Source organism: Rouxiella sp. T17 (assembly GCF_036663475.1).
Taxonomy (GTDB): domain Bacteria; phylum Pseudomonadota; class Gammaproteobacteria; order Enterobacterales; family Enterobacteriaceae; genus Rouxiella.
This window is the reverse complement of sequence record NZ_JAWUEA010000027.1, coordinates 1-115343: the sequence shown is the minus strand read 5'-3', so window position 1 is coordinate 115343 and position 115343 is coordinate 1. Positions and strand designations below refer to the sequence as shown.

Here is a 115343-nt window from a genome sequence, read left to right as displayed (position 1 = left end):
GAACCCACTTCCGTGGGGGAGATTTTGGTTAAGGAATTCCTTAAGCCTTTGAATATCACGCAAGCGCAGCTTGCTCAGGCCATGAATTTTTCTCGGAAAACCGTGAGTGAAATTTGCAATGATAAACGTCGTCTCAGCGTTGATGATTCAATAATGTTGGGCGATCTTTTTGAAACATCTGCCGATTTCTGGATAAATTTACAAGCTGCACACGATCGCTGGGAGGCTCGTCAAAAGCATGCTCAAGGATTAGTGTTCAGGCCCATTATCGAAATATTGGGCAGAGGTTCAGCTATTTGTTAATGATTTACCGCGTAGTGCAAATACTACGCAGTAATGTGCTATTTTTTACCCGATAACGCCAGCCACTCTTTGACCGAGTCGCGCTGCCATTGGCGCTCAACGTATTCGACCAGTTTTTCAGGCAGGGCGTCGCCGTTCAAATGCAGGCGATTAAGCATCAGCGCTAAATCGGTATCAGCAATACACCATTCACCAAACAAATTATTCCGCTCATCAAGTAAACGCAGCGCGGCGTCGACAAGCTTGTCGGCGGCGGCCTGTCCGGCTGAGGTCAACGGCGGGCGATGCTGACCGGCAAATACGATTTCTGTCGAACGCTCTTCGCGAATAGCCATTAAATCACTGCGCAACCACGCCTGAATCTCGCGGGCTTTTGCCCTATCTTCGGGATTGGACGGGTAAATGGCGGCGAACGTCGGCGCGGGGAACAGCTCTTCAATATATTCGTCAATCGCCGAAGATTCAGAAAGCTGGAAACTGCCGTTCGACAATGTCGGCACGCGACGGGTAGTAGAAATAGCCGAATAGCTCTCTTTAAGGTTCTCCGCCTGCGCCAGATCGACCGTTTCAATCTCAAACGGAATGCCTTTTTCCGTCAGCGCAACAAATGCCGACATCACATACGGACTATAATAATTAGCATCGGAATAGAGCGTTAAAGTAGGTTGTTGCACTTTTGTCTCCTGAAAAAGAAGGGTTTATTCCCTGTCCTGATCGTTGAAACATAGCCTACTCTTTACTCAATAACTATATGTCTTACTCAATAACGCTGCGGCTGATGAATAATTCCTTTGAGGAGGCTTAATGAAGAGATGCGTTCTGACAATGGCGGTGCTGCTTGCTACGCTTTTTTCCGCCCATTCTGAAGCCTCTTCGGCCCAGGAGATTAAAGAAAAATTTAACCGCATGGAGATAGGCGATCGCACGCTGTGCCTCAGCGACATTCTTTATCCCAACGAACAGGCAATGAAAGTCATCGAAAACGGTTTTTTGGTGCAAAAATCGAAAGATGAGCTGGTTTATCAAACGGTTTTAATCTATCTGCTTGGCAACGACGTGACCGTCAATATTCACGCGCTTATCGTCAGCCGCTTAAATAAAAATTCTTTTTCCAACGAGTTCAGGGATACCTTTATTCAGGTGACCGGCCTCGACCAACCGACACAGGCGGCGGCCAAGGCTAACATCTTGAAAAGCTATCAGGAATCGGTCGTAAAGCAGATTAATGTAGTGCCTTACAGCGCGGTGCTGCTTAACGAAAAGGGCTATGAAATCAGCCAGCAAGAGGATGAGGTCAGCGAGCTGAGCACCTGCTACATTTCACCTATCAAAACAGCGGAATGAAGAGACAGATTAGCGCTGAAATTGCCTTTATCATTTCCATACCCGCCGATTAATCAGACGCCAGTACGCAATAATAAGCTCAAAATAAAGACGATTGTACGCTTTTCCCCACGATGATAATCTCAACCTCTTTGATCTTTAACGTAAAAGCATGATTCCCCGCTTTTGCGTCTTTCTGCACGGCAACTAAAAAACAGGGTCAGTGGATGAGTTTTTCAAAATGTAGTCTGCAAGATTGGTCATTTTCAACGATTATCGCCGGATTTGTTGCCGTATTAGTAGGCTACACCAGCGCCGCCGCGATTGTCTTTCAGGCTTATCAGTCAGCGGGCGCGAGTCTTGAACAGATCGGCAGCTGGTTCACCATGCTCGGCTTCGGCATGGGCCTTACCACGATGGGCCTATCACTCTATTATAAAACGCCGATATTAACCGCGTGGTCAACGCCGGGCGCGGCGCTTTTGGTCACCAGCATGCCGGGCATTTCGATTAACGATGCGATTGGCGTGTTTGTCTTCGCCAACGGACTGATATTTTTAGCAGGCGTGACCGGGTTATTCGCGCGACTGATGCGCTATATTCCGCAGGCGCTGTCAGCGGCGATGCTGGGCGGAATTCTGCTGCGTTTTGGCCTCGACGCCTTTGCCTCGTTGCAAACTAATTTGGCGCTGGCGGGCAGCATGTGTGTCGTTTATCTGTTCGCAAAACGGTTTATCGCCCGCTATGCCGTCATTCTTTCCCTTGCTGTTGGCCTCGCGATTGCGGCGCTGCAAGGTGATATCGCCTCTCACGGACAGACGCTGCATTTTGCCGCGCCCGTGCTCATCGCGCCGCATTTCTCCTGGTCAACGATGATAGGCATCGGCTTGCCGTTCTTTATTGTGACCATGGCGTCGCAAAACGCGCCGGGAATCGCGACTTTACAAGCCTCGGGTTATAAAGTGCAGGTTTCAATCCTGATTGCCGTTATTGCGCTGGTTACCCTGATTTTGGCACCTTTCGGCGTCTATTCGATTGGTATTGCTGCCATTACTGCGGCGATGTGTATGGGAAAAGACGTGCATCCCGATCCCAAAAAATGTTACACCGCTGCCGTAGCGGCGGGCGGCTTTTACCTGCTCGCTGGCTTATTAGGCGGCTCAATCGGCTCGCTGTTTACCGCCCTGCCTGCGCCGCTTATTCACACCATTGCCGGCCTGGCATTACTCGGTACGATTTCGGGCAGCCTGTTCCGCGCCCTTTCTGAAGAGAAACAACGCGACGCCGCGATAATAACTTTTCTGATCACCGCTTCGGGCATTCAACTGTTTGGGGTCGGCTCTGCCTTCTGGGGTTTGATCGGTGGCGTCATAACTCATGCCATTGTGAGCTTCTCATTTAAATCCTCACAAAAAAATCAGCAAAAAATCAGTAATTCCGCGCCTTAAAATCCATCAGGGGTCTCAAAAAGTTGAGGCCCTTCATGTTATGGGTAACAAGATTCGGTAACACGCCATTTAGTGACACGCATCACATTTTCACTCTCGCAAAGCCTTTTAACTGATCTAATAAACCGCCAGACAAAGAGCAAAATGAAATGAAAATCGAGACAAAATCTTGCGTAGTGACCGGGAAAAAAGACGTGGCTGTGGTTGATCAACAGCTTGAATATCAGGGCGAAGGCACCTTGGTTAAAGTGACACGCGGCGGAATTTGTGGCTCTGACTTGCACTATTACGAGCACGGCGCGGTCGGCGATTTTAAAGTCCGTGAGGCGATGGTGTTAGGCCATGAAGTGGTTGGCGTGGTCGAACAGTCCGATAACGCCGCACTGAAGCCCGGCCAAAAAGTGGCGTTAAACCCGAGCAAGCCTTGTAAAGCCTGCAAATATTGTCTGGCCGGCGAAGAAAACCAGTGTACGACAATGAAATTTTTCGGCAGCGCGATGTATTTCCCTCACATCAACGGTGCTTTTACCCAGTTCAAAATCGTCGATAGCGAACAGTGTATTCCATTTGATAACAGCGTAAGCGACCGCCTGATGGTATTTGCAGAACCCTTGGCCGTCGCAATCCACGCCGTCAATCAGGCAGGCGACGTGCAAGGCAAAAGCGTGTTCGTTTCTGGCGTTGGGCCAATCGGCAGTCTGATTGCCGCTGCGGCAAAAGCTAAAGGCGCGGCAGAAGTGGTCTGTACTGATTTAAGCCCCCGCTGTCTGGAAATTGCCAAAGCGATGGGCGCCACCAAAACGCTGGATGCCGCTAACGGCGATTTCGCGCCATATCTGGAGCAGAAAGGCTATTTCGACGTCTCTTTCGATGCTTCGGGCCATCATTCCTCGATTCGTCGCTGTCTGGAAGTTACTCGCGCCAAGGGCACATTAGTGCAGGTTGGCATGGGCGGCGCAATTCCTGATTTCCCGATGATGATGCTGATTGCCAAAGAGATTAAGTGGGTCGGTAGCTTCCGCTTTACCGAAGAGTTCGTCACCGCCGTCGAATGGCTGGCCGATAAGGTGATTGACCCGATGCCGCTGCTCTCCGCCGAGTATCCACAGGATCAGTTAACCGACGCGCTAAAATTCGCCGCCGACAAAACCAAGGCTTCAAAAGTGCAGCTGGTGTTTTAGTCCGCCTGCGTCACCATCATGTCCGTTTTTGGCCTTCTTCTCCCGCTCTAGTGCGCGCACTATGGCGTTAACTTAACGAGAGGAGGGCCGAAAATGTCCAACAGCGCATTATTGATCATCGACGTACAGCGTTCATTCGAGCACAGACCATTCTGGCAGGAAGAGGATTTTCCGGCGTTTAAACAGGCGATTTCGCGTCTAATTGAGGGCTGTGAAAGCCGCAACGTGCCGCTGGTCGATATTTTCCACGTCAGTCAGGGCCCTTTTGCGCTGGAATCCGGCTTTGTTACGCCGATGTCCTTCCTCCAACACGAGCCGCAGGCACGTTTTTACAAACACGTGCATAATGCCTTAACGGAATCGGGGCTGGATCTATGGCTGCATGAAAATAAAATTAATCATCTTATTATCAGCGGATTACGCACGGAACAGTGCTGCGAGACGACTACCCGCGTGGCATCGGATCTCGGCTTTAACGTCACCTTTGTGACGGAAGCGACGATGACTTTCCCGATGACGCACGCAGACGGCAAAACGTTCTCTACCGATGACATCAAACGTCATACCGAGTTGGTGCTGGCAGAACGTTTCGCCACCATTACCGACGTTGACGGCGCGCTGGCGGAATTGGATGCTAACATTCCTTCATTATCAGTAAATTAGCCTTTCTTGGAGCACTATGCAGCGCGATGTTTTCTTTGTGACTCTGCCGGGCACCCTGGCGCTTGATTTAACGGGACCGGCTGAAACGCTGCGTCTGAGCGGCGAGTTCAAGATGCATTACATCAGTCCGCTGCAAGAGGTGGAGCTGACGACCGGTCTGGTGGTCAGCCGCCTGTTGCCTCTGCCCGCTATTTTGCCCGACCACAGCATTGTCGTGGTGCCGGGCGTGAGTGATTCTGAAACCCTGTTCGACACGCCGCCCGCGCAACAGGTCTGTGAATGGCTGAAAACGTTGAAAGAGTCTATCGAGCTGGGGCGTTTGCAGTTGGTGTGCATCTGTTCGGGAAGTTTATTGGCCGGAATGGCCGGATTACTGGATGGTTATCAATGCACTTCGCATCACGAGGTGATCCCGCGCCTGCGTAAACGGGTGCCTGCTGCGCTTGTAAAAGACAACCGGATTTTTGTTGAAGATCGCCACGTGCTGACCAGCGCGGGCATTACCGCAGGCATCGATTTGGCGCTTTATTTAATTACCCAGCATCTTGGGCCGCAGGCCGCGCTAGACGTCGCACGCGAGATGGTGGTCTATTTCCGGCGTGGCGGCGAAGATCCGCAGCTTTCGCCGTGGCTTCAGCACCGAAATCATCTGCATCCGGCCGTACATCGCGCGCAGAATGTCATTTCCGCCGATCCTGAAACGGCGTGGCAGGTCGAAGACGTCGCGGCAAAGGCCCACATCAGCGGCCGTCACCTCACCCGCCTTTTCCGTCAATATCTCGGCATTAGCGTACGCGATTATCACGAGCAGCTACGCATCGCGGTCGCCAAACAGCGCATGCAGCAAGGCTTCGGACTCGAAAAAGCCGCCCTAACCGCCGGATTCTCTTCCGGCCGCCAGCTTCGCCGCGCACTGCTGCGGTGGAGCGAGTAAAAAGCGTAGCTTGAGGTTCATCAACTCACCCAATGGCGGCGATCAATCTTGCCGATAAGGATGGCGAGCAGCAGGCCGCCGCCGAGGCCGCAGGCATAGAGGAAGGCGATGTTGAGCAGCGGATGCGCCGGGAAATCGAGATGTTTGCCGCGCAGCGCGATAATGATCAACGCGTGCAGCCCATAAATTGCCAGCGAATGGCGCGAAATCAGCGCCAGAAAGCGGAGATTGATCTTTTCCAGCAGTACCTTGGCGAACACCAACAGCGACAGCGCCGAGATAAACACCAAAGGCCCGCAGTAGGTGTAAAAAGTCCCCGCAAAATTCTGATTAATCAGCGATTGTCGCTCTGTGCCAAACGCAATCGCCAGCGTGCTGGCAATAAAGATTATGCCCGCCATCCAGCCGTAACCCCGACTTTTAATCTGTAGCGTGCCCAAAGCGCGGCCTAACAGCGCGTAAAGCAGATAATAAAAGGCGTCACCGCTGATATAAAGATTGATCGGCAGCAGGTGAATCTTCTGCCAGTTCACTACGGGTAACTGAGGATTTGCCAGCACGCCCAGCACGCACGCGGCCACCAATAGCAGGCGCGCGGGGACCTGTTTTATTTGAATAAACGGCGAAAGCAGATAAATAAGGCCGATAGCATAGAAAAACCAAAGATGATAAAAAACGGGTTTTTGCAGGATTAGCCGCAAAGATGGCCAAAAACCGATCTTTGTCATCGAAATGATATAAACCAGCGACACAGTGCTGTAGAAAATCAGGCATAACGCGATGCGCAGAAAATGTCGCGGCTGGGCGCTTTTTTCACCCCAAAAGAGGTAGCCGGAGATCATGAAAAAAACCGGTACCGACACGCGGGAGGCGGAGTCGAGCAGGTTTGCCAGCCACCAGGAGACGTTATCGATTGCGCTAAAATTTACCACGTGAAAACTGGTCGCGTGGATCATGACCACCATCAGGCAGGCGATGCCGCGCAGGTTATCAACCCAGGCTATTTTTTGGCTCATGTGCTGCTTAATCCTTAACTATTTTTAAACTTAATACCTGTTTCCGGCAGCTTAATCGACTATTTAATGGCTAACATGTTAAACAATCACTCTCAATCCGTGCTTAACCACAGAAAGATCGTTGCCATTTGCTCAAATTATCGGCAGAATACTCGCCATTACTGACTCAGCTAGCAAAACCTTTCCGAGCAGTCCCTATTTTCTTGCTAATTATCAAACCATTAGCTCTTTTTTGTGAAGTGATTATGCTTAACTCTCCAAATACTGCGTCGCTGTTAAGTCGGCGGGCACTGTTATTTCCACTTTGTCTGGTTCTGTTTGAATTTGCGACTTATATCGCCAACGATATGATTCAACCCGGCATGCTTGCCGTGGTCGCGAATTTCAATGCCAGTGAAGATTGGGTGCCCACGTCAATGACGGCCTATCTCGCGGGCGGCATGTTCCTGCAATGGCTGTTAGGGCCGTTGTCAGACAGGCGCGGGCGTCGCCCAGTGATGCTGGCGGGCGTAGCTTTCTTCGTAATTAGCTGCCTCGCGATTTTGTTTGCCCAAACCATAGAACAATTTATGGTAATCCGCTTCTTCCAAGGCATCAGCCTGTGCTTTATTGGCGCGGTGGGTTACGCCACGATTCAGGAATCTTTCGAAGAATCGGTCTGTATTCGCATTACGGCGTTGATGGCCAACGTGGCGCTTGCCGCACCGTTGCTGGGTCCGCTGGCAGGTGCCGCGTTGATTCAAATTGCGCCGTGGCAGGTGATGTTTGTGATTTTCGCCGTGCTGGCGAGCATCTCTTTCTGGGGGTTGCACAAGGCGATGCCGGAAACGGCGTCGCGCATTGGCGAGCTGCTGTCGGTGAAAGGGCTACTGGCCGATTATAAAATCGTGCTGAGAAATCGCCCCTTCCTTTATGGCTCGCTGGCGATCGGTTTTGCCAGCCTGCCGCTGCTGGCGTGGATTGCCCAGTCGCCGGTGATTTTGATTCGCGGCGAAGGGCTGTCGGCGATGGAATACGGCCTGCTTCAGGTGCCGGTATTTGGCGCGCTGATTATCGGCAATCTGCTGTTGGCGAAACTTTCCGGCAAGCGCAGCGTTGAGTGGCTTATCAAGCTTGGCGCGGTGCCGATGGTCGCGGGACTGTTTATTGCCGCCATCGCCACTCTGTTGGCGGGCCATGCCTACCTGTGGATGACCGCCGGACTAAGTCTCTATGCGTTTGGTATTGGCGTCGCCAATGCGGGTCTCTATCGCCTGACGCTGTTCTCGAGCGAGATGAGCAAGGGCACGGTTTCAGCCGCGATGGGCATGATCAGCATGCTGGTCTTTACGTTGGGCATTGAACTGGCAAAATTGGCCTATTTGGGCGGCGGCAATCCGCTGTTTAATCTGTTCAATCTTGCAAGCGGGCTGCTCTGGCTTTCGCTGGTGGTATTATTTATCCGTCAGCGAAAGCCGGTTATTGATGGCGCAGCGGTTTAAAACCTTAATTTGATAAAAACGCTAATTTGATAAAAAAGTCAGGGTGGCGTGGTGCGGGCGAAGCTTTCACGCTGGAACAGTCGCTCGACCAGCTTGATCAGCGTCGGGCGTTCAACACACCATCCCGGCGCGATGCGGCGAAAATTCAGATAACCCAGCGTGCACGCCACGCTGATGTCGGCCACGTTTAGCCCTTCGCCATTGAGCCACTGCCGCTCTTTGGCATACTGCTCCAACTTGTCGAGCCCGCGCAGCACCTTGCCGCGCTGATTGATCACCCACTCTTCATTGCGCTGCGCCGCGTCGCGACGATTTTCCAATACCAGCGCCACGGCCGCATCGGTTACGCCATCGGCCAACGCTTCGACCTGTTTTACCCGCAGTGCATCTAAAGGCTTCCACGGCAAAAAAGTCGGTGAAATATTAAGAAGTTCAAGGTATTGCACAATGATCGGCGAATCGTAAAAGATTTCGCCTTCATCCGTTATCAACGCCGGCACTTTGCCTAGCGGATTAAAATCCGTCACTTTACTGCCCTCAACAGACGGGGGGTCATTGACGAATTCAAACGGGATGCCTTTTTCGATCAGCATCACCGAAATTTTGCGTACATAAGGACTGGTATAGCTTCCGATTAACTTCATTAAACCCTCCTTATCAAAGTTCGGAGAAAACCGAGAAAAAGCCGTTTACCCTCTATAAACCTAGCAGTCGGCCGATTTTTTACCAGCCTTAGGCACAGAATGCGATTCAAATTCGGCAGGCTTGGGTCTACCCTATTCTTCTCTTTACCGCGACTGAACTTATTGCGGTGAATAAACTTATTGCCATTGAACATTGTTAACGTTAAACGGGATCTGCCTTGACCACGCCTCTTACTCCTCTTTCTGACCCACAGCCAAAGAAAATTGGCCTTGAGCAACGCCCCGTGGTGCAGCGCCGCGATCTGGCCGTCAGTCAGCCTGACTGGGTAGCAGAAGAAGTGCCGGTCGCGTTGGTTTATAACGGAATTTCTCACGTAGTAATGATGGCGTCGCCAAAAGATCTCGACGCTTTCGCGCTAGGTTTTTCGCTTTCTGAAGGCATTATCGAATCGGTTAACGATATTTTTGGTCTGGATGTGACGCCAAACTGTAACGGTATTGAGGTTAATATCGAGCTATCGAGCCGTCGTTTTGCCGGATTAAAAGAGCGCCGCCGTGCAATGGCGGGCCGCACGGGCTGTGGCGTCTGTGGCATTGAGCAATTGGGCGACCTCTTCCGGCCCCTTGCGCCGCTGCCTTTTACGCAGACTTTTTCACTTGCCGGGCTGGATAACGCGCTGCGTCAGCTGACATCGGTGCAGCCGATCGGTCAGGAAACCGGCTGTACGCACGCGGCGGCGTGGATAAATCTGCAGGGCGAGCTGCTGGGCGGCTGCGAAGATGTGGGTCGTCACGTGGCGCTAGACAAAATGCTGGGCGTGAAAGCGCGCGAGCCGAGCTGGCAACACGGCGCGGCGCTGGTATCAAGCCGTGCGAGCTATGAGATGGTGCAGAAAACGGCGATGTGCGGCATTGAAATTCTGTTTGCGGTTTCGGCTGCCACTTCTCTGGCCGTCGATGTCGCGCAGCGCTGCAATCTCACGCTGGTTGGATTCAGTAAACCCGGCCGCGCGACGGTTTATACGCATCCGCAGCGTCTGGTCGATTAATCGGAACATTGAGAAACTCAGCGGCAGGGCGATTCTGAAAATAGGCCAAAAGGCTTTAGACGGATTTTGCCCTTGGATAGTCTTGGTTACTCTAAGCCACTGATTACGCGGCCTTGCAGAATGCCCACACAAAGTGTGGAGCATAGATAATCATTTTCAATATCAATTTATTAACTATAATGATCCGACTGATTACGCGGTGCTCACCCTAATCTGCACCGCCCAACTAAAATGGAGCTGATGAACATGAGTTATTCACTACCATCCCTGCCTTACGCTTACGACGCTCTTGAGCCGCATTTCGATAAAGAAACGATGGAAATCCATCACACTAAACACCACCAGACTTATGTAAACAACGCCAATGCGGCGCTGGAAAGCCTGCCAGAACTGGCTGCGCTGCCTGTTGAAGAGCTGCTGGTAAACTTCGATAAAGTGCCAGCTGACAAGAAAACTGTACTGCGTAACAACGCGGGCGGTCACGCTAACCACAGCTTCTTCTGGAAAGGCCTGAAAAAAGGCACCACCCTGCAGGGCGACCTGAAAGCCGCTATCGAACGTGACTTCGGCAGCGTTGATGCTTTCAAAGAAACCTTCGAAAAAGCTGCTGCAACCCGTTTCGGTTCTGGTTGGGCCTGGCTGGTCAAGAAAGACGGCAAGCTGGCGGTAGTTTCTACTGCTAACCAGGATAGCCCGCTGTTAGGCGAAGCAATTTCTGGCGCATCTGGCACCCCGATCGTGGGTCTGGACGTGTGGGAACATGCTTACTACCTGAAATATCAGAACAAACGCCCTGATTACATCAAAGCCTTCTGGGACGTTGTAAACTGGGACGTCGCGGCAGAAAACTTCGCTAAAGCCTAAGTTTCTGTTAAGACTCATGCTGACGTTTTCAGTAACGTCAGCAGGCTCTCTTTGGCTTAGTCATGCGTTGGCTTAGTCATGCGTTGGCCTAGTAACGCGTTGATTTTTTAATGCATTGCTTTTGTACAACAGCCAAAAATAGCCGAAAAAAAACCGACGGAGCATGCTGCGTCGGTTTTTTTATTTCTATAATTCGCCTCTTTTCAGAAGCGGCTTTTAGAAAGGTTTTTTCGCATAACCCGTCACGGTTTGCAGGTTCATTTCACGGCCCAGAGCAGTCATTGGGTGAACGACGATGATGCCGCGCACGGCCTTCTTCAACGTGCCCATATCCGCCTGCTCTTTCTTGGTGATTTCACGGCTGTATGGCAGCTTGGTCAGCTTTTGCGCTTCAGCACTCAGCTTCACTTCACGCACGCCACGCAGGCGTTCGATTTCGGCCGCCAACTTCTCTTTTTCTTTCATGTGCTGGTCAATCAGCTCGCTCACGCCCTGCTGAATAACGGTCGCATCTTTGTGGTTCAGTGCATCCAGCATGTCGCTCAGGCGCTTAATTTCTGCTTTTTCTTTTTCGATCATTTCGGTAACCCGTATGCCATCAGGCGCCGCGAGATTGCGGGGCAGGACGACGAAGTGTGGAATTCAACCTGTAGTGTAACAGGAATAGTGTAACAGGAAGTCGTCTATTCAGCAGCCTGTGTGACGATTCCCGGCGGTAATCCGCTCATCTCACAGGCCCTGCGCCCCACGCGCGCCAACGCATCGGTGTAGCGCGCATTGAACGGATAGCAGCAGGAAAGCCGCAGCGCATTGCGATAACGGCCGCTCGGCGAGTAGAGCGTGCCGGGCGTCATGCTTATTTTTTCTTTAAGCAACAGTTCGAAAAGTTTAACCGTATCGACGCCCGGCGGAAAATCGACCCAGAATACAAATCCGCCCTGCGGCTGGGTGGCGCGCGTGCCCTGTGGAAAATATCGCATTATTAATGACTTTGCCTCATCGACCTGCGCCGCGTAACGACGTCGTAAAGAACGCAGGTGATGATCGAATCCGCCCGACTCGAGAAATACGGCCAGCGTTTCGGATAAAAGCGAAGATTCGGCCATCGACGACACCGCTTTTAAATGACGCAGCTTTTCGCTAAAACGCCCGCCCGCTATCCAGCCAATTCGAAAATCAGGCGCCAAGGTCTTGGTAAAGCTGGTGCAAAACAGCACCCAACCGTTTTTATCGAACGATTTTACCGCCGGAGAAAGCGTCGCGCCGAACTGAATTTCAGCATACAGCCCATCTTCAATCAACGGCACCTGATGATCGTTCATCAGCCTTGCCAACCTTTTTTTGGCGGCCAGCGGCATGGTAAATCCCATCGGATTCTGCGCCGTTGGCATCGCGATCACCGCATTTAAGCGCTTTTCGTTCAGCATTAATTCGAGCGCATCAAGCGAAAGGCCGTGCTGCGGATCGGTCGGAATTTCAATCGCTTTTAATCCCAAGCTGGCAAGTAGAGGCAGCAGATAAAAATAGGTCGGCGTTTCTAACCCGACGCTGTCGCCCGGCTGCGTAGTGACGCGCAGCGCAAGTTGGAGCGCCTCCATGCAACCATGCGTTAGGGTGATATCTGTCGGCTCAAGCATCATGCCGAGCGTCATCGAGCGGCGGGCAATCTGCTGGCGAAGATGCAAATTGCCCGGCGGCAGCGCGTATTTGCCAATCAGCTGCGGCTGACGGCGCAGCAGGGAGGACATAATGCGGCCCAGCTTGCCGCCCGGATAAAAATCGTCTGACTGCGGACAGGCCAGCGAAATATTGGTGTACTCGGGATTAATTTGCGCGGCGAACACGGTATCAATCAGCGCCAGCACCTCGTTGGCGGGTTCGGCGGCGTGAGAATGTTCGTCAACGCGGCTTTCGAGCACGGGCAGCGCGTTGCTGACGTAAAATCCCGACTGCGGCCGCGCCTCGATTAACCCGCGATCTTCAAGGCGACGATAGGCGGCCACCACGGTATTAATGCTGACCTGATGCATCTCGGCGCAGCGTCTCACCGACGGCAAACGGCTGCCGGGCAGCAAAGTGCCACGGTTAATGGCGTCGGCCAGCTGATCGGCGAGCTGGTGATAGCGCGTTTCGCTCGGCTCGGCTGGCTGCGCGAGCAAAGATTCCGGTAATAAGGCCGGCAAAATATCGGTCATGGTGACAGTTCCCATTTTAAAAGAGGGTACAGTTCAATTTTTAAGCCACTGTAACCCCAACAATAGCGGATATCTGGTTCTGTAACCTAATTAATTCTCCCCTTATGCTAGTCACTCATCAGCCCTGACGCCGTAGAGTGCGCAAACATAAGGAACGCCCAATGCTGGATACTGCTTTTGTAAGTTACGTGACCGTGATGTCTATAACGCCGGGGCCTAATAACCTGCTGCTGGCCTCGTCGGGGGTCAATTTCGGGCTGCGAAAAACGTTGCCAATGACGATGGGCATTACGTTGGGCTGTGCGCTGCAATGCGCGCTAACGACCTCGTTGCTGGCGGTTTTACTGAGCTGGATGACCGTTATCCGCCTGCCGATGGCGGTGCTCGGCTGCAGTTATCTGTTTTGGCTGTCGTGGAAAATCTTTCGTTCTTCGACGCCGAAAAACCGCGCCGAGCAGCGCCCTATGCGGCTGATTAACGGCATGCTGTTTCAAGCGGTGAATCCGAAAGCCTGGCTGATGGCGACCAACGTGGCCATTCTGTTTACGCCACCGGAAGGCAATATGCTGCATCACACCTTGGCCAACTGTTTAGGCTTTGCGCTGCTGAATTTCCCGTGCGTGCTGATTTGGGCGTTGATGGGCGACAGACTGCGTCAGGCGTTGCAGGTCGAATGGAAGTTAAAGGCGTTTAATACTTTTATGGCCGCACTGATGGCGTTGACCGCGCTGTGGCTGATCGTCGATGAATTAAAAAATGTGTGATTTAAAAGATGCCGAGTAATGGTATGAGATGTTAATGAATAAACAGTTAAAAACGCCGTGATTCATTGAATGCCTGCGCCATTTTTAGTACTTTAAAAAACCTTTTTGGATCGGACGAGTTGAAAAAAATATCGGCTTATCCGCTCTAATTTTTTGTATAAAGTCATTTAATGGATAGAGAGCAGGCATGATAAAGGCATATTTTCTGGTAGGGTTTTCATTCGTGTTCGCCTTATTCGGCTATTTTTCGCTGGATTTATTAGTGTCGCAATATTTAGGCGACCATCGCGGAGCTATCGCCGACTTACGCGCCTTTATTATTTTACCCGTTACGCTGGCGGTAGAATATGTGATTTATTTTATCGTCTCTTATTTCTTGTTCGATAAAGTAAAACGTCTCTCGTATAAAAAAGAGTGCAATTTTCAGGCTTTGTCTTTGATTGTTAACGCCGTCTTGCTGTTTATTTTCACTGCGCTTTACAGCCGTGGTTTCAAGGAAGGTATTTTAGGCGACGCAGTGATGCAGGTCGATAATTTCCCTGCGGCGAAAATCTATTTAACCACCATGGCGGTGTCGCTGGTTTGTCTGCTGGGCTGGCGTAAAATTTGGCGTGCGGATTAACGTTTGACTGGAGAAAGCCGCGAAGGCTGCTGATTGCTGATGTGAGCAATCAGCCCGGTAACGGAAAGCACCATCGTTGAGCGAACAATCTGCTGATAGCGCTGGCGCTGCATGGCGATCAGCGATTCATCGGCTTCACCGGGTTTGAGAAACGTCGGCGCGGGCGGCAATAGCGCGACGCAGTGCAGCTCGCCAAACGGCCCAAGAATTTCGTCGTCAGTGAAACGATACTCGTTGGCATCGTGATTCAGCTCTTCACGCAGCGCCATTAACAGCTCGGCGTCTTCGTACTCATTGCGGTTAATCACGCCAAGCGCGTACATAAGTTTTAAACGAACCGACAGATCGCCGAGCGGGCCGCTGCCTGTCAGCAGCGGCTCGACGGCGTATTTCACTGCGTAATCATCTTTTCGAAAGACCTCAATCACTAGAATGTCCAGCGCTTCGGCCAAAAGTTCGACAGCCGTTATCAGAAAGCTGCGCACGGTTTTACCCGCGTTCAGCTTTTCCAATACCCGATTCTCAAACGCCTGTGCTTTTTCCATGGTCGCTATTCACGATGTTAAGTGAGTCTTTCAACGCCCACGGCGTCATCCTTGATCGGCCCTGTCAGAAGAATTTTCCTTCCGCAGGGATTTTTTCACCTGGTGTTGGCTTAACCCGTCGGACCGATTTCGCGGCTGCCCTGCCGCAATCTCAAAGCCTTTGGGTCAGTATTCAGCTTTTAGTGATAATGAAAAATCAGTGCATTTTCTCGTAGGCGCTGACGGCTTCTGCCACCACGTCGCTCTCGGCCGGCAGGCCGGAAATTTGCGCCAATGCCGCTTTCGGACCCAGCGTATTCAGCAATTCCACCAGCTCCTGCGCCTGCTGATCCTGCTCGCTGCGATAACGCATCGCGGCGGCAATGCCGTGCACCAGATTGGCGTGAGGCAGCGCGTACTCTTGCGTGCCGAGCAGCGGTTTAATCAAACGATCGCCCGCGCTGAGTTTGCGCAGCGGCTGACGGCCCACGCGCTCGACGTCATCTTGCAGATACGGATTTTCGAAACGAGACAAAATTTTCTGAATATAAGCCGCATGTTTTTCTGAATCGAAGCCGTAACGCTTGATCAACACCGCGCCGCTCTCTTCCATCGCGCCTTTAACAATGTCGCGCACTTTCGGGTCAAGAATGGCATCACGAATCGTGGCGTGGCCCGCCTGCTGACCTAAATACGCCGTAATCGCGTGGCCGGTATTCAGGGTGAAAAGCTTGCGCTCGACGAAGGCCATCAGGTTATCGGTCAGCTCCATCCCTTTGATATCAGGCAAAGGACCTTTGAACTGGGTCTGATCGACAATCCATTCGGAGAAGGTTTCGACGGTCACTTCCAGCGGATCGGTAGTGCCCGCAGCCGGCGGTGGCACGATGCGATCGACGGCGGAGTCGACGAAACCAACGTGCGCCTCAACCCAGGCTTTTTCTTCTTCCGGCAGCGCGTTGATAACGTGCTGTTTAAACTGGCTGGTGCCGCGCACCATATTTTCGCAGGCGATGATATTTAACGGGTTTTCATTGCCCTGCTGGTGACGCAGCACCAAACCTTTTGCCACGTTCGGGGCGATTTTTTCTAAAATAGTCGGGCCGACGGCGGTGGTGACCAAATCAACCTGCGCGATAAGATTGATGGCGTCCTGACCCGCGCTGTTCACGGCGTTAACGTTTTTGACCGTCTCGATAATCTTCTGCTCGCCCACCACGTGGACGTCGTAACTGTTGCGACTGTTCAGTGCGTCGAGCAGGACCGGACTAACGTCGGCGAAGGTCAATTCAACCTGCGCATCGGCGAGCAGTTTGCCGATAAATCCGCGGCCAATATTGCCTGCGCCAAAGTGTAAAGCTTTCATGATGACTCCCTAAAATGGTGACAAGAACCAGGAAGCTCTGGGCTTCGAATCAACAACCGGGTCTGCTCTCACCATGCTTTATCGACATGTTGAAGAGTGCCAAACCCGGTTAGTAACGTTCTCGAATGATGACATTCGATAACCCGGAGATTATCGAATAATTGCCGTTAGCCGCGAATGATCTGCAACACTTCTTCTACACTATTGGTGGTCGCCAGACGGTCGATTACGCCATCTTCGTCCAGTGCGGTGGTCAGCTTGGTGATCACGTTAATATGCTCGTTGTTACGCGCGGCAATACCGATAACCAGACGGGCAGAATCGTCTTCATCGTCGCCCCAGCGAATTCCCGCCGGATACTGGCAGAACACGATGCCGGTTTTCAGCACGCGATCTTTGGCTTCAATGGTGCCGTGCGGCACGGCAATCGACTCGCCCAGATAGGTTGAGGTCAACTGCTCGCGGGCCAGCATCGCGTCGACGTATTCCGCCTGCACGTAACCGCCTTTCACCAACTGCTCGCCAGCGAAGCGAATCGCCTCTTCTTTATTGGCGGCGGTCAGATTGAGGAAGATATTTTCAGGACTCATACGGAACAGATTGCTGTTGTCCGCTTCAGTCACGACGCTATCGCTCAGCGTGGTGTTGACTTTGTCTTTATACAGGGTGGTTTTATTGGCTTCTGACAGACGCGACACCAGGTCGGTATACAGGCCGCTGTCGAGGAAGTTGGTCAACGAAATATGCTGCGCGTGTGGCACCTGACGCATGGCGCGCTCGGTGAGGTCGCGGTGAGTAATCACCAGGTCGACATCATCCGGCAAGTTGTTGATTGCCATGTTAGTTACCGAAATATTGCTCAGCTTCGCGTCTTGCACTTTCTTGCGTAAAACGCCCGCGCCCATCGCACTTGACCCCATACCGGCGTCGCAGGCTACGATAATTTTACGCACGGTAGAGAGGTCGCCCGCTACGCCAGCAGGTGCCGCCGCGCCGGTCGCCGTGGTCACGCCTTTTGACTGCGCTTTCATATCCTGAACGCGACGAGTGGCCGCTTCCAAATCGTCTTCATCTTTCACTTTCGAGCTTTTCAGCAGGATGGAAGAGACAACGAAAGAGACCAGGAAGGCCGCGACGATAGCGGAGATGTTAGCGAAATAGGCGCCTTTTGGCGTCATCGCCAGAACCGCAAGGATGGAACCCGGAGAAGCCGGAGAAACCAGACCGCCGTTAAGCAGAGTCAGCGTAAACACGCCGGTCATGCCGCCCAGAATAACCGCCAGCAGCAGGCGCGGGTTCATCAGCACGTACGGGAAATAGATTTCGTGAATACCCCCGAGGAAGTGGATAATTGCCGCACCGCCCGCAGACTGCTTGGCGCTTCCGCGTCCAAACACCATGTAGGCAATCAGCACGCCCATGCCCGGACCCGGGTTGGCTTCAATCAGGAAGAAGATAGATTTACCGGCTTCCGACGCCTGCTGAATACCCAGCGGCGAGAAGATACCGTGGTTGATGGCGTTGTTCAGGAACAGGATTTTCGCCGGTTCGACGAAGATGGAAGCCAGCGGCAGCAGGTTATGGATAACCATGATGTGCACGCCCGCCGCCAGCAGCTTGGACAGCGCTTCGACCAGCGGCCCGATTGCCAGGAAGGAGAGAATGGCCAGCAGCATGCCGATAATACCGGCAGAGAAGTTGTTAACCAACATCTCGAAGCCGCTTTTGATCTTACCGTCAACCCAGCGGTCAAAATGTTTGATACACCAGCCGCCCAGCGGACCGGCAATCATTGCGCCCAGGAACATCGGCATATCCGCACCGACGATCACGCCCATGGTGGTGATGGCACCGACCACGCCGCCGCGATCGCCCGCGACCAGACGTCCGCCGGTAAAGCCAATCAGCAATGGCAGCAGATAAGTAATCATCGGGCCGACAAGTTTGGCGAGCGTCGCGTTCGGGATCCAGCCAGTCGGAATGAACAGCGCGGTAATAATACCCCACGCGATAAATGCCCCAATATTAGGCATTACCATGTTACTCAGAAAGCGGCCAAAGTTTTGAACCTTAACCTTTACGTCTGGTGAAAACATAAAACACACCCCTATTGATACGCGCTAACAATAAGAGCGCGCGATACGTGATAATTATTGGGACGGTATCAATACCCAAAACTGTGGGATCCCGTCGAATTGCTGTCTGCAAGGCGAACTCTAGCACGTCATTATGACCACGCGTAGACAGGGCTCGGCCCGTGATTGGGATCACTGCTTTACCCCCTCCTCCCCCTCTCTTTTGGTGATCTGCATCACATAAAAGTGCTGTAACTTAAGCAGAATGGGTGGAAAGCAGGGCAAAAGGTAAACTAATTGTGATCAATGTCACTTTTTTGTGGGCGATCTTTATCGTCAAAGCGTGATAACGATCACAATTTATTTTCGCTATCCAACTGAAATTGTGGTTAAAAAGGCAACAAAAAACCGGGGCGCTTTTTTTAACGCAAATTTAACAAGTTCTAGTGAAAGAAAATTACGCCTCATCCGCAGGGCCTTTTTGTCGTCATGATGAAACGCCCCGCTTTTGCTCGTCGTTAAAAACAGGTCAATTTATCCAAGAATTTCCTCCGCTGATCGGCGGCTTGTCTGAGTACGAAGTTCGCCGTTCTTATATAACCTATACTTAAGTACAGGTAATATCGCTTTATTGATTGCCCTCGTGAATAGCTTCTTAACTATTCATCATCGTTTAAAATATATAGAAAAGCGTTAACTCAACGCGTTAAAGTTTTTGTTGCTTAAAAAATGGTTAGGCTAAAAAAGAGAGGTTTTGGATGATGTCTATTACACTCATTCTAATTGTGATTAGAATCATTAACTTAGCGTTAAGCATAATTGTCAGCGTGAAAAAGTTATTAAATAATATTGGGTAAAGATAAAAATTTATATAATTAATCTATCGTTAAATAGCCTCACTCTGGCTATTTTAAAAATAAAATATTTGGATCCATAAAAAATAAAACCTATACTTAAGTACAGGTAAAGTACAGGTGCAATAAAGATGCTGTAACAATAAAAGCCCGTACAAATGCAAATTTAATTAATAAAACCGTCAAAATACAGTTGTTATAATGCAGTTTTTACGAATACAGCTGTTACTTATAAAGAGAGTGAATTCCCTGGTGTTGGCCACGTTGGCATCCCCTTATCTCGCCGAGAATAAGGGGCTTTTTTTTGTCATAGGTTTATCAGAATGAGAGGAAAATAGATTAGAAAGAGAGGGGAAATAGTTCAGAAAGAAATGCGATAGAGATTGGAAAGAAAATAGGCATTCTTTTAGAAAAAGAAAGTTATTTGGAAACTAATAACCCATTATTTTCCAACCCCGCCGCTTTCATATAAATCCTCAAGACGCGCTAGCTTGGTGAATAATATCCAGCACCTGATGCAAATTATGCGCTTCAACCTGACCCGGCGCGGAAGATTGTCCTACCATGCCAAACGCCAATGCGGAGCCGGTTAATTCCCCCGTTAAGCGCGAAACCACGCCCGTGCCCCCCATCGACATCGTTAACAGCGGCTTTTTGGCATATTTACTGTGCATTTCCCACGTGGCGTTCATCAGCGCGAGCACGTCGCCGGCGTTTTTTGGCATCGCGGCTATTTTAAGCACGTCGGCACCCATCTCCTGCTGCAATCGCAAACGACGAATCATCTCTTCCTGCGGCGGCGTTTGCTCAAAATCATGGCTCGACATCACAATGCCCACTCCGATTTCATGCGCGTGCGCCACCAGCTTGTGCACCAGCACCTGATTGCGGAACATCTCGATATCCAGTAAATCCGTTTTACCGTAGGTTAAAATTTGCTGATAAAGCGCGCAATAATCGGCGTCGGCGATAGCTTTTTTGCCGCCTTCGGGCTTGGTGCGGAAGGTGACCAGCAGCACTTTGCTGGCGATAATGTCATAAACTTGCGACGTGAGACGGGCGATGGACAAGGTGTCCGCGACGCTATCGAGCGGGTCCAGCCGCAGCTCGACCACGTCAACATCCTTACGGGTGGAGAGTTCGCGCGCCTTTTCCAGCACGTTGGACTGCATACTTTCGGCGATGGGCACGATGAGTTTTGGCCGGCCTTCGCCAATGGTGATACCTTTTACATTCACTGTGTCGATCATTATCTCTCTCCTGACTTTTTTAGGATAGGCAGCTAAGAGGCGGCGTTAGCGCGAAGTCTGGTTTTCATGCTGATAACAGGTCGCTTTCAGGGCCTGCATGGCTTTACGGGCAACCTCGGTGGCATCCTGCTGTTTTAGCTCATCGTTAAACACTTCCAAACCGATTGGCCCCGCGTAGTCATGTTGCTGCAAATACTGCATTAAAGTATCGAGCGGGAATTTCCCCTCTCCTGGCAGCAGACGACTGTGACGCGCCGTATCGACCAAATGATCCGCCGTCGGCTCTTCGGCCAAGTCAGAAAGCTGCACCAAAAAGATTTTATCCATCGGAATGCCTTCGAGATCTTTCACCGTGCGATGACGAACAAATATGTGGAAAGCGTCGACCACCAAGCCGAGGTTTGGCGCATTGATTCGCTGCACCAGCTGCCACGCGTCGGCGGTGTTATTGATCGCCGTGCTCCACGCCATGCCTTCATAGGCGATGCGCAATCCGCGCTGCGCGGCCTCTTTTACCAGCCAGCGTAAATCGTCTTCAACCCGCTCCTTGACGCAGTCTTTGTGCGTACAGGCGGGCGTCAATACCGTGGTTGCGCCAAGTTTGACAGCGGTATCAAGCAATTGCAGCGCTTCCTGGCGTTTATCTTCACGAAGGCTGTCGGGCGCGCCGTCAAAGTCCAGCAGCACCTGATAATCGGTTAAAGCGATCGGCAACGCAGCCAGCAGGTCTTTAATCCCGCCACAGTCGCTGTCCGTTGCTTCAACATCTTGACGCCACAGTTCAACCTGATCAAAACCGGCGGCGTGCGCGGCGCGCAGTTTTTCCTGCGTTGTCCCACTTAAACAGACGGTATTGATAAACAGCTTGTTAGCTATTTGCTGATTGGTGATTTCTTTGTTGGCTATTTCTTTGTCGGATAGGTTTTTCATCACTTCTCTCCCTGATCAAAATAGTGACTCATTAAAATAGTCACTGGCTTAAATAGTCATTTGCCTAATTAAAAAGCAGATCTTAATAACAAGATATTAATAATAGTCGCTGTGACGCGTTGTACCGTGAAATGAATATATTGTTACTTTATTGATGACAAATATTAATAGCGCAGCCAGCAACTGTAGAGGGATGAATATAGATGATAACGAGGGTAAGCATATGTTTCTGAAAATAGCGTCTATACTGTTTATCAAGAGTCAGGTTATTGAAAGCTAGGGTTAACTCAAAGCTCAGATTAACCAAGCATCATGATTAACCAAGAAGCAGGGTTAACCGAGAACCACCAGTAGACTCACCCTTAAATTCATTGAAAGAAGAGCGTGTGTGATGAAAAGATCCCTTCCCTCAATCGTTATAATTGTTGTTGTTATCATTGGCGTGGCCGTGTGGTGGTTTAATAGAACGCCAGACCATAAACCGGATTATGATGCAGCAACCTGCGCCGCCGTCGCCCAGCTGGGCAATAAGCCGGTCAACGATAACGACCTGCTAGAAGGTATCAAGGCCAGTATCAGCAATCAAAACAGCTCTTATGCCGTGAATCCGGTGGAATTCGATCAGGATTTGGCAGAGGCGTCGGCTAAACGTTATCAGTCGTTGAGCACCCAACAGAAAACCTTCGCGGGTGAAAGCCTGGAAAATTGCCGCAAAACCATGGCAACCGGCGCGGCGGATAAGACCAATCAGTAATCAAATCACCATGGCATCGCTAACGTTAAGAACCAAAAAAAGCAGAGTCCGAAAGGGCTCTGCTTTTGTTTTTACGTTTTGCTTATAATCACTTGCCTATAAGCCCATGATTATAAACAGTCTTATTTGCCCTGCGCTTTACTGATCGCGGCCTGCAATTCTTCGGCAGAGACAGCGCCCGGCAGCACGGTGGTGTTGCTTGCGCTAGCGCCGTTCACTGGCATCACGATGAAGCCCGGTGTGCCTTGGAAGCCCAACGCTTTTGCCAGCTCGTCATTTTTAGCCAGCGCCGCGTGAGTTTCCTGACGGTGTGCGTCGCTTGGCAACGCGCCGTGCACTTTCTCGACCACGGAAGAAATATCGGCGTCGGTCAGCTTACCTTCGTCATGACCCGTGGCGTAAATGCCGTTGTGGTAATCCAGATAAGCCTGCGCGCCTTTCTGTTTCCAAATAGACAAACCGGTTTCAGCGGCAGTAATCGACGCTTTCCAGCGATCGCCGAAGATTGGCCACTCTTTAAAGATGAAACGGACGTTTGGATTGGATTTCACCGTTTGCGCGACCACGGGTGCCATGTGGCTACAGTACATGCACTGATAGTCGAAGAATTCAACGAAGGCGACTTTGGCGTCTTTCGGGCCGTAAGAAGGGGTATCTTTGTCCTGCAAAAGCGCCGGCGCGTTGGCGAGTACGGCGGTTAACGCCTCAGATGCCTGCTGCTGTTGCTGCTGTGCCTGCAACTTTTGACTCGCCTGCACCAGCACTTCCGGATGCGCGATGATGTAGTCAGAAGCAATCTTGCCGATTGCCGCCTGCTGCGCATCGGTGAAGGTGGCGCTGCTGTCTGCGGCAGAAGCCAGGCCCGGCGCGGCAATCAGCGCGGCCAGCAGGGTCATCATGTGACGTTTCATAAAAATTCCTTTGAGTATGAGACTAAATATTCACAAATATAAAACAGTTGAGTGACATAAAAACTAAAGGATTACGTCCTCGCGTGCAGCGTTAAATTGTGAGCTTTTATTAATCCTGCCATGCCAATAAAAAAAAACCACGCGCAATGACGTGGTTTTATGATGCAAATCATCTGAATTTCAACTAATTACTTAATGCCAGCAATCATTAGAACGGTTTAGCAACCGACGTTTATTAACGATTTATATTACTGCGTATTTAAAAGTTACCCGCGATTATTTTCTGCGCGTCGACCATCGCCTGCTGCTTGCCGAGTAATCCCGTCATCATCGCATTATATTGCGTAACCTGCTGCTGGGTCGGGAACTGCACGCTGCCATTGGCGAACGCAACCTGATTGCCTTGCTGACCCAGGAAATCGCCGACGCCAATAATGTCTTGCGTAAAGCTCGCCAGTGCCGGAACCACCGGAATTAGCGCGTTGGCGGGCTGCGTCACATCCTGTGCGTAAACGCGATTATAAACAGCTTTCAAATCGTCCGGCTGCTTAAGCGCGGCCTGCGCCGTATCGGCGGTCGCTTTGGCGGTCTGAATTTGCTGTGCCAGCGTAGTCAAGGTGCCGGAAGCCTGCTCCAACGCGGCTTTCTGCTGCAGATAATCCTGCGGAACGCGGATCTGGGCGATAGTATTGACCGCCGGGGAAAGACTGTTATCCACCGACTGTTTCAGCTGACGCGAGAAGGTCAGGATGATGGTGTAATCGTTGGCATAATTGCCAAATTTCTGTTTCTGATCTTCGCTCAGCGTCGGCAGATTTTGCCCGCTGCGAATCACCGTATTTTGTAAATAATCGATGAATGCTTTCCGTTGATCCGGCTCTTTATCGCCACAGGCGGTGAGTTGGAAAACCACCAGTAACGCCAATACAGGCGCTAGCCAGCGCGCGAAGGTCCTGCTCCTGATCCCTACAGCCATGTCCTGACTCCTGATTCAATATTCTTAATAAGTTTTTCTACCCCGAGAAGAGCTTAGTAGAATAGAACATCCTGTGTACTTAGGATACAGCAAAGAGAACCGCCAAATTTCGCGGAACCCTTTCCTACTGTCACAAGACCAAGATCGGAGTGTTCTTCATTAATAGTGACAACCACGATTTTTCTGGCAGCGGGCAACATTGCCCGCTGCGTTTTATCGCCGAAGGCGATCGATTTATTTTTTGAAAATTGGGCGGATCAAAAAAGGGTCAGGCCGATCGCCAAACCCTTTATTTTGCCTAAAAAGCCGACGTTTTTAGTGCTATAAATCGGCAAGTGCCTGTTTAAAATCAGCAAGAAGATCTTCAGTGTCTTCAATACCGATACTAATTCTTACCAGCCCGTCGGTAATCCCGCTTTCAAGACGGATTTTTTCCGACACCGCGCTGTGCGTGGTGGTCGCCGGATGACAGGCCAGAGAATCCGTGTCGCCCAGCGAAACCGCCTGCGTCACCAGCGTGAGATTATCGAGAAAATGCCGCGCCGCCTCTTTGCCGCCCTTCAATTCCACCGCCATAATGCCGCCAAACAGCTTCATTTGCTGACGCGCCACCTCATAACCCGCGTGGGTCTTGAGTCCCGGATAGAACACCTCGGCGATCGCCGGATGGCTCTCAAGATATTCGGCAATTTTTTGTGCACTAATTGAGCACGCTTCAACGCGCAAGGGCAGGGTTTTCAGCCCACGGGTCATCAGCGCGGCTTCGAACGGGCTAAGGCAGCCGCCAAACTGCTTGAGACATAGCGTACGAATCGGATCGATCAGTTCACGACGTCCCGCGACCACGCCGCCGGTGGCATCGCCGTGACCGCTGATATATTTGGTTGCCGAATGCAGTACCACATCGATACCCAATGCCAAAGGTCGAGTGAGATACGGCGTTGCGAAGGTGTTATCGACCACGCTAACCGCGCCGGCTTCACGCGATAACCGCGCGACCTCCTGCAACGAGACGATGCCCATTACCGGATTGGCTGGCGTTTCGACAAACACCATTTTTGTTTTGTCGGTAAACGCCTCTTTTAAGGTATCGAGATCGGCGACAAACACGGGTTTAATGCCGTAACGCGGCAGCAAATTACGAATAACGCCTTCCGTGCCGCCATACAGCGCGCCGATGTGGATCACTTCGTCGCCGGATTTAAGCAGCGCAAACAGCGTGGCACTGACCGCCGCCATGCCGCTGGCGCAGGCAACGGCCGTTTCGGCGGCTTCGAGCACCGCCATTCTTTCTTCAAACGCCGTCACGGTCGGATTGCCAAAACGACTATACATATAGCCCAGATCTTCGCCGCTGAATCGCCGCGCGCCGCTGTCGAAATCGCCGTAAGAGAAGGAAGAGGTCGCGACGATCGGCGTTGAAATCGCCCCGCTTTGCGCGTCTGGACGCTGCCCGCCGTGCACCGCCAGCGTACGCATACCTAATGCCGATGAGTTATCTGGTTTTTTCATAAGAAAGTCCTGCTTATATTTTTTTATAGGGGTCTTTCTTAAGGGTAGCAGGCAAAAAAAAACCGGCTCAGGCGCGAAGCCGGAACCGGTTTTTTGATGTCATTACGACATTCGGCAAGACATTACTGCAATACGGAAATATCCGCGACTTGCAGGAACAGCTCGCGCAGCTTGCTGAGCAACGTCAAACGGTTGATACGCACCGCCTCGTCTTCCGCCATCACCATCACGCCGTCAAAGAAGGCGTCGACCGGCTCGCGCAGCGCAGCGAGTTCAACCAGCGCTTCCTGATATTGGCCCGCAGCAAACAGCGGCTCCAGCTTGTCACGCAGCACCACCAGATGGGTCGCGAGTTTAACCTCGGACGGCTCTTTCAGCACGGAAGCGTGAACCTGGTCGTACAAGGCTTCTTTCGACTTAGCCAGAATGTTGGAGACGCGCTTGTTCGCCGCCGCCAGCGTGGCCGCCGCGTCGAGAGTACGGAAATAACTCACGGCCTTAACGCGGGCGTCGAAATCGGCAGGCTTGGTTGGACGACGCGCCAGCACGGCTTGAATGGTATCAACCGCGTGACCTTCTTCCTGATACCAGGCGCGGAAACGTCCGAGCATGAAATCAACCACGTCATCGACCACTTTCTCGTTGGTCAGCTTGTCGCCATACAAACGCACGGCTTCTTCCGTCAGCGTTTGCAGATCCAGCGGCAGGTTTTTCTCGACGATAATACGCAGCGCGCCCAACGCAGCACGACGCAGCGCAAACGGGTCTTTGTCGCCTTTTGGATGTTGACCGATACCGAAAATACCGGCCAGCGTGTCCATCTTGTCGGCGATAGCCAGCGCGCAGGCTACCTGTGACTCTGGCAGCTGATCGCCCGCAAAGCGCGGTTGGTACTGTTCGTTCAGCGCAACCGCAACTTCTTCGGCTTCGCCGTCATGACGAGCGTAGTGCATGCCCATCACGCCCTGCGTGTCGGTGAACTCGAACACCATGTTGGTCATCAGGTCGCATTTTGACAGCAGACCCGCGCGCTTGGCGTTCTCGACGTTAGCGCCGATCTGTTCTGCAATCCAGCCAGCCAGCGCCTGAATACGATCGGTTTTGTCGCGCAGCGTGCCCAATTGCTTCTGGAACAGCACGGTTTCGAGGCGCGGCAGGTTATCTTCAAGACGTTTCTTGCGATCGGTATTAAAGAAGAACTCGGCATCGGCCAGACGCGGACGCACGACCTTTTCGTTACCGGAAATAATCTGCTGCGGATCTTTCGATTCGACATTGGCAACGAAAATGAAGTTTGGCAGCAGCTTGCCCGCGGCGTCGTACACCGGGAAATATTTCTGGTCGCCTTTCATGGTGTAAACCAGCGCTTCTGCCGGTACAGCCAGGAATTTTTCTTCAAATTTGGCAGTCAATACCACCGGCCATTCCACCAGCGAGGTGACCTCTTCCAGCAGGCTTTCGCTCAGGTCGGCGATACCGCCAATCTCGGCGGCAGCTTGCTCGGCGCCCTGCTTGATAGCGGCTTTACGCTGCTCGTAATCGGCAATGACCTTGCCACGTTCCAGCAAGATTTGCGGATACTGATCGGCGTTGTCGATAGTAAATTCCGGCTCGCCCATAAAGCGGTGACCGCGAATAGTGCGCGCAGCGTCAATACCGAGAATTTTAGCAGGGATCAGTTCGTCGCCCAGCAAAATGGTCACGGTGTGAACCGGACGCACAAACTGCACGTCGGAATCGCCCCAGCGCATCAGTTTCGGGATTGGCAGCTTTTGAAGTGAGGTCGCAATCATCGCAGGCAGCAGCGTTTGCGCGCTCTCGCCTTTCAAATGTGCGCGATACACCAGCCATTCGCCTTTATCACCCACCAGACGATCGGCTTGATCGACGGTGATCCCGCAGCCACGCGCCCAGCCTTCGGCCGCTTTGGTCGCTTTGCCTTCAGCGTCGAACGCCTGAGCAATCGCCGGGCCACGCTTTTCAACTTCGCGATCGGCCTGCGCCGCGCTGAGGTTGGCAATTTTTACCGCCAGACGGCGCGGTGCTGCAAACCATTCAACCGCGCCGTGCGCCAGATTGGCAGCGTCAAGCTCGGCCGTCAGATTGGCGGCAAAAGATTCGGCAAGGCTACGCAGCGCCTTTGGTGGCAGCTCTTCCGTGCCGATTTCCACCAGAAATGTTTTTTCAGTCATCACTGTTTCTCACTTCTCGTTCTTTTTGCACATCGGGAAGCCCAGCGCCTCGCGGGACGCGTAATAAGCTTCGGCGACCCCTTTGGTCAGGGTGCGGATGCGCAGAATGTAGCGCTGACGCTCGGTCACGGAGATAGCTTTACGCGCATCGAGCAGGTTAAAGCAGTGGGCCGCTTTCAAAATTCGCTCGTAGGCAGGCAGCGCCAGCGGATTCTCCAGAGCCAGCAGCTTTTGCGCTTCTTTCTCGTGCTGCTCAAAGCTGTGGAACAGGAATTCGACGTCGGCGTGTTCGAAGTTATAGGTGGATTGCTCCACTTCGTTCTGATGGAACACGTCGCCGTAGGTGGTTTTACCCAGCGGACCGTCGCTCCACACCAGATCGTAAACGCTGTCGACGCCCTGAATGTACATCGCCAGACGCTCGAGACCGTAGGTGATTTCGCCGGTTACCGGCTTGCATTCAAGGCCGCCAACCTGCTGGAAATAGGTGAACTGCGTGACTTCCATGCCGTTCAGCCACACTTCCCAGCCGAGGCCCCAGGCACCCAGCGTCGGGTTTTCCCAGTTATCTTCAACGAAGCGAATGTCGTGAATGGTTGGATCCAGACCCAGCTCCACCAGCGAGCCGAGGTACAGCTCCTGAATGTTGTCCGGCGAAGGTTTGATCATCACCTGGAACTGATAATAGTGCTGCAGGCGGTTCGGGTTTTCACCGTAGCGGCCGTCGGTTGGACGACGGGAAGGCTGCACGTAGGCAGCCGCAAACGGCTCGGGGCCCAGCGCGCGCAGGCTGGTCATCGGGTGGGAAGTTCCCGCGCCGACTTCCATATCCAATGGCTGCACGATAGTGCAACCCTGTTGTGCCCAGTAATCCTGAAGCGTCAGGATCAGGCCCTGAAAGGTCTTGGTATCAAACTTTTGCATGTTGGTTTCGCACGCGAGACAAGTGAGTTTATAAAGGGTCGATAGTATACCCGCTGCACGGAAGATAATCAGCTATCAGTTGGGATATCTGCTATTTGCAGGATCCTCCGCGTGTCGTTAAAAAGCGCGCCACCTTTGCCACAAAATAGCGCACGGCAATAATGCACCTGCCTGCTGGTCGCGCATTTTCGCTATTTTCGCGTGTGTTTTCGAGTGTTCCACTGCCTGCCAGCGCCCATTTTCGGGCCGAAAGTCAGACTGGCATCAAGATTGCTAGCTTCCTAACAATAACCTTGTTAAGGAGGCACGCTATGTCTACCGATCATCTTCAGTCCAGCGCTCACGTTCACCCTCACTCTGAGGGTAACCCCAACTATCGCTATCGCATTTTCGCGATGGTGTTTTTTATCGCCCTGATTAACTACATCGATCGCGGTGCGCTTTCGTTTGCCGCCAACGATATTGCCGCCGAATTCAATTTCAGCAAGGTACAACTCGGCGCGGTGCTTGGCTATTTTGGATTTGGTTATTTATTCGGATCGCTTTGCGGTGGCGTGCTCGCCGATAGAATCGGTACCAAAAAGGTCTGGATGATGGCGGGCGGACTGTGGTCGGTGCTGGAAATTGCCACCGCCTGGGCCGGAGATGTGGGCGTGGCGCTGTTTGGCGGCTCCGCTATCATGGGCTTTGCCGCGCTGCGCATTCTGTTTGGCTTCTCGGAAGGTCCGGCTTACGCGTTGATGAATAAGACGATTGCGCATTGGGCACCGCGTAAAGAGCGCGGATTTTCGCTGGGTATCGGGCTGTTGAGCACGCAGGTCGGCGCTATGCTGACCGCGCCGATTGCTGTCGGACTGCTGCTGCTCACGCACGACTGGCGCACCATGTTTATCGTGCTCGGCGTAGTTTCACTGCTGGCGATTGGCATTTTCGCCCGTTCGTTTACCGATACGCCTGCCAAGCATCCGAAAGTCAGTCCGGCAGAATTAGCGAAAATCAGTGAAGGCGTAGTGAAAGAGAACAGCGGCACGCCTCAACCGTGGTGGCGTTTCTTTACCAACCGCACGCTGGTGCTCAACGCGCTGGGCTATTTTTCTTTCCTGTATGTGACTTTCGTTTTGGTCACCTGGAGTCCGAAATATCTGCAAGACACGTTCCATTACGACCTGCATTCGCTGTGGTATGTCGCGATGATCCCTTGGACCGGTGCCTGCATTACCGTGCTGCTGGGCGGCAAAATTGCCGACACGCTGCTGCGTAAAACCGGCAATTTGCGTCTCGCGCGCAACGTCTTTGCCGCCGTCACGCTGCTGCTGACCGCGACCTGTTTCGTGCTGATCCCCTATGCGCATTCCGCCGCGCAAATCATCCTGTTGATGACTTTGGGCAACGCGCTTAACGCCTTGGTAAACAACGTTTATTGGTCGGTCGTCATCGACGTTTCGCCAAAAGCCTCGGTCGGCACCTACAGCGGCATGACGCTGGCGATCGCCAACATTGCCTCGATTTTGGCCCCGACGTTGAGTGGTTATCTGGCGCAATATCAGGGCTACGGCGCAATGTTTACCGCCACGGCGGCGGTGTCGTTTTGCAGCATGCTGTGCATGATTTTGCTGCAGCCTGAAAAGCCGATGTCAGCAGAACGCGTTTCTCAAACGGGTTCGATTGCGTTGGCCGATAAATAATGGTGCTCGGCCTATAAATGGCCGATAACGCTCAGGCTCGTGGTATCAGGGATTTCGTTATAAGAAAGCACGTTAAGACCGGAGGCAAAAAGGCTGGCGTAGCGCGACAACAATGGGCGCAGCTGTGGCGTCACCAATAACACCGGCGTTTTGCCCAGCGCTTTCATTTGCGAATAAATAAGCGGCATGTTGATTTGCAGTTGGTTCAGGATATTCGGATCAACGGAAAAACTGTCGAGCGAAATTTTTGCCGCCTGCTGTGACTGATTTAGCGCGCCCAGCAGAATATTTTCCAGCGCATCGGCCAAGGTATACACGGCTAAATCGGACGCTTCGCCGTTGATTGCATTAACAATGGCGTGGCGTAAGGCATAACGCACGTCGGCGACCAGCAGGAACGGATCCTTGGTGGTCGCCGAAGTTTCAAGCAGCGTTGACGCTATGGTTACAATATCTTTTAATGAAACCTGCTCGGTCAGTAGCTGTCGATAAACGCGTAAAAGCTGGCTGAAATTCAGGCTGGCATTCAAATCTTCGGCCAACTTCGGCGACAGCTGAGACAGCCGAATATTTAAATGCGTAATATCGTCGTAATTAAACAGCTCAGCCAATTTTTGACGCGCCACTTTATTCACGTGCGTCGCCACCACGCTGGCACAGTCGACCACCTGATAACCTAATCCCAACGCTTTAGCCTTATTTTCTGCACTTATCCACGTTACCGCCAGTCCATAAGAGGGGTCGGTATCCATGATGCCGTCTATTTCGCCATACAGTTCGGCCGAGGGGATTGCCATCATTTTATCGGCATAGACTTCGCCGACGGCAATTCTTACCGCGTTGATGTAGATTGAATATTGTGCAGGTTTAAGGCGGAAATTTTCACGGATCCGAATTTCGGGTAATAATATTCCGCAGCTTTCCGAAATAACCTGCCGCACGCCTTTCACGCGATGGGTGAGCGGACTGCCTTGCTGGCTATCGAGTAACGTCACCAGCTTATAGCCTAAGTTTAGGCCGATAGGTTCAACGCGGGGAATAGAGCCCCAGTCCACCGAGGGCATATTTTCTGCTGCCATCGACTGGCTTATTAATTCAATTTCTTCGTCGGGCTGGGCTTGCTGAACTTTCTTTGCTTGCCGCCACGCTGCGAAAACTAATAGCGCGGTAAAACATAAAAAGACCAGGTGAGGCATGCCCGGCACCACGGCCAGTACAAACATGACCAACGCGGCGGTATAAAGCACGGCGGGTTTTGCCAGCAGCTGATGCTTTATTTCATCCGACATGTCCCCGCCGTCACTGACGCGGGTTACGATAATTGCGGCCGCGGTCGCCAGCAAGAGAGACGGTATTTGCGCGACGAGTCCATCACCGATGGTTAATAATACGTACTGCTGAAAGGCCTGACCGGCGCTGAGGTCATATTTGAAAATGCCGATACAGATCCCGCCAATCACGTTGATTAACAGAATCATGATTCCGGCAACCGCATCGCCGCGAATAAATTTAGATGCGCCGTCCATCGCGCCATAAAAATCGGCTTCGCTGCTGACTTCTTTACGGCGTATTCTCGCCTGCTCCTGATTAATCAGTCCGGCATTCATGTCAGCGTCAATCGCCATCTGTTTGCCGGGTAAAGCATCTAACGTAAAGCGCGCAGAGACTTCCGAAATACGCTCGGCCCCTTTAGTCACTACCACGAAATTTATTGTTGCGTCGGTTCCTCAAAAAAATCGTCGTGAAATCGTCGCTGCGTTAGATGATTCAGCAGAAAATCACAGTCGCGATTTCACGGTTATCGACTGGGACACGCTTTCGCCTAGCCAAAACAGCGATGCGTCATATTTACCCCTTTCCCCCGCGATAATTATGCATGACTCATCTGATTCAAGGGTTGAAAGCGTGGGGAGTAAAGTTAACGCGGCCAGCCTCGCTGAAGCTGCGCAGGTGGACGCATCAAAAGCGGAAATGGACGAACTCTCGCGCGCTATTTTAAAAATTACCGCCGACAGCCATGCGCAGGCCAATCTGCAAATCGAGATAGTCCCTCAAGGCGTGCGAATAAATATCAAAGACGATCAGCATCGCGAAATGTTCCCGCGCAGCAGTGCCCAACTCGGCTCTTTCTTTACCGATTTACTCAAGAAAATCGCCCCGACCTTGAATAAATTAGACAACAAAATCGTGATCACCGGCCATACCGACAGCACGCGTTTTCAGGATCAGCGGCTTTACAATAACTGGAAACTTTCTGGCGACCGTGCCGTCGTGGCGCAGCAAACGCTGTTGGCAAACGGACTCAGCGAAGAGAAAATTTTGCAGGTCAGCGCGATGGCGGACAACATGTTGCTCAACCCTACCATGCCCAAAGCCGCAGAAAATCGTCGCATCGAAATTCTGGTATTGACGCATTCCGCTTCAGACAGCCTATACCAGTTCTTTGGCAAACAGGGCGTGAACGTCATCGCGCCCGGCAACGCTGCACCGAGTCATTTAACGCCTAGCCCTTAATCTGTAGACCAGACCCCAATCTGTAAACCAGCCCTAATCTGTAAACAAGCCCTTAATCTGTAAACAAATAGCGTAGATTTTCTTTCACTCTTCCAGCAAGCCTCGCAAGTTGATAAAGCAGGGCTTGCCGGAGGTTGAAGAGGGGTTAAGATAGCCGTCATCACTTCAAAAAATCCTGAGAAAAAATGATGCGTTGCAATTGGGTATCCGGCGATTCGCTTTATATGGACTATCACGATAATGAGTGGGGCGTGCCGGTAAAAGATGGGCGTGAGCTGTTTGAATTACTGTGTCTCGAAGGCCAGCAGGCGGGACTGTCGTGGATTACGGTATTAAAAAAACGCGAAAATTATCGTCGCTGCTTTCATCAGTTTGATCCTGAGAAAATTGCCAGCATGACCGAGCAGGATGTCGATGAGCTGGTGCTTGATAGCGGCATTATTCGCCATCGCGGCAAAATCAACGCCATTATTGGCAATGCCAAAGCGTGGTTAGCCATGCAGGCCAACGGCGAAGATTTTTCTACTTTTGTCTGGCAGTTTGTCGAGCATAATCCAGTGATCAATCACCCCGAAGGGCCTGCCGATGTTCCTGCCAAAACTGAAATCTCCGATGCTCTGTCGAAAGCGCTGAAAAAACGCGGCTTCAAATTTATCGGCTCCACTATTTGTTACGCCTTTATGCAGGCTAGCGGCATGGTGAACGATCATCAGACTTACTGCCAATGCTACCCGCAAAAACAGACGGCTTAAGTGTTCTGAGTAAGGCGATTTACTGGTTTGGATGAACCGGCAAACCGCCTTAACGTCACATTTCTATCTTAAATCAGAGCCAATCAAGCCAGACGTTTTTGGAGCCGATATCCATATCTTTGACTCGCCCATCGTCAAAAAACGGCTTATCGTTCGAGAGGTGATTGTCGCAGACGATGGCATGAATGTTTAAAGTGGCGAATGAAGCCCCCTCGTGCGTGAAACTGGCATGGGAGGTGTTGGTTTCAGTTTTAACGGAATAATAGCGGGTTGGCGTTCTCTCTCCGGCTACCCTGAAACAGACTCTGATCGCGGGTTTTGACGGCTCTTCATGCTGATCGGCGAGTTTTACCTCCACCGTGTATTTTGCACCTGACACGCCCAATTGGACATAATTGTAACGCAGCTGTGTTATCTCATATTGCAGGTCATTTTGTATTGCAGGGGCTTTAAACGACTGCGTTTTACTCACATATTTATTAAATGACCAGTTTACCAGCGTGATATCCACGGTCAGCGCCTGATCGGCAAACGCCGGTTTATCCAGCGTCAAAAATTGCCCGGTTGCCTTGGGCAACGCGTTGCCGTTGAGTTTCCACTGATAGTGCGGCATGTATTGCGCCGATTCATTGCCGTCATACACGAGATCAATACCGACCTTTTCGCCGACTTTAAACGTGCCGGTAAAGGCGTGGCTTTTGATGCGCGGGATGGCGTCGATAAAAAATATTTCAGTCTCGTCGCGGGCTGATTTATTGCTGCTTGCCTGCGCCGTAACCTGGTCATTGAAATCCTTATATTTTTTAGACGCTTGTACGGCGACCGTTGCTCTCCCTTGCTGGTCGGTTAAGGTCTCGTTTTCATCAAAAATCACCAAGTTCAGCGCGCTGCTCCAACGCACCACTTCGCCAACAACCGGCTTGTCGAGCGCATTCTTCACCGTCGCCGTCAGTATTACGGGCTCTCCGGCAATCAATAATTCGCTTTTATGGCTATTCAGTTGCAGTGAAGCCGCCACCGCCGGTTGCACATAGCCCTGAGACGATGATGACTTCACCTCGCCTTCCATTCCGTCACTGTTGCGAGGCGTGACGGTGAAACTTACCGAGGTACCGATATCTTCCCGGGTCAGCAGGTAGCTTTTTTGCGTTGCTCCGGCGATAGGCGTTTTATTGCCTTTCGCATGTCGCATCCACTGAATTGTGCTTCCTGACTCGGCAGCGCCGCCGTGAGCCGCATAAACATAACTTGCGGCGACCGTGTAGCCGACCTCAAGACGATCTTTTTTGACCTCCAATAATCCGGCGGAAGGAGGGATAAAAATCATAAGCGAGCTGGATTGCACGAGCTTGCCCTTGAGACCGCTTGCGCTGACAGGCGTAACTTCGGCATAGACGCTATGTTTAAGATCAGCAGGTTGCAGCAGATAAGTCGCGCCTTTCCCAATCAGGGTCGCGCCCGCTTTACCCTGCGGCGTTTTAAACCATTTAATGTCTGTCGTCGTTTCCGCGCCGCCGCCACGACCGTCGTACTCATAGCTTAAGGTCAGCGTCTGGCCGACTTTTGGCGTGCCCGTGAGCTGAAGATTGCGGGCTACCGGCAGGCCAATAATCGGCGCAGTCAGTTCGGACTTTTGCAGCGTTCCGGCCATGCCCGCCACATTTTTTGGAATGACCTCAACCCAGATTTGCGCGCCTACGTCTGCGGCATTGAGCCGATAGGTTTTTTGACTCGATTGATAAATACCTTCGATTTTATCGCCGATGCGGCTGAACCAGTGAATCGACGACTCTTTCTCTTTGCCCGTGCCGTTCTCCATAAATTGATACGTGACGGTCAGCCGCTCGCCTTGAATGAGTTTTCCGCTAATCGCCACGTTTTTGACTTCGGGCACGCCTTTGAACAACACATCTTTACTTCGGATCACGCCTGCTGCCGTTGCCGTGATGAGATGTTTTCCGGCTACGACAGAGGTAATTTGCACTTCAGCTTTGCCCTCTTTGTTGGTTAACGAGGTCGCACTGCTAAATGTCACGTTAGGTGAAGACCAGCTAATCTGTTTTTCTGACAACGGGTTATCAAACACATCTTTGGCTATAACGCTAAAAGTCAGCGCGCTGCGTCCGTCAGCCTCGGGCTGTTTGTCTTCAGCGGAGAGGTACAGATTATAAATCGGTCCAGAAGTGACAGTGACGTTAAAGGTGACAGCCTCGGGTGAGGCAAAAATTTCCGTCGCGGCCTGCGAAACCGTAATTTTTGCGCTTCCCTTGGCAAGAAACGTTAATTCACCGCCGTCGCCAGACGCCGCGACCATTGCCGTATTTGGATTGTCAGAACTCAACTGCAACGGACCGCCGTTACCGCCTTTAACCAAAAATTTTGTTTTTGGCTTATCCGGGGCAAATTCGCCGACGATATCTTCAAGCGCTTCAAGCAGCGGAGATGCCTGACGCAAAAGTTTGAGCGTGATGCTGGCGTTTTGCGTTTCACCTTTCACGGCGGCGGTGATCGTCCAGCTTTCGGACGTAGCAACATTAGTTGGAATATCAAACGAATAGACGCTCACCCCGTGCAAATCCGTAGCGGATTCGGCAACGATTTTTCCGTTCGCGGACCAGATAATCGTTGAGGCGATGCCCTCTCCCTCTTCATCGGTGACGTTAACGGTAAAGTCCATTTTCCCGCTGCCGATCACCACCTCGGTTTGCGGCGAGGTAAGAGTGACGGCTTTGGGCTGGCTAAATCGCGCCTTTAACTCTTTTTTGCTAACACGGTTTATACTGGCGCGGTTTTGACTGGCGCGCTCGTTTAAGCCATGGGCAGACGTTGCCGCAAAAGTTGCCGGCTCATCAAGACTGGCTGTCAGCGTCGCCGCGCCCTCCTGTTGAATATTGTTGTAATGCACGCTGGCGTAACCCTGCGCGTCACTGAGTGAGGTTTGCTGACTTAGCGAACCGAGCGCGTCCGATTGCTCACGCCAATGCACGGTAACGTTGGCAATTGGCGCGCTATTTTCATCAACGACTCGCACCTTCGCTTCGATACTGCCAAGCGTGCCCTGCGGAAATTTAATGCTTTTATCCGCCTGCTCGACGCCATTGACCGGCAGCAAAAACAGCTCCTGCAAGGTGGTAGTCGGCGCGGCAATTTCGGCCTGCTCGGCGACCCCTTTTATTCCTGCGGCATTCACAGGAATCACCTGAAATATCAGGCGATGATCGAGGTCCGCATTCGTCAGCGTGTAATCGGCCACGTGACTGATCGCCGTCGACAGATCGTCGCTACGATACCAGCTGATTTCCGAGCCTTCGGGATGTTCGTCGGCCCCTTCGTGGGTGACGAAATCATAATGACCGCTGATCACGCTGCCCACTTTTGCCTCGCCGGAAATGCTGACGTTTTGGGCAGAAGGTGCGACGTCGGCGGGCAAAATTTCGAGACTGTAGCGCGCCGTGCCAATCGGCACCTGTGAATCTGCACGCGCGAATTCATAGGCCGAGATCTGCACGTTGCCGTGTTTCAGGGGTTTCACCCTGCCGCTTGCGGGATCGATTTCTGCCAGCAGCGGATTACTTGAGGCGTAAGAGATATTGCCGCCGTTGCCGCCTTTTACGGCGTTGATGTACTCGCCGCCGAGGGCTTTGACCGAGGCTTCAAGCGGATCAAAGTAGATACGCTGGAGTTTGTTTTGCTGCTTGTAGGCCAGCACAATATTGTTGTTGCGAGTCACAAAATCGTGGCGTGAGTGCATCAGCGAGGTCAGCGCGCTGGCCTGCGAAGGGTCCATTTGCTGCGTGAAGCTGCGGCCGAAATCCCAGTTGAAGCTTAATCCGGCGTTCCATTCCCCTTTCTGGTCGCTTATCTGGCTGTGCTTGACGTTAAAACCGACTAAAGAAACCGGCTGCCAGTTTACACCCAAGGTGAGGCCATACGGATTGCGCGACGCGTCGTTTCGCGTGCCGAGCACGTCAACCTTATCGCCGTACCATTGAAAGAAGGTCGCTTCTGCCGAAGTGTGCTGGCTCAGGCCGGATTTGAGGTTGAGATCCCAACCTTTCGCCGCGCGCTCATAGAGTTGAAAACGAAAAGTATCGTCGTTAAACATATCATCGTGCGATTTTTTCCAGCCACTTAAAGGCTGGTAATAATTGACCGCCGTGCGCAGCTGCTCATTCCATATTTCAATACCGCTGCCAATTCGGCTGTGATGGCGTGTGGCATCGAGATCCAGAAAAACATTGCCGCCCAATATAAATTCGGCGGTTATATTTTTTCGATACCCAAAGCCTAAATTTATTATATTCCGCTCATTCCAACGCTGCGTGCCGAGTTGAGAAAATAGCGTTGAAGAAGGGTTTTCGCGCCACGGATATAAATAGTCCAGCCCATAATTCCATTGCGATTCGTTTAGCCCGCTTTCAATATTGACTTTCGCCTTGCCGCCGCTTCCCGTTAACCAATTTTCAATTTGTGAGGAAGCGGAATTATTAATCAGCGTTTGTCCCTGCTGTTTTGCCGTGCCTGCCAATCCGCTGTCCTGAATTTGTGGCGCCAACTCGTTGAACAAGCTGCCCATTTTATTTTGTTGAACAACTTCGGGCTGCTTTTCCGTTATTTCATTAGACGCCGCTGAAGGAGTTAAAAAATCCTGAACGTGGTTTTGTGGCGTTTTTTCAACCGTGCTCGGCAAAGACCAGACCGGAAAGCTAATTAACAACAGAGAGAGTAGTGGGGGAAATAATAATGTTAGCGCACTTATTTTTTTAATAAATAGGTTATCCGCTGATAAAAGCCTTCGATTTCCATGTGCCATTGCAATCGTCCTGAATATTCAAACAATGAAAGGGAGTAAATAGAACAACGCGCTCATTTTTATGGAAACAAAAAAGAGATTTATAAAAAGAGAGTGATAAGCATTAATTTATGACCATTAATTTATAAACAATTATTTGTAAAAAACTCTTGGCGCCTTGATAGTTATTTATACCTGACATGACTATTAGAAAGATATAACGGAACGCATATTAAGCATTACATTAAATAAATTAAAACACTTAGACTGTCTGTTATTCAGTTTTTAATATAAAGATGAACAAGCAGATTTATCTGAGTGATTAATAGCGTCTTTTCTCGCATAAAGAGCGCAGGTGATTAACCCACGTATTGACGAATCTTTGGGACACCTGTCGAGGAAATAAATCGATGGGTAAAGAGTAATAAAAGGAAGCATAAAAATGAATAAACGTATTTTAGTGGTTGCCGGCACCCTTTGCCTCACACTCGGCCTGTCAGCCTGTACCACCAATCCTTACACCGGCGAATCGCAGGCCGGTAAATCTGGCATTGGCGCGGGTGTCGGCGCAGCTCTGGGCGCGGGCGTTGGCATGCTCTCTTCTTCGAAGAAAGATCGCGGCAAAGGCGCGCTGATTGGCGCAGCGGCGGGCGCGGCATTGGGCGGCGGCGCGGGTTATTACATGGACGTGCAGGAAGCCAAGCTGCGTGACAAAATGAAAGGCACGGGCGTCAGCGTGACCCGTCAGGGCGAAAATATCGTGCTGAATATGCCAAACAATGTGACCTTCGACAGCAGCAGCAGCACGCTCAAACCGGCGGGTGCCAACACCTTGACCGGCGTGGCGATGGTCCTGAAAGAGTATCCGAAAACTGCCGTCAATATTGTCGGTTACACTGACAGCACCGGCAGCCAGGCGCTGAATCTGCGTCTTTCCCAGCAGCGTGCCGACGGCGTAGGCAGCGCGTTGATTACGCAGGGCGTTGACGGTTCACGTATTCGCACCACGGGCGCAGGTCCGGCGAATCCAATCGCTTCAAACAGCACCGAAGAAGGCAAGGCGCAGAACCGCCGCGTAGAAATCACCCTCAGCCCTATTCAATAACTTTTTATTGAGTAACTGCTGATTCAATAACTATTGATTCCATAACTGCTGATTCAATAACTGCTGTAATCCTCTAACCGGCAAGAGATTGCCGGTTTCTTCCTGCATCAAATTCTGCCTGCCCTGATCTAATACAGTGTGCTAGTCTCCTTTTTAACAACTTTTCCAACCATCGCAATCGGTTGGCGATCATTAAAGGAGACCGACCGTGAGCAGGTCCAAGACATTTTCAACACCTACTCCGCGTGCCACCATCAGGGACGTGGCCAGCGCCGCCAAAACCGGAAAGACCAGCGTTTCGCGTTATCTCAATGGCGAACAGCATCTGCTTTCCGACGCGCTGAAAGAGCGAATCGAAAGGGCCATCGCGCTACTCGAGTATCAGCCAAGCCAAATGGCGCGCTCTTTAAAAAGTGGCGAAACGCGTCTTATTGGGTTGATCATCGCCGATATTACTAATCCTTACTCTGTCGAAGTGATGCGCGGCGTTGAGGCAGCCTGTCGTCAGCAAGGGTTGACGCTGTTGGTCTGCAACACCAACAACGAATTTGATCAGGAGAAACACTATCTTCAGCTGCTCGGCAGTTATCGGGTTGACGGGATTGTAGTGAACGCCGTCGGCATGCGCGAAGAGGCGATTTCTTCCCTTCAGCAATCGCAAATGCCGATGGTGCTTATCGATCGTAAAGTGGCGAATTTCTCCTGCGACGTGATTGGCCTTGATAACGCCGAAGCGACTACCGAAGTGACCCAACACCTGTTGCAGCAAGGCTTTGAGGCGATTTTGTTCCTCAGCGAACCTGTCACCATCAATACGCGTCTCGACCGTCTGCACACGTTCCTTAAACAGATGCAGAAAACGCCGCACAAGTTTGCCGAACAGGGCGAAGTCGAACTCGAAGATGAGCAAGGGCTGGAAAAACTGTTACTGGATTTTGCCGCGCAGTATCCCGATAAACGCCGCGCTGTGATTTCGGTTAATGGCGCGCTGACGCTGGTGATTGCCCGTGCGATGCGTCGAATTGGCATGGTGTGGGGAAAAGATATCGGCCTGCTGGGCTTTGATGACCTCGAATGGGCCGAATTGGCGGGCGTGGGCATTACGACGCTTAGACAACCAACGTATGACATGGGATTTGCCGCGCTCGGCCAACTGGTGAAACGTATTCACGGAAGTGATGAGCCAATCCGCGAACATTCGTTTTCTGGCGAGCTGATTATCCGTGGCTCAACCCAATCTGCTTAATCTTCCTCTGGAAACGATACGCTAAAATCGTGACCTCGATCTCGTTCTAACCCACGAGATCGTGTTTTCCTGTGTTCGACCTTTATCTTGGGACCGGTTCCAGTTAACGTAATGTTAACAGAAACTACGCCTCTCGCGAAAATTGACCTACCTTTAACTATCGGGTTTCGCGCACTATTTCGCTTCCCGACAGGGCTTAACAACGTCGACGCATCAAGGAAAATTGGCATGAGCACTTCAAATAACGTGGCAGAAATCGTGATTGTAACCGCCGCTTATGGCTATCAGGCGGTCAAGGATTTGGGCGGCCAGTCTGCGCTCCTTACACACATTGCCGAAGCAGGCGCGGACGGCGTTGAAATTCGTCGCGAGCTGTTTGCCGACGGCGAGATTGAACGGCTTGAAACCTTAGGCCAGGAAATTCGTCAACACGGGCTGTTTGCCTTCTATTCCGTGCCTGAATCGCTGTTTTTGGCAAAAGGTGAGGTCAATCCTTCGCTGGCCGATTTTCTGGCCGAGGCCGAACGTCTACAGGCCAAAAAGCTGAAAATTGCGCTGGGAGCCTTTGTGCCGGGCGAAGATTTAACGGCGTTGAAAGTGTTGCTGAAACAGCACGCCGTCGAGCTGGTCGTTGAAAATGACCAAACCCCTGACGGCGGAATTCTGCATCCAATGAACGCCTTTTTCTACGCCGCAGAAGCGCTGCACCTGCCGGTCGCCATGACGTTTGATATGGCAAACTGGCTGTGGGTCGGTCAGGACGCGCTGGAAGCCGCCAATACGCTGCGTGAACACGTTAGCTATGTCCATGTAAAAGCGGCAGAATCTCGCGACGGAAAATTCCACGCCGTGGCGCTCGATGACAGCGACGGCAGCTGGAAACCCGTGCTCGCGGCCTTGCCAAACACGGCTCCGCGCGGCATTGAGTTCCCGTTGGAAGGCGATGACCTTACCGCCGTTACCCGTCATTACGTTGATTTGCTGCGTGCCGTGTAGTCAGCAACGAATCACTTATTTTTAAATGAATCTATTATTTTTCAAGGAAGTCGGGTAATTCGCCAGGAAGCGACAGGGACTGAATAATAATCAGGGGGCAAGATGAGCCGTTTTTTACCCGTTGAATGCCAACAAAAAATAAGCCTGACGGCGCGAAATCCGTCGATTTGTTCTGACAAGGAGCCTGAAAATGAGCAAGGTTAAATTGGCCGCCAAACGTTGGTGGTTCATTATGCCGATCATTTTTATCTCCTACAGTCTGGCATACGTCGACCGTTCCAACTTCAGCTTCGCGTCCGCTGCCGGTATTAATGACGATCTTGGTATTACCAAGGGCATGTCATCACTGCTTGGCGCGTTGTTTTTCCTCGGCTATTTCTTCTTCCAGATCCCCGGCACCATTTATGCCGAGCGCCGCAGCGTTAAAAAGCTGGTCTTCTGGTGCCTGGTATTATGGGGAGCCTTTGCCTCCTTAACCGGCATTGTCAGCAGTATTCCGCTGCTCGCGGTGATCCGCTTTATGCTGGGAATCGTCGAGGCGGCGGTAATGCCCGCGCTGCTGGTGTACATCAGCAACTGGTTTACCCAATCCGAACGTTCACGCGCCAATACCTTTTTGATTCTGGGTAATCCCGTGACCGTGCTGTGGATGTCAGTGCTGTCGGGTTATCTGATTCACGCCTTTGGCTGGCGCGAGATGTTTATCTTCGAGGGCATTCCGGCGGTAATCTGGGCGGTTTTCTGGTGGTTTCTGGTCAAAGACAAGCCCGAGCAGGTTAACTGGCTTAATCAAGACGAGAAAAAAGCGCTGGCCGATGCACTGGCCGACGAGCAGAAGAATATCAAGGCCGTTAAAAATTACGGTCAGGCGTTCCGTTCGCGTAACGTGATTATTCTGTGCATTCAGTACTTTACCTGGAGCATTGGCGTCTACGGTTTCGTGCTGTGGCTGCCGTCGATTCTGCGTGCCGGAAAATCAATGGGCATGGTCGAAGCGGGCTGGCTCTCGTCGGCGCCCTATCTCGCGGCAACGATCGCCATGATTTTGGCCTCGTGGGCCTCCGATAAAATGCAAAACCGTAAGCTGTTTATCTGGCCGCTGCTGCTGATTGGCGCGATTGCCTTCTTTGGTTCGTGGGCGGTAGGTCAGCATAACTTCTGGATTTCCTACAGTCTGCTGGTGATTGCCGGTGCGGCGATGTATGCCCCTTATGGTCCGTTCTTCGCCATTATCCCTGAAATGTTGCCGAAAAACGTCGCCGGTGGCGCGATGGCATTGATCAACAGCCTTGGCGCGTTGGGCTCATTTTTCGGTTCGTGGTTTGTGGGATATCTGAACGGCAGCACGGGAAATGCCGCCGCGTCGTTTATCTTCATGGCCGTCTCTCTGCTGCTGTCGGTTATCTTGACCTTGATGGTTAAACCCGAAAAAACAGCGGAACCGCTTGAGGCTCATTAGAATAGTCTCTATTTTAATCAATGAATTGTCTTACTGAACAAACAGTCTACTAATCGTTAGCTTGATGGAGTAAGTAATGAAGCCGTCTATCGTTCTCTACAAAAAAATCGCAGCCGATCTGCATGAACGTCTTGAGCAGCACTACAAGGTCGTTGAATTCAATGGAATTAATGACGCCAACCGCGCTCAGGTATTCGAAGCCTTGAAAGAGGCGGAAGGATTGCTGGGGTCCGGCGGCGCAATTAATAAAGAGTTACTGAGCCACGCGCCCCGCCTGCGCGGCGTTTCCACGGCGTCGGCCGGTTTCGACAGTTTTGACGTCGAAGAGATGAGCCGTCGTGGCATTCCAATGTTTAACGCGCCTGCCGCGTTGACCGATACCGTCGCCGACCTGGTGTTTGCGCTGGTGCTGGCAACCTCTCGCCGCGTGGTCGAACTCTCAAACCTCACCAAGCAGGGTGAATGGGACGGCAATGCGCCAACCGACTGGTTTGGCCTTGATGTGCATCACAAAACGCTCGGCATCGTGGGCATGGGCCGTATCGGCCTGGCCGTCGCCCAGCGCGCGCACCTCGGCTTTGATATGCCGATACTTTACAACGCCCGCAGCCAGCATAAAGAAGCTGAAGAGCGTTTCAACGCGCGTAAATGTTCGCTCGACCAGCTGCTGGAAGAGTCTGATTTCGTTGTTATTATTCTGCCGTTGAGCGACCAGACCTTCCACATTATTGGCAAAGAGCAGTTAGCCAAGATGAAATCGACCGGCATCTTGATAAGCGCAGGCCGTGGTCCGGTTATCGACGAGCAGGCGCTGATTGAAGCCCTGCAAGACGGCACGATTTATGGCGCAGGTCTCGACGTTTATGAAAAAGAGCCGATGCCTAAAGATTCTGGCCTGCTCAAACTGCCAAACGTGGTGACCTTGCCGCACATTGGCTCGGCAACCGCGCAAACTCGCTACGACATGGACGAGCTGGCGGTCGAAAACCTGATTACTGCCTTGTCAGGTGAGAGCAACGAGTTCTGTGTCAATGCAAAAGACCTGAAGAAATCCTGATTTTTTTGCTGAGAACTGTGATTTTTTCCTGATTTTATTGTGATATCGACTGATATTAAAGAAAATTGCGTGGCGCGTTGCTTATACAAAGGCACGTGCCGCGCGCTTCCTTCCCGCTTTCCTCGTTCTCTCTTCGTTCTCTCCTCGAAACCTCATTAGTTATCTCCGCCGATTGCACAGCCGCGACGCAGGCGTTAAGGTGGGCGTCACATTTTGATAACACGCAAAAAAAGCTATGACGTTCTCTGTATTCGGTGAAAAATTTACCCGTTTTTCCGGCATAACTCGCCTGATGGGCGACATGAATGACGGTTTGCGTACCCCGGGCGCTGTGATGCTGGGTGGCGGAAATCCGGCGCAAATTCCTGAGATGCAGGAATATTTCCAAACTCTGCTGGCCGATATGCTGGCGGAAGGCAAGCTGACGGAAGCGCTGTGCAATTACGACGGTCCGCAGGGCAAAGACGTGCTGCGCCACGCGCTCGCCAAAATGCTGAGCGAAGAGCAGGGCTGGGAGCTGACCGCCGATAATATCGCGCTGACCAACGGCAGCCAGAGCGCGTTTTTCTACCTGTTCAACCTGTTTGCGGGCCGCCGCAGCGACGGCACCTTGAGCAAAGTGCTCTTCCCGCTGGCACCGGAATATCTGGGCTACGCCGATGCGGGCGTCGACGAAGATCTGTTTGTTTCGGCCAAACCAAACATCGAGCTGCTGCCTGAAGGCCAGTTTAAATATCACGTCGATTTTGATCACTTAACGATTGGCGACGATATCGGGCTGATTTGCGTGTCGCGTCCGACCAATCCGACCGGTAACGTGCTGACCGATGAAGAGCTGATTCGCCTCGACGGTTTGGCGCAGCAGCACGACATTCCGCTGCTTATCGACAACGCTTACGGCGTACCATTCCCGGGCATCGTGTTTACCGACGCCACGCCGCTGTGGAATCCAAATATTATTCTGTGCATGAGCCTTTCCAAGCTCGGCCTGCCCGGTTCGCGCTGCGGCATCGTGGTGGCCGATGAGAAATACATCAAGGCTATCAGCAACATGAACGGGATTATCAGCCTCTCTCCGGGCAGCGTCGGCCCGGCGATGGCCAATGAAATGATTGCCCGCGGCGACCTGCTCAGGCTGTCGCAAGAGGTTATTCGTCCGTTTTATTATCAGCGCGTGCAGGAAACTATCGCCACGCTGCGCCGTTATCTGCCGGAAGAACGTTGCCTGATCCACAAACCTGAGGGCGCGATTTTCCTGTGGCTGTGGTTCAAGGATCTGCCGATTACCACGGAAGTGCTGTATCAGCGCCTGAAAAAACGCGGCGTGTTGATGGTGCCGGGCGACTATTTCTTCCCGGGGCTTGAGCATCCGTGGGCGCACACGCAGCAGTGTATGCGCATGAATTACGTGCCTGAAGCCAGTGAAATCGAACGCGGCGTGAAGATTCTTGCCGAAGAGATTGAGCTTGCCCATCAAGAGCATCGCGTCGCCTAAAACAGCGGGTGAGAGATGAAAAAAAACCGGAAGGCCAGTAACAGCAGGCGCTTCCGGTTTTTTATTGCCGTTTAAAACGACGTAGTCGATGAAAATGACTTAGGCGGGATGATTTTCCAGCGCCGGTTTTTCCGTCGCGTCGCTGTCAGTGCCAATGGCGATGCGCTGTGGCTGCAACGCAGGCGGCACATCACGAATCAGGCTAATATGCAGCAGGCCGTTAACGAACTCGGCGGCGGCAACCTGCATGTGTTCGGCCAGCGTGAAGCTCAACGAGAAGGCCTTGCAGACCAGCCCCTGATGCAGATATTCGACTTTACTGTCGGCAGGCGTCGGCGTGCCGCTTACGGTCAGCCTGGTGCCCTCAACCTCAATATTCAGCTCGCTCTGTTTAAAACCGGCGAGCGCCAGCGAGATGCGATAATGATTATCGTCTGACTTCTCGATATTGTAGGGAGGATAACTGGAATCGCTGCCTTGCAGGTTGCTGGCTAATTTATCAAAGCCAATCCATTGACGCAGCAGTGGGGAAAGATCGTGGTTACGCATATTAACTCCTTCATTGAAGCGAGATGATTCACATTTTCTGATGTGCAGTGACGCCATTGCCAAAGCACGACTCCCTTACGGCGAGCGATTCAGAGGTTTTTATTTACTGCTTTTATTTACGTCTTTCATCTACATCTTTCATCTACATAAACGCAGATAAGCATTGATAGAAATTTCATGTAATTTCACTGAAACAGCAAAGTATTAAATTATTTCAATGCGACGCGGTTTTGATGCTTCAGGCACCACGCGTTGTAAATCGATATAAAGTAAACCGTTCGCCAGATTGGCCGATTTAATTTGAATATGTTCTGCCAGCTGGAATTTACGTTCGAAATTACGCTCGGCAATGCCCTGATATAAATAGGTTCTTTCCGCCGGTGGATTAGTATGTGCGCCTTTCACCACCAGCATGTTGTCCTGCGCGGTTATCTCTAATTCGGATTCGGCAAAACCCGCCACCGCAATAGCGATGCGATAGTGATTTTCATCAACTAATTCAACGTTGTACGGGGGATATCCGCCGCCCTGATTCTGGCCTGATTCAATTAAATTAAATAGACGATCGAAGCCAATGGCGGAACGATAAAGTGGAGAGAGATCGAAATTACGCATTAATACTGCCTCCTAACATGCAGCGAGGAAAAATAGAGGCTTTCCATTTGGACAAGCCGATAACGCGCGAATACCCTGACGGCGTATTCTTTAGCAGCGTCGTGTGATAAAAATGGTGCTGAAAAATTTGATTTCAAGCATCAAAAACAAAAAAATTTGGATTAATGTTGGTTAGGTTACAAAAGGTCTACCTGCTCATCGGTATAATGTCGGCGAGATAAGGCGACGTAAAGCCAGATTTAATAGACGATTTAACCGGTGATTTATAAGAATAATCACGATAGTCGCGTAAATCGGTACTACAATTTTAAACGCACTTTCTGAACCTGTTTTGTAGGTTTTAAAGAACATCCTCAGCCCGACAGTTAGAGATGAGTTTAAAGATGAAGAAATTTTTTTTATTACCTGTAGCGACAGGATGCGCTTTTTTAGCAAGCGGTTGTTCAAGCGTAATGAGTCACACCGGCGATTCTCAGGGGTATTATTCCGGGTCTAAAGCCGATATCAGAATGATTGGCAGTGATGAAACCAGCTGGGCGATGACGCCGCTGCTGATTGTCGATCTCCCCTTTTCGGCCGCGCTGGACACACTTTTACTGCCTTACGATTATTATCGCCGCGACAGGCCGGGCACGCTTGAGCGCATCAAGGCGAGCGAAGACCACAACCTGGCGTTGAGCCACGGCGTTGATATCAACCACGTTCCCCCTGTTCCTGCGGCCGCAAACTGATTGCGGCCTTCGTTCAGCGATTTTTATGGGTGAACGGCCGTCACGAACAGCTGATTAAATCCGGAAATCTCGCGCATATACGCCACCCACGCTCCATCTGGAGAGACGACCACCGCATCGCCACTTGGCGGCACGTCGGTTCTTTCCGTCAAACGCTGCATGTCGCCGTTGGCAACGGTCAGCAGCATCACCGAGTTGTCACAGAGTAGCGCGAGCCGCTTTCCATCCGGATGCCAGTTAAACGCCGATTGAATAGCAGACGGCGCGCGGCTGATTTGCCACGGCTCGCCGCCGGTAGGCGAAACGCCCCACACTTGCACAATGCCGTGGTCATCCTTCATCAAAAAGGCGATCGTGCTGCCATCGGGCGAGGCGCGTAGCCAGTGACGCGGCTGGGAAACCAGGCCCGGAAAATCGCGATCGCCGGTAAAGGTGATTCTGCGCTGCCTCACCTTGGCGGGCGGCGCCGGAAGCCGCGTGGCGGTGCCTTGCAGCGGAAACGCGCCCGCCTGCTGATAATCTTGCACGTCGTCGGGTAAATCGACCACAAACACTTCCGGCAGTTTCTCTCCGTTTTCCGACAGCGTGTCGCCAATAAACGCCAGCGCCCAGCGCTGACGCTCTCCGTCAGCCTTCAAATAACCTTGCTGACCTATCCAGCCTTCTTCATAGGCGCGATTAATTTCGTCACTTCCGGCCCGTGGCGTCGCGGTCGTTTGACTCACCAGCAGGCAAAAATGGCTGCCGTCATATTCGCGCGGATGTTTTTTAGCGGATAAAACCGGGCTGTCGGCCAGCGCGACGCCGACGTTGCGCAGGTCTTGGGCGACGTCGTACTCGTGCATGACGTGGTCGTTGTAGGTAAAGCTGACGCGGCTGCCGTCGGGGCTAAAAACGTGCACGTGCGAGCCGCCGCGTAATGCGCCAGCCGTGTAGGGCTCGGTGATGTCGAACGCATCAAGCGTGACGGGTGTGGCAGACGCTTTCGGGTCCAGAATCACGCCGCGACGATGGTGGAAATCATATTTCCAGCCGTCGTCAGGATTTTCGGGTCCGTGAATAAAGACATAACGAGGCGCGGCGTCGGCGCTGACCGTCACTACGCCGACGTGCGCGCCCTGCGTCGCCTGATACAGGGTTTCCACTTCGCCCGTGACAATATTGATGCGCTCAATGGTTGCGCCACTAAACTCGCTGCCTTTCGGGCGAACGTCGTAGGCTAACCACTGGCTGTCGGCGGTCCAGACATTAATATTGGTCAGCTGGTGACCCCGTGCATCAAAGGTTAACTGCTTTTCGCCTGCCACGTTCTTCCCTATTTATTGCGTATTTATCTGTTTAATAGTTACTTATTCAGCACAAATTTATCAATCGCGAAGGCGACGCCATCTTCGGTATTATTTTTGGTCACAAACTGGCTGACGGCTTTTACGCTGTCCAGCGCATTGCCCATCGCCACGCCCAACCCGGCATATTCCAGCATCGCAATATCATTTTCCTGGTCACCCAGCGTCATGATATTTTCGCGCGCGATGCCCAGTTTTTCGGCCAGCTTTTTAACGCCCTGTCCTTTATTCACCGTCTTATCAAGGATTTCGAGATAATAAGGCGAACTCTTCATGATGGTGTAACGCTCTTTGGCATCCTGAGGAATTTGCGTGATCGCGTGGTCCAGCATCTCGGGGTGATCGATCATCATCACCTTAGGGAAACGCATGCTGCGATCCATCTGCTCAACCGAGCGATAGTGCAGCGGAATGCCGGTGATATAAGCCTCGTGAATAGAATACGGGCTGATATCCTGATTGGCGGTATAAAGGTCGGAATAGGTCAGCGCGTGATAGCCCACGCCCAGCAAACGCGCCAACGATTCGAAATAGAGATAATCGTTAAAATCCAGCGTAGTTTCGGCGACAATGCTGCCATCTGCGGCGTTATGCACTAATGCGCCGTTATTGGAAATGCAATAACATCCTTCCTGTTGCAGATCCAGCTCTTGCAGGTAACGCTTGATGCCTATAAAAGGTCGTCCCGTCGCCAGAACGATTTGAACCCCTTGCTTTACGGCGGCCGACAGCGCCTGCTTCACAGCGGGCGTGACTTCATGCTGCGGATTGAGCAATGTTCCATCCATATCAATTGCAATCAATTCAATAGCCATAGCGTCCTCAGAGTTAAGGTGATGTTTCCCATGCTAGCGCGATTGTGCGCCGTAAAGCGAGGCTGAAAAGGGCTATAAAGACACTTTGTCGCCAGTGAAAATATTTTTCACGTTTAATATACGATGATAGGGAATTTCTTCCAGCCTGATAAAATAGACTTCTTTGGGCGATCGCCCCGGATGGGTCTGCCACAGGCTGGTGATGGCTTCTATCCTGAAAAAGCTTTTCTGTTCAAATAGATACTCACTTTCGAGCTTCACCTGACTGGCGACTCGCAGCATCAGCGGCTTCGCGCGTTTCCCTGAGATAATATAGACCGCAATCACAGAATCTGGATTGTTAATCCACTTCGGGTTGAACAGCGCGCCGCGATAAAGGGCAATATTTAGTAGCCGCCCTTCCGCCGAGGCCGACATAAAGATCGGATAATTACTGACAATATCCCCCGCGCGGAAACGCAGCATATTATTGAGCGGCATATCGACCACGCGGATCAGCCGCTGACGCGAAGGGAGATCGGGCAGCATTCTCAGCGCATTTCTCAGGTCACCGGCGCGGCGCAGCATGGTGGCATCGGGAAAAGTCTTCACTAGCTCTTCATTGAGTTGGAAATTGACATTGCCCATGCCTTCGGGCGAGCTGTTTTTGCGCGGATAGTTATTGTAACGCCGCTGTTTGGGCATAAACGACCAGTCGCGGATCGCGCGCTGCTGCTCAATATTGAGCTGGTGGAACGCCTTGATATAGCTGTGTCGATACTGGCGGTTGAATATCGTGCCATGCCAGGTGACGGGCGTGCTCACCAATTTTGTCAGCAATTTCTCCCATTCATTCAAATCAAAGCCATTGACCGATTGAGTAAACGGCAGGCAGGCGCCGCCTATGGCACGCCGACAGCGTCTTGTGAGCTGTTTTCTGATTAATGGCTTTCTTATCAATTGATTGCTGGCCGCTTTATGAATTTTTCGACCCACCGCGCGCAAGGGTTTACGCAGTAAGCGCGCAAGATCAACAGGAGGAACCACAAAGCCGGCGATTTCCAGCGCGGTTATTTTTGCCATTTTATTGACCGTCGGCTGGATAGCCTTGAGCACGAAGTTTCGCAATATTGCGCCCATCAATCCGGCCGCGCGCCCCGCCTTCAAGGCCAGCAGGCCAGCTTTTAGACCACTCAGACTCAATTTCATGAGAGGAATGCCCAACATAAACAAGGTGATGCCCAAATCTATTACATCAAAGGCCAGCTCTTTTAAGGTCGGATGGTAATCAGGATCGTGCAGCTTTCGCTGAATAACGTCAAAGAAAGGCACGATTGAGAGCACGCTTTCCAGCGTGGTTTTATTCAAATTACTGTCGCGCCAGCCATCGACATAGGTGTTGATCGCCTGATGCTGGATTCTGACTAGGCAATCGTTGAGCGTCGGCGTGGTGATGTTGAACTCAATCTCGCGATCAAATCGCGCCATGACAGGCTTTTTCGACGCGGTGCCCTCTATAAAAGTGGGCCATAATTTCGCGAGAACGGCGTCGCTTTCAAGCGTGGCGGCAGGAATACGCTTGCCGTCTTCGACCTTTTTAATCGTCTCGATAATCTCTGGCGTAAACAGCGCGCTAACGTCGGCGACCACCAGCGCGGGTCCCCACAGGCTCGCCGCATAGATCTTTCCCGAGTCGCCTTTCAGAATATAAATAAACGGGCCGTAATTCGTTTGTTCCGTTTTATACGCCGTGTGGGGCAGCAAGACGGTTTCCACCTCACCAATCCGCAGGGAAAACAGCGCGACATAGTGCCGTTCCAAATCAAGCTGACTAATATTCTGGAAAATAACGGTTTTCGCTACCAGCGTGGCGGCATCATCGGCGGCGTGATGGGCTAAATAGCCAGTAAACTGCGCGTAATACGGCGTTAATCCGCCAGCCTGATCGCGCGTTTTAAAGGGTTCTGCGGGTTTACGTTGAGGCTTTTTAAACTGTGCAGCATAAAATTGAACCGCCGCCTCTGGGATATTCAGGGAGTTGTGCTGACGATGAGTCGCCAGAAAATCGGCGTCGAACGTGTCGCTCGCGGCATTCAAATCCCATTCAGTCATCTTTGATTTAACATAATACAGCAGGGTTTCATGACGAATAAAACGGTGCGCGGCGGAAAGTGAATAATTCGCGGCGGCGGGATCCAACAGCCGATTGGCCCACTCTACAAGCGCCTCATCGCTGCGCATAGGCTCAACGTTTTGATGACTGTCTGTTGGATGAACAGCTTTTGGATGAACGGCTTTTGAATGGCGGTCTTTTATATAGTAAAACTTCGCGGTATCCAGCCGATTGGCGGCTAACGACGGATAGCCCGCAGGCAGCGTATTTTGCAGATTTCGTGGGCTTTGCAGATAGCCGATCACCTCTTTCAACGGCTTTTCCCAACGATGCTCCGCGGCCGGTGCTGTAACATTCCGCGTTTGCTCGAGTGCAAACGGCGGAACCGGCGTAGGCAACGCATCGAGCGGCGGCCAATAATGCTCATCGCCCTGATTTCTAGACGATTTATCGTCTCGCTCCTGCTGTTGTCGTTTAGTTCTGCCGCGCTGTACGTCACGCCGATTTACAACTTCGCCATAATTCGGCGGAACACTTTCTGTGGTGGAAGCGAAAACAGTGTCGGCATCGGGCGGCTTTGCAGGCAGCGTTTTCGGTGCGTGATGATAGCCACGCTGCGTTTTTAAGCTTGAAAGTGAGGGAATTAAGGGGGGAAAAATTCTGGCGGAAAGCGTGGATTTTTGGGTAAACCGCGAAGGTTGAGAGGAAGGTTTTTGCATGCAGTCAGGCAATGACTGCGGTAAGTGTATCGACGTCAGTCGATCGCGATTTTTTAGCGTTCGATCTGGCGGCTTTGATAACGCATTTTTAGCCGATAAAGGCGCTGCGGCATGCCTGCTCGGCAGATTCGCCAATAAACCCAGCCCTAACGCGGTGGAAAAAAAGGCTGTCGGAATCGAATTTCTATTTGATCCTTTTACCGCGTTTTTATAGAGGCTGCTGGGTGAATTCGCGACGTTTTTCGCCTCTAAAACGTCTATCTTTTCAAGATAAAGGCGCTGAGATTTGCCTTTCAGCGTGAAAAAATCACGCCCTTTTACTTCATTCTTATTGGCCCTAATCTGTAATGGCTGTGTGCCTGAAATCCGTGGCATAGTCCTGCGGCTCCTGCGCTATTTAACCTGAGATTCATGGAATTAAAGCAAAAAAAATCCGAAGCGATTTCCCGCTTCGGATTCAGTGATAGTAACAGCAGAACTCTGCGATTAAATATCGATATTCGCTGCTTTCAGGGCGTTCTCTTCGATAAATGCGCGACGCGGTTCAACGGCATCACCCATTAACGTGGTGAACAGCTGGTCAGCGGCGATAGCATCTTTGATGGTCACGCGCAGCATGCGACGCTGGTCGGGATCCATGGTGGTTTCCCACAGCTGCTCCGGGTTCATTTCGCCCAATCCTTTATAACGCTGGATTGACAGACCGCGACGCGACTCTTTCTCCAACCACTCCAGCGCCTGCTCGAAGCTGGTAATTGGCTGACGACGTTCGCCACGTTCGATGAAGGCATCTTCTTCGATCAGGCCGCGAAGCTGCTCGCCCAGCGCACAAAGCTTACGGTATTCGCCACCGTGAACGAACTCGAAATCGAGGTCGTAATCAGTATCAACGCCGTGAGTACGAATGCGCAGAACGGCTTCGAAAATCTGACGTTCGCGGTTTTCGCGGACAATCGCGCTGTAGCTGCTGCCGTGTGCTTCTTTTTCGTTAAGCAGCACAACCAAAGATTCAATCCACTGCTGGACTTTGGTCTCATCGCTGAGAGAGGCTTCGCTCAACGTCGGCTGGTAGATAAGATTGTTCAGCAGCGCGCGCGGATAGCGACGCTCCATGCGACCAATCATTTTCTGTACCGCGTAGTGCTCGGCAACCAGTTTCTCCAGCGGCTCGCCCGCCAAGGCCGGTGCGCTGGCGTTAGTGTGCAACGTTGCGCCGTCCATTGCGATGGAGATCTGATACTGAATCATCGCCTCATCATCTTTAATGTACTGTTCCTGCTTGCCTTTTTTCACTTTATACAAAGGCGGCTGGGCAATAAAGATGTGACCACGTTCAACAATTTCAGGCATCTGACGATAGAAGAAAGTCAGCAGCAACGTACGGATGTGAGAACCATCGACGTCGGCATCGGTCATGATGATGATGCTGTGATAGCGCAGTTTATCCGGGTTATATTCGTCACGACCAATGCCGCAGCCCAGCGCCGTAATCAGCGTGGCCACTTCCTGAGAGGAGAGCATTTTGTCGAAACGCGCTTTCTCGACGTTGAGGATTTTACCTTTCAACGGCAAGATAGCCTGGTTTTTACGGTTACGTCCCTGCTTGGCAGAACCGCCCGCAGAGTCACCCTCCACCAGGTACAGTTCGGAGCGAGCCGGGTCGCGTTCCTGACAGTCGGCCAGTTTGCCCGGCAGACCGGCCAAATCCAGCGCGCCTTTACGACGAGTCATTTCACGGGCTTTACGCGCCGCTTCACGCGCACGGGCGGCATCGATGATTTTCCCGACCACGATTTTCGCGTCGCCCGGGTTTTCCATCAGATAATCCACCAGCTTCTCGTTCATCAGCGTTTCAACCGCAGATTTCACTTCCGACGAGACCAGCTTGTCTTTGGTCTGAGACGAGAACTTAGGATCGGGCACTTTCACGGAAACCACGGCAATCAGGCCTTCACGGGCGTCGTCACCGGTGGCGCTGATTTTCGATTTCTTGCTGTAGCCTTCTTTATCCATGTACGCGTTTAACGTACGGGTCATCGCGGTACGGAAACCGACCAGATGCGTGCCGCCGTCGCGCTGTGGAATGTTGTTGGTAAAGCAGTAAATGTTTTCCTGGAAACCGTCATTCCACTGCAACGCCACTTCTACGCCGATGTCATCTTTCACGGTCGAGAAATAGAATACATTCGGGTGGATCGGGTTTTTATTCTTGTTCAGGTACTCCACGAAAGCCTTGATGCCGCCTTCATAATGGAAGTGATCCTGTTTGTCATCGCGCTTGTCGTGAAGGCGGATAGCCACGCCGGAGTTCAGGAACGACAGTTCACGCAGGCGTTTCGCCAGAATGTCGTACTCGAATTCGGTGTGGTTGGTGAAGGTTTTGAAGCTCGGCCAGAAACGCACGGTGGTGCCGGTCGCTTCAGTTTCGCCGACAACTTTCAACGGATTCTGCGGTTCGCCGTGGACGTAAGTCTGCTCGTGAACTTTGCCTTCACGACGAATGACCAATTCCAGCTTTTCAGACAGGGCGTTAACTACCGACACGCCCACGCCGTGCAGGCCGCCGGACACTTTGTATGAGTTATCGTCAAATTTACCGCCGGCGTGAAGAACGGTCATGATCACTTCTGCAGCAGAAATGCCTTCTTCTTCATGAATACCGGTTGGAATACCGCGGCCGTCATCCTGAACGGATACGGAGTTATCCGCATGAATAGTGACCAGAATCTCTTTACAGTGGCCAGCGAGGGCTTCGTCGATAGCGTTGTCCACAACCTCGAATACCATGTGGTGCAGACCAGTGCCGTCATCGGTATCGCCGATATACATGCCGGGGCGCTTACGCACCGCGTCCAGCCCTTTTAATACCTTGATACTTGAGGAGTCATAAGAATTCGACATCAACGTTTCTCGCTCATTTTTAGTCCTGTGATAGAACGGCTATTTTACCTTGTTCCACGCGGAACATCTTGCCCTTTTCACCCACCATATCGGTTACTTGTTCAGCGCCGATTGCGCTGACAAAAACCTGGGCGTGAGTGGCTTTCAGGCGATCGGCCAAAAGCCGGCGTTTGCCGGAATCCAGCTCGGAGGCAAAATCGTCAAGAAGATACAGGCAACGCCGCCCGCTCTGTCGGGTGAGAAACTCACCCTGCGCCAATCTGAGTGCGCACATCAGCAGTTTTAACTGCCCACGCGAAAGCAAATCCTCCACCGGCGTGCCGTCGGCACGGATGCGAAAATCGGCTTTATGCGGGCCGGATGCTGTATAAGTCAAGGCTCTGTCGCGCTCGAACTGGCGCTCCAGCAGTTCGCCGTAGTCACTTTCTTTGTCCCAGCCGCGCTGGAAGGAGAACGTGAGGGCAAACTCGGGCAGGAATTGGGCACAGGTCGCGCTAATATCAGCCGCAATTGCCTGGCTGTACTCTGCCCGCCATTCGCTGATGCGCTCGGCCAGCGGGATCAGCTCCTGATCCCAGGCGCGAATCTGCGCATAGCGACTCACCTGACGCAGCGCGGCGTTGCGCTGCTTGAGTAACCGTCGCAGGTTGCTCCAGGCGATGAAAAAACCGGGATCGTGATGAAAACAGCCCCAGTCCAAAAAAGCACGGCGATACTTTGGACCACCGTTTAATAACGTAAAACCTTCTGGCGTAATCAGCTGCATCGGCAGCATCTGCGCCAGCTCCGACACTTTATGGCCGTCAGTGCCGTCAATCCTGACCTTGCTGTCGCCGGTCCGCGTTTTGCTCAATCCGACACTCAGCTCGCGATCGCCGCCATCGTCAATGCGGCCGTGCAGCACAAACTCCGGCTGATCGTGACGAATCACCCTTCCCGCCTGCAAACTGCGAAAAGCGCGGCCATGCCCAAGCGTATAGACCGCCTCGAGCACGCTGGTTTTACCGCTACCGTTGGGACCGACCAGAAAATTGAATCCGGGCGACGGCGTCAAATCCGCCGCCTCGATGTTGCGGAAATCTTTAATCAGTAATCGCGTCAGAGCCATAAAGCTTTATTTTTTTCCAACAAACAAGGGCGCAAGCGGAGCGTACTCAAGTACGTGAGCATTGCGAGCACTGCCCAATCGCAAAATGGCAAGTAAGCTAGCCCGCAACGTGATCACAAACGCATTGGCATGACGACGTAGGCGGCACTTTTGCTGGCTGCGTCTTCGATTTGCACGCTGGAAACCGAGTCGGTCAGCAGCAGGCGTACTTCTTCGCACTTCAGCGCGTTGAGTACGTCGAGCACGTAGCTGACGTTAAAGCCGATTTCCATTTCCGTGCCGTCGTAGGCGACGTCCAGAATTTCTTCGGCTTCTTCCTGCTCTGGGTTATTTGCCGTGATTTTCAGCTGATTCTGGCTCACGTACAGGCGCACGCCGCGGAATTTCTCGTTGGAGAGAATGGCCGCGCGGGCAAATGCCTGCTTGAGCAGATCACAACCGGCTTGCAGCGTTTTGTCGGGATTCTTCGGCAATACGCGGCGATAATCAGGGAAACGGCCATCAACCAGCTTGGACGTAAAGATAAAGTCGCCGACGTGGGCGCGAATATTGTTGCTGCCGATTTGCAGCTGCAACAGCGAATCGCCGCCGTCGAGCAGGCGAACCAGCTCCATCACGCCTTTACGCGGGACAATCACCGAATGCGACGGCAAAGATTGGCCGATCGGCATTGAACACACGGCCAGACGGTGGCCGTCGGTCGCGACAGTACGCAGCTCTTCACCTTCGGTTTCGAACAGCATGCCGTTTAAATAGTAGCGAACGTCCTGATGTGCCATTGAAAACTGCGTGGCTTCAATCAGACGTTTCAGCGTCGCCTGCGGCAGGGTAAATTCAACTTCACTCTGCCAGTCGTCGAGATTCGGGAAATCGGTCGCGGGCAGCGTAGAGAGCGAGAAACGGCTGCGGCCAGAACGCACCAGCATGCGCTCGCCTTCGAGGGTCACGGAAATCTCCGCGCCTTCCGGCAATCCACGGCAGATATCAAAGAATTTACGCGCCGGCACGGTCGTTGCACCGACGTCATGAGGCTGGGACAGCGCCACTTTCGCGACCATCTCCATTTCAAGATCGGTACCGGTCAACAGTAACGCGCCTTCCGAAACCTTCAGCAGCAGGTTTCCGAGAATAGGCAGTGTCGGTCGTCCACCCAGTGGGCTACTGACCTGTTGCAGTGGTTTCAGCAAATGCTCACGTTCAACAATAAATTTCATAGCGCTAGGAGGATAGTGTCCTGATTAAGTTAGAGAAATCTTCTTTGATGTCATGGCTCTCTTCACGCAGCTGCTCGATTTTTCGGCAGGCGTGCAACACCGTAGTATGGTCTCGACCACCGAACGCATCGCCGATTTCTGGCAGGCTGTGGTTGGTGAGCTCTTTCGCCAGCGCCATCGCCATTTGACGAGGACGGGCCACCGAACGGGAGCGCCGTTTGGAGAGCAGGTCGGCAACCTTGATCTTATAATACTCGGCGACCGTTTTCTGGATATTATCGATGGTCACCAGCTTTTCCTGCAGAGCCAGCAGGTCACGCAGCGCCTCGCGCACGAAGTCGATAGTGATGGCACGGCCGGTAAAGTTGGCGTTGGCTATCACGCGGTTCAGTGCGCCTTCGAGCTCACGCACGTTGGAACGCAGGCGCTTGGCAATAAAGAACGCGACTTCACCCGGCAGGCGAATGTCGTTTTCGTCGGCCTTTTTCATCAGGATCGCCACGCGGGTTTCCAGCTCTGGCGGTTCAATCGCGACGGTAAGACCCCAGCCGAAGCGGGACTTCAGGCGGTCTTCAACGCCGTTAATCTCTTTCGGATAACGGTCGGAGGTCAGGATTATCTGCTGATTGCCTTCGAGCAGGGCGTTGAAGGTATGGAAAAACTCCTCCTGCGAACGCTCTTTATTGGCAAAAAACTGAATGTCATCGATAAGCAGGGCATCGACCGAACGGTAGTAACGCTTGAACTCTTCAATGGCGTTATTTTGCAGGGCTTTCACCATGTCCTGCACGAAACGTTCGGAATGCATGTAAACCACCTTTGCATTCGCCTTGCGGGCCATAATCCCGTTACCTACCGCGTGCAACAGGTGGGTTTTACCCAAACCGGTGCCGCCATAAAGGAAGAGAGGGTTATAGGCGCCGCCCGGGTTGTCTGCCACCTGGCGAGCAGCCGCGCGCGCAAGCTGGTTAGACTTACCTTCGACGAAGTTGTCGAAAGTGTGCTTGGGGTTGACGTTGGAGCGATAGGAGAGCTCCGGCTGAGCCGGCGAGCTGTCCCAGCTTGGACGAGAGGGCGCAGCACGCGGCAGCGTTCGCGCCGCAACCGGAGAACTCACGGTAGCAGCCACGGTTTCATTCACGCGCTGAACCATGGGCTTGCTGCCAACCTCGAAACGTAACAAAGGCGCATCCGTGCCACAAAAATCGTTCAACAGACCGTTAATGTTGTTTAAGTATTTGTCACGCACCCAATCGAGGACAAAACGGTTTGGCGCATACAGAGCCAAAGTGTTGTCACTCAATTCCGCCTGCAAAGGGCGTATCCACATACTGAATTCTGTGGCAGGTAACTCATCCTGCAATCTGGCAAGACACTGCTGCCAAAGCGAAAGTGACACGGCGGACTCCACTCGAACAAGACCAAAAAAGAAAAAGGATCAGGATATTTTTAAATCATGATTTTAGACACACGCCTCGCTCGCACATTTACAGCTACGCCACGGGATAAAACCGTAGAGTAAGTGATAAATAGTGAGGAGATGTCTTTGGGTCACCCTGTCAGCGACCGAAAGCGACGTGTGAACCGATTTGTACGGTTTTTTGTCGGCTATAAGTTTTGTTTAAAAAATCTACAAGCCGATCGGCCATCCGGGACGGATCGCGATCGGGAATGGCGGATCATAACGCAAACCGCGACAGAGATCCTCCCCTTCCTCACAGAATAGATCCTTTTTATCCACAGGCAGGGCATATCGCGTGAACAAGATTCGCCGACAGTATGAATAGTAGGAGGCTGTCTCGCCCTTTGCACAATAAAATAAGTTTTCTCGACAGCTCATTCACAGGTTTTCAACCGCGATCACATCGGCAACGCTCAAGGAATGTTCAAGGATCAAGCGGCGATCCTTGCGATTTGGGCAAGAGTCCGTATAATCCTCAGCCCTACGTGTGATGCCCATGCTCCTGATGGTCATTGGTGACCACGGGAATATTTGGTAAACATTTAGGCGCGCTTTCTAGCAATGTAAATTGACTCAGGACTGTACAATTATTACAATCCCGCTTCTTTATATGTTGCGACAAAGGCATCGGCTGCTTCTGCACCGACAGCCCACGCGTTTACTGATCAGTTTTAATTTTAAGTTTAGGTAGAAATCGCCATGAAACGCACTTTCCAACCGTCCGTACTGAAGCGCAACCGTAGCCACGGTTTCCGTGCTCGTATGGCCACCAAGAATGGTCGTCAGGTTCTGGCTCGCCGTCGCGCGAAAGGCCGTACCCGTCTGTCTGCTTCTAAGTAATAAAAGCTAACCTGTTTAGTGGTTAAGCTAGCTTTTCCCAGGGAGTTACGTTTGTTAACTCCCCGTCATTTCACTTTCGTCTTCCAGCAGCCACAACGGGCCGGCACGCCTCAAATCACCATCCTTGGCCGCCTGAACGAGCTGGGGCATCCCCGCATCGGTCTCACCGTCGCAAAAAAACATGTCAAACGCGCTCATGAAAGAAATCGGATAAAACGCCTAACCCGCGAAAGCTTCCGGTTGAATCAGCATGCGCTGCCGTCTATGGATTTTGTCGTGCTGGTGAAAAAAGGGGTAGCCGATCTCGATAACCGTGCGTTAACGGAAGCGTTGGAGAAATTATGGCGTCGACATTGCCGACAGGCTCCCGCATCCTGATTGCCTTGATACGCGGGTATCAACTGGTAATCAGCCCAATGCTTGGGCCTCATTGTCGTTTTCGACCAACCTGCTCTCAATACGGTATTGAGGCAATTGGTCGTTTTGGCATGGTAAAAGGCAGTTGGTTGACGCTGAAGCGCGTATTAAAATGCCATCCTTTAAACCCAGGTGGTGATGACCCCGTACCGCCGAAAACCGACAATAACAGAGAACATTAACGATGGATTCGCAACGCAATCTTTTCCTCATCGCTCTGCTGTTCGTGTCTTTCATGATCTGGCAGGCCTGGCAAACGGACCACGCTCCGCAACCAGCCAATCAGACCACGCAACAGACTGCGAACACAGCCACCGGTGATGCTGCCAACCAGGCTGTTCCTGGAAGCGGACAGGGCAAACTGATCACCGTCAATACCGACGTCCTCTCGTTAACCATCAATACCCGTGGTGGCGATATCGAGCAGGCGCTGTTGACTCAATACCCGGTAGCGCTGAAATCTACGGCTCCATTCCAGCTGCTCGAAACCTCTCCTAATTTCGTTTATCAGGCTCAAAGCGGTCTGACAGGCAAAAACGGTCCTGATAACCCGGCTAACGGTGAACGTCCTCTGTACACCACCAGCCAGGAAAACTTTACCCTGGGTGAAGGTCAGACCGAACTGCGTATCCCGATGACCTACAAGGCTCAGAACGGCGCAGTTTATACCAAGACTTTTGTTATCAAGCGTGGCGCATACGCGGTGAGCGTTGAGTACAACATCAACAACACCACGTCGGCTCCGCTGGACCTGACCCAGTTTGGTCAGCTGAAGCAAACCGTCGAGCTGCCTAAGCATCGTGATACCGGGAGCAACAACTTTGCTCTGCACACTTATCGCGGCGCGGCTTACTCTTCCAGCGATGACAAATATCAGAAATACGCGTTTGATAAAGACGAAAATCTGAATGTCACTACGCAGGGCGGTTGGGTTGCCATGTTGCAGCAGTACTTTGCTACCGCGTGGATCCCGTCGGCGAAAGACAGCAACACTTTCTATACCAACAACAGCAACGGCATCGCCTCTATCGGCTTTAAAGGCGCACCATTTGTTGTTCAGCCTGGCGCACAGCAGCAGGTTGCCTCCACGCTGTGGGTTGGCCCGGAAATTCAGGACAAGATGGCCGCCATCGCGCCTCACCTTGACCTGACGGTTGACTACGGCTGGTTGTGGTTCATCTCTCAGCCGCTGTTCAAGCTGCTGAAGTTCATCCACAGCTTTATCGGTAACTGGGGCTTCTCCATTATCATCATCACCTTTATCGTGCGCGGTATCATGTACCCACTGACCCGTGCGCAATATACGTCGATGGCGAAAATGCGTATGCTGCAGCCGAAACTGGCCGCGATGCGTGAGCGCATTGGTGATGACAAACAGCGCATGAGTCAGGAAATGATGGCGCTGTACAAGTCAGAGAAAGTTAACCCGCTGGGTGGCTGTCTGCCGCTGGTAATCCAGATGCCAATCTTCCTGGCGCTGTATTACATGCTGTCTGGTTCCATTGAACTGCGCCACGCGCCGTTTATCCTCTGGATCCATGACCTGTCAGCGCAAGACCCGTACTACATTCTGCCGGTAATGATGGGTATCACGATGTTCTTCATTCAGAAGATGTCGCCGACCACCGTCACTGACCCGATGCAGCAGAAGATCATGACCTTTATGCCGGTTATCTTTACCGTGTTCTTCCTGTGGTTCCCGTCTGGCCTGGTGTGCTACTACATCGTCAGCAACCTGGTTACCATTCTCCAGCAGCAGCTGATTTATCGCGGCCTGGAAAAACGTGGTCTTCACAGCCGCGACAAGAAGAAAGCCTAAACGTTAACGACGTTTACCGTAAATAATACGGTATAATAGGTGTACAGGAAGGCGGTCAATTGACCGCCTTCTTTTTTAGCTAAAAACGCAGAGAATTCTATGAATACGTCAGACACTATCGTTGCTCAAGCTACGCCGCCAGGCCGCGGCGGCGTCGGTATTGTGCGCATCTCCGGTCGGGCTGCCAGCCTTGCCGCGCAGGAAATTCTGGGCAAGCTGCCCAAGCCGCGCTATGCCGATTACCTGCCCTTTCGCGATGCCGACGGCAGCACGCTGGATCAGGGCATTGCCCTCTGGTTCCCGGGTCCGAACTCCTTTACCGGCGAAGACGTACTCGAGCTGCAAGGTCACGGCGGGCCGGTTATCCTCGACCTGCTGATCCGACGTATTCTGGCGATTCCGGGCCTGCGTATCGCGCGGCCGGGCGAGTTTTCCGAGCGCGCGTTTCTCAACGACAAGCTGGATTTGGCGCAGGCCGAGGCGATTGCCGACCTGATCGACGCCAGCTCCGAGCAGGCGGCGCGTTCTGCCGTTAACTCGCTGCAGGGCGCGTTCTCGTTACGCATTAATCATCTGGTGGAAGCACTTACTAACCTGCGCATCTATGTCGAAGCGGCGATTGACTTCCCCGATGAGGAAATCGACTTCCTTTCCGACGGCAAAATCGAAGCGCAGCTGAATGCGGTGATCGGCGACCTGAATTCAGTGCGTGCCGAAGCGCGTCAGGGCAGCCTGCTGCGTGAAGGGATGAAAGTGGTGATTGCAGGGCGGCCAAACGCCGGCAAGTCTAGCCTTCTTAATGCGTTAGCAGGGCGTGAAGCCGCGATTGTGACCGATATTGCGGGCACCACGCGCGACGTCTTGCGCGAGCACATTCATATCGACGGCATGCCGCTGCACATCATCGACACCGCCGGTTTACGCGAAGCCAGCGATGAAGTTGAACGTATCGGCATTGAACGCGCGTGGAACGAGATTGAACAGGCGGACACCGTGCTGTTTATGGTTGATGGCACCACCACCGCCGCAACCGAGCCCGCTGAAATCTGGCCTGAGTTTATGGCTCGCCTTCCGGCGTCGCTGCCGATTATTGTGGTGCGAAATAAAGCAGACATTACCGGTGAGACCTTGGGTAAGAGCGAAGTAAATGGTCACTCACTTATTCGCCTTTCGGCCCGTACCGGCGACGGCATCGACCTGCTGCGCGACCATCTTAAAGAGAGCATGGGCTTTAACCAGAACATGGAAGGCGGCTTCCTGGCGCGTCGTCGTCACTTGCAGGCGCTTGAAGAGGCGGCGCAGCACCTGTTGCAGGGTAAAGATCAGCTGTTAGGCGCGTGGGCCGGTGAATTACTGGCTGAAGAGCTGCGTCTTTCCCAGCAATCGCTTAGCGAAATCACCGGCGAATTCAGCTCTGACGACCTGTTGGGCCGTATTTTCTCCAGCTTCTGTATCGGCAAATGATCGGCAATTACAAAGGTTAAAAGTAAGCACTTACTCACAAAATATTTGATCAACGAGTAAGTGCTTAAAAGTTTTAGCCCCGCAGCTTTTGCAGCTGGGTCATCGTCTCTTCTAAATATTGGCCGAGGCTAGTCAAGTTTTGCAGGTCGAAAGAAAACGCGTTATTTTTAATCATCGCCACAGTATATTTTTTTGAAAAACCCTCGAATACTTTCATTAGTTCTCGCACCTTAACCTTGAAGCCATCTTTTCGACTATCCACAATCTTATTAATATCGTCGTGCAGTTTTTTTATTTCAGCCCTGCCTTCTTTATAAGTCGTGATACGGTTTTCCATCATCAAGATTTGTTCAGGATCTGAGGCACCATTTTTTAGCCAACTTTCCTTTTGTGCGATGGTCTCATCAAAATCAGTGATTGAGTGCTTTATATATTCTTCGATACGAGCCTTGATTTTTAAAAGCTGAGTTTTCTTAACTTGAATAGTTATCTTATTTACTTCATTGCTTCTGGTAGAGGAAAGCTCTCGCTGCTGTATTGTCCACAACCCTAATCTGGCTCTTGCCTCTGCCTTGAAGCTAGTGCCGTGACCTTTGGCATCCATACGCAGAAAATCCACGGATACCCAGCCCTCTTCCACAGGAGGAGAGATGAAATCGCGTTTTTCTCGCACTAAATCATTATTATTCAATCGGTTATTTCCCGCCCCAGCTAGAAATTTTCGATTGATAGCATAGGCAGCCCCGCCACTGAGCAGGGTCACTGCGGCTATAGCGGCGAATATTTTAACGGCCGTGAACTGTTTTTTATTTTTAAGCGGCGTTTCGCAGTGACGATAAACCCGTTCATTGTCATCGAGCGATAAAAAGGGCATGGCATAAGCATTACTTTCTGGTGAGGCACGAACGTGAGAATTAACACCCGCCACGCTGTGCGCTAAATTAGTTTTGTTGCTGTAATGTTTTTTTATTGTATCTATTGAGATATAACCTGGATTATATTTTATATTAGTATGGCAACTGCTGCTTCCGTACATACCTTCTCCTTTTTGGACGATATTTAATCTCATCCGCAAAGTACACTAAAATAGGTAATGAATAACCTTAATTAGCGCTTACCTGCCCCTTATATAATCCTTCAATGATCCCCATCAAGCGGCTAATTATTTTCTGTTCTGAATAAAGCTACCGAGTAGGCGCTAATTTAAGGGCTACGCGGCTATTAAAAACGGCTTATTCACCTTAATCCCCCCTTATAGGATTTTTCTCCTGACAAGTTATTTAGCGAATCCGCATGAAGATCGTACTATGAGCGGACTTTCATTCAAACGCTGTACGGACCATTACTCAGGGAGTGAACAATGGCGTGCCACTTTGCAAGATGGGTTACCACGGAGAGCGAGCCGAATACCGAACGCCTGCCCGCCGAGGTGCTGACGTTCGCCAACACCCTGCTCCCCAAGCTGCGCACCCGATTTATTCACGGACGCGTGCTGCTGGCAGAGTTGATGTTTTATCTTTATGGCACCACGAAATTGCCACAGGTCGTGACGCTGCCGAGCGGAAGGCCGTGCTTTGCCAGTAGCGGCCTGCCCGATTTTAGCCTCGCCTATGCTGGCAATACGATTGGTGTGATGTTGAGTAGCGAGGGAAAAGTCGGCCTAGATCTCGAGATTCTGCACGCCCGCACGCCCTTGCATCAGGCGCGCCAATCGGCGCTATCGGCGGTTGAAAAAACCTGGATAACAATGCAATCCGACCCCAACGAGGCCGCCTTGCAGCTGGAATGCATCCGCCAAAGCGTGCATAAAATTTCCGGTCTGAGCGACATCGCCTCCGATAGCCTGATTCTTAATCCCACCTCGGGCCGATTACGCTCCAGCATTACCGCCAATCTACAGGTTTTAAGTGATATTGAAGACGCCGACATCTGGTCTTGCGCCCACGCCCCTGCCGTTCAACGAATGATCTGCTGGCACTACACGCCAGACGAAAATTTCCTTCGCGGACGCACTTTCTCCGCCCAGCAGCAGGTCGATTCATTGCACTTTATGAAATTTACCAGCTTGCCGCCGGCCAAATAATATTAGCGGCCTCAAGACATAGCTCGAGGCCAGATCTTCAATTATCTTTGATATTACTTATTGTCGATAAAGACAATCTTCAATACAAACAGCAGCGTAACGACGATCACGCACGGGCTGATCTCTCTCCAGCGGCCGCTGCCCAGCTTCATCACCACGTAAGAGATAAAGCCTAACGCGATGCCTTCGGTTATCGAGAAACTAAACGGCATCATCACGGCGGTTACGAACGCAGGCACGGCTTCGGTTAAATCGTCCCACGTTACGCGCGCCAGGCTTGACGTCATCAGCACGCCAACATAAATCAGCGCACCGGCGGCAGCGTAGCCTGGCACCATGCCCGCCAGCGGCGAGATGAAGATGACTAACAGGAACAGAATGCCGGTCACCACGGCGGTTAAGCCGGTGCGGCCGCCAATCGACACGCCCGAGCAGCTTTCAATGTAAGCCGTCACGGATGAGGTGCCGATGAACGAACCCGCCACGGAGCTGAGGCTGTCGACAAACAGCGCCTGCTTCATCTGCGGGAATTTGCCTTTGCTGTCCGTTAAGCCTGCTTTATCGGTGACGCCAATCAGCGTGCCCGACGAGTCAAACAGGTTCACCAGCATAAAGGAGAAGATAACGCCGGCCAAACCGACGTTCAGCGCGCCCTTGATATCCACCTGTCCTACGACGGAAGTCACGCTCGGCGGCATCGACCAGATACCGGCATAGTGAACGTCGCCCAGCGCCCAGCCAATCAGAGTAGTGATTACGATAGAAATCAGCACGGCGGCATGCACGTTACGCGCGGCCAGAATGGCGATAATAAAGAAGCCCAGCGCGCCGAGCAGCACGGTGTGAGACGTCAGATGGCCGATAGAGACCAGCGTGTCAGGATTCGCCACCACGATCCCAGCGTTTTTCAGCCCCATCATGGCGATAAACAGCCCAATCCCGCTGGTGATACCAATCCTCAGGCTGGCCGGAATATTGGCTATCATCCAGTAACGCACGCGGAAAATAGTCAGCAGGAATAGCCCGACCGCGCCCCAGAAAATCGCGCCCATGCCGGTCTGCCACGAAATGCCCATCGCGCCCACGACGACAAAGGCGAAGAAGGCGTTAAGGCCCATCGCCGGTGCCAGCGCGACCGGAAGGTTGGCAATCAGCCCCATCAAAATGCTGCCGAACGCGGCAATCAGGCAAGTGGTAACAAAGACGGCCTGCTTGTCCATGCCTGCAATCCCGAGGATTTGCGGGTTGACGAAGACGATGTACACCATGGTCAGGAAGGTGGTAAAACCGGCGACGGTTTCAGTTTTCAGCGTGGTGCCGTGCTGGCTTAGTTTAAACACGCGCTCTAACAGTCCTTGCCCGGCGCTGGCGTTGTTGTGTGGTGTGCTCATTAGCGAGTTCCAAAAGGGAAAATCATTCGGCCGCTATCCTATACCAAATAGGGGGCTGAATGAGATGAATCTGCTGCTTTTTATTGCGGATTGTCATTTTTTAACCACGCTTTCGGATGAAGTGCACCGTTAAGCTGCTTCGCTACGCGCAATTAATCGAATCTTTACCGAGTCACAGAGGTCGGAACCGCGCCTCTTCTTCTGTAAGATAGTCCGCGACACCAAGACATACACTGAGCGATAACTCGAGAAAAGGACGAAATATGCCCCGGATTGAATGCGTTTTCTTTGACTGTGATGGTACGCTGGTCGACAGCGAACGACTGTGCTGCGAGGCCTACGTGCTGATGTTCGCCCATTTTGGCGTCACGGTGTCTTATGATGAAATGTTCAAAAAGTACAAAGGCGTCAAGCTGTACGAAATCATTGAAATCATCAATGCGCAGCACGGATTAAAGGCGAGTAAAGAAGAGATGGAGGTGGTTTTCCGTCAGCACGTTGCCCGCTTGTTTGATGAAAAGCTGGAACCTATCGAGGGAGCCAAGGCGCTGCTCGAGTCCATCAGCGTGCCGATGTGCGTGGTGTCGAACGGTCCGGTCAGCAAAATGCAGCATTCGCTTGGCTTAACTGGCCTGCTGCCTTTTATGGGCGATCGCCTCTTTAGCGGCTATGACCTGCAACGCTGGAAGCCCGATCCGACTTTGCTCTACCATGCTGCTGATAAAATGCAGGTTTCTATCTCTTCCTGTATTCTGGTTGAAGATTCCGTCGCGGGCGTGCAGGCAGGCATCGCCGCGGGTATTCCGGTATATTATTACTGCGCCGATCCGCACAATCCGCCGATTGACCATCCATTAGTGACGACTTTCGACGATATGCAGCAGCTTGCCGTCCTGTGGCGAGAAAAAGGCTACACTATCCTCAAGCAATGAGGGTTGAGACTCGCGTTAAGCTGACGCTTCATCACTTTCATTATTAAAATATTAATAAGTTATTTAATTCTGATTCAACTTCTCGAGGGTAACCTTTTTGAAAGACAACACAGGTTTCGTTAAGGAGAAGACGCTGACTAGCCAAAGTCCCCAAACGACGGGGCGCAAGAACGATCCTATAGGCCTCAAGCAGCGTATTTTTGACAGCGCGCTTAACGAGTTTGCCGAGTCCGGATTAATGGGCGCTCGGATGGAAAACATCGCGACCAACGCGGAAACCACCAAACGCATGGTGGTTTACCATTTTAAAACGAAAGAGGCGCTCTATTTGCAGGTGCTGGAGCACGTTTATCGCTGCCTGCGAAAACACGAGCTTGAGCTGGATCTCTCGGCCTATCCGCCTGCCGAAGCTATCGTCAAGCTGGTGGAAGCGAGCTTCGATTTTCACGTGGCGCATCCGGAGTTTATCCGCATTGTCTCCACCGAAAACATGCTGCGCGGCCGCTTTATTCGTCAGTCGACCAACATCCGTCAGCTGAACCAGACGGCGCTGACGCTGCTCGACGATATTCTCGAGCGCGGCAAGAAGAGTCATCTTTTCAAAGAAGATGCGCAGGCGCGCGACGTTCACCGGCTGATCAGCAGCCTTTGCGTGCATCAGGTCGCCAACCAGTACACCTTTGGCGCGCTGTTTGAAAATCCGGAAGAGCTGGACACGCAAACCGCGCACTATCGCCAGCTAGCGGTGATGGTCGCGCTGCGCTATTTGATGATATAGCGATGATATAGCGCTGATATAACAATGACTGAGCTTATAATCTAGCGCAGCCAAAAAAAAGCCCGATAATCGCTTATCGGGCTTTTTTATTGTGGGATTGAAGCGAAACGGGCGTAAAAATTAGTCCGCCTTTTTCACGTCGCCCTCTTTTTCGTTATTAGTTTTCTCATTAACCAGCAGCTTTTCGAGCGCGTCGCCGCCGACGTGACGGAAATCTTGTCCTTTCACGAAGTAGAAGATAATTTCGCAAATATTCTGGCAGCGATCGCCGATACGCTCGATAGAGCGCGCGCAGAACAGCGCCGTCAGGATGCTGGGAATGGTGCGCGGGTCTTCCATCATATACGTCATCAGCTGACGCACGATGCCCTCATATTCCTGATCGACCTTCTTGTCTTCGCGATACACACGGATCGCTTCGTCGAGATCCATGCGCGCAAAGGCGTCGAGCACGTCGTGCAGCATCTGCACCGTGTGACGACCCAGCGACTCCAGGCTTACCAGCAGCGGCTGATGCAGATGGGTGAATTTCTCCAGCGCCGTGCGGCAGATTTTATCGGCCACGTCACCAATACGCTCAAGCTCGGAAATGGTCTTGATAATCGCCATCACCATGCGTAGATCGCTGGCCGTCGGCTGACGTTTGGCGATGATACGCACGCAGGCTTCGTCAATCGCGACTTCCATCATGTTGACCTTGTCGTCGCCTTTGATCACCCGCTCGGCAAGCACGGTATCCTGATTCTGCATCGCGGTAATCGCATCGGTCAGTTGCTGCTCGACCAACCCGCCCATCGCCAACACCTGCGTACGGATGTGCTCCAGCTCGGCGTTGAATTGCGCAGAAATATGTTTATTTAGATTTAAATTATCCATTTTTCTTCCTCAACCGTAGCGGCCGGTGATGTAGTCCTCAGTCTGTTTCTGACCAGGTGAGGTGAACAAGGTGTCTGTATCGGTATATTCGATAAGCTCGCCAAGATACATAAACGCCGTGCGATCCGAGCAGCGCGCCGCCTGCTGCATGTTGTGCGTCACGATAACCACGGTGTAATCGGATTTCAGCTCGGTGATCAGCTCTTCAATGCGGCCGGTAGAAATAGGGTCCAGCGCGGAGCACGGTTCGTCGAGCAGCAGCACGTCAGGGCGAATCGCGATGCCGCGCGCGATGCACAAACGCTGCTGCTGGCCGCCGGAAAGGCTGTAACCGCTCTGATGCAGCTTGTCTTTTGACTCGTTCCACAGCGCGGCTTTGGTCAGCGCCCACTGCACGCGTTCGTCCATGTCGGTACGCGACAGCTTTTCAAACAGGCGCACGCCGAAGGCAATGTTGTCGTAAATCGACATCGGGAACGGTGTCGGCTTCTGGAATACCATGCCGACCTTGGCGCGCAGCAGGGCGATGTCCTGCTTGTCGACCAGAATATTTTCGCCATCCAGCAAAATTTCGCCCTCGGCGCGCTGGTCAGGATAAAGCTGGTACATCTTGTTTAACGTGCGCAGCAGCGTCGATTTACCACAGCCAGACGGGCCGATAAACGCCGTAACTTCATTTTTGGCGATATCCAGCGTGATATTTTTCAGCGCGTGGAATTTGCCGTAATAGAAATTCAGATCGCGGACCTGGATTTTACTGTTGGATGCATCAGTCATTCGACTCATTAAGACATCTCTCTTTAATCAAAATTTTTTGTTATTACTGCTTTTTCTTGGCGAAGATCACACGAGCCATGATATTCAGCAGCAGCACACAGACAGTAATCAGCAATACGCCGGCCCAGGCCAAACCTTGCCATTCCGCAAACGGACTCATGGCAAATTTAAATATGGTGACCGGGAGGTTGGCGATAGGCTGCGACAGGTCGGTACTCCAGAATTGGTTGGAGAGCGAAGTAAACAGCAGCGGCGCGGTTTCACCGGCAATACGCGCGATAGCCAGCAGCACGCCCGTGATAATTCCCGACACCGACGCCTTCAAGGTAATGGCGGAAATCATCTTCCATTTTGGCGTACCCAGCGCGTAAGCGGCTTCACGCAGGCTGTCCGGCACCAGTTTGAGCATGTTTTCGGTGGTACGGATAACAATCGGCACCTGCAACAGTGCGAGCGCAAGAATGCCCGCCCAGCCCGAGAAGTGACCCATTTTCGCGACCACGATAGTGTAAACAAACAGGCCCACGACTATCGAAGGTGCCGACAGTAGAATGTCGTTGATAAAGCGAATCACCTCGGCCAGCCAGGATTTGCGGCCATATTCCGCCAGATAAACCCCGGCAAGAATGCCGAGCGGCGTACCAATCACGGTAGACCAGAGGATAAGCAGGCCGCTGCCCGCGATGGCGTTCGCCAAACCGCCGCCCGCCGTATTCGGTGGCGGGGTATTTTCGGTAAACAGCGCCCACGACATGCCGTCGATGCCTTTGGTCACCGTGGTAAACAGGATCCACACCAGCCAGAACAGGCCGAAAACCATGGTCGCCATCGATAACAGCAGCGCGATACGGTTTTTCTGGCGACGCCAGGCCTGACGTTTGCGACGCGATTCAAACAGCGCGTCATTACTTTGCATTTCAAGAGTTGCCATCTTAACGCCCTTCCTTCTTGGCCAGACGCAGGATCATCAGCTTTGAGAGCGCCAACACGATAAAGGTGATCACGAACAGGATCAGGCCCAGCTCCATCAACGCCGAGGTATGCAGGCCCGAGGCCGCTTCGGCAAATTCGTTGGCCAGTGCCGAGGTAATACTGTTGCCCGGCATATACAGCGACGCGCTGTCGAGCTGGTAGGTGTTACCGATAATAAAGGTCACCGCCATGGTTTCACCCAGCGCGCGGCCAAGGCCCAGCATGACGCCGCCGATCACGCCGTTTTTAGTAAACGGTAAAACGATGCGCCAGATAACTTCCCACGTCGTACAGCCGATGCCGTAGGCCGACTCTTTCATCATCACCGGCGTTTGCTCGAACACGTCGCGCATGACGGAGGCGATATAAGGGATGATCATGATGGCAAGGATCACGCCTGCGGCCAGAATCCCGATACCAAAACCCGGACCGGCAAACAGCGCGCCGACAATCGGAATGCCCGACAGCACGTCGCCCACCGGCGTCTGGAAGTAGGTCGCAAACAGCGGCGCAAAGACAAACAGGCCCCACATGCCGTAAACGATACTCGGGATGGCCGCCAGCAGTTCGATAGCGATCCCAAGAGGGCGTTTCAGCCAGTTAGGCGCCAGCTCGGTCAGAAACAGCGAGATACCAAAACTGACCGGAACCGCAATCAGCAGGGCGATAATCGAGGTGACAATCGTGCCGTAAATCGGCACCAGCGCCCCGAATTGCTCGTTGGGCACGTCCCAGGTTTTATTCCACAGGAAAGAGAAACCAAACTTTTCCATGCTTGGCAGGGAAGAAATAAACAGTGAAACGATGATCCCGCCAAGCAGGAATAGCACAATCAGCGCAGCCAGTTTAACCAGCGCGCCGAAAATGAGGTCACCGTGCTTGCCTGGTGCTTTGATGGACGGCGTTTTTGCAGCCATAACACTCTCTTCTTTTCAGATTTATTTCTCTGCCGCCAGAATGTTAGCGAAAGAGCATGAGACAGAAGTCGGGTACTTTATCTCACTTGAACGCTAAGCCAAAATCATTGGCACGGTAGCCGGCTTGCCCTGAAAAATCAGGACTCGCACGGCTACCGTTTCAAGCAAGGCAACTTAGTTAAGCGCTTTGCCGCTGCTGTCTTTGATATTGCTCTTCCACGCGGTTTGAATCTGTGAAACCACGGAGTCTGGCAGAGAAGCGTAATCCAGACCGGTGGTCAGCTGGTCGCCGTTTTTATACGCCCAGTCGAAGAACTTCAGCACTTCAGCGCCCTTCTCGGCATTCTGCTGCTGTTTGTAGACCAGAATAAAGGTGGTGGAAGAGATTGGCCACGCGTTATCGCCTTTCTGGAAAGTCAGATCCTGAGCAAAGGTCTTGCTCCAGTCTGCGCCTTTCGCGGCCGCACTGAAGGAGGCTTCAGAAGGGGCGATGGCTTTACCGTTGGCATCCACCAGCTTGGTGTAAGTCAGGTTGTTTTGCTTGGCGTAAGCGTATTCAACATACCCGATGGAACCCGGCAGACGCTGAACGAACGCGGCCACGCCGTCATTGCCTTTGCCGCCTAAACCGACCGGCCAGTTAACGGTGGTGCCGATGCCGATAGAGCTTTTCCAGTCGGCGTTGGCTTTAGAGAGATAGCTGGTGAACACGAAAGAGGTGCCTGAACCGTCGGCGCGGCGAACCACGGCGATGTTGGTGTCTGGCAGTTTAACGTTCGGGTTCAGCTTGGTGATTTCAGGGTCATTCCACTTCTTGATTTTGCCAAGATAGATGTCGCCCAGCGCTTTGCCGTCGAGGGTTAATTCGCCCGATTTCACACCGGGAATATTGACTGCCAGCACCACGCCACCGATCACGGTAGGGAACTGGAACAGGCCGTTTTTCTCGAGATCGGCATCGCTCATTGGCGCGTCGGATGCACCGAAATCAACGGTTTTGGCGATAATCTGCTTTACGCCGCCGGAAGAACCGATGCCCTGATAGTTAACCTGAACGCCGGTGGCTTTCTGGTAGGCATCTGCCCATTTGGCATACACTGGCGCAGGGAACGTACCGCCCGCGCCGGTTAAATTGGTGGCTGCAAATGCAGAGATAGCGGTTAAAGAGAAGGTCGCTGCCACAATCCCGGCGACGGTGTTACGCATCAGTTTCATATTCCACTCCGGTGGTATTATTTTTCGACGCAGGTCGAAGCTGAGTAAAGTGTTTGGCACAGGAGGAAAATAGGACAATTTGGTGACAGTTAAATGTAGTTTATATGACAGTTTTGTGACAACGCGCAAAAAACCGTCAGCGCGGCCGTTTTGCGCTTTTTCCGGCCTTAATTCTCGCTCAACGCCTGCTATTTCGCGCCACATTGCCGCGTTAGCAGCACGCGATCGATCTTTCCGGTCGCCGTTTTCGGCAGTTCATCCATGACGGTGAAATCATACGGCAACATATAATCGGGCAATAAAAGCGCCGCTTTATGCTGAATAGATGACAGCGCGGGGGTTGAAAAAGAGTCGTTAACAGGGTTTACCTCGCCGCTAGCTGACCTGAGGCTCAGGCAAGCGTGAAGCGACGCGCCATATTTTTCGTGCGGCAACGCAACTATCGCCACTTCCGCAACCTCTTCAATGCAGGAAAAGGCGTTTTCCACCTCGCCCAACTCCACCCGATAGCCGCGCGTTTTCACCAGATTATCGATTCTGCCTTTATAAACGATTTCCCCCTTCTCGTTGATGTAACCGTAATCGCCCGTGCGGAAAACCCGCGTCGGATAATCGTGAAAAGGGCTTTGAATCAGCTTTTGCGCCGTCAACGCCGGCGCATTGAAATAGCCCGCAAAAACCGTGCTGCCGCGCACTAAAATCTCGCCGATTTCGCCTGCGGGCAGCGCGTTGAGGTCATCGTCGACGATATAAATTTCTGCATCATCGACCGGAAAGCCAATCGGAATACTGTCGGACTCGTCGAAAGGCAACGCTACCTGCTGACAAGTGACAATATTGGTTTCGGTCGGACCATAAATGTTCGCCACCTGCGTGCCGGGCAGGCAATCCATAACGCGCTTAAGCCACGCAGGCGAAAAAGGTTCTCCGGCGTAAAGCAGGGTGCGCAGGCTCGGGATGCCGCGTTCCAGCTCGCCTTTCCCCAACCAGCGAATATAGGCCGAAGGCACCGTGTAAACCACGCTGACGGCCTTGTCGCGCATAAAACTCACGACGTTTTTGGGCGTGTTTTCAAAATTTTCCGGCACGATAATTAAGCTGGCGCCGCTGAGCAGCGTGGTGAAAATGTCAAAAACGGACAGGTCGAATTGCAGCGGCGCACGGCTGAAAATCCGGTCTCTGGCGCTTATGTTAAACGCTTTTTTCATCCAGCCGATAAACGAGCAGGCGTTACGGTGGGTGATCATAATGCCCTTCGGCACGCCGGTTGAACCTGAGGTGTAGAGAATATAGGCCACGTTGTCGCTGATATTTTTCTCAATAACCGGCGCGGTCAGTAAGGCATTTTCCGGAAATCTTATCTCTTCGAGAATGGAGATCTCATCTTTATCGACCAGAGTTTGCGTGAGGCCTAAATAACGCCGCTGCACCAGAATATGTTTTAACGCCGCCGTCTCTTTTAAATGACTGACCCAAGCAGCAGGCGCGTGAATATTAATGGGGATATAAATCAGCCCTGCATATAACGCGCCCAGCATCGCACCAATGGCCAACGGCGATACATCGGCAAGCAGGCCAATATGATCGCCCTTTTTCATTCCGCACGTTTGGTAATAACAGAAAAACTGCTGACCGAGTCTTTCTATATCGCGATAACTGTAGCTTTCCTCACCGTAAATAATGGCGGTCTTGCTGGAAAATTCACGTAAAGAGTCGGCCATCATTTCAGAGAGCGTTACGGCATTGATTAACTGCACGCTATTTTTTAAAGACATAGAGCCACCTAATAAGTATTAATCAACACATTGACGGTGCCGGGAAGCTGGCGACATTCAACCACCTGTGAAATCGTGCCGGTGGCGATTTGCGCTAACGCGTTATCGTTTATTGATGAGGAGGTCAACCACGCCAGCCCGCCCGCGGTCCATCCGACGTCGTGAACATATACCGAAAGCATGCCCGCGTTTTTCGCCACGCCCCACGCGACGGACTTAATATGTCCCATCAGGGCATGACTTTTATCTTCTTCAACGCATTGCGGCTCTTCAATGAATCCCTGCAACAGAAAACGCTCATGCGAGGTGGGCAATCTGGGTGAAATTTCCGGCTCGGGAATTCTGAAAGGAGAAAAGAAAAACAGGCTGCCAAGTGAAGATAGAGAAAGCCGTTGGGTTAATCGGAAACCAAACTCATTCATTAATACCTCGAGGCTTTCGTGCCGATAGGCGAGCGATTGCAAGGATTCGCAGGAGGAGATCTGCATTCCAGCGGCATTCTGCTGGCGGCTCAATTCGGTGCAGCCGCACTTGGCGTAATAGCGAAGCCTGGCCTGCGTCGCCTCTTCACTACAGGAAAAGTTGGAGATGATCACCTCGACGTTTCGTCCGTTAAGCTCGCTCAGTACCTTTCGGGGAGAACGTAAATTGCCAAAGCAGTTGAAAGGAAAGAAGACGCAGCATTTGTCGGCGAGCAGGCTCTCTGGATTGGGAAAGACGCAGTGCAGATGTTCAGCCGAAAGGTGTTCTATTTGCGCGCTACAGTTTGGCGGTAACGAGCAGGCGCTGACGCGAACTTTTCCGAGCTCGGCCAACCACTTGACCAGCTCGATTCCGCGATAGTTCACCCCGTGTTTGAGCGCGACGTGCAGATAGCGCCCATAACCGCAGCCAATTTCCAGAAACTGATGCAGCGTGCCGGCCGATTTCTCGAGATAGGCCGCCACGGCGCGCTTCTCTTCAATCAAAAAATCCGCGACGTCGGGCGTTAACATTCTGCCATCGAACATGCGCCAGCCGTTGTTTTGGCCATAAAATTTCTCGACGCTATCGGGCATCATTTCTTCACACATCAGCATCTGTTACTCCTTCGGGCTGCAAGGCCACGCCCGCGCGCATCCACTGCTGCTTGATATCGGCAAACAGAGTGAGTAGATGATCGATTTGCCGTGGCGTATTGAGCGCCGTCACCGTAATGCGCAGCGCCTCTTTCCCTTTTGGCATGGTCGGATAAGGGCAGGCAGTGAGAAAAATGCCGTGCTGATACAGGTATTTAGAAGCAGTAATCAGCGTCTGCGTGTTGCCAGCCCAAACGGAAATAATCGGAAACAGCGTTTGGGTCATGACGTGAAAACCCAGCCCGCGCAGGCCGTCGACCAGCATTCGAGTAAGCCGATAAACTTCGGCACGGCGCGCTTCGCCAATTTTCGGCAGCAGATCGAGGGCGGCATCCAGCACGCCCAGGCAAAACGGCGTCGAGGGATGGGTATAATCGAGCGGCTTGGCGTAGGCCATCAGAGACTCTTTCATCTCGGGGGTGACGGCGGCAAAGGCCGCGCTGGCCGCCAAACCTTTGGCCGTGCCCGCGACGTACATCGTATTGGCGGAAGAGGCGCCGCAATAGTTAATCGCGCCATTGCCGTGCTTGCCGTACGGGTGTTCGGCATCGGGCTGCTCGCCGATAAAGCCGAAGCCGTGGCCGTCGTCGATGTACAGCAGCGCGTTGTAATATTCCACCAGCGGAATGAGGCCGGGCAAGTCGGCGTAGTCGCCCGTCATGCTGTAAACCCCGTCGACGCAGACCATTTTTCGCGGGCAGTGTTGATGCGTTTTCAGTAGCGTTTCGAGCGCCAACATGTCGCCCTGCGGAAAGCTTTTTAAAATCGCACCTTTATCACGGGCCATTTGCGCCGCCTGATACATCGTGGCGTGCGCGGCCTTGTCGAGCAGGATCAGGTCACCTTTTTGTATCAGTGCCGGAATAATGCCGATGCTGGTGAGCGTAGTATTCGGAAAAAGCAGCGTCTCTTCTGCACCAATAAATTTCGCCAGTTTCTGTTCAACGTGGGTAAACAGCTCGTGATAACCCATTAATCGCGCGCGGCTGGTGTGCATGCCGAACTCTCTCGCCGCCTGCACGCCTCGATCGAGGAGTTTTTCCTGCTCGCAGTCAAAACCCAAATAATTACACGAGGCGAAATCGTAGAGCGTTTTACCGTAACTGTCGGTAAGTTCTCGCTGATTTACGCGGGTAATTCTCACGTCATATTGTTGGCTCTGCTTTAGCACTAACAGCAGCGGATCGCGTTCACTGGAACTTTGTTGTAAAAAGCTATTTTGAATATTCATGATATTCCCATTACTGGAGAAATTTCCGGGAGCGTAAAATTGCGCCCTCGGCCACGCCGAATTCCCTTGAAAATAAACAGGCAAAAGAATGACAATTATTTAAACCGTTAATAGGAGGTGATGGTTATTTTATAAATTTTACGGATTTATTAAGCATCTATTATTCACGGGAATGATTGCTCCTACTTTTTTAATCAAAATAGCGTGATATAAACAGCCGCAAATAATCGTCGTGACAACCTTATAAAATAATTGGCGCAATAAATATCATAAAACACTTTTTTAGCGTTATTTCAGCAATTGTTTTTTTGGAGAGCGCGAGGAGAGAATAAGAAGTAAGAAGTAAGAAGTAAGAAGTAAGAAGTAAGAAAGGCTCGAGGGAAATAAAATAGATGAGTTAAAAAGGAAATGCAGACGCTGAACATCTCCTTTTCAATCACTAGTCTTGCTGCCGCTCGTCGTGCTGCTGTTTTGCGTCCATGACCTGATGAAGATTTTCTTCTATCCAGTCGGCCAGCGTCGCGACATGCGCGGCCACGCCTTCACCCAGCGGCGTGAGATCGTAAACCACGTGAGGCGGAATCACGGGAAACGCGGTTCGGCGCACAAAGCCATCCTGCTCGAGCCGTTGCAGCGTCAGTGCCAGCATTCTCTCACTCACACCCGTTGCTTTGCGGCGTAACTCACTGAAACGCAAGGTTCCATCGCGCAACGCAATCAGGCACAGCACGCCCCACAGGCTGGTTACGTGGTTTAACACTTCTCGCGAAGGACACTCTTTGGTGGTCAGTTCGCCGCGCCGAATCTTGTCCGTCAGGTTGTCTTTTTCAGGCTCGGGCATTGTTTTCGCTAAATTTGTCATTTTCACCTCACTAACATTTTTGTACGTACTTCTTTTAAGTGCGGTACTAGTCTAAAGTTTAAACACCTAAACGACAACCTCGGAGTTCTTTTATGAATCCTATAAATTCCAACCGTAACTTGATTTTAGTGACCGGCGCGTCAGGAAAATTTGGTCAGGCCGTGTTGAAACACTTGATTGAAACCCTGTCGGTGCCCGCAAGCCGTATCGTGGCGGCCAGCCGCAATCCTGCCAATCTGGCGACATGGGCGGAAAAAGGCGTAGTAACTCGCGAGCTGGATTTTGAAAAACCCGAGACATTTAACCCGGCCTTCGCTGACGTCGAACGCGCGCTGTTGATCAGCACCGACACGCTGGACCGCCCGGGCCGTCGACTCGAGCAGCATCAAAACGCGATCAAAGGCTTTGCCGAGGCGAACGTTAAACACGTGGTTTATACCTCGGCGCCGAATCCAGAAGGCGCGCCGCTGCTGATAGCGCCTGACCATGAAGGAACCGAACGCGCGCTCGCCGCCAGCAGCCTGTCTGGCTGGACCGTGTTACGCAATCACTGGTATTTCGAGAATCTGTTTATGTCTCTGCCACCCGCGCTGGCGAGCGGAAAGTGGTACACCGCCGATGAAGGCAAAGGCAGCGCCGACATTGCCCGTGACGATCTGGCCCTTGCGGCGGCCACGGTTTTGGCGGGTCAGGAAGCGGGTAAAAACGTTTATACGCTCTCTGGCGCAGAGTCTTTGACCAAGGTCGAGATTGCCGCCGCGGTGAGCGAAGCCGTGAACAAGCCGCTGGACGTGGTGCAGGTTCCCGTGCAGGCGCTGGTGGACGGAATGGTCCATGCCGGTGTACCCGAGCCGGTGGCGCAGATTTTTGCCTCGTTCGACGCCAATACCGCTGCGGATCGCGTGGCTGAAGTGACCGGCGATTTCGAGCATCTTACGGGCCGTAAACCGCAGCCGTTCCGCGATTGGCTCGCTGCTCATAAAGCAGCACTGTAAGCATTAAAAATAGCGGCGCTCTAAGCATTAAAAACCGCGGCGCTTTAAGCATAAAAAAAGTCCGGGTTGCGTGTTGAGGCGCAAACCGGACTCTTTTTTGATGCCTAAGAAGCTAAATTAATTGGCTGAATTAACGGCCTTTTTTCTTGCGTCCCGGCTGGACAAAACGCTTGCGAGAGGCGGCGTTACCGTCAGGCTTTTCAGCCACGCTCGGCTTCTTGATGCTTGGCTTTTTCACGGCAACGGCTTTAGGGGCCGCTTTTTTTGCCGGTTTATCTTCGGAAGAGGAGTTCTCAATCAGCTTGAATAGCTCGATCAGCTCATCGTCGGTCAGGTCGCGCCATTCGCCTAGCGGCAGGCCTTTCAGATTGACGTTCATGATGCGCGTACGCTCAAGCTTGGTGACTTCAAAGCCAAAGTGTTTACACATCCGGCGAATCTGGCGGTTAAGCCCCTGAACCAGCGTGATCCGAAAGACAAACGGCGCTTCTTTCTTCACTTTGCATTTTTTGGTCACCGTGCCGAGCATCGGAACGCCCGCGCTCATGCCCTGAATAAATTCGTCGGTTACCGGCTTATTCACCGTCACCACGTACTCTTTTTCGTGGTTGTTCCCGGCGCGAAGGATTTTGTTCACCAGATCGCCGTGATTGGTCAGGAAAATCAGCCCCTGCGAATCTTTGTCCAAACGACCTATCGGGAAGACGCGCTTGCTGTGGTTAACAAAGTCGCTAATATTATCCCGTTCACCTTCTTCCATGGTGGTAATAATGCCTACGGGCTTATTTAACGCGATCAGCACCAAGTCTTCTTCATCGCGCGGCTCGATAAGCTGACCGTTAACTTTCACTACATCTCCAGGAAATACCTGATCGCCGACGGCGGCACGCTTGCCATTAATGAAAACGTTGCCCTGTTCGACATAACGATCGGCATCGCGACGAGAGCAGATGCCGCTCTCGCTAATGTATTTGTTGAGACGTATTGATTGATTGGTCAGCATGGTTCCTCCGTAAAGTGCGGACTATACATTACCCGCTTTCAGAATGAATAAAATGGCGTAAAAAAAGTTTATTTTGAGCGCACCCTTTCATTTTCTTTCAATGAACCTAGGGTTAAGGACAGCGGGCGCGTCGCCTGACTCACAACGGAGAAATAATAATGCGTATGAAAAGCACTTTTGCCACGCTGGCTGTTGCCGCCGTTCTTGGACTGACTCTGCCTGTGACCTCGGCCTTCGCCGCACTCCAGGTGGGTGAAAAAGCGCCTGATTTCAAGCTCGACGCCGCGCTGGCCGGTAAATCGACCACCTTTTCACTCCAGCAGGCGCTGCAAAAAGGCCCTGTGGTGCTCTATTTCTTCCCTGCGGCCTTTAGCGCGGGCTGTACGCTGGAAGCGCACGACTTCGCCGAAGCCACCGACGAATTCACCAAACAGGGTGCGACGGTCATTGGCGTGACGGCGGGTAATGTTGAACAAATTGCCAAATTCTCGCAGCTGGAATGTCGCGACAAATTTACCGTGGCCGCCGATCCGGGCGCAAAAGTGGCCGCAGAATATAAAAACACCATGCAGGCCAAAGGCACCACGCTGTCTGATCGCACCTCTTACGTGATAGCGCCGGACGGCAAAATCCTGCTCAGCTATACCGATAAAAATCCGGATGCGCACATTCAGAAAGCGATGGATGCCGTTAAGAAATATCGTCAGGCCAATCCGGCTTAACGTGTCGATTTAGGTCTTAATTCTCTCATGCAAAAAGGTTAATCATGCTGACAGCCCTGCTCGCCGCTTTTCTCGGCGGCATTATTCTCAATTTAATGCCGTGCGTTTTCCCCGTGATCTCGCTGAAGGCGCTGAGCCTGATTCGCCATCACGACAAACCCGCGCAGGCCAGGGCGGAAGGTCTGGCATTTCTGGTCGGCGTTGTCGTGACCATGTTCCTGCTGGCGGGCATATTGCTGCTGGCGCGATCGGGCGGATCGGCCGTTGGCTGGGGCTTTCAGTTGCAGTCGCCGCTGGTAATTGCGCTGCTGGTGCTGGTGATGCTGGCGTCGGCACTTAACCTTTTTGGCCTGTTTGAAGTCGGCCTTTCGGTGCAAAAAGTGGGGGAAGTTGGCGGCGGACGAGGCGGTCTGACCGGATCCGCCCTGACTGGCGCATTGGCGATTATCGTCGCTACGCCGTGCAGCGCGCCATTTATGGCGAGCGCCGTGGGTTACGCGCTGACGCAGCCTCCGGCGGTTAGCCTCATCATCTTTATCGCTCTCGCGCTTGGCTTCGCCGCGCCTTTCACCCTGATCTCCTTTTTCCCGGTGCTGGCGCGCGTGTTACCTGCGCCGGGCGCGTGGATGGTCACCTTGAAACACGGCTTGGCCTTCCCGATGCTGGGTGCCGTGGCGTGGCTTATCTGGGTCTTGGAGCGACAGGCGGGATCAATGGCGCTGGCCGGAATTCTGGCCTGCTGTATTTTGCTGAGCTTCGCCGCCTGGCTGTATGGCATGGCGCAGAAACGCCAAATGATGGGCCGACGCCACTGGGCGCTGCACCTCACCACCGCCGTATTCATCTTGTTGATTGTGCCGCCGCTGGCAAATATTAAAACCGCCACCAGCGCGCCTGAAACGGCTGATGTTTCTGAAACGGCCGCTAAAGTGGCATGGTCACCGCAAAATGTTGACGCGATAAAAGGTCAGGGCAAACCCGTGTTTGTCGACTTTACCGCCTCGTGGTGCATCACCTGTCAGGTGAATGAGCGCACGTCGTTGTCCACGCAGTCGGTAAAAGCGGCGATGGCCCGCACCGACACCATTTATATGGTCGCCGATTCGACCAAGTACAATCCCGACGTCGAGCAGGCGCTGAGCGACTTTGGCCGCGGCGGCCTGCCGCTGTATGTCGTCTATCCCGCCGACGGCGGAAAACCTGAAGTCCTGCCACAGGTTCTCACCCCCAGCATCGTGATCGCCGCGCTCGACAAAGCCGCCGAACACGGCAAAAAATCTTAACGCTATAGAAGATGACCCAACGTTGCCGCGAGGGATTGCGGCAATAATAATCCGCTTACAAACGAGAATCGTATCGGGATTGAACTTGCGGCTTTAGAGGATAATGGCGGCTTTATGAAGCCATTAACGTCTTGAGATACCGTCAAAGCCCCACACTTTGTGCCCTTCTCTCTATCTCCTTCGTTAAAACTAACTTCCTTCTGTAAAACGTCAGCGGCATTGCTGACACTCACAACTAACCTAATAGGTTAGTTTCGCTTGATGAAAAATAACCTTTTAGGTTACTATCACCTCAGCTTAAAAAAAGAGCAGGCATGGAAAAGAAAACGCCTCATACTCGCCTCCATGTTGTTCAATCAATGGTAGCAGCAGGCAAAATAAGAGCGACTAATACGGCAATAAACGGTGCCGAAGAGTTAGGCCTTACGTTTGATGATATATGTGAAGTCATTAATCAACTGAAAATGAGCGACTTTTTCAAGAGTATGACAACTTATAGTGATTACACGGTTTGGCAAGATGTGTATCGACCTAAATTAAAATGCGGTGTCGTCTATTTAAAAATCACCGTTTTCAACGACGTTTTGATCGTCTCATTCAAGGAGAAATAATATGAAATGTTCCGTATGTGGCGGTGCAAGTCTTGAATTTGGGATCAGGAAAGTCCCTTATTCATTTCGAGGACAAAAAACACGAATCGAAGCAGAGGGGGAGCATTGCCCCGCCTGTGGTGAAGTCAGCATGGATCGCGAACAGGCCATGGCATACCAGTCTAAGATTAAAGCTTTTAAGGCAAGTATCATTGCGATAACTGTTGAGCCAGAATTCATCATAAAGGTGAGAAAAAAGTTGGAGCTCACTCAGAAGGAAGCCAGCGAAATTTTTGGTGGGGGCATAAATGCCTTTTCTCGCTATGAAAAAGGTATGGCTCAACCACATCCCTCCACGATAAAACTGCTTCGTGTTCTTGATAGTCATCCTGAATTATTGAATGAAATCCGAGGGTAATCTTTAAGCCGAACACGTCAAAAAATCGTGATTTGTGAAGTAAAAAAATTATCAAAAGTTGCCGCGAAGGATTGCGGCATTGGCAGGTACGTTATCTGAGCCTCGAGTTATTTGTGCAGTTGCAGGCCTTTTATCGCCTTATCTACCGCCTTTTTAGGCCCTCTGATCGCGAGTCCAACCAAATTCAGGCTGTCGGCATCCTCCGCCAAAAATGCCTGCCGGTTATCTTCGTCACAGCCGGTTGAAAACATCGCCTGAACATACGGGATTAGGGTTAATTCGCGCTCAAGGCCTTTGCGGTGCGCGGCCTGCAAGCCGTGTAAATCGGCCTCGAACGCCAGCATGGGCTGACCCAGCATGTTGCCGTAGCGATTTCCCTTGCCGTCAATATAGGGCTCGCCCATGGCGTCGGGCGCGGCAGAGGCAATGCCCGTCGCGAGAAATGCGGCCACGTTTAGACGCTGCCACACGGCCAAATCATCGCGGATAATAAGCGCCACTTTTGTATCAAACATCGTTCACGATCTCCTTGGTTAACCTAAGAAATCATTTTCGTTAAACGTACGGCTAACGGTATAGAACGTTTGAGCACTGTTGTTGATAAGCCAGCGGAGTGATTCGATAAGCGCGCTGAAACCAGCGGCCCAGATGGCTTTGATCGGCGAAACCCACCTGCGCGGCCACCAGCGCGGGGCTCATTCCCTGTGATAACAAGACGCGCGCCGTGCGCAGCCGCAGCCGGACCAGATAGGCATGCGGCGATTGTCCAAAAAATTTCTGAAACTGGCGGGTTAGTCGAAAACGGTTGATACCGGCATAACGAGCAATCTCATCCAGCCCCATATCCTGGCTCATTCCGTCGTGCAGATACTCTTTTATCTGCATCATCTGACTGTAGGCTTCGTTCGACGGGGTGATAATTTCTGTCGAGATATGGCGGGAAAGTAAATCGATGAGCCTATCCAGACTTTCGTCGCGCGCCAGTCTGCCTTCGCCATAATGCACGGCATTAAACGCCTGCTGAATCGCCGTATTCAAGAAAAGATCGTCGGTAAGAGTGTAGCGAAATGCTGACTGAAGGGTCGAAGCATCGCCGAGTTTTCGCTGTTGTAACATGCCGTTAAGCCACGCCTGAGGAAGATAAAGCATGGTGTAGGTGAAGCCTTCGGGCGTCGGCGCGTGGCCGTCGTGGACCACGCCCGGTTCAATGAGGATAGCTTTGCCCGGGCTGCTGGTATGAAGCTTTCGATGGCAGTTAAAACGCTGCAACCCTTCCTGTGTCACGCCCACCAGCATTTCGTCGTGGTCGTGAGGGTCGTAGGCGTGCCCACAAAAATGGGCGTGTACGCTTTCGATGCCGGTTTCGTTATCTCGGCGCAAATCGACCCAGTCACGACTGTTTTTTGACTTCCTCATCTTCACTCCACTAAAAAATGGCTCGCCAGAAAGAGACCCGCTTGCGTGATTTTGCCATAAAAAAAGTCCGGCGGGCTGATAACAGCGTGGCCGGACTTTATGATTAAGCCCTTTAGTGAATTTATTTGAGTAATCATTGATTAAATAATTGATAAGAATAATTAAATATCTTTGTTATTTTTCGGTAACCTGGACTGCTTCAACTATCGCTAGCTTTAAAGATTCGCAATAATCATCTTCATAAAGAATTGAGATAATAATTTGATATAAAAGATTTTTATCTATTATATTATCGGCAACCCAAACAGCTATATTCTCCATTTCATGGACAAAATGCTGTACAAGATAATCGAACCCATTAATCTCTAAAAAATAGGCTCCGAGCGCAAGTGATGAACGTTTATTCCCATCATTGAAAGCATGATTTTTATTGATAGCAAACACTAAATGGGTCAATTTATCTTCAATTTCAGGATAATATTTTTCATTTTGAATATGCTCTAAAGGACTTTCCAGTTGACCTAAATCCTTTATACCTGCTAAACCTCCTGAATGTTGAATGATCCAGTCATGAACTTTGACGGCGTATACCACATCAAAATAGAAAAACCTTATAAGCTTTTCTTCCATCTTATCAACGATCTTTTAGGCGTTTGAATACGGCTAAAGTATCTGTATGACTAAGCTGTTCTTGCAACGATTTACTTTTCTCACCAAGAAAACGCTCAAAATCTGCTTGGGGTACAGATTTTATATAAGCTTCAAGCTTTTCATGTAACGCATCACGAAAACACATATCTCGACTGGCCATTTTGGTTCTGGCATCAAGAATTAGTGGGTGAAATAAGGGATGTTGCTCAAAACTTGCGAACAAAACCATGGCTTCTTTTTGAGACAATTTACGCGCTTTAAGAGTACTGGCTTGTTGAAGCTCATGAGCTATACCCGCTTCAAAACTTGCAATAAGGTTTAAAACCTCAGCGTACATGGTGTCGCGAATTTTATCGTCATTCGCGAGCTTTAAGATCTTTTTGTACTCGGTCGCGTTTTCGTGAAAAATGCTTTGATAGATAAGATTGGTAAATCGGCCGTACATCCATTTATTACCCTCTACATAGTTGTCCAGCGCATCAATGAAATGCTGCCGATAATTATCTTCCTGAAAAGCTGCCAGTAAATAGTTTTCATCACGTTGATTAATGAACTTAGTATGCCCACCTGCACGCTCCGCCATTACGTCGATCACAATATCTAATACGCGGGAACGAAGTGCTTTTGCGCGTTCGCTATCTGTTAAAAGCATGGAAAAATTCAATACAGCGCGAAAGGAAAAAACACTTAACACACTGGTTTTGGTACCGTCACCCATGTCGGAACCATGCATTATCCTCTTGAATAATTTGAGTTTATCTCCTTTAAGCACTTGATAGCCGTTATCTTTTAATTCTTTAAAGTGGGTAGATAAATACCGTTCTATCGTCCTATCGCTAATCTCAAATAAATCCATAACCTGTTGTTTAGTGAATACTGTTTCACCATCAAACATGACTCCGCCCAGAGACAGATACTGCTCTGCCTTCTCCAAAGCATAAGGATTATTGAGAATGTTTTGTCTGTCATATAGTGATTCGGTTAAGTTCTTAGTCATAACGTTCCTCTTTATATTTGCTCCTTCTTATTTTTAATTAGTTATTCATTAAAAAGGAAAATACATAAATTCAAGATGGGAGGTTCCTTTTAAATCATTAATACCTATACTTATCTAACCTTTTAATCTTTAATAATTTAAAAGCACTGAAAGACTTTAATTAAATTCAATCACTGACCTTTATGGGGTTATTTGGCCTAAGCTTTACATTACTCCTGTATACTCCAAAAACCTAATGTGCCAACTTGATAAAAAGCTTGGCGCTGTAAATCAGCTGATATCTCACGAGTAAAATAAAAATGCCAGAAATTAAAAATGGCTCGCCAGAAAGAGACCCGCTTGCTTGATTTTGCCATAAAAAAGTCCGGCGGGCTGGTAACAGCGTGGCCGGACTTTTTGTAGACGTTTTAGTGGTAGACGTTTTAGAGAATCAAAACGTTATTCCACCGTCACCGATTTTGCCAGGTTACGTGGCTGATCGACGTCGGTGCCTTTGATAAGCGCGACGTGATAAGAGAGCAGCTGTAACGGCACGGTGTAGAAAATCGGGGCTACGATCTCTTCGACGTGCGGCAGCTGGATAATCTTCATGCCGTCGCTGTCGATGAAACCGGTGTCCTGATCGGCGAAGACGTAGAGCTGACCGCCGCGTGCGCGCACTTCTTCAATGTTAGATTTCAGCTTTTCGAGCAGCTCGTTGTTAGGTGCCACAACGATGACCGGCATGTCGGCATCAATCAGCGCCAGCGGGCCGTGCTTCAGCTCACCGGCGGCATAGGCTTCGGCGTGAATATAAGAGACTTCTTTCAGCTTCAGCGCGCCTTCCATCGCGATCGGATATTGATCGCCACGGCCAAGGAACAGGGCGTGATGCTTGTCGGAGAAATCTTCGGCCAGCGCTTCGATGGTTTTATCCAGCGACAGCATCTGCTCGATTCGCGCAGGCAGCGCCTGCAAACCGTGCACGATGTCGTGCTCAACCTGCTCGCTCATGCCTTTCAAGCGACCAACGCGCGCCACCAGCATCAGCAGAACGGTCAGCTGAGTGGTGAAAGCCTTGGTCGACGCCACGCCGATTTCAGTGCCGGCTTTGGTCATCAGCGCCAAGTCGGATTCACGTACCAGCGACGAGCCTGCAACGTTACACACCGCCAGCGAGCCGAGGTAACCCAGCTCTTTGGAAAGGCGCAGCGCGGCTAGCGTATCGGCAGTTTCGCCAGACTGGGAGAGCGTGATGATCAGGCTGCCCGGACGCACGGCGGATTTGCGATAGCGGAATTCGGAGGCAATTTCTACGTCGCACGGCACGCCGGCCAGTGCTTCGAACCAGTAACGCGCGACCATACCGGAGTGATACGAGGTGCCGCAGGCGATGATCTGCACGTGCTGAACCTTGGCCAGCAGCGCGTCGGCATCGGGACCCAACTCGCTCAGATTGATTTTGCCATGCTCGAAACGGCCTTCCAGCGTATTTTTAATCGCCTGTGGCTGTTCGTAGATCTCTTTTTGCATGTAGTGACGATACGCGCCTTTATCGCCCGCGTCGTACTGCACTTTGGATTCGATTTCTGCACGTTCGACCGGCTTGCCGTGTTTATCAAACACGTTAACTTCGCGGCGTCTAACTTCTGCCACGTCGCCTTCTTCCAGGAACATGAAACGACGAGTCACAGGCAGCAGCGCCAGCTGATCGGAGGCGATAAAGTTTTCACCCACGCCACGGCCAATCACCAGCGGACTGCCGGAACGCGCGGCCACCAGCACGGAAGGGTCGCGTTTATCCATCACCACGGTGCCGTAAGCGCCGCGCAGCTGAGGAATAACGCGCAGCACGGCTTCAAGCAGCGTGCCGCCCTGCGACAGCTCCCAATGCACCAGATGCGCGATAACTTCAGTATCGGTTTGTGAAGCAAAACGATAGCCGCGTTCGATCAGCTGCACGCGCAGCGGCTCGAAGTTTTCGATAATGCCGTTATGCACCACGGCAATATAGTCGGAAACGTGCGGGTGCGCGTTTGCTTCGGAAGGTTCGCCGTGGGTTGCCCAACGGGTATGCGCGATGCCGGTGCCGCCTTGCAGCGGATGCTCGTCGAGCGCCTCGGCCAGCATCTGCACCTTGCCTACGCGGCGCAGACGGCCCATATGGCCTTCGTTATCCACCACTGCCAAACCGGCAGAGTCATAGCCGCGGTACTCAAGACGGCGCAAGCCTTCCAACAGAATTTCAGCAATATCGCGTTGCGCTACTGCGCCAACAATTCCACACATGGGTTTTATTCCTATAGAAGATCTGTTTACAGACCTTTTTTGATGCCTTGACCTGATTGATAGCCGCGGCGGTCGTGCGAACACGCCGTGCGGTTTCCCCGAGCCTTGTAGAGACGGGGATTATTATGTTTTGCCCTACCTTCAATTGAAGGCTTTTGCATCAGGAGAAAGGCAGGGCAAAACACAATCGTTCATCATAATCATGCGTTCATCATAATCATGATGTGAAAATTAAACGTTAGTGAGTAAAAACTAAAAGACAGGTGCGAATCACACCTGCCTTTTCTACGCTTTCAATAAATTACGAAGAGCGTTTCAGCGGACGCTTCCAGTCAGGCTTGTGAACCTGCGTCACGCGGCTTATCACTAATCCACCTTCCGCCACGTCGCGCGTGATGGTGGTACCAGCGGCGATAGTCACGTCGTTGCCGACGGTGACAGGCGCAATCAGCTGGGTATCGGAGCCGACAAACACGTTGTCGCCAATGACCGTTTGCGACTTGTTCACGCCGTCATAGTTGCAGGTGATAGTGCCCGCGCCGATGTTAACGTTGTCGCCAATGACTGCATCGCCGAGATAGCTGAGGTGTCCGGCTTTCGAACCCACGCCAAGACGGGCTTTTTTCAGCTCGACAAAGTTGCCGACGTGCGCGCCCTGACCCAGCTCTGCGCCGGGACGCAAACGGGCGAAGGGTCCAACGGTGCATTCTGCCTGCAAATTCGCGCCGTCGAACACGCTATAAGGGCTGATCACGCAGTCATCGCCGATCACGCAGTCTTTCAGCACACAGCCCGCGCCGACAGTGACGCGATTGCCTAATTTTACCTTGCCTTCAATCACCACGTTGACGTCGATGTTGACGTCGATGCCGTGCGACAGCTCGCCGCGCAGGTCAAAGCGGGAAGGGTCCATCAGCATCACGCCCGCCAGCAACAGGCTTTCGGCCTGCTCCTGCTGATAGGCGCGCTCGAGACGCGACAGTTGCAGACGGTTGTTCACGCCTTCAACTTCGCTTAATCGCGCGGGATGCACGGTGGCGATTTGATGCCCCTCGGCGTGCGCCATCGCGATAATATCGGTGATGTAGAATTCGCCCTGCGCGTTGTTGTTCGACAGCTGACTCAGCCAGCGTTTAAACGACGCGCCGTTTGCTACCAGAATACCGGTGTTGATTTCGTTGATTTCCAGCTGCTCGGACGACGCATCTTTCTGCTCGATAATGCCCACCACCGCGCCGTTTTCACGCACGATGCGGCCATAGCCGGTTGGGTTATCCAGCTTGACCGTCAACAGGCCAATACCGCCTTCAGGTTTGGCAGCCAGCAGTTTTTCCAGCGTCTCGACGGAAATCAGCGGCACGTCGCCGTAAAGCATCAGGACGTCTTCGTCATCGGCAAAGTGCGGCGCGGCCTGCTGCATTGCGTGGCCGGTGCCCAGTTGCTCGGCCTGCAACACCCAGTTCAACTCGTTGCCCGCCAGATTCTGCTTCAGCAGGTCTGCGCCGTGGCCGTAAACCAGATGCACGTTGTTGGCGCCAAGTCGCGTGGCTGCGTCGATGACGTGCTGAACCATCGCTTTTCCGGCGAGAGGATGCAGCACTTTGGGAAGATTGGAATACATGCGTGTGCCCTTGCCCGCGGCAAGGATCACGACGCTTAATGCGCTGTTAGACATAGGCACCTGACAAATCCAGTTTAAGTGACAAAAGTAACCCGTTAGCCGGTCGGATTACTACATATTTTTCAATGAAAACTACCCCGAGGCCGCTTGGGGCAAGGGTTGAACAGTTTATAGGCGGAGTGAGGCAGAACACGATAAAACTGTCTTCAATTGCCGACAGTATTTCATTGAAACGTTCTGAAATGAATGAAGAAGATGCCGAAAAGGGGGCTTTTTTAAAGGTAAAAAAAAAGCGACCCGAAGGTCGCCTTTCAAATTGGCAGTGCTGTCGTTACTTATTCGGCCAAAACCACGAGGATTTTAGCCAAACAGATTAGTAACCCGCTCTTCTGGTCAACTCGATCACGCGAAGTTTCGCGATCGCTTTAGCCAGTTCTGCCGACGCCTGAGCATAGTCGACGTCGCCGTGAGACCCATTGATGTGGTCTTCCGCTTTACGCTTAGCTTCAAGCGCGCGCGCTTCGTCGAGGTCTTCTCCACGGATTGCAGTGTCAGCCAACACGGTCGTAGCGTTCGGTTGCACCTCGAGGATGCCTCCGGAGAGATAAATATACTCTTCTTCGCCGTGTTCTTTGACAATACGCACCATGCCAGGCTTGATGGCGGTGAGCAGCGGGGCGTGACCAGGGAAAATACCCAGCTCACCTTCGCTACCCGTCACCTGGATTTTCTGCACCAGGCCGGAGAACATTCTCTTTTCCGCGCTGACTACATCCAGATGGTAAGCTTTTTCAGCCATGTCACCTTCCTCTCTCAATACTGCAACGATCGTAACCCCGAAGGGAGAACATTACAGTTTTTTGGCTTTTTCCACGGCTTCTTCGATAGGGCCAACCATGTAGAACGCTTGTTCTGGCAGGTGGTCGTAGTCGCCTTCGATAATGCCTTTGAAACCACGAATGGTATCTTTCAGCGGTACGAATTTGCCTGGAGCGCCGGTAAAGACTTCAGCAACGAAGAATGGCTGAGACAGGAAACGTTCGATTTTACGCGCGCGAGATACAACCAGCTTGTCTTCTTCAGCAAGCTCGTCCATACCCAGGATTGCGATAATATCTTTCAGTTCCTTGTAACGCTGCAGAACAGACTGCACGCCACGCGCCACGTCATAGTGCTCTTGACCTACGACCAGCGGATCAAGCTGACGGCTGGTTGAGTCAAGGGGATCTACCGCTGGGTAGATACCCAGAGAAGCGATCTGACGGCTCAGTACCACGGTCGCGTCCAAGTGGGCGAAGGTGGTGGCTGGTGATGGGTCAGTCAAGTCATCCGCAGGAACGTAAACGGCCTGTACAGACGTGATTGAACCATTTTTGGTAGAGGTGATACGTTCTTGCAGAGCGCCCATCTCTTCCGCCAGCGTTGGCTGATAACCTACCGCCGATGGCATACGGCCCAGAAGTGCAGACACTTCGGTACCGGCCAGGGTGTAACGGTAGATATTATCGATGAACAGCAGCACGTCACGACCTTCATCACGGAATTTCTCCGCCATGGTCAGGCCTGTCAGTGCAACGCGCAGACGGTTACCCGGTGGCTCGTTCATCTGACCGTAAACCAGTGCAACTTTGTCGATAACGTTGGAGTCAGTCATCTCGTGGTAGAAGTCGTTACCCTCACGAGTACGCTCACCCACGCCTGCAAACACGGAGAAACCGGAGTGCTCGGCCGCGATGTTACGGATAAGCTCCATCATGTTTACAGTCTTACCAACACCAGCACCGCCGAACAGGCCGACTTTACCGCCCTTGGCAAACGGACACATCAGGTCCATTACCTTGATACCGGTTTCCAGCAGTTCCTGGGAGTTTGCCAGCTCTTCGTAAGAAGGAGCTGCACGGTGAATACCACGACGTTCTTCTTCGCCGATTTCACCTTTCATGTCGATTGGTTCACCCAATACGTTCATGATGCGACCCAGAGTCGCAGTACCTACTGGTACTTCGATTGGGTGTTGCAGGTTGTTCACTTTCAGACCGCGACGCAGGCCGTCTGAGGTACCCATTGCGATACAACGAACAACGCCGCCGCCGATCTGTTGCTGAACTTCGAGCACCAGCTTGGAGGTACCGTTTTCTACCTCAAGAGCAGTGTACACGTTCGGTACTGCATCCTGAGGGAACTCGACGTCCACCACGGCGCCGATTACCTGGATAATCTTTCCAGTAGCCATCTTGAATCCTCTACGTAATTCGTAAACCTAGCTTAAACCGCGGAGGCTCCCCCGACGATCTCGGTGAGTTCCTGAGTGATGCTGGCCTGACGAGCTTTGTTGTATACCAACTGCAGCTCTTTGATCAGGCTGCCGCCGTTATCGGTGGCGGCTTTCATCGCTACCATTCGCGCGGCCTGTTCGCTGGCCAGGTTTTCTACGACGCCCTGATAAACCTGAGACTCTACATAACGACGCAGGAGGACATCCAGCAGCGCTTTAGGGTCTGGCTCATACAGGTAATCCCAGGACTTGTTCGCCAGAGTGCCGGTTCCTTCTTCCGCAGGCGGAAGAGGCAGCAGCTGAACGATTCTTGGTTCCTGAGACATGGTATTGACGAATTTGTTGCTAACAATGCACAGTCTGTCTAAACGACCTTCGTCATAGGCTTGCAGCATCACTGCTACCGGACCGATCAGTTCTGACAGGGAAGGGTTATCCCCCATGCCAGTCACCTGGGCAACGACGTTGCCACCCACGGAACCGAAGAAAGATGCAGCTTTTGAACCGATCAGGGCCAAGTCAACCTCGACGCCCTGCTCGCTCATACCTTTCATCTCTGTCAGCAGTTTCTTGAACAGGTTAGTGTTCAGACCACCACAAAGACCGCGATCGGTAGACACGACCAAATACCCGACGCGCTTGATTTTACGCTCGTCCAGGTATGGGTGCTTGTATTCCAGATTGCCCATCGCAAGGTGACCTATCACTTTACGAATGGTATCTGCATAAGGACGGCTGGCCGCCATGCGTTCCTGCGTTTTACGCATTTTGGAGGCGGCGACCATTTCCATCGCTTTAGTGATCTTTTGCGTGTTTTGCACGCTACCGATCTTACTACGTATCTCTTTTCCGCCGGCCATCTCTGCTTCTCCTCATTACCACCTCCCCCACCGGGTTAACGGTGAGGGAGGTCAGTATTACCAGGACTGGGTTGCTTTGAAGGTCTCGAGGATAGATTGGAATTTACCCTCGATTTCCTTGTCATACGCGCCAGTTTGGTTGATTTGTTGCATCAGCTCGCCGTGCTCGCGGTCAGCGTAAGCCAACAGCGCAGCTTCGAAGCTACCCACTTTAGACAACTCAACGTCTTCCAGGAAGCCACGCTCTGCAGCAAACAGAATCAGAGACTGCGCAACGATAGACATTGGCGCGTACTGTTTCTGTTTCAGCAGCTCGGTCACTTTCTGGCCGTGATTCAGCTGTTTACGGGTTGCTTCATCCAGGTCGGATGCAAACTGTGAGAACGCAGCCAGTTCACGATACTGTGCCAGCGCGGTACGAATACCACCGGACAGTTTTTTCATGATCTTGGTCTGAGCAGCACCACCAACACGGGATACGGAGATACCCGGGTTAACCGCTGGACGAATACCAGAGTTGAACAGGCTAGATTCCAGGAAGATCTGACCATCGGTAATCGAAATTACGTTGGTCGGAACGAACGCGGAAACGTCACCAGCTTGCGTCTCGATAATCGGCAGCGCAGTCAGAGAACCGGTTTTACCTTTCACTGCACCTTTAGTGAATGCTTCAACGTAATCAGCGCTCACGCGAGATGCACGCTCCAGCAAACGGGAGTGGAGGTAGAACACGTCACCTGGATAAGCTTCACGACCTGGCGGACGACGCAACAGCAGGGAGATCTGACGGTATGCAACAGCCTGTTTAGACAGGTCATCGTATACGATCAGGGCATCTTCACCGCGGTCACGGAAGTATTCACCCATCGCGCAACCAGAGTATGGTGCGAGGTATTGCAGCGCAGCTGATTCAGATGCGGTAGCAACAACCACGATGGTGTTAGCCAGTGCGCCGTGCTCTTCCAGTTTGCGAACCACGTTGGAAACGGTGGAAGCTTTCTGACCGATAGCGACGTAAATACATTTGATACCGGAATCGCGCTGGTTGATGATCGCATCAATAGCCAGAGCAGTTTTACCGGTTTGACGGTCACCGATTACCAGTTCACGCTGACCACGACCGATTGGGATCATGGCATCGACTGACTTGTAGCCAGTCTGAACAGGTTCGTCAACGGATTGACGATCGATAACGCCCGGAGCGATAGTTTCTACAGGAGAGAAACCGTCGTTATCAACCGGACCTTTACCATCAATAGGCGCACCCAGTGTGTTAACCACACGGCCCAGCAGGCCACGGCCAACTGGAACTTCAAGGATACGACCCGTACATTTTACTTTCATGCCTTCGGCGAGGTCAGAGTAAGGGCCCATAACTACGGCACCTACAGAGTCGCGCTCCAGGTTCAGGGCGATAGCGTAGCGGTTACCCGGCAGCGCAATCATTTCGCCTTGCATGACTTCGGCCAGGCCGTTCACGCGGATGATTCCGTCAGAGACGGAAACGATAGTACCTTCATTGTGAGCTTCGCTCACTACATTAAACTGAGCAATGCGCTGCTTGATCAGTTCGCTGATTTCGGTGGAATTCAGTTGCATGCTCCAGTCCCCTTAAGACTGCAAGACGTCTGCCAGGCGTTCTAGACGACTGCGAACGCTGCCATCAATCACCATATCACCTGCACGGATTACGATCCCGGCAAGAACAGACTTGTCAATTTTGCAATTCAGCTTAACTTTGCGAGACAAACGTTTTTCCATCGCAGCAGCGATTTTCGCCTGCTGTTCTTCAGACAGAACGTTGGCAGAAGTCACTTCTACTTCAACGGTCGCCTCCAGTGCTGCACGCAGTTCGATGAACTGTTCCAGCACTTCAGGAAGAACGCGTAAACGTTTGTTATCAGCCATAACCTTAATCAGGTTCTGACCCGCTTCGTCGAGTTGTTCACCACATATCGCGATAAAAGTTTTAGAAAGCGCATCGGGGCCCATGGCACCTGTCAGCAGTTCCGAAACCTGTTTATCGCGTGTGACTTGAGCCGTGAACGCGAGCATTGACTGCCAGCGATCCAAGCTTTGATGCTCAACGGCAAAGTCAAAAGCTGCTTTGGCGTAGGGGCGAGCTACCGTAGTAAATTGTGACATCAGCCCCTCCCTCCTTACAGTTCAGCGACCAGTTTATCAACGATGTCGCTGTTAGCAGCTTCATCCACGGAACGTTCGATGATTTTCTCGGCGCCAGCAATGGCCAAAATACCGACTTGTTTACGTAACTCTTCACGAGCACGTTGACGTTCAGCGTCGATCTCTGCCTGCGCTTGCGTCACGATCTTGTTACGTTCCTGCTCGGCTTCAGTTTTAGCTTCTTCGATGATCTGAGTTCTGCGCTTGTTGGCTTGCTCGATGATCACCTGAGCTTCCGCTTTGGCTTTAATCAGTTGGTCGGTCGCATCGGCTTGCGCTAAATCCAGCTCTTTTTTGGCTTGTTCTGCGGAAGATAAACCGTCAGCAATTTCTTTTTGACGTTTTTCGATGGCAGCCATAATTGGCGGCCATACATACTTCATGCAGAACCAGACAAACAGGACGAACGCGATAGCCTGGCCGAGGATTGTTGCGTTAAGATTCACAGCACAATGCCTCTTTCAAAGTGAAATTAGTTGATGTCTATCGATTAACTCAGAGCGAACTCTGTGTTAGGCGACAGCAAACATCACGTACAGACCCAGACCAACAGCGATCATCGGGATGGCGTCGACCAGACCCATAACGATAAAGAACTGTGTACGCAGCAGAGGAATCAGGTCAGGCTGACGCGCAGCGCCTTCCAAGAATTTACCACCCAGGATGCCGATACCGATCGCAGCACCGATTGCCGCCAGGCCCATCATCACAGCGGCAGCCATGTACAGCAGATCCATACTCAGGTTTTCCATGACAGTCTCCAGTTTGTTTCAGTTAAAACGCAGTATTGTTAAAAGAAAAATCAGTGTTTTTCAGATGCCATCGACAGATAGACAATCGTCAGAACCATGAAGATAAAGGCTTGCAATGTAATGATCAGGATGTGGAAAATGGCCCAAGGCACACTTAGAACCCACTGTGACCACCACGGTAGCAGGCCAGCAATAAGGATGAAGATCAACTCACCCGCATACATATTGCCAAACAGTCGCAGACCCAGTGAAACTGGTTTGGACAGCAGGCTGACGCCCTCAAGAATCAGGTTAATCGGAATGAAAACCGGATGATTGAAGGGTTGCATTGTCAGTTCCTTAACGAAACCGCCAACGCCTTTCATCTTAATGCTATAGAAAAGAATCAAAATGAATACGCCAAGAGCCATCGACAACGTAACGTTCACGTCGGCGGTAGGCACAACTCGCAGAGCTGGCAGACCGAGAACATGCTCACCCACGTAAGGGAGCAAGTCGATTGGCAGCAAATCCATCATGTTCATCAAAAATACCCAGACGAACACAGTCAGTGCGAGAGGCGCGATCACTTTGCTTTTGCCGTGATACATGTCTCGCACATTACTGTCGACGAAACCGACAACCAGCTCTACAGCCGTTTGCAGTTTACCTGGAACACCACTGGTGGCATTTTTGGCGACGCGATGGAAAATAACCAAAAAGAGTACCCCGAGGACCACGGAGAAAAACATCGAATCGATGTTAATCGACCAGAATCCCGTCCCAACCTGAAGCTGTGTCAGATGGTGACCGATATACTCTTGTGGAGTAGAGATTTCTCCTGATGCAGACATGATGCCTCTTACCCTTTAGTAGTTAAGTACGGTTATCTACGGTTACGACCGATTGATTACGGCCGGAGCTACAATCTGCGTGATTAGCACAGATAAATAGGCCACACCCAGCGGAGTAAAAGCAGCCTTGAACAGGCCCAGCGCGATAACCAGCAAAGTTATGGTAACCACAACTTTCAGCGCTTCTCCGATGGCAAATGACCAGGCAACTCGTCCAGAGACCGTTGTTTGCGCCTGTTGGCGCCACGCATACAGCATAAACAGTGCATTCGGTAGCCAGGCGGCCATTCCCCCCAGAAGCGCAGAGACGGACCACCAGGAACTCTTGAAACCAAATGCTGCACTGAGAAGGACAAACGTCAATAGCTGCAGTATTAACAGCTTTCTCGCTACTTTCCCGCCGTTCTTATCGTATAAGGAGTAAGACACAGACATGACGTTTATTCTCTCGTACCTAACTGGAGGTATGCTGAATGCCGTATAACACTGCCTTACCCCAAAGGAGTCAAGCAGCAAAAAACGTGCAAATTATACGGGCCACTCAAACGAATTCAATGGATAAGTAGCGAAAAGGTGAACAATTATTTAAATTGACCTTTTTAGAGCTATTTTCATAAAGAAACTTGCGCCCTAAATAACGACAATTCGGCTGTCGACTTATTCTGTTACCCGACAAATATGCGTGCGCCGGATCACAAAATTCGTATTTCGCCGCTAATCTATTCCCCTGCCCTCACCTATCCAAATTTACGGCTTATAATAAAAAGCCTTTAAAAACAGTGAATTAAAACTTCGAGCAATAATATTAATGGCGCAGGTCAATTACCCGCGCTTATCTTCACAAATAAATAACAAACGAAAACAATTTGATCACAACTTAAATATTGGCCGCTTAAACGCAATTCAATTTCAAAAGTGATTATTTCACCGCGGATTAAAGCCGAAAGGTCAATCGACTGCTGCCGAACGGTAAAATCCAGGTAAAAAGCGAATAAATAGCCAAACTAGTTAGCTTGCTTATTTTTACCTAAATTAAACATCTGCTTTTCTGACGTTTTATTGATGCAGAACAAACTCAGTTTGCCTGCAAAATCACCAGATGTCTTTCGCCTTTTAATTCGGGAACGCGAAGCTTAACCACTTCCTGAAGTTGAATACCTTCCGGCAGCGTGGCTAATTCATCGTCAGGACGAAGACCTTTCAGGGCGTAGAAACGTCCCTGCCCTTTCACCGGTAAATGGTGACACCAGGAAAGCATATCTTGCAGCGAGGCAAACGCGCGGCTGATGACGCCGTCAAACGCGGGCTCGGGGATAAACTCTTCAACCCGACTCTGCACCGGTTCGATATTTTTGAGGCCTAGCTCGTGCTGAACCTGACGCAGGAAGCGTACGCGCTTGCCCAGGCTGTCCAGCAGCGTGAAGTGTGCATCGGGGCGGACAATCGCCAGCGGAATGCCTGGCAGGCCCGGGCCGGTGCCCACGTCGATGAAACGATGACCTTCGAGATGCGGATTGACGACGATGCTGTCGAGAATATGTCGCACCAGCATCTCCATCGGGTCACGCACCGAGGTGAGATTATAGGTTTTATTCCACTTATGCAGTAACTCGACGTAGCCAATCAGCTGCTGTTTTTGTTGATCGGGTAACGCTATTCCTGCCGCAGCGAGCAGCGAGTCCAATTTCTTTTGCATGGTAATCCTTGAGGCAAACTAAACACGCAGACCGCGTCTTTATGGCGCGGTCTGCGGTACGGCTAACTTTTTTCTATCACGATAACGGCGAGCATGGCGATAAATCAGGCGCTGCGACGCAGGAGACCCTGTTTCTTCAGCCAGACTAACAGTATCGAGATAGCTGCCGGCGTGATCCCCGAGATACGGGTCGCCTGTCCGATAGAGACCGGACGGTGATCGTTAAGCTTAGCGATCACTTCGTTCGACAGGCCGTTGACCTGACTGTAGTCCAGCGTGTCGGGCAGCAGCGTATTTTCATTGCGCTGCTGTTTTTCGATCTCTTCCTGCTGGCGCGCGATGTAGCCTTCGTATTTAACCTGAATCTCGACCTGTTCGGCAGCCTGAGCATCGGCCACGGCCGGCGCGAAGGCATTCAGTGAGGTCAGCAGATTGTAGGTCATTTCCGGACGACGCAGCAGCTCTTCGGCACTGGCTTCTTTCGACAGCGGCGCAGAGAGTTTTTCGTTGATTTCGGCAACCTGTGCGTGGTTCGGGTTAACCCAGATCCCGCGCAGACGCTGACGCTCAAGCTCGATCATCTCCAGCTTCTCGCTGAAGCGTGCCCAGCGTGCGTCATCGACCAGACCCAGCTCGCGACCTTTTTCGGTCAGGCGCAGGTCGGCGTTGTCTTCGCGCAGCATCAAACGGTATTCGGCGCGCGAGGTAAACATGCGGTACGGTTCTTTGGTGCCCAGCGTACACAGGTCGTCGACCAGCACGCCCAGATAAGCCTGATCGCGACGTGGCGCCCAGCCTTCCTGTTCGGTCGCGCTACGGGCCGCGTTGAGGCCGGCAAGCAGGCCTTGCGCCGCGGCTTCTTCGTAACCGGTGGTGCCGTTGATCTGTCCGGCAAAGAACAGACCGGCGATAAATTTGCTTTCAAGCGTCGGCTTCAAATCGCGAGGATCGAAGAAATCGTACTCGATGGCATAGCCAGGACGAACGATAACCGCGTTTTCCATGCCCTGCATCGAACGCACGATTTGCATCTGTACGTCGAACGGCAGGCTGGTGGAAATCCCATTAGGGTAAACCTCGTTGCTGGTCAGGCCTTCCGGTTCAAGGAAGATCTGGTGCGCGTTACGATCCGCAAAACGCATGACCTTGTCTTCGATCGATGGGCAGTAGCGTGGGCCGATCCCTTCGATGATCCCGGCGTACATCGGGCTGCGATCCAGATTATTACGGATCACGTCATGGGTTTTTTCGTTGGTATGCGTGATGTAACACGGGATTTGGCGCGGATGCTGCGCCGCGTTGCCCATGAACGAGAATACCGGCGCGATGTCATCGCCGTGCTGCTGGTCAAGCACGCTGAAATCGATGGTCCGTGCGTCGATACGCGGCGGCGTCCCGGTTTTCAGGCGATTAACGCGCAGCGGTAACTCACGCAGACGCTGTGAAAGTGAAATGGCTGGGGGATCCCCGGCACGGCCACCGCTGTAGTTTTCCAGACCGATGTGAATTTTTCCGTCAAGGAAAGTTCCTACGGTCAGTACCACAGCCTTGGCACGGAATTTTAGGCCCATCTGGGTCACAGCGCCGACCACACGATCGTTTTCGACGATCAGGTCTTCAACAGGCTGCTGGAAGATCATCAGATTGGGCTGGTTTTCCAGCGCAGTACGTACAGCCTGGCGATACAGAACGCGGTCAGCCTGAGCACGTGTAGCACGAACGGCGGGGCCTTTAGACGCGTTTAGTATCCTAAACTGGATGCCTGCGTGGTCGATCGCCGTTGCCATCAAACCGCCCAGTGCGTCCACTTCTTTTACCAGATGTCCCTTCCCGATCCCGCCAATGGCAGGGTTACACGACATCTGTCCGAGCGTGTCGATATTGTGGGTCAATAACAGAGTTTGACGTCCCATTCTGGCTGAAGCCATGGCCGCTTCAGTGCCTGCATGGCCGCCACCGATGATGATGACGTCAAATTGATCCGGATAAAACATGGTACTGCACCTCGAAGTTCAACGAACGATCGTATTGCGTTGGGAAAACGGATTCTACGCGAGTTTGGAGCTTCCACAAGTCCCAGGGGATCGTCACTAATTAAAAGAAGATCTTTTTATTTAAAGATCTCTTACTACTAACTCTTATTAGGATCGCGATCCTCTGTGTATAAGTCGTTATTGTCTATTTAGATCAATACGCTAGAGAGGATCGAATGCTGTGAATGATCGGTGATCCTAGACTGTATAGGCTGGGATCAAAAAGGCGAGTTATGCACAGCACCATAATCGGGCAAGGGTTGTTAGAGGGATAACTACCGGTTTCACACCGCTTTTGAGCCTAGTTATCCACATCTGATCGCATAATATTTACACTTATCTGAGCAAATTAATCCAATTTAGTGCCCAAACTTCGGCTGGATCCTCAGGAATTTCGTGTTGGGTGACGTCGATCTCGAGCAGATCACCTATTCTTTTGGCACCCAGATCCGTCAGTTTTTGATCCAGAAGACGGATCGCACCACAGAAAGTGTCATATTCGCTGCTGCCTAAACCGATCGCACCAAAGCGAACGTTAGAGAGATCGGGTTGCTGATCTTCAATTTGTTCAAGCAGAGGTTGCAGGTTGTCAGGAAGCTCTCCTGCCCCGTGTGTAGAGCAGACCACCAGCCAAATACCGCTGGTTGGCAGTTCATACAGTTCAGGACCGTGGAACAGTTCGGTGGAAAAATCGGCTTCTTTCAGCTTCTCTTCTACATGTTCGGCAACATATTCAGCGCCGCCAAGCGTACTGCCACTGATCAGGGTGATATCAGACATAATGCTCTTACCCGAAAAAAGAATGGCTATTGTACGCTGTGAATGAGCTGGGATCTACCTGTGGATAATAAGGTATTAAAATTTATTATTCAGGGCTGGATCGTCCGCATGATCGGGTTCTGTAAGGAGATTAAGGTTTCAGTCGACTGAATCTCGTCGATGGTCTGGATCTTGTTGATAAGTACCTGTTGCAGCGCGTCGATCGAGCGGCACATCACTTTGATAAAGATGCTGTAATGGCCGGTGGTGTAATAGGCTTCCACCACTTCTTCGAGGCTTTCCAGGCGTTTCAGGGCGGAAGGATAGTCCTTGGCGCTCTTGAGAATGATGCCGATAAAGCAGCAAACGTCATAGCCGAGGCGCTTGGGATCGACGTTGACGCGGGTGCCGGTGATGATGCCCGCCTGCTTCATTTTCTCGACCCGGACGTGGATCGTACCCGGGCTGACGTTGAAAGATTTTGCCAGTTCGGCGTAGGCCACGCGGGCGTTATCCATCAGCGCGTTGAGTATTCCGCGATCCAGATCGTCAATTTGGTAGTGTTCGGACACGAATTATCTTCTCGATTAGGGACGCTTCCATCGTCGTTGTACACGGCTTTTCATTCCAGTATCAAAGCGCCAGATGTGATCAAAGATACGCATTATTGCCGGTTTGCCATAGTGCGACATGGCCAGCGCATGAAAACGATGATGATGACGAGTTTGCTGCTGTTTGACCCGCTGCTGCACCTCGTCGGGCAAGCGCTGGGCTATGAAATCGGAGATGATCACGGCGTCGGCGTCCTGCCATTCCGGGGTGGATAACTTGTCCAGCGTAGCGGTTAAACAGGCTGAAAGATCTGTGCCGCCTCTAAAATGCTGACCCAGAAAACGCATCGCCTGCTCTAGACCGCTGCTGGATGTCAGCTCGTAATGAATGACCTCGCTGGCGAACAGCATGATGTAGCAGCGGCGATTGTCGGCCAGCGCAATGCGCAGCAACGCCAGACAAAAGGCTTTGGCGCACTGCTCGTTGAAGCCGCCCATCGAGCCCGAGGTATCGACGCAGACCACAAAAGGCCCGCGCGGCTGAGGCTCCTGCTGCTGATAAACCACCGGACGCATCACCACCTTTTCGCGCCAGACATCGCCTTGCAGCTGATAGGTCATCAGCCGTTTTTCCAGCATCCGGCGATAGAATTCAATCTCCAGTTCGGGAATGCCGATCGTCGCCAGTTCGGACGGCAGCAGGCGCAGAATATCGTCGCTGTGGTGAATGCCGTTCACCTCTTCCGGCACCGTTGCAGGCTCTCGAACCATCAGTCGATGGGCTTCCAGCGTGGTCTCTTCGTGCGGATTGGCCTTGGTCGTTTGACTGCGGCCCAGCTGCTCGGCCAGCTGTTGCAGCTCGGGCTGCTGCTGGAGAAAGGTGCCGTAACGGATCAGCGACTGATAATCGCCCCGCTGCCGACGACCCTTGCTCATGTCCCACAGCCGCCCCGCCGCCGCGTCGTTTTCTACTAATAAAGGAGAGAGCTCGCCGCTCATCTCGAGCCGCTGTTCCAGCTCGTTTTGCAGCTGCTCCTGTTCCTGCTCGAGTAACTGATGATGCAGAGTGACGGTCTGGAAGGTAATGTTTAGCCGCCAGCGCTGCATAAACAGCCCATGAAAACTGGCGCTCGTCGTGCTTGAGGCGTTGTTTTTTAGCGCCAACGCCTCCGTAACAAACGGCGAATTCACCTGCTCCAGCTTTTCAACCGTCTCGTCCAGCTCGGCCTGAAAAGTCCCCTGACTGCTCTGCTGACAGTGTTGATAAAGATAAAACTCTTTCGCCAGTTCGGGCGGCACCGGCGTGTCGTGGATCCGCTGTTTTAAGCGAAAGCGCCATTCGGGCAGATCTTTGGTCAGCGCGCGTTTCAAACGGGGGAATTTTTCAAACAATACCTGCAACTGCGGCGTCGCGAGCAGCGTGACGATCAGCTCGTCGATCAGTTCGGCTTCCTTTATAGCCAGCATCACGTCCAGCGTTTCGAGGCTAAACATTTAGTTTCTGCCGAACAGTTGCTGTTGCTGCGTGAGCTGCTCGCTGACCCGAATCAGGCTGGCTTCGATTTTCGTCGTCCATTCTGCGGGCACAAACAGGCAGGGATGATGCTGGTTGAACAGCTGGCGCTGGCGGGTCAACGTTTCGCCCAGCGTTTGCAGCGTGTTTTTCATCTCGTCGGGCACGGCGATGTGCTCGTTGCCCGGCAGCGTCAGGAAGCTCGGCTGGCGGCTGATATCGAAAATCACCAGCTGCATTTTGTCGTCGACTTCAACATCCACCACCTGCGCAAAGCCGATGCCGTTAAGCTTGGCCTTAAGCTGTCCGCCCTTATTTAACCATTCGGCCATCAGTTCGCGCTCCACCAGCACGTGCGTCACTTGAATGTCGTGCAGATGCAGCGGCTGCTGTAATGAAAGTGTCAAGGTCGTAGAGGAGAGCGAGGCGGGCAGCTCAAACTGCGGTTTGCGGCTGAACATGCCCGATTTTTTGGTGAGCTTCAGCGCCTGACGGGTGCTCTGCTGCTGTTGATACTGAATCCACTGCTGGTTAAGTTGCTGAATTTTTAAACTTAAGGTTTGCTGCTCGTAGGCCTGCTCGGTGATGCTCTGTTCTATCTGCGTTTGTAACAAATGATAAGAGTTCATGTCATGCCACAGGCAATCTTTAAGCAAAATCAGGTCAACCGGCGAGACCGACTGACGTCCGCTGAAAAATGCGCAGGCCTGCAATAAGCGCAGCGCTTTTTTCCAGCGACGGTCGGACACGTAGGGCGCATTATCGAGCGCGCCCAGTCGCTGACGCAGCTGGAAAACCAGCTCGAAACAGTGATCGGTCAGATTAACTTTTTCAATCTCGTGCTGCCATTGCTGATACTCCTCGTTGCTGATGCTTAACCCTTCGGCCACCGGATGAGTGTTCTCGGAATGGCGGCTGGTCAACAGCGAACGGAAGTTCTGCTTGTCCTGCACGCGGTCGAGCCACAGGCGGATCAGCATGCGGTCGTAGAGCGCCTCAAGGCCGCCGTCGGCTTCGGGCAGCTCGTTCGAGGCGCTGACCAGCAGACGCATCGGAATAGCCTCTTCCGAATCGCCATTGCGGAAACGGCGCTCATTTATTGCGGTCAGCAGCGTATTAAGGATGGCCGGACCCGCTTTCCAGATTTCATCGAGAAAGACAATTTCAGCCTCGGGCAAATAGCCTTTGGTCAGGCGCAGATAACGGCCTTCATCTTTTAAGGCCTGAATCGACAGCGGCCCGAAAACCTCTTCCGGCGTGGAAAAACGGGTCATCAGATATTCAAAGGCGCGCGCGTCGCGAAACGCGTATTTAAGCCGCCGGGCGATCAGGCTTTTGGCAATGCCAGGCGGACCGAGCAGAAACACGCTTTCGCCACACAGCGCGGCCAGCAGACAGAGGCGAATGGCTTCCTGCCGCTCATACAGGCCATTTTCCAATGCGTTAGCCAGTCGGGTTATTCGTTCTGCCAAAAGTGGTGATTGCGCCATAATGTGTTTTTAACTGCCCCGATGAGTGTCTTTATTAAGGGAATAGTGGACTGCGAGCAGATAATAAACCATGATTTTTTGCGGCGATATAGTGCGTTGATTCGCAAAATATTTCCGTTTAAGAAAAAGTGAGTCGGCCGAATGATTTGTTTACTTGTCTTTATAGTAAAGGCTAGGCAATCTACTTTATTCGTGCATACTGTGCGCCTTTTCGTGGGTGTAAAGGAACTGCCAACCCACCTAGCTTACGGATTTTGGGCCAGGAAGTTTTTAGCCAAATACTCAAGTCAGCCAAATGACAAAGCATAAAAGAAACCCATTATGAGCACAGAACATAAACGGTCACTCCCCGCAGTAACGCTGGCCGCCATTGGCGTGGTGTATGGTGATATTGGTACCAGCCCGCTTTACACCTTACGCGAATGTTTTTCCGGTCACTATGGTTTTACTGTCGAACCCAGCGTGGTTTACGGTTTTCTCTCCCTGATTTTCTGGCTGCTTATCGTGGTCGTCTCTGCCAAATATCTCTCCTTTGTTTTACGTGCCGATAACGCCGGTGAAGGCGGGATCTTGACCCTTATGTCTCTCGCAGGCAGAAATACCTCGGCGCGCTATACGGCGGTGCTGGTGATCCTCGGGCTGATTGGCGGCAGTTTCTTCTATGGCGAAGTGGTGATTACCCCCGCGATGTCGGTGCTTTCGGCGATGGAAGGTCTTGAGATCGCCTCGCCCAATTTAGAAAAGTTTATTGTTCCGCTGTCGATTGCCGTGCTGACCCTGCTGTTCTTTATTCAGAAACACGGCACCGGGCTGGTGGGTAAACTGTTCGCGCCGGTGATGCTGGTATGGTTCCTGGTGCTGGCGGTATTGGGCCTCAACAGCATCATGCATAATCCTGAAGTGTTGCGCGCCGTGAACCCAATGTGGGCGGTTAACTTCTTCATCGAACACAAATCTTTCTCCTTTTTGGCGCTCGGCGCCGTGGTGCTGTCGATTACCGGCGTGGAAGCGCTGTATGCGGACATGGGCCACTTCGGCAAGCTGCCGATTCGTCTGGCCTGGTTCAGCGTGGTGCTGCCTTCGCTGGTGCTGAACTATTTTGGTCAGGGCGCGCTGCTGCTTAAAAATCCTGAAGCCATCAAGAACCCGTTCTTCCTGCTGGCGCCTGACTGGGCGCTGCTGCCGATGCTGATTCTGGCGACCCTCGCGACAATTATCGCCTCGCAGGCCGTGATTTCGGGTGTCTTCTCGTTGACCCGTCAGGCAGTACGTTTGGGCTATCTGCCGCCGATGCGCATCATTCACACCTCCGAGATGGAAGCCGGGCAGATTTACGTGCCGGTCATTAACTGGCTGCTCTATTTCGCGGTAGTTATCGTCATTCTTGGCTTCGAGCATTCCAGCAATCTGGCCGCCGCCTACGGGATTGCCGTCACCGGCACCATGGTGCTGACCACCATTCTTTCCTGCACCGTGGCCTATAAAAACTGGCACTGGAAAGGTTTTCTGGTGGCGATTCTGGCCGCGATTCTGCTGTTTATCGACGTGCCGCTGTTTGCCGCCAACGCGACCAAAATTCTTTCGGGCGGTTGGTTGCCGCTGGTCCTCGCCGTCATGATGTTTGTGATAATGACGACCTGGAAAAGCGAGCGTTTCCGCCTTATGCGCCGCATGCACGAGCACGGCAATTCACTCGAGGCGATGGTTGCTTCACTGGAAAAATCGCCGCCGGTTCGCGTGCCGGGCACCGCCGTGTATATGTCGCGTGCGACTAACGTCATTCCTTTTGCCCTGCTGCACAATCTCAAGCACAACAAGGTGTTGCACGAGCGCGTGGTATTGCTGACGCTGCGAACCGAAGATGCGCCGTTTGTGCACAACGTCCGTCGTGTGACCATCGAGCAGATGTCGCCAACCTTCTGGCGCGTGGTGGCAAGTTATGGTTTTAAAGAGACGCCGAACGTGGAGGAAGTGTTCCACCGCTGCGGGCTGGAAGGCCTGTCGTGCCGGATGATGGAAACCTCGTTCTTTATGTCGCATGAATCGCTGATTCTGACCAAGCGCCCGTGGTATCTCTATTTCCGCGGCAAGCTGTTTATCGCGCTGAGTCGTAACGCCCTTCGCGCGCCCGATCAGTTCGAGATCCCGCCGAACCGCGTGATTGAGCTCGGGACGCAGATAGAAATCTAGCGCCGCCCTGCTCTTTTCTTTCCAAAACGCCGTGGCCTCTGCTGCGGCGTTTCTGTTTCCGCCTTCCCCCATTTTGATTTAATTCCTCGTCTCTCTTCGTTTTATAGACCTTATTACCCTGCGCCAGCGAAACGTTTCGACGGCGATCACAAATTCATCGTCTGCTCATTGCCACGCGACGTGATTTTCCTAGAATCAACCGCAAGCGAAACGTTTCGCTGGTGGAGCCGATAATGAAGAAAGCCGTATTATTAAATGCCGATGTCTCGCAGGTTGTTGCCTCGCTGGGGCATACCGATCGCCTGGTGATTGCCGACGCGGGTTTACCTATTCCTGCCACCACGCAGCGCATCGACCTCGCGCTGACGCACGGCGTACCCGGATTTTTGCAGGTCTTTTCCGTGGTGACTGCCGAGATGCAGGTCGAGCACGCCGTGCTGGCCGCAGAGATAAAAGAGCACAATCCTGAACTCCATGAAACGTTGATCGGTCAGATTAAACGGCTCGAACAGCAGCAGGGAAATACCATCACGCTGGAATATGTCAGCCATCAGGCTTTCAAGCAGCAGACCCAAACCACGCGTGCCGTGATCCGAAGCGGAGAGTGTTCGCCTTACGCCAACATTATCCTCTGCGCCGGCGTGACCTTCTGAGGCTCCTATGCAACCTTTGCTGCAACTTTCGGGAATCGACAAAGCCTTTCCAGGCGTGAAAGCGCTGTCGGGTGCCGCGCTCAGCGTCTATCCGGGAAAAGTCATGGCGCTGGTCGGTGAAAATGGCGCGGGCAAGTCAACCATGATGAAAGTCCTGACCGGTATCTATCAAAAGGATGCCGGCTCGATGCATTTTCTCGGCAAGGAAGCCCATTTTAACGGCCCGAAAGAGTCGCAGGAGGCGGGGATCGGGATCATTCATCAGGAACTGAATTTGATCCCGCAGCTGACTATCGCCGAGAACATTTTTCTTGGCCGCGAGTTTGTGAATAAGTTTGGCCGGATCCAGTGGAACAAGATGTATGCCGAAGCCGACAAACTGCTGGCGCGGCTGAATTTGCGTTACAGCAGCCATCGGCTGGTGGGCGAATTATCGATTGGCGATCAGCAGATGGTCGAAATAGCCAAGGTGCTGAGCTTCGAGTCGAAGGTCATCATTATGGATGAACCGACCGATGCGCTGACCGACACCGAAACCGCCTCGCTGTTTAGCGTGATCCGTGAGCTGAAAGCCTCCGGCTGCGGCGTGGTTTATATCTCCCATCGCCTGAAAGAGATTTTCGAAATCTGCGACGACGTGACCGTTTTACGCGACGGCCAGTTTATTGCCGAGCGTCCGGTTTCTGAATTGCAGGAAGATACGCTGATCGAAATGATGGTGGGCCGCCGTCTCGAGGAGCTCTATCCGCGTTTGGATCAACCACGCGGGCCGCTGCGTCTGGCGGTAGAGAATCTGTCGGGGCCGGATGTCAAAGAGGTTAGCTTCGAGCTTTACGGCGGAGAAATCCTCGGCGTGTCGGGCCTGATGGGCGCGGGTCGCACCGAATTAATGAAAATTCTTTATGGCGCGCGCCGCAAAACGGCCGGCAAAATCTCGCTGGAGGGCCGTGAGATTCAGCCGCGCACGCCGCAGGACGGGCTGGCAAACGGCATCGTTTATATCTCCGAAGACCGTAAACGCGACGGGCTGGTGCTCGGCATGTCGGTGAAAGAGAACATGTCGCTGACCGCGCTGCGCTATTTCAGCCACGTCGGCGGCAGTTTGAAACATAAAGAAGAGCAGCAGACGGTGGGTGATTTCATTCGCCTGTTCAATATTAAAACCCCGTCGATGATGCAGCCGATTGGCCTGCTTTCCGGTGGCAATCAGCAAAAGGTCGCCATTGCGCGCGGGCTGATGACACGCCCGAAAGTGCTGATTCTCGATGAGCCAACGCGCGGCGTCGACGTAGGGGCCAAGAAAGAGATTTACCAGCTCATTAACCAGTTCAAGCGCGAAGGTCTGAGCATTATTTTAGTGTCGTCCGAAATGCCCGAAGTCATCGGGATGAGCGATCGCATTTTAGTGATGCACGAAGGGCAGTTGAGCGGTGAATTCACAATCGAACAGGCCACGCAGGAAGCCTTGATGGCGGCGAGCGTCGGCAAGCAATACGGCGCCAAGCAGGAGTATCAGCTATGAGTACCCAAATATTACCGGCCAAAAAACGCGGCATCAGTAAAGCGTGGTTATTGGAGCAAAAGTCGCTGATTGCACTGCTGGTGCTGATTGCGGTGGTCTCGTCCATGAGCCCGAACTTTTTCACCGTCAACAATATGTTCAATATTTTGCAGCAAACTTCCGTCAACGCCATCATGGCGGTCGGGATGACGCTGGTGATTTTAACCTCAGGCATCGACCTGTCGGTCGGATCACTGCTGGCGCTTACCGGCGCAGTCGCGGCCTCCGTGGTCGGCTATGAATCCAGCGCCACGCTGGCCGTCGTCGCTTCACTCGGATTAGGTGCCGCCGTCGGCGCGGTGACGGGCGCGATTGTGGCAAAAGGCAAAGTTCAGGCCTTTATCGCCACCTTGGTGATGATGCTTTTACTGCGCGGCGTCACGATGGTTTACACCAACGGCAGCCCGATCAGCACCGGATTCAACGACGTGGCCGACGCCTTCGGCTGGTTCGGGATTGGCCGTCCGTTCGGCATTCCTACGCCTATCTGGTTGATGGCTATAGTCTTTATCGCGGCCTGGTACATGTTGCAACACACGCGTCTGGGGCGTTACATCTACGCGCTTGGCGGCAACGAGGCGGCAACGCGCCTGTCGGGCATTAGCGTCGATAAAGTCAAAATCATCGTCTATTCGCTGTCGGGCCTGCTGGCCGCGCTGGCCGGTATCATTGAAGTGGCGCGTCTCTCCTCGGCGCAGCCAACGGCGGGAACGGGCTACGAGCTTGACGCTATCGCGGCGGTAGTGCTGGGCGGCACCAGTTTGTCGGGCGGCAAAGGGCGCATTATCGGCACGCTGATCGGGGCGCTGATCCTTGGCTTCCTGAATAACGGCCTTAATCTGTTAGGCGTTTCTTCTTACTACCAGATGATTGTCAAAGCAGTGGTCATCCTGCTGGCGGTTCTGGTCGATAACAAAAGCAATAAATAATCTCCCCCTACAGGAACGGAAACAATGACAACTTCGATGAAGAAAATGGCTTTATGGGTCTCGGCGGCAGCGTTAACCGCCTCATTCAGCGCGAACGTGCTGGCGAAAGACACGATTGCGCTGGTGGTTTCCACGCTGAACAACCCGTTCTTTGTCTCGATGAAAGAGGGCGCGCAGCAGGAAGCTGACAAGCTGGGTTACAACCTGGTAGTGCTGGATTCGCAAAACAATCCGGCCAAAGAGCTGGCAAACGTGCAGGATTTGACCGTGCGCGGCACCAAACTGCTGCTGATCAACCCGACCGATTCCGACGCCGTCGGTAACGCCGTGGCGATGGCCAATCAGGCTAAAATCCCGGTTATCACGCTGGACCGTCAGGCCACCAAAGGTCAGGTCGTCAGCCACGTGGCATCTGATAACAAAGTCGGCGGCAAAATGGCCGGTGATTACATCGCCAAAAAGCTGGGCGATAATGCGAAAGTCATCGAGCTGGAAGGGATTGCCGGTACGTCGGTGGCCCGTGAACGCGGCGCTGGCTTTAAAGAAGCTGTCGATGCCCATAAATTCAACGTGTTGGCCAGCCAACCGGCAGATTTCGATCGTACAAAAGGCCTTAACGTGATGCAGAACCTGCTGACCGCGCATCCTGATGTGCAGGCCGTGTTCGCGCAAAACGACGAAATGGCGCTGGGTGCCTTGCGCGCTCTGCAAACCGCAGGCAAAACCGACGTGCTGGTGGTCGGCTTTGACGGCACCGAAGATGGCCTCAAGGCGGTGAAAGGGGGCAAACTCGGCGCGACGGTCGCGCAACGTCCCGATCAGATTGGTATCATTGGCGTCGAAACCGCAGATAAAGTATTGAAAGGTCAAACCGTTGCGCCGGTAAATCCGGTTGCGCTGAATCTGGTGACCCAACCTTAATCTGGCGACCTGACCCTAATAATCAATAATCAATAAATAACAAAGACGGCGCTATCTTTCGCGGTGGCGCCGCAAACGCAGGAATAAAGGCAATGGACAAGGGTAAACTTGTGGTGTTGGGCAGCATCAATGCTGACCACGTCCTGAATGTCAGGCAATTTCCACAGCCTGGCGAAACCGTGATGGGCTCGCACTATAATGTGGCCTTTGGCGGCAAGGGCGCGAATCAGGCCGTGGCCGCCGGAAGAAGCGGTGCCGATATTTCATTTATTGCCTGTGTAGGAAGTGACGACATCGGCGAGCGCGTACGCCAGCAGTTGGCCGATGACCAGATTGATACGCGTTCGATTGAAGCGATTCCAGAAACCACCACCGGCGTGGCGCTTATCTTCGTGAATGAAGAGGCGGAAAACGTCATCGGCATTGACGCGGGCGCCAATAACGCGCTGACGCCTGATTATCTTCAACGTTATCAACAGCAGATCATCGACGCTTCTGCACTATTAATGCAGCTGGAGTCGCCGCTGGAATCCGTGATTGCCGCCGCGCGTCTCGCTCATCAACATAATACGCAGGTGATTCTTAATCCTGCGCCTGCCTGTGAACTGCCCGACGCGCTGCTGTCGCTGGTAGATATCATCACCCCAAATGAAACGGAAGCCGAAAAGCTGACCGGCATCAAGGTGGATTCGGATCAGGCCGCCGCGCGCGCTGCGCAGGTGCTACATGATAAAGGTATCGCGACGGTTATTATTACGCTGGGCAGCAAAGGGGTTTGGCTAAGCCAGCAAGGCAACGGCAAGATTGTGCCGGGTTTCAAGGTCAAAGCCGTGGATACCATAGCCGCCGGCGATACGTTTAATGGCGCGCTGGTTACCGCGCTGCTGGAAGGGACGGCGATGGACCAGTCCGTGCGCTTTGCCCACGCCGCCGCCGCGATTGCCGTGACCCGTTCCGGTGCGCAATCTTCCGTGCCGTGGCGTCACGAAATCGACGACTTTCTTGCGCGTCAGGAGGCTTAATTGCCGACGATGAAAGATGTCGCCCGTCTGGCGGGCGTCTCAACCTCCACCGTCTCTCACGTGATTAATAACAATCGCTTCGTGAGTGAGGCGATCCGCGAGAAAATCAATGCCGCGATAAGCCAGCTTAACTATGCGCCTTCCGCGCTGGCTCGCAGCCTCAAGTTAAATCAGACTCATACTATCGGCATGCTGATTACTTCCAGCAGTAACCCGTTTTATTCGGAAGTGGTACAAGGCGTGGAGCGCAGCTGTTATGAGCGCGGGTACAGTTTGATTCTTTGTAATACCGACGGCGATGAAGAGCGGATGAATCGCAGCCTCGAAACGCTGCTGCAAAAGCGGGTCGATGGGTTAGTAATGATGTTTACTGAAAACCACTGTCCGTCGCCTGACATTCTCAGCCGTTATCCGGCGATTCCGGTAGTGATGATGGACTGGGCACCTTTTGCGGGTGTTAACGACATCATTCAGGAAAACGCGTTTATCGGCGGCAAGATGGCGACGGAGTATCTGATTGCCCAAGGTTATCAGCGAATTGCCTGCATTACCGGCCCGTTGGACAAGACCACCTCGACGCAGCGGCTAGAAGGTTATCGTCAGGCGTTGCATGACGCAGGATTAAAAGCGGACCCTGAACTCGAAGTAACAGGCGATTTTGAATTCGCGGGGGGATTATCGGCCATGCAGCAGTTGCTGGCGTTAGACGATTTACCTGACGCGGTATTTGCCGGAAATGATGCGATGGCGGTCGGGGTTTATCAGGCCATCTATCAGCAAGGATTGACGATTCCACAGGACATCGCCGTGATGGGCTACGATGATATTCAACTGGCGCAGTATTTGACGCCGCCGTTGACGACTATCCATCAGCCGAAAGATGAGCTGGGCGAGCTGGCTATCGATACCCTGCTGCATCGCTTTAAAGAACCCGACGCCGAACCGCAGGTATTGGTGTTGACGCCGGAGCTGGTGGTGCGCCGTTCTGTTGGCGTCATAGAATAGCCGTCTCTCTTCCTTCTCTTTCTATCTATATAGAAGAAGAGAAGGAGGTATAAATAGAAAGAAGAGAAAGCTAAACCGGATCGCGCAGCAGAATCGTGCAGGCTTGCATTGCCTCTTCAGCCTCTCCCGCCAAAATCGCATCGACAATTCTTTGGTGATGTTCCAGCTTGATGACCTCATTGCCGGTAATCGCCCGAAAATAGCTTTGATAAACCGAACTGAACAAATTGGCGAAAGAGGTCAGGAACGGATTCTTCCCGGCTTCATAGATAAGCTGGTGGAATTGCGTATCAACCATTATCCAGCGTTCCCTATCGAAATTTTCGTGCAGCTCGCGCATTTCCTTCATATATAGAGAGAGCTGCTGTTTCTGCTCCGCGCTGGCCTGAACTGCCGCAAGGGAACACGCCTGCGGTTCGAGGGCTTTTCGCAGCAGAACAAAGTGCGACATCACCTGATCGAAGTTTTCACGCGTCATCCACCAGGTCAGCAGCTCCTGATCGAGAAAATTCCAGTTACTCTGCGGCATGACCCGAGTACCAATCCGCGGGCGTGGCAACAGCATGCCTTTGGCCGTCAGCGTTTTCACGGCTTCACGCACGGCCGTGCGGCTAACCCCGAATAACTCGCCCAATTCTATTTCGCCCGGCAGAATACTCCCTTCGGCATACTCGCCCGATAACACGCGCTGGGCGATATTTTCCGCCAATAGATAAGAAAGGTTACGCTGAGCGGCCTGTTGCTGGGCATTGAGTGACATAAATTGCGTCCTTGGCGAATAAGATTCTTTTTAATCTCGTTAGTTTACTCCACTACCAGCACGGTAAAGAGTGAGATTTCGGCGATTAACGATGCTTTATTATGCATTCATAGCCTATTTGTAGAAAAAAGAAACGGTCAGCAGATTTTTATTAATTAAGGGTTGCGGCGCTTCAGAAACTCCCTATAATGCCGCTCCAACGACAGGGAACAACGCAGCAGCAACGCGGTGTGAACGAGTCGGGAAGAATTAAAAATGATGGTGACCGGCGAAATAAACGGTTGACATCAAATGAGGAAAGCGTAGAATACGCCACCTCGAGTTAGCAAGCGAAAGCGCGTAACTCACTGCTCTTTAACAATTTATCAGACAATCTGTGTGGGCACTCACAAGACGATATCAGCCACTTCGGTGGCAAAAGAATATCAAGGCAGAAATGCCAAGTCTTAGAGTGACCAAGCAGTAATTCATTATGAATGATGTGAAGTAACTTTGAGCATCGCTGAACTTGTTTCAG

Annotated in this window: 102 protein-coding genes and 1 pseudogene (1 of these 103 running past the window's edge); 42 read left to right on the top strand and 61 right to left on the bottom strand. The window is 52.2% G+C overall.

Annotated elements, in window-relative coordinates:
- Positions 1 to 303 carry the 3' portion of a HigA family addiction module antitoxin gene (locus SC206_RS08320; RefSeq protein WP_332736048.1) on the top strand. Its footprint begins 18 nt before the window's first position, so only the last 303 of its 321 coding nucleotides appear in the window; its start codon lies beyond the left edge, outside the window; the stop codon is at positions 301 to 303.
- A gap of 38 nt (positions 304 to 341) precedes the next feature.
- On the opposite strand, the gene yfcF is transcribed toward SC206_RS08320, so the two are convergent.
- Positions 342 to 977, bottom strand: a complete 636-nt coding sequence (gene yfcF / locus SC206_RS08315) for a glutathione transferase (protein ID WP_332736046.1) — start codon at positions 975 to 977, stop codon at positions 342 to 344.
- 130 nt (positions 978 to 1107) lie between these two features.
- Between yfcF and SC206_RS08310 the strand changes: the two genes are divergently transcribed.
- The 5 genes from SC206_RS08310 (at position 1108) to SC206_RS08290 (ending at position 5852) form a co-directional block, all read left to right on the top strand.
- On the top strand, positions 1108 to 1647 hold the full coding sequence (locus SC206_RS08310) for a hypothetical protein (protein ID WP_332736044.1): 540 nt from the start codon (positions 1108 to 1110) through the stop codon (positions 1645 to 1647).
- Between the two features lie 206 nt (positions 1648 to 1853).
- A complete protein-coding gene (locus SC206_RS08305; RefSeq protein WP_332736043.1) occupies positions 1854 to 3074 on the top strand; it encodes a benzoate/H(+) symporter BenE family transporter in 1221 nt (406 codons plus the stop codon).
- 149 nt (positions 3075 to 3223) lie between these two features.
- Complete coding sequence (gene idnD / locus SC206_RS08300) at positions 3224 to 4255, top strand: L-idonate 5-dehydrogenase (protein ID WP_332736041.1); 1032 nt, start codon at positions 3224 to 3226, stop codon at positions 4253 to 4255.
- 93 nt (positions 4256 to 4348) lie between these two features.
- Entirely contained in the window at positions 4349 to 4918 is a 570-nt protein-coding gene (locus SC206_RS08295; protein WP_332736039.1) for a cysteine hydrolase family protein, read from the top strand.
- Positions 4919 to 4934: 16 nt separating this feature from the next.
- On the top strand, positions 4935 to 5852 hold the full coding sequence (locus SC206_RS08290) for a GlxA family transcriptional regulator (RefSeq protein WP_332736037.1): 918 nt from the start codon (positions 4935 to 4937) through the stop codon (positions 5850 to 5852).
- A gap of 20 nt (positions 5853 to 5872) precedes the next feature.
- On the opposite strand, the gene SC206_RS08285 is transcribed toward SC206_RS08290, so the two are convergent.
- Positions 5873 to 6868 (bottom strand): acyltransferase, encoded by a 996-nt coding sequence (locus SC206_RS08285; RefSeq protein ID WP_332736035.1) that lies wholly within the window; start codon positions 6866 to 6868, stop codon positions 5873 to 5875.
- Positions 6869 to 7113: 245 nt separating this feature from the next.
- Between SC206_RS08285 and SC206_RS08280 the strand changes: the two genes are divergently transcribed.
- Positions 7114 to 8349 carry an MFS transporter gene (locus tag SC206_RS08280; RefSeq protein WP_332736033.1) on the top strand — a complete coding sequence of 412 codons (1236 nt, stop codon included), beginning with the start codon at positions 7114 to 7116 and terminating at the stop codon, positions 8347 to 8349.
- A 38-nt stretch (positions 8350 to 8387) separates the two neighbouring features.
- Here SC206_RS08280 and SC206_RS08275 read toward each other — a convergent pair whose 3' ends face one another.
- Positions 8388 to 8993, bottom strand: coding sequence for a glutathione S-transferase (locus SC206_RS08275; RefSeq protein WP_332736031.1), 606 nt, complete (start codon positions 8991 to 8993; stop codon positions 8388 to 8390).
- A gap of 263 nt (positions 8994 to 9256) precedes the next feature.
- On the opposite strand from SC206_RS08275, the gene fdhD reads away from it, so the two are divergent.
- Both fdhD and sodA read left to right on the top strand, forming a co-directional pair.
- Positions 9257 to 10042 (top strand): formate dehydrogenase accessory sulfurtransferase FdhD, encoded by a 786-nt coding sequence (gene fdhD, locus SC206_RS08270; RefSeq protein ID WP_332736381.1) that lies wholly within the window; start codon positions 9257 to 9259, stop codon positions 10040 to 10042.
- Between the two features lie 246 nt (positions 10043 to 10288).
- The gene (gene sodA, locus SC206_RS08265; protein ID WP_072045098.1) at positions 10289 to 10906 is read left to right on the top strand and encodes a superoxide dismutase [Mn]; all 618 of its coding nucleotides are present in this window, start codon (positions 10289 to 10291) and stop codon (positions 10904 to 10906) included.
- A gap of 216 nt (positions 10907 to 11122) precedes the next feature.
- Here the strand turns inward: sodA and SC206_RS08260 are convergent, their stop codons facing one another.
- Positions 11123 to 11485: a YibL family ribosome-associated protein gene (locus SC206_RS08260; protein ID WP_332736028.1), complete on the bottom strand. Its 363-nt coding sequence runs from the start codon at positions 11483 to 11485 to the stop codon at positions 11123 to 11125.
- A gap of 104 nt (positions 11486 to 11589) precedes the next feature.
- Positions 11590 to 13101, bottom strand: coding sequence for an aminotransferase-like domain-containing protein (locus SC206_RS08255; RefSeq protein WP_332736026.1), 1512 nt, complete (start codon positions 13099 to 13101; stop codon positions 11590 to 11592).
- A 161-nt stretch (positions 13102 to 13262) separates the two neighbouring features.
- On the opposite strand from SC206_RS08255, the gene SC206_RS08250 reads away from it, so the two are divergent.
- Positions 13263 to 13865 (top strand): LysE family translocator, encoded by a 603-nt coding sequence (locus SC206_RS08250; RefSeq protein ID WP_332736024.1) that lies wholly within the window; start codon positions 13263 to 13265, stop codon positions 13863 to 13865.
- A 187-nt stretch (positions 13866 to 14052) separates the two neighbouring features.
- Positions 14053 to 14487: a hypothetical protein gene (locus SC206_RS08245; protein ID WP_332736022.1), complete on the top strand. Its 435-nt coding sequence runs from the start codon at positions 14053 to 14055 to the stop codon at positions 14485 to 14487.
- Here SC206_RS08245 and SC206_RS08240 read toward each other — a convergent pair.
- The 5 genes from SC206_RS08240 to SC206_RS08220 all read right to left on the bottom strand — a co-directional run bounded on the left by SC206_RS08240 (position 14484) and on the right by SC206_RS08220 (position 21486).
- Positions 14484 to 15032, bottom strand: a complete 549-nt coding sequence (locus SC206_RS08240) for an MltR family transcriptional regulator (protein WP_332736020.1) — start codon at positions 15030 to 15032, stop codon at positions 14484 to 14486. The two genes, SC206_RS08245 and SC206_RS08240, sit on opposite strands and share 4 nt — an antisense overlap.
- Positions 15033 to 15228: 196 nt before the next feature.
- Entirely contained in the window at positions 15229 to 16377 is a 1149-nt protein-coding gene (gene mtlD, locus SC206_RS08235) for a mannitol-1-phosphate 5-dehydrogenase (RefSeq protein ID WP_332736018.1), read from the bottom strand.
- Between the two features lie 167 nt (positions 16378 to 16544).
- Positions 16545 to 18473, bottom strand: coding sequence for a PTS mannitol transporter subunit IICBA (locus tag SC206_RS08230; RefSeq protein ID WP_332736017.1), 1929 nt, complete (start codon positions 18471 to 18473; stop codon positions 16545 to 16547).
- Between the two features lie 1309 nt (positions 18474 to 19782).
- Entirely contained in the window at positions 19783 to 20556 is a 774-nt protein-coding gene (gene aroD / locus SC206_RS08225; protein WP_332736015.1) for a type I 3-dehydroquinate dehydratase, read from the bottom strand.
- A 45-nt stretch (positions 20557 to 20601) separates the two neighbouring features.
- Positions 20602 to 21486, bottom strand: coding sequence for a sugar phosphate isomerase/epimerase family protein (locus SC206_RS08220; RefSeq protein ID WP_332736013.1), 885 nt, complete (start codon positions 21484 to 21486; stop codon positions 20602 to 20604).
- A 391-nt stretch (positions 21487 to 21877) separates the two neighbouring features.
- Between SC206_RS08220 and SC206_RS08215 the strand changes: the two genes are divergently transcribed.
- A complete protein-coding gene (locus tag SC206_RS08215) occupies positions 21878 to 22240 on the top strand; it encodes a hypothetical protein (RefSeq protein ID WP_332736011.1) in 363 nt (120 codons plus the stop codon).
- Positions 22241 to 22362: 122 nt separating this feature from the next.
- Here the strand turns inward: SC206_RS08215 and SC206_RS08210 are convergent, their stop codons facing one another.
- From SC206_RS08210 to glyQ, 5 genes are all read right to left on the bottom strand, one after another.
- Positions 22363 to 23151 carry a DsbA family protein gene (locus SC206_RS08210; RefSeq protein ID WP_332736009.1) on the bottom strand — a complete coding sequence of 263 codons (789 nt, stop codon included), beginning with the start codon at positions 23149 to 23151 and terminating at the stop codon, positions 22363 to 22365.
- 259 nt (positions 23152 to 23410) lie between these two features.
- Positions 23411 to 24127, bottom strand: a complete 717-nt coding sequence (locus SC206_RS08205; RefSeq protein WP_332736007.1) for a DUF3053 domain-containing protein — start codon at positions 24125 to 24127, stop codon at positions 23411 to 23413.
- Between the two features lie 321 nt (positions 24128 to 24448).
- The gene (locus tag SC206_RS08200) at positions 24449 to 25639 is read right to left on the bottom strand and encodes a trans-sulfuration enzyme family protein (protein WP_332736005.1); all 1191 of its coding nucleotides are present in this window, start codon (positions 25637 to 25639) and stop codon (positions 24449 to 24451) included.
- 122 nt (positions 25640 to 25761) lie between these two features.
- The gene (gene glyS / locus SC206_RS08195) at positions 25762 to 27831 is read right to left on the bottom strand and encodes a glycine--tRNA ligase subunit beta (RefSeq protein ID WP_332736003.1); all 2070 of its coding nucleotides are present in this window, start codon (positions 27829 to 27831) and stop codon (positions 25762 to 25764) included.
- A gap of 9 nt (positions 27832 to 27840) precedes the next feature.
- Positions 27841 to 28755, bottom strand: coding sequence for a glycine--tRNA ligase subunit alpha (gene glyQ / locus SC206_RS08190; RefSeq protein WP_332736001.1), 915 nt, complete (start codon positions 28753 to 28755; stop codon positions 27841 to 27843).
- A 311-nt stretch (positions 28756 to 29066) separates the two neighbouring features.
- Between glyQ and SC206_RS08185 the strand changes: the two genes are divergently transcribed.
- On the top strand, positions 29067 to 30440 hold the full coding sequence (locus SC206_RS08185; protein WP_332735999.1) for an MFS transporter: 1374 nt from the start codon (positions 29067 to 29069) through the stop codon (positions 30438 to 30440).
- 11 nt (positions 30441 to 30451) lie between these two features.
- Here the strand turns inward: SC206_RS08185 and SC206_RS08180 are convergent.
- Positions 30452 to 32152, bottom strand: a pseudogene (locus SC206_RS08180) (flagellar biosynthesis protein FlhA); the annotation flags it as partial.
- A 193-nt stretch (positions 32153 to 32345) separates the two neighbouring features.
- Between SC206_RS08180 and SC206_RS08175 the strand changes: the two are divergent.
- Together SC206_RS08175 and SC206_RS08170 are read left to right on the top strand one after the other, a co-directional pair.
- Positions 32346 to 32954: an OmpA family protein gene (locus SC206_RS08175; protein ID WP_332735998.1), complete on the top strand. Its 609-nt coding sequence runs from the start codon at positions 32346 to 32348 to the stop codon at positions 32952 to 32954.
- Positions 32955 to 33139: 185 nt separating this feature from the next.
- Positions 33140 to 33706: a DNA-3-methyladenine glycosylase I gene (locus SC206_RS08170; RefSeq protein WP_332735996.1), complete on the top strand. Its 567-nt coding sequence runs from the start codon at positions 33140 to 33142 to the stop codon at positions 33704 to 33706.
- 73 nt (positions 33707 to 33779) lie between these two features.
- On the opposite strand, the gene SC206_RS08165 is transcribed toward SC206_RS08170, so the two are convergent.
- Entirely contained in the window at positions 33780 to 38282 is a 4503-nt protein-coding gene (locus SC206_RS08165) for an inverse autotransporter beta domain-containing protein (RefSeq protein WP_332735994.1), read from the bottom strand.
- Positions 38283 to 38940: 658 nt separating this feature from the next.
- Here SC206_RS08165 and SC206_RS08160 point away from each other — a divergent pair.
- The 6 genes from SC206_RS08160 to SC206_RS08135 all read left to right on the top strand — a co-directional run bounded on the left by SC206_RS08160 (position 38941) and on the right by SC206_RS08135 (position 45856).
- Positions 38941 to 39603 (top strand): OmpA family lipoprotein, encoded by a 663-nt coding sequence (locus SC206_RS08160; protein WP_332735992.1) that lies wholly within the window; start codon positions 38941 to 38943, stop codon positions 39601 to 39603.
- A 208-nt stretch (positions 39604 to 39811) separates the two neighbouring features.
- A complete protein-coding gene (locus SC206_RS08155) occupies positions 39812 to 40849 on the top strand; it encodes a LacI family DNA-binding transcriptional regulator (RefSeq protein WP_332735990.1) in 1038 nt (345 codons plus the stop codon).
- Positions 40850 to 41077: 228 nt separating this feature from the next.
- Complete coding sequence (locus SC206_RS08150) at positions 41078 to 41845, top strand: sugar phosphate isomerase/epimerase family protein (RefSeq protein ID WP_332735988.1); 768 nt, start codon at positions 41078 to 41080, stop codon at positions 41843 to 41845.
- A gap of 190 nt (positions 41846 to 42035) precedes the next feature.
- Complete coding sequence (locus tag SC206_RS08145) at positions 42036 to 43304, top strand: MFS transporter (protein WP_332735986.1); 1269 nt, start codon at positions 42036 to 42038, stop codon at positions 43302 to 43304.
- A gap of 76 nt (positions 43305 to 43380) precedes the next feature.
- The gene (gene ghrB / locus SC206_RS08140) at positions 43381 to 44361 is read left to right on the top strand and encodes a glyoxylate/hydroxypyruvate reductase GhrB (RefSeq protein ID WP_332735984.1); all 981 of its coding nucleotides are present in this window, start codon (positions 43381 to 43383) and stop codon (positions 44359 to 44361) included.
- 235 nt (positions 44362 to 44596) lie between these two features.
- The gene (locus tag SC206_RS08135; protein ID WP_332735982.1) at positions 44597 to 45856 is read left to right on the top strand and encodes a valine--pyruvate transaminase; all 1260 of its coding nucleotides are present in this window, start codon (positions 44597 to 44599) and stop codon (positions 45854 to 45856) included.
- Between the two features lie 99 nt (positions 45857 to 45955).
- Here the strand turns inward: SC206_RS08135 and ibpB are convergent, their stop codons facing one another.
- Together ibpB and ibpA are read right to left on the bottom strand one after the other, a co-directional pair.
- Entirely contained in the window at positions 45956 to 46405 is a 450-nt protein-coding gene (gene ibpB, locus SC206_RS08130; RefSeq protein WP_332735980.1) for a small heat shock chaperone IbpB, read from the bottom strand.
- A gap of 204 nt (positions 46406 to 46609) precedes the next feature.
- The gene (gene ibpA / locus SC206_RS08125; RefSeq protein WP_332735978.1) at positions 46610 to 47020 is read right to left on the bottom strand and encodes a small heat shock chaperone IbpA; all 411 of its coding nucleotides are present in this window, start codon (positions 47018 to 47020) and stop codon (positions 46610 to 46612) included.
- A gap of 383 nt (positions 47021 to 47403) precedes the next feature.
- On the opposite strand from ibpA, the gene SC206_RS08120 reads away from it, so the two are divergent.
- Positions 47404 to 47751: a YceK/YidQ family lipoprotein gene (locus SC206_RS08120; protein ID WP_332735977.1), complete on the top strand. Its 348-nt coding sequence runs from the start codon at positions 47404 to 47406 to the stop codon at positions 47749 to 47751.
- Positions 47752 to 47774: 23 nt separating this feature from the next.
- On the opposite strand, the gene SC206_RS08115 is transcribed toward SC206_RS08120, so the two are convergent.
- The 7 genes from SC206_RS08115 to dnaA form a co-directional block, all read right to left on the bottom strand.
- Positions 47775 to 49058 (bottom strand): DUF3748 domain-containing protein, encoded by a 1284-nt coding sequence (locus SC206_RS08115; protein WP_332735975.1) that lies wholly within the window; start codon positions 49056 to 49058, stop codon positions 47775 to 47777.
- 38 nt (positions 49059 to 49096) lie between these two features.
- Positions 49097 to 49912 (bottom strand): sugar-phosphatase, encoded by an 816-nt coding sequence (gene yidA, locus SC206_RS08110; RefSeq protein ID WP_332735973.1) that lies wholly within the window; start codon positions 49910 to 49912, stop codon positions 49097 to 49099.
- Between the two features lie 72 nt (positions 49913 to 49984).
- Positions 49985 to 53098, bottom strand: coding sequence for a hypothetical protein (locus tag SC206_RS08105; protein ID WP_332735972.1), 3114 nt, complete (start codon positions 53096 to 53098; stop codon positions 49985 to 49987).
- A 111-nt stretch (positions 53099 to 53209) separates the two neighbouring features.
- Positions 53210 to 55624, bottom strand: coding sequence for a DNA topoisomerase (ATP-hydrolyzing) subunit B (gyrB, locus tag SC206_RS08100; protein ID WP_332735969.1), 2415 nt, complete (start codon positions 55622 to 55624; stop codon positions 53210 to 53212).
- A 19-nt stretch (positions 55625 to 55643) separates the two neighbouring features.
- Positions 55644 to 56732, bottom strand: a complete 1089-nt coding sequence (gene recF, locus SC206_RS08095) for a DNA replication/repair protein RecF (RefSeq protein ID WP_332735968.1) — start codon at positions 56730 to 56732, stop codon at positions 55644 to 55646.
- A gap of 113 nt (positions 56733 to 56845) precedes the next feature.
- Positions 56846 to 57946: a DNA polymerase III subunit beta gene (dnaN, locus tag SC206_RS08090; RefSeq protein WP_332735966.1), complete on the bottom strand. Its 1101-nt coding sequence runs from the start codon at positions 57944 to 57946 to the stop codon at positions 56846 to 56848.
- A 4-nt stretch (positions 57947 to 57950) separates the two neighbouring features.
- On the bottom strand, positions 57951 to 59345 hold the full coding sequence (gene dnaA, locus SC206_RS08085; protein ID WP_052673449.1) for a chromosomal replication initiator protein DnaA: 1395 nt from the start codon (positions 59343 to 59345) through the stop codon (positions 57951 to 57953).
- Between the two features lie 762 nt (positions 59346 to 60107).
- On the opposite strand from dnaA, the gene rpmH reads away from it, so the two are divergent.
- The 5 genes from rpmH (at position 60108) to mnmE (ending at position 63948) form a co-directional block, all read left to right on the top strand.
- Positions 60108 to 60248 carry a 50S ribosomal protein L34 gene (gene rpmH / locus SC206_RS08080; protein ID WP_009637487.1) on the top strand — a complete coding sequence of 47 codons (141 nt, stop codon included), beginning with the start codon at positions 60108 to 60110 and terminating at the stop codon, positions 60246 to 60248.
- Positions 60249 to 60266: 18 nt separating this feature from the next.
- Positions 60267 to 60626 carry a ribonuclease P protein component gene (gene rnpA, locus SC206_RS08075; protein WP_009637488.1) on the top strand — a complete coding sequence of 120 codons (360 nt, stop codon included), beginning with the start codon at positions 60267 to 60269 and terminating at the stop codon, positions 60624 to 60626.
- Positions 60590 to 60847 carry a membrane protein insertion efficiency factor YidD gene (gene yidD, locus SC206_RS08070; protein ID WP_072045099.1) on the top strand — a complete coding sequence of 86 codons (258 nt, stop codon included), beginning with the start codon at positions 60590 to 60592 and terminating at the stop codon, positions 60845 to 60847. The genes rnpA and yidD overlap by 37 nt, the downstream gene beginning before the upstream one ends.
- A 2-nt stretch (positions 60848 to 60849) precedes the next feature.
- The gene (yidC, locus tag SC206_RS08065) at positions 60850 to 62484 is read left to right on the top strand and encodes a membrane protein insertase YidC (protein ID WP_332735950.1); all 1635 of its coding nucleotides are present in this window, start codon (positions 60850 to 60852) and stop codon (positions 62482 to 62484) included.
- Positions 62485 to 62583: 99 nt separating this feature from the next.
- The gene (mnmE, locus tag SC206_RS08060) at positions 62584 to 63948 is read left to right on the top strand and encodes a tRNA uridine-5-carboxymethylaminomethyl(34) synthesis GTPase MnmE (protein ID WP_332735948.1); all 1365 of its coding nucleotides are present in this window, start codon (positions 62584 to 62586) and stop codon (positions 63946 to 63948) included.
- A 73-nt stretch (positions 63949 to 64021) separates the two neighbouring features.
- Here the strand turns inward: mnmE and SC206_RS08055 are convergent, their stop codons facing one another.
- On the bottom strand, positions 64022 to 64984 hold the full coding sequence (locus SC206_RS08055) for a hypothetical protein (RefSeq protein ID WP_332735946.1): 963 nt from the start codon (positions 64982 to 64984) through the stop codon (positions 64022 to 64024).
- Positions 64985 to 65308: 324 nt separating this feature from the next.
- On the opposite strand from SC206_RS08055, the gene SC206_RS08050 reads away from it, so the two are divergent.
- Entirely contained in the window at positions 65309 to 66031 is a 723-nt protein-coding gene (locus SC206_RS08050) for a 4'-phosphopantetheinyl transferase family protein (RefSeq protein WP_332735943.1), read from the top strand.
- A 53-nt stretch (positions 66032 to 66084) separates the two neighbouring features.
- Here SC206_RS08050 and SC206_RS08045 read toward each other — a convergent pair whose 3' ends face one another.
- The gene (locus SC206_RS08045) at positions 66085 to 67422 is read right to left on the bottom strand and encodes an NCS2 family permease (protein ID WP_332735941.1); all 1338 of its coding nucleotides are present in this window, start codon (positions 67420 to 67422) and stop codon (positions 66085 to 66087) included.
- 263 nt (positions 67423 to 67685) lie between these two features.
- On the opposite strand from SC206_RS08045, the gene yieH reads away from it, so the two are divergent.
- Positions 67686 to 68354: a 6-phosphogluconate phosphatase gene (gene yieH, locus SC206_RS08040; protein WP_332735939.1), complete on the top strand. Its 669-nt coding sequence runs from the start codon at positions 67686 to 67688 to the stop codon at positions 68352 to 68354.
- Between the two features lie 97 nt (positions 68355 to 68451).
- A complete protein-coding gene (locus SC206_RS08035; protein ID WP_332735937.1) occupies positions 68452 to 69132 on the top strand; it encodes a TetR family transcriptional regulator in 681 nt (226 codons plus the stop codon).
- A 120-nt stretch (positions 69133 to 69252) separates the two neighbouring features.
- On the opposite strand, the gene phoU is transcribed toward SC206_RS08035, so the two are convergent.
- From phoU to SC206_RS07990, 9 genes are all read right to left on the bottom strand, one after another.
- Complete coding sequence (gene phoU / locus SC206_RS08030; protein ID WP_332735935.1) at positions 69253 to 70008, bottom strand: phosphate signaling complex protein PhoU; 756 nt, start codon at positions 70006 to 70008, stop codon at positions 69253 to 69255.
- A gap of 9 nt (positions 70009 to 70017) precedes the next feature.
- Positions 70018 to 70785 carry a phosphate ABC transporter ATP-binding protein PstB gene (gene pstB / locus SC206_RS08025; protein ID WP_442976052.1) on the bottom strand — a complete coding sequence of 256 codons (768 nt, stop codon included), beginning with the start codon at positions 70783 to 70785 and terminating at the stop codon, positions 70018 to 70020.
- A 43-nt stretch (positions 70786 to 70828) separates the two neighbouring features.
- On the bottom strand, positions 70829 to 71716 hold the full coding sequence (pstA, locus tag SC206_RS08020; RefSeq protein ID WP_332735932.1) for a phosphate ABC transporter permease PstA: 888 nt from the start codon (positions 71714 to 71716) through the stop codon (positions 70829 to 70831).
- Position 71717: 1 nt separating this feature from the next.
- Positions 71718 to 72674, bottom strand: a complete 957-nt coding sequence (gene pstC, locus SC206_RS08015) for a phosphate ABC transporter permease PstC (protein ID WP_332735931.1) — start codon at positions 72672 to 72674, stop codon at positions 71718 to 71720.
- A 174-nt stretch (positions 72675 to 72848) separates the two neighbouring features.
- Positions 72849 to 73889 carry a phosphate ABC transporter substrate-binding protein PstS gene (gene pstS, locus SC206_RS08010; protein ID WP_332735930.1) on the bottom strand — a complete coding sequence of 347 codons (1041 nt, stop codon included), beginning with the start codon at positions 73887 to 73889 and terminating at the stop codon, positions 72849 to 72851.
- Between the two features lie 188 nt (positions 73890 to 74077).
- Positions 74078 to 75664, bottom strand: a complete 1587-nt coding sequence (locus SC206_RS08005; protein ID WP_332735928.1) for an amino acid adenylation domain-containing protein — start codon at positions 75662 to 75664, stop codon at positions 74078 to 74080.
- 8 nt (positions 75665 to 75672) lie between these two features.
- Positions 75673 to 76743, bottom strand: coding sequence for a hypothetical protein (locus tag SC206_RS08000; RefSeq protein WP_332735926.1), 1071 nt, complete (start codon positions 76741 to 76743; stop codon positions 75673 to 75675).
- The gene (locus SC206_RS07995) at positions 76730 to 78013 is read right to left on the bottom strand and encodes an aminotransferase class I/II-fold pyridoxal phosphate-dependent enzyme (RefSeq protein ID WP_332735924.1); all 1284 of its coding nucleotides are present in this window, start codon (positions 78011 to 78013) and stop codon (positions 76730 to 76732) included. The genes SC206_RS08000 and SC206_RS07995 overlap by 14 nt, the downstream gene beginning before the upstream one ends.
- Before the next feature lie 439 nt (positions 78014 to 78452).
- Complete coding sequence (locus SC206_RS07990; RefSeq protein ID WP_442976051.1) at positions 78453 to 78854, bottom strand: winged helix-turn-helix transcriptional regulator; 402 nt, start codon at positions 78852 to 78854, stop codon at positions 78453 to 78455.
- 113 nt (positions 78855 to 78967) lie between these two features.
- Between SC206_RS07990 and SC206_RS07985 the strand changes: the two genes are divergently transcribed.
- Positions 78968 to 79870, top strand: coding sequence for an SDR family oxidoreductase (locus SC206_RS07985; RefSeq protein WP_332735919.1), 903 nt, complete (start codon positions 78968 to 78970; stop codon positions 79868 to 79870).
- A gap of 130 nt (positions 79871 to 80000) precedes the next feature.
- On the opposite strand, the gene rluF is transcribed toward SC206_RS07985, so the two are convergent.
- Positions 80001 to 80873 carry a 23S rRNA pseudouridine(2604) synthase RluF gene (gene rluF / locus SC206_RS07980; RefSeq protein ID WP_332735917.1) on the bottom strand — a complete coding sequence of 291 codons (873 nt, stop codon included), beginning with the start codon at positions 80871 to 80873 and terminating at the stop codon, positions 80001 to 80003.
- Positions 80874 to 81031: 158 nt separating this feature from the next.
- On the opposite strand from rluF, the gene SC206_RS07975 reads away from it, so the two are divergent.
- The 4 genes from SC206_RS07975 to SC206_RS07960 all read left to right on the top strand — a co-directional run bounded on the left by SC206_RS07975 (position 81032) and on the right by SC206_RS07960 (position 83886).
- Complete coding sequence (locus tag SC206_RS07975) at positions 81032 to 81595, top strand: peroxiredoxin (protein WP_332735915.1); 564 nt, start codon at positions 81032 to 81034, stop codon at positions 81593 to 81595.
- Positions 81596 to 81639: 44 nt separating this feature from the next.
- Positions 81640 to 82878: a protein-disulfide reductase DsbD family protein gene (locus tag SC206_RS07970; protein WP_332735913.1), complete on the top strand. Its 1239-nt coding sequence runs from the start codon at positions 81640 to 81642 to the stop codon at positions 82876 to 82878.
- A 314-nt stretch (positions 82879 to 83192) separates the two neighbouring features.
- On the top strand, positions 83193 to 83489 hold the full coding sequence (locus SC206_RS07965) for a type II toxin-antitoxin system MqsR family toxin (protein ID WP_332735911.1): 297 nt from the start codon (positions 83193 to 83195) through the stop codon (positions 83487 to 83489).
- 1 nt (position 83490) lies between these two features.
- Positions 83491 to 83886 (top strand): type II TA system antitoxin MqsA family protein, encoded by a 396-nt coding sequence (locus SC206_RS07960; protein WP_332735909.1) that lies wholly within the window; start codon positions 83491 to 83493, stop codon positions 83884 to 83886.
- 107 nt (positions 83887 to 83993) lie between these two features.
- Here SC206_RS07960 and SC206_RS07955 read toward each other — a convergent pair whose 3' ends face one another.
- The 22 genes from SC206_RS07955 to ravA all read right to left on the bottom strand — a co-directional run bounded on the left by SC206_RS07955 (position 83994) and on the right by ravA (position 105785).
- Entirely contained in the window at positions 83994 to 84401 is a 408-nt protein-coding gene (locus SC206_RS07955; RefSeq protein WP_332735907.1) for a DUF2000 domain-containing protein, read from the bottom strand.
- A gap of 52 nt (positions 84402 to 84453) precedes the next feature.
- A complete protein-coding gene (locus tag SC206_RS07950) occupies positions 84454 to 85302 on the bottom strand; it encodes an AraC family transcriptional regulator (protein ID WP_332735906.1) in 849 nt (282 codons plus the stop codon).
- 174 nt (positions 85303 to 85476) lie between these two features.
- Positions 85477 to 85932 (bottom strand): type II toxin-antitoxin system death-on-curing family toxin, encoded by a 456-nt coding sequence (locus tag SC206_RS07945; protein ID WP_332735904.1) that lies wholly within the window; start codon positions 85930 to 85932, stop codon positions 85477 to 85479.
- A gap of 4 nt (positions 85933 to 85936) precedes the next feature.
- Positions 85937 to 86950: a DNA-binding protein gene (locus SC206_RS07940; RefSeq protein ID WP_332735902.1), complete on the bottom strand. Its 1014-nt coding sequence runs from the start codon at positions 86948 to 86950 to the stop codon at positions 85937 to 85939.
- Between the two features lie 209 nt (positions 86951 to 87159).
- On the bottom strand, positions 87160 to 87306 hold the full coding sequence (locus SC206_RS07935) for a hypothetical protein (protein ID WP_332735901.1): 147 nt from the start codon (positions 87304 to 87306) through the stop codon (positions 87160 to 87162).
- A gap of 82 nt (positions 87307 to 87388) precedes the next feature.
- Positions 87389 to 89218 (bottom strand): glutamine--fructose-6-phosphate transaminase (isomerizing), encoded by a 1830-nt coding sequence (glmS, locus tag SC206_RS07930; protein WP_332735899.1) that lies wholly within the window; start codon positions 89216 to 89218, stop codon positions 87389 to 87391.
- A gap of 301 nt (positions 89219 to 89519) precedes the next feature.
- Positions 89520 to 90893 carry a bifunctional UDP-N-acetylglucosamine diphosphorylase/glucosamine-1-phosphate N-acetyltransferase GlmU gene (glmU, locus tag SC206_RS07925; protein ID WP_332735897.1) on the bottom strand — a complete coding sequence of 458 codons (1374 nt, stop codon included), beginning with the start codon at positions 90891 to 90893 and terminating at the stop codon, positions 89520 to 89522.
- Positions 90894 to 91212: 319 nt separating this feature from the next.
- Positions 91213 to 91638 carry a F0F1 ATP synthase subunit epsilon gene (locus tag SC206_RS07920; RefSeq protein ID WP_332736379.1) on the bottom strand — a complete coding sequence of 142 codons (426 nt, stop codon included), beginning with the start codon at positions 91636 to 91638 and terminating at the stop codon, positions 91213 to 91215.
- Between the two features lie 51 nt (positions 91639 to 91689).
- Positions 91690 to 93072 carry a F0F1 ATP synthase subunit beta gene (atpD, locus tag SC206_RS07915; protein ID WP_332735895.1) on the bottom strand — a complete coding sequence of 461 codons (1383 nt, stop codon included), beginning with the start codon at positions 93070 to 93072 and terminating at the stop codon, positions 91690 to 91692.
- Between the two features lie 32 nt (positions 93073 to 93104).
- Entirely contained in the window at positions 93105 to 93974 is an 870-nt protein-coding gene (atpG, locus tag SC206_RS07910) for a F0F1 ATP synthase subunit gamma (protein WP_332735892.1), read from the bottom strand.
- A 57-nt stretch (positions 93975 to 94031) separates the two neighbouring features.
- Positions 94032 to 95573, bottom strand: coding sequence for a F0F1 ATP synthase subunit alpha (gene atpA, locus SC206_RS07905; RefSeq protein ID WP_332735890.1), 1542 nt, complete (start codon positions 95571 to 95573; stop codon positions 94032 to 94034).
- A 12-nt stretch (positions 95574 to 95585) separates the two neighbouring features.
- Complete coding sequence (gene atpH, locus SC206_RS07900; RefSeq protein ID WP_332735888.1) at positions 95586 to 96119, bottom strand: F0F1 ATP synthase subunit delta; 534 nt, start codon at positions 96117 to 96119, stop codon at positions 95586 to 95588.
- A gap of 14 nt (positions 96120 to 96133) precedes the next feature.
- Complete coding sequence (gene atpF, locus SC206_RS07895; RefSeq protein WP_332735886.1) at positions 96134 to 96604, bottom strand: F0F1 ATP synthase subunit B; 471 nt, start codon at positions 96602 to 96604, stop codon at positions 96134 to 96136.
- A 66-nt stretch (positions 96605 to 96670) separates the two neighbouring features.
- Positions 96671 to 96910, bottom strand: a complete 240-nt coding sequence (atpE, locus tag SC206_RS07890) for a F0F1 ATP synthase subunit C (RefSeq protein ID WP_004093904.1) — start codon at positions 96908 to 96910, stop codon at positions 96671 to 96673.
- 50 nt (positions 96911 to 96960) lie between these two features.
- Positions 96961 to 97743 carry a F0F1 ATP synthase subunit A gene (gene atpB, locus SC206_RS07885; protein ID WP_332735883.1) on the bottom strand — a complete coding sequence of 261 codons (783 nt, stop codon included), beginning with the start codon at positions 97741 to 97743 and terminating at the stop codon, positions 96961 to 96963.
- A gap of 42 nt (positions 97744 to 97785) precedes the next feature.
- Positions 97786 to 98178: a F0F1 ATP synthase subunit I gene (atpI, locus tag SC206_RS07880; RefSeq protein WP_332735881.1), complete on the bottom strand. Its 393-nt coding sequence runs from the start codon at positions 98176 to 98178 to the stop codon at positions 97786 to 97788.
- A 640-nt stretch (positions 98179 to 98818) separates the two neighbouring features.
- Positions 98819 to 99439, bottom strand: coding sequence for a 16S rRNA (guanine(527)-N(7))-methyltransferase RsmG (gene rsmG, locus SC206_RS07875; protein WP_332735879.1), 621 nt, complete (start codon positions 99437 to 99439; stop codon positions 98819 to 98821).
- Positions 99440 to 99543: 104 nt separating this feature from the next.
- Positions 99544 to 101433, bottom strand: coding sequence for a tRNA uridine-5-carboxymethylaminomethyl(34) synthesis enzyme MnmG (gene mnmG / locus SC206_RS07870; RefSeq protein WP_332735877.1), 1890 nt, complete (start codon positions 101431 to 101433; stop codon positions 99544 to 99546).
- 375 nt (positions 101434 to 101808) lie between these two features.
- On the bottom strand, positions 101809 to 102252 hold the full coding sequence (gene mioC / locus SC206_RS07865; protein WP_332735875.1) for an FMN-binding protein MioC: 444 nt from the start codon (positions 102250 to 102252) through the stop codon (positions 101809 to 101811).
- 89 nt (positions 102253 to 102341) lie between these two features.
- Entirely contained in the window at positions 102342 to 102803 is a 462-nt protein-coding gene (gene asnC / locus SC206_RS07860) for a transcriptional regulator AsnC (protein WP_332735873.1), read from the bottom strand.
- A 15-nt stretch (positions 102804 to 102818) separates the two neighbouring features.
- Positions 102819 to 104276: an ATPase RavA stimulator ViaA gene (gene viaA / locus SC206_RS07855; protein ID WP_332735871.1), complete on the bottom strand. Its 1458-nt coding sequence runs from the start codon at positions 104274 to 104276 to the stop codon at positions 102819 to 102821.
- On the bottom strand, positions 104277 to 105785 hold the full coding sequence (gene ravA, locus SC206_RS07850) for an ATPase RavA (RefSeq protein ID WP_332735869.1): 1509 nt from the start codon (positions 105783 to 105785) through the stop codon (positions 104277 to 104279).
- A gap of 321 nt (positions 105786 to 106106) precedes the next feature.
- Between ravA and kup the strand changes: the two genes are divergently transcribed.
- From kup to rbsR, 7 genes are all read left to right on the top strand, one after another.
- Positions 106107 to 107975 (top strand): low affinity potassium transporter Kup, encoded by a 1869-nt coding sequence (gene kup / locus SC206_RS07845; protein ID WP_332735867.1) that lies wholly within the window; start codon positions 106107 to 106109, stop codon positions 107973 to 107975.
- A 233-nt stretch (positions 107976 to 108208) separates the two neighbouring features.
- Positions 108209 to 108628: a D-ribose pyranase gene (gene rbsD / locus SC206_RS07840; RefSeq protein WP_332735865.1), complete on the top strand. Its 420-nt coding sequence runs from the start codon at positions 108209 to 108211 to the stop codon at positions 108626 to 108628.
- A gap of 7 nt (positions 108629 to 108635) precedes the next feature.
- Positions 108636 to 110150 (top strand): ribose ABC transporter ATP-binding protein RbsA, encoded by a 1515-nt coding sequence (gene rbsA, locus SC206_RS07835; RefSeq protein WP_332735863.1) that lies wholly within the window; start codon positions 108636 to 108638, stop codon positions 110148 to 110150.
- Positions 110147 to 111118: a ribose ABC transporter permease gene (gene rbsC / locus SC206_RS07830; protein ID WP_332735861.1), complete on the top strand. Its 972-nt coding sequence runs from the start codon at positions 110147 to 110149 to the stop codon at positions 111116 to 111118. Before rbsA ends, rbsC begins: the two co-directional genes overlap by 4 nt.
- 24 nt (positions 111119 to 111142) lie before the next feature.
- Positions 111143 to 112039, top strand: a complete 897-nt coding sequence (gene rbsB / locus SC206_RS07825) for a ribose ABC transporter substrate-binding protein RbsB (RefSeq protein ID WP_332735859.1) — start codon at positions 111143 to 111145, stop codon at positions 112037 to 112039.
- A gap of 92 nt (positions 112040 to 112131) precedes the next feature.
- Positions 112132 to 113061 (top strand): ribokinase, encoded by a 930-nt coding sequence (rbsK, locus tag SC206_RS07820; RefSeq protein WP_332735857.1) that lies wholly within the window; start codon positions 112132 to 112134, stop codon positions 113059 to 113061.
- Entirely contained in the window at positions 113062 to 114066 is a 1005-nt protein-coding gene (gene rbsR, locus SC206_RS07815) for a ribose operon transcriptional repressor RbsR (protein WP_332735856.1), read from the top strand.
- Between the two features lie 70 nt (positions 114067 to 114136).
- Here rbsR and SC206_RS07810 read toward each other — a convergent pair whose 3' ends face one another.
- A complete protein-coding gene (locus SC206_RS07810) occupies positions 114137 to 114826 on the bottom strand; it encodes a FadR/GntR family transcriptional regulator (RefSeq protein WP_332735855.1) in 690 nt (229 codons plus the stop codon).
- Positions 114827 to 115343 lie beyond the last annotated feature (517 nt).

Coding starts and splice junctions, on each gene's coding strand:
- SC206_RS08310 (WP_332736044.1), top strand. CDS start 1,108: ATGAAGAGATGCGTTCTGACAATGGCGGTGCTGCTTGCTACGCTTTTT.
- SC206_RS08305 (WP_332736043.1), top strand. CDS start 1,854: ATGAGTTTTTCAAAATGTAGTCTGCAAGATTGGTCATTTTCAACGATT.
- idnD (WP_332736041.1), top strand. CDS start 3,224: ATGAAAATCGAGACAAAATCTTGCGTAGTGACCGGGAAAAAAGACGTG.
- SC206_RS08295 (WP_332736039.1), top strand. CDS start 4,349: ATGTCCAACAGCGCATTATTGATCATCGACGTACAGCGTTCATTCGAG.
- SC206_RS08290 (WP_332736037.1), top strand. CDS start 4,935: ATGCAGCGCGATGTTTTCTTTGTGACTCTGCCGGGCACCCTGGCGCTT.
- SC206_RS08285 (WP_332736035.1), bottom strand. CDS start 6,868: ATGAGCCAAAAAATAGCCTGGGTTGATAACCTGCGCGGCATCGCCTGC.
- SC206_RS08280 (WP_332736033.1), top strand. CDS start 7,114: ATGCTTAACTCTCCAAATACTGCGTCGCTGTTAAGTCGGCGGGCACTG.
- SC206_RS08275 (WP_332736031.1), bottom strand. CDS start 8,993: ATGAAGTTAATCGGAAGCTATACCAGTCCTTATGTACGCAAAATTTCG.
- sodA (WP_072045098.1), top strand. CDS start 10,289: ATGAGTTATTCACTACCATCCCTGCCTTACGCTTACGACGCTCTTGAG.
- SC206_RS08260 (WP_332736028.1), bottom strand. CDS start 11,485: ATGATCGAAAAAGAAAAAGCAGAAATTAAGCGCCTGAGCGACATGCTG.
- SC206_RS08255 (WP_332736026.1), bottom strand. CDS start 13,101: ATGACCGATATTTTGCCGGCCTTATTACCGGAATCTTTGCTCGCGCAG.
- SC206_RS08250 (WP_332736024.1), top strand. CDS start 13,263: ATGCTGGATACTGCTTTTGTAAGTTACGTGACCGTGATGTCTATAACG.
- SC206_RS08245 (WP_332736022.1), top strand. CDS start 14,053: ATGATAAAGGCATATTTTCTGGTAGGGTTTTCATTCGTGTTCGCCTTA.
- SC206_RS08240 (WP_332736020.1), bottom strand. CDS start 15,032: ATGGAAAAAGCACAGGCGTTTGAGAATCGGGTATTGGAAAAGCTGAAC.
- mtlD (WP_332736018.1), bottom strand. CDS start 16,377: ATGAAAGCTTTACACTTTGGCGCAGGCAATATTGGCCGCGGATTTATC.
- SC206_RS08230 (WP_332736017.1), bottom strand. CDS start 18,473: ATGTTTTCACCAGACGTAAAGGTTAAGGTTCAAAACTTTGGCCGCTTT.
- aroD (WP_332736015.1), bottom strand. CDS start 20,556: ATGATCGACACAGTGAATGTAAAAGGTATCACCATTGGCGAAGGCCGG.
- SC206_RS08220 (WP_332736013.1), bottom strand. CDS start 21,486: ATGAAAAACCTATCCGACAAAGAAATAGCCAACAAAGAAATCACCAAT.
- SC206_RS08215 (WP_332736011.1), top strand. CDS start 21,878: ATGAAAAGATCCCTTCCCTCAATCGTTATAATTGTTGTTGTTATCATT.
- SC206_RS08210 (WP_332736009.1), bottom strand. CDS start 23,151: ATGAAACGTCACATGATGACCCTGCTGGCCGCGCTGATTGCCGCGCCG.
- SC206_RS08205 (WP_332736007.1), bottom strand. CDS start 24,127: ATGGCTGTAGGGATCAGGAGCAGGACCTTCGCGCGCTGGCTAGCGCCT.
- SC206_RS08200 (WP_332736005.1), bottom strand. CDS start 25,639: ATGAAAAAACCAGATAACTCATCGGCATTAGGTATGCGTACGCTGGCG.
- glyS (WP_332736003.1), bottom strand. CDS start 27,831: ATGACTGAAAAAACATTTCTGGTGGAAATCGGCACGGAAGAGCTGCCA.
- glyQ (WP_332736001.1), bottom strand. CDS start 28,755: ATGCAAAAGTTTGATACCAAGACCTTTCAGGGCCTGATCCTGACGCTT.
- SC206_RS08185 (WP_332735999.1), top strand. CDS start 29,067: ATGTCTACCGATCATCTTCAGTCCAGCGCTCACGTTCACCCTCACTCT.
- SC206_RS08170 (WP_332735996.1), top strand. CDS start 33,140: ATGATGCGTTGCAATTGGGTATCCGGCGATTCGCTTTATATGGACTAT.
- SC206_RS08165 (WP_332735994.1), bottom strand. CDS start 38,282: ATGGGCAGCTTGTTCAACGAGTTGGCGCCACAAATTCAGGACAGCGGA.
- SC206_RS08160 (WP_332735992.1), top strand. CDS start 38,941: ATGAATAAACGTATTTTAGTGGTTGCCGGCACCCTTTGCCTCACACTC.
- SC206_RS08150 (WP_332735988.1), top strand. CDS start 41,078: ATGAGCACTTCAAATAACGTGGCAGAAATCGTGATTGTAACCGCCGCT.
- SC206_RS08145 (WP_332735986.1), top strand. CDS start 42,036: ATGAGCAAGGTTAAATTGGCCGCCAAACGTTGGTGGTTCATTATGCCG.
- ghrB (WP_332735984.1), top strand. CDS start 43,381: ATGAAGCCGTCTATCGTTCTCTACAAAAAAATCGCAGCCGATCTGCAT.
- SC206_RS08135 (WP_332735982.1), top strand. CDS start 44,597: ATGACGTTCTCTGTATTCGGTGAAAAATTTACCCGTTTTTCCGGCATA.
- ibpB (WP_332735980.1), bottom strand. CDS start 46,405: ATGCGTAACCACGATCTTTCCCCACTGCTGCGTCAATGGATTGGCTTT.
- ibpA (WP_332735978.1), bottom strand. CDS start 47,020: ATGCGTAATTTCGATCTCTCTCCACTTTATCGTTCCGCCATTGGCTTC.
- SC206_RS08120 (WP_332735977.1), top strand. CDS start 47,404: ATGAAGAAATTTTTTTTATTACCTGTAGCGACAGGATGCGCTTTTTTA.
- yidA (WP_332735973.1), bottom strand. CDS start 49,912: ATGGCTATTGAATTGATTGCAATTGATATGGATGGAACATTGCTCAAT.
- SC206_RS08105 (WP_332735972.1), bottom strand. CDS start 53,098: ATGCCACGGATTTCAGGCACACAGCCATTACAGATTAGGGCCAATAAG.
- gyrB (WP_332735969.1), bottom strand. CDS start 55,624: ATGTCGAATTCTTATGACTCCTCAAGTATCAAGGTATTAAAAGGGCTG.
- recF (WP_332735968.1), bottom strand. CDS start 56,732: ATGGCTCTGACGCGATTACTGATTAAAGATTTCCGCAACATCGAGGCG.
- dnaN (WP_332735966.1), bottom strand. CDS start 57,946: ATGAAATTTATTGTTGAACGTGAGCATTTGCTGAAACCACTGCAACAG.
- rpmH (WP_009637487.1), top strand. CDS start 60,108: ATGAAACGCACTTTCCAACCGTCCGTACTGAAGCGCAACCGTAGCCAC.
- yidD (WP_072045099.1), top strand. CDS start 60,590: ATGGCGTCGACATTGCCGACAGGCTCCCGCATCCTGATTGCCTTGATA.
- yidC (WP_332735950.1), top strand. CDS start 60,850: ATGGATTCGCAACGCAATCTTTTCCTCATCGCTCTGCTGTTCGTGTCT.
- mnmE (WP_332735948.1), top strand. CDS start 62,584: ATGAATACGTCAGACACTATCGTTGCTCAAGCTACGCCGCCAGGCCGC.
- SC206_RS08055 (WP_332735946.1), bottom strand. CDS start 64,984: ATGTACGGAAGCAGCAGTTGCCATACTAATATAAAATATAATCCAGGT.
- SC206_RS08050 (WP_332735943.1), top strand. CDS start 65,309: ATGGCGTGCCACTTTGCAAGATGGGTTACCACGGAGAGCGAGCCGAAT.
- SC206_RS08045 (WP_332735941.1), bottom strand. CDS start 67,422: ATGAGCACACCACACAACAACGCCAGCGCCGGGCAAGGACTGTTAGAG.
- yieH (WP_332735939.1), top strand. CDS start 67,686: ATGCCCCGGATTGAATGCGTTTTCTTTGACTGTGATGGTACGCTGGTC.
- phoU (WP_332735935.1), bottom strand. CDS start 70,008: ATGGATAATTTAAATCTAAATAAACATATTTCTGCGCAATTCAACGCC.
- pstB (WP_442976052.1), bottom strand. CDS start 70,785: ATGACTGATGCATCCAACAGTAAAATCCAGGTCCGCGATCTGAATTTC.
- pstA (WP_332735932.1), bottom strand. CDS start 71,716: ATGGCAACTCTTGAAATGCAAAGTAATGACGCGCTGTTTGAATCGCGT.
- pstC (WP_332735931.1), bottom strand. CDS start 72,674: ATGGCTGCAAAAACGCCGTCCATCAAAGCACCAGGCAAGCACGGTGAC.
- pstS (WP_332735930.1), bottom strand. CDS start 73,889: ATGAAACTGATGCGTAACACCGTCGCCGGGATTGTGGCAGCGACCTTC.
- SC206_RS08005 (WP_332735928.1), bottom strand. CDS start 75,664: ATGTCTTTAAAAAATAGCGTGCAGTTAATCAATGCCGTAACGCTCTCT.
- SC206_RS08000 (WP_332735926.1), bottom strand. CDS start 76,743: ATGCTGATGTGTGAAGAAATGATGCCCGATAGCGTCGAGAAATTTTAT.
- SC206_RS07995 (WP_332735924.1), bottom strand. CDS start 78,013: ATGAATATTCAAAATAGCTTTTTACAACAAAGTTCCAGTGAACGCGAT.
- SC206_RS07990 (WP_442976051.1), bottom strand. CDS start 78,854: ATGCCCGAGCCTGAAAAAGACAACCTGACGGACAAGATTCGGCGCGGC.
- SC206_RS07985 (WP_332735919.1), top strand. CDS start 78,968: ATGAATCCTATAAATTCCAACCGTAACTTGATTTTAGTGACCGGCGCG.
- rluF (WP_332735917.1), bottom strand. CDS start 80,873: ATGCTGACCAATCAATCAATACGTCTCAACAAATACATTAGCGAGAGC.
- SC206_RS07975 (WP_332735915.1), top strand. CDS start 81,032: ATGCGTATGAAAAGCACTTTTGCCACGCTGGCTGTTGCCGCCGTTCTT.
- SC206_RS07970 (WP_332735913.1), top strand. CDS start 81,640: ATGCTGACAGCCCTGCTCGCCGCTTTTCTCGGCGGCATTATTCTCAAT.
- SC206_RS07965 (WP_332735911.1), top strand. CDS start 83,193: ATGGAAAAGAAAACGCCTCATACTCGCCTCCATGTTGTTCAATCAATG.
- SC206_RS07960 (WP_332735909.1), top strand. CDS start 83,491: ATGAAATGTTCCGTATGTGGCGGTGCAAGTCTTGAATTTGGGATCAGG.
- SC206_RS07955 (WP_332735907.1), bottom strand. CDS start 84,401: ATGTTTGATACAAAAGTGGCGCTTATTATCCGCGATGATTTGGCCGTG.
- SC206_RS07950 (WP_332735906.1), bottom strand. CDS start 85,302: ATGAGGAAGTCAAAAAACAGTCGTGACTGGGTCGATTTGCGCCGAGAT.
- SC206_RS07945 (WP_332735904.1), bottom strand. CDS start 85,932: ATGGAAGAAAAGCTTATAAGGTTTTTCTATTTTGATGTGGTATACGCC.
- SC206_RS07940 (WP_332735902.1), bottom strand. CDS start 86,950: ATGACTAAGAACTTAACCGAATCACTATATGACAGACAAAACATTCTC.
- SC206_RS07935 (WP_332735901.1), bottom strand. CDS start 87,306: ATGGCAAAATCAAGCAAGCGGGTCTCTTTCTGGCGAGCCATTTTTAAT.
- glmS (WP_332735899.1), bottom strand. CDS start 89,218: ATGTGTGGAATTGTTGGCGCAGTAGCGCAACGCGATATTGCTGAAATT.
- glmU (WP_332735897.1), bottom strand. CDS start 90,893: ATGTCTAACAGCGCATTAAGCGTCGTGATCCTTGCCGCGGGCAAGGGC.
- SC206_RS07920 (WP_332736379.1), bottom strand. CDS start 91,638: ATGGCTGAAAAAGCTTACCATCTGGATGTAGTCAGCGCGGAAAAGAGA.
- atpD (WP_332735895.1), bottom strand. CDS start 93,072: ATGGCTACTGGAAAGATTATCCAGGTAATCGGCGCCGTGGTGGACGTC.
- atpG (WP_332735892.1), bottom strand. CDS start 93,974: ATGGCCGGCGGAAAAGAGATACGTAGTAAGATCGGTAGCGTGCAAAAC.
- atpA (WP_332735890.1), bottom strand. CDS start 95,573: ATGCAACTGAATTCCACCGAAATCAGCGAACTGATCAAGCAGCGCATT.
- atpH (WP_332735888.1), bottom strand. CDS start 96,119: ATGTCACAATTTACTACGGTAGCTCGCCCCTACGCCAAAGCAGCTTTT.
- atpE (WP_004093904.1), bottom strand. CDS start 96,910: ATGGAAAACCTGAGTATGGATCTGCTGTACATGGCTGCCGCTGTGATG.
- atpB (WP_332735883.1), bottom strand. CDS start 97,743: ATGTCTGCATCAGGAGAAATCTCTACTCCACAAGAGTATATCGGTCAC.
- atpI (WP_332735881.1), bottom strand. CDS start 98,178: ATGTCTGTGTCTTACTCCTTATACGATAAGAACGGCGGGAAAGTAGCG.
- rsmG (WP_332735879.1), bottom strand. CDS start 99,439: ATGCAAAAGAAATTGGACTCGCTGCTCGCTGCGGCAGGAATAGCGTTA.
- mnmG (WP_332735877.1), bottom strand. CDS start 101,433: ATGTTTTATCCGGATCAATTTGACGTCATCATCATCGGTGGCGGCCAT.
- mioC (WP_332735875.1), bottom strand. CDS start 102,252: ATGTCTGATATCACCCTGATCAGTGGCAGTACGCTTGGCGGCGCTGAA.
- viaA (WP_332735871.1), bottom strand. CDS start 104,276: ATGTTTAGCCTCGAAACGCTGGACGTGATGCTGGCTATAAAGGAAGCC.
- ravA (WP_332735869.1), bottom strand. CDS start 105,785: ATGGCGCAATCACCACTTTTGGCAGAACGAATAACCCGACTGGCTAAC.
- kup (WP_332735867.1), top strand. CDS start 106,107: ATGAGCACAGAACATAAACGGTCACTCCCCGCAGTAACGCTGGCCGCC.
- rbsD (WP_332735865.1), top strand. CDS start 108,209: ATGAAGAAAGCCGTATTATTAAATGCCGATGTCTCGCAGGTTGTTGCC.
- rbsA (WP_332735863.1), top strand. CDS start 108,636: ATGCAACCTTTGCTGCAACTTTCGGGAATCGACAAAGCCTTTCCAGGC.
- rbsC (WP_332735861.1), top strand. CDS start 110,147: ATGAGTACCCAAATATTACCGGCCAAAAAACGCGGCATCAGTAAAGCG.
- rbsB (WP_332735859.1), top strand. CDS start 111,143: ATGACAACTTCGATGAAGAAAATGGCTTTATGGGTCTCGGCGGCAGCG.
- rbsK (WP_332735857.1), top strand. CDS start 112,132: ATGGACAAGGGTAAACTTGTGGTGTTGGGCAGCATCAATGCTGACCAC.
- SC206_RS07810 (WP_332735855.1), bottom strand. CDS start 114,826: ATGTCACTCAATGCCCAGCAACAGGCCGCTCAGCGTAACCTTTCTTAT.